General features: G+C 69.2%; 106 protein-coding genes and 1 pseudogene. 55 read left to right on the top strand and 52 right to left on the bottom strand.

All coding sequences use genetic code 11. The features are described from left to right. Positions 1-54: 54 nt before the first annotated feature. Positions 55-554, top strand: a pseudogene (locus tag KF780_12550) (DUF1232 domain-containing protein). On the opposite strand, the gene KF780_12555 reads toward KF780_12550, so the two are convergent. The 4 genes from KF780_12555 to KF780_12570 form a co-directional block, all read right to left on the bottom strand. After that, positions 551-874, bottom strand: coding sequence for a YnfA family protein (locus KF780_12555; protein MBX3562627.1), 324 nt, complete (start codon positions 872-874; stop codon positions 551-553). The pseudogene KF780_12550 and the gene KF780_12555 overlap by 4 nt on opposite strands. Before the next feature lie 346 nt (positions 875-1,220). After that, positions 1,221-1,622, bottom strand: coding sequence for a single-stranded DNA-binding protein (locus KF780_12560; protein MBX3562628.1), 402 nt, complete (start codon positions 1,620-1,622; stop codon positions 1,221-1,223). A 323-nt stretch (positions 1,623-1,945) separates the two neighbouring features. After that, entirely contained in the window at positions 1,946-2,944 is a 999-nt protein-coding gene (gene dmeF / locus KF780_12565) for a CDF family Co(II)/Ni(II) efflux transporter DmeF (GenBank protein ID MBX3562629.1), read from the bottom strand. 184 nt (positions 2,945-3,128) lie between these two features. After that, entirely contained in the window at positions 3,129-4,040 is a 912-nt protein-coding gene (locus KF780_12570) for a HEPN domain-containing protein (protein ID MBX3562630.1), read from the bottom strand. 254 nt (positions 4,041-4,294) lie between these two features. Here KF780_12570 and KF780_12575 point away from each other — a divergent pair, with 254 nt between their 5' ends. Further along, positions 4,295-5,335 (top strand): hypothetical protein, encoded by a 1,041-nt coding sequence (locus KF780_12575; GenBank protein MBX3562631.1) that lies wholly within the window; start codon positions 4,295-4,297, stop codon positions 5,333-5,335. Here KF780_12575 and KF780_12580 read toward each other — a convergent pair. From KF780_12580 to KF780_12600, 5 genes are all read right to left on the bottom strand, one after another. Then, positions 5,332-6,294 carry a DUF2493 domain-containing protein gene (locus tag KF780_12580; protein ID MBX3562632.1) on the bottom strand — a complete coding sequence of 321 codons (963 nt, stop codon included), beginning with the start codon at positions 6,292-6,294 and terminating at the stop codon, positions 5,332-5,334. The two genes, KF780_12575 and KF780_12580, sit on opposite strands and share 4 nt — an antisense overlap. Before the next feature lie 259 nt (positions 6,295-6,553). Continuing rightward, positions 6,554-6,853: a hypothetical protein gene (locus KF780_12585; GenBank protein MBX3562633.1), complete on the bottom strand. Its 300-nt coding sequence runs from the start codon at positions 6,851-6,853 to the stop codon at positions 6,554-6,556. Next, a complete protein-coding gene (locus KF780_12590) occupies positions 6,853-7,038 on the bottom strand; it encodes a hypothetical protein (protein MBX3562634.1) in 186 nt (61 codons plus the stop codon). Before KF780_12590 ends, KF780_12585 begins: the two co-directional genes overlap by 1 nt. A gap of 39 nt (positions 7,039-7,077) precedes the next feature. Further along, entirely contained in the window at positions 7,078-7,317 is a 240-nt protein-coding gene (locus KF780_12595) for a sigma-70 family RNA polymerase sigma factor (GenBank protein MBX3562635.1), read from the bottom strand. A gap of 351 nt (positions 7,318-7,668) precedes the next feature. Continuing rightward, complete coding sequence (locus KF780_12600) at positions 7,669-9,663, bottom strand: ParB N-terminal domain-containing protein (protein ID MBX3562636.1); 1,995 nt, start codon at positions 9,661-9,663, stop codon at positions 7,669-7,671. A gap of 227 nt (positions 9,664-9,890) precedes the next feature. Here KF780_12600 and KF780_12605 point away from each other — a divergent pair, with 227 nt between their 5' ends. Then, positions 9,891-11,240 carry an NAD(P)/FAD-dependent oxidoreductase gene (locus tag KF780_12605; protein MBX3562637.1) on the top strand — a complete coding sequence of 450 codons (1,350 nt, stop codon included), beginning with the start codon at positions 9,891-9,893 and terminating at the stop codon, positions 11,238-11,240. Between the two features lie 2 nt (positions 11,241-11,242). On the opposite strand, the gene KF780_12610 is transcribed toward KF780_12605, so the two are convergent. Continuing rightward, a complete protein-coding gene (locus KF780_12610) occupies positions 11,243-11,644 on the bottom strand; it encodes a helix-turn-helix domain-containing protein (GenBank protein ID MBX3562638.1) in 402 nt (133 codons plus the stop codon). Positions 11,645-11,676: 32 nt separating this feature from the next. Here KF780_12610 and KF780_12615 point away from each other — a divergent pair, with 32 nt between their 5' ends. Beyond that, on the top strand, positions 11,677-12,114 hold the full coding sequence (locus tag KF780_12615) for a hypothetical protein (GenBank protein MBX3562639.1): 438 nt from the start codon (positions 11,677-11,679) through the stop codon (positions 12,112-12,114). After that, the gene (locus KF780_12620) at positions 12,111-12,341 is read left to right on the top strand and encodes a hypothetical protein (GenBank protein ID MBX3562640.1); all 231 of its coding nucleotides are present in this window, start codon (positions 12,111-12,113) and stop codon (positions 12,339-12,341) included. Before KF780_12615 ends, KF780_12620 begins: the two co-directional genes overlap by 4 nt. A 174-nt stretch (positions 12,342-12,515) precedes the next feature. Here the strand turns inward: KF780_12620 and KF780_12625 are convergent, their stop codons facing one another. Beyond that, entirely contained in the window at positions 12,516-12,932 is a 417-nt protein-coding gene (locus tag KF780_12625) for a helix-turn-helix domain-containing protein (protein ID MBX3562641.1), read from the bottom strand. On the opposite strand from KF780_12625, the gene KF780_12630 reads away from it, so the two are divergent. From KF780_12630 to KF780_12645, 4 genes are read left to right on the top strand one after another with little or no spacing between them, the layout of a single operon-like run. Continuing rightward, positions 12,931-13,542 carry an MAPEG family protein gene (locus KF780_12630; protein MBX3562642.1) on the top strand — a complete coding sequence of 204 codons (612 nt, stop codon included), beginning with the start codon at positions 12,931-12,933 and terminating at the stop codon, positions 13,540-13,542. The genes KF780_12625 and KF780_12630 overlap by 2 nt on opposite strands. Before the next feature lie 26 nt (positions 13,543-13,568). After that, positions 13,569-14,270 carry a class I SAM-dependent methyltransferase gene (locus KF780_12635; protein MBX3562643.1) on the top strand — a complete coding sequence of 234 codons (702 nt, stop codon included), beginning with the start codon at positions 13,569-13,571 and terminating at the stop codon, positions 14,268-14,270. Between the two features lie 52 nt (positions 14,271-14,322). Next, positions 14,323-14,958 (top strand): cation transporter, encoded by a 636-nt coding sequence (locus KF780_12640; protein ID MBX3562644.1) that lies wholly within the window; start codon positions 14,323-14,325, stop codon positions 14,956-14,958. A gap of 30 nt (positions 14,959-14,988) precedes the next feature. Next, positions 14,989-16,914, top strand: a complete 1,926-nt coding sequence (locus KF780_12645; protein ID MBX3562645.1) for a cytochrome c/FTR1 family iron permease — start codon at positions 14,989-14,991, stop codon at positions 16,912-16,914. Between the two features lie 81 nt (positions 16,915-16,995). Here the strand turns inward: KF780_12645 and KF780_12650 are convergent, their stop codons facing one another. The 10 genes from KF780_12650 to KF780_12695 all read right to left on the bottom strand — a co-directional run bounded on the left by KF780_12650 (position 16,996) and on the right by KF780_12695 (position 28,305). Then, positions 16,996-21,237, bottom strand: a complete 4,242-nt coding sequence (locus KF780_12650; GenBank protein ID MBX3562646.1) for a strawberry notch family protein — start codon at positions 21,235-21,237, stop codon at positions 16,996-16,998. Between the two features lie 348 nt (positions 21,238-21,585). Beyond that, a complete protein-coding gene (locus tag KF780_12655; GenBank protein ID MBX3562647.1) occupies positions 21,586-22,458 on the bottom strand; it encodes a toprim domain-containing protein in 873 nt (290 codons plus the stop codon). 46 nt (positions 22,459-22,504) lie between these two features. Then, on the bottom strand, positions 22,505-23,113 hold the full coding sequence (locus KF780_12660) for a lytic transglycosylase domain-containing protein (protein MBX3562648.1): 609 nt from the start codon (positions 23,111-23,113) through the stop codon (positions 22,505-22,507). Then, on the bottom strand, positions 23,101-23,682 hold the full coding sequence (locus KF780_12665; GenBank protein ID MBX3562649.1) for a S26 family signal peptidase: 582 nt from the start codon (positions 23,680-23,682) through the stop codon (positions 23,101-23,103). The genes KF780_12660 and KF780_12665 overlap by 13 nt, the downstream gene beginning before the upstream one ends. Continuing rightward, on the bottom strand, positions 23,675-23,902 hold the full coding sequence (locus tag KF780_12670; protein ID MBX3562650.1) for a helix-turn-helix domain-containing protein: 228 nt from the start codon (positions 23,900-23,902) through the stop codon (positions 23,675-23,677). Before KF780_12670 ends, KF780_12665 begins: the two co-directional genes overlap by 8 nt. 172 nt (positions 23,903-24,074) lie before the next feature. Further along, a complete protein-coding gene (locus KF780_12675; protein MBX3562651.1) occupies positions 24,075-24,917 on the bottom strand; it encodes a hypothetical protein in 843 nt (280 codons plus the stop codon). Between the two features lie 119 nt (positions 24,918-25,036). Next, the gene (locus tag KF780_12680; protein ID MBX3562652.1) at positions 25,037-25,543 is read right to left on the bottom strand and encodes a hypothetical protein; all 507 of its coding nucleotides are present in this window, start codon (positions 25,541-25,543) and stop codon (positions 25,037-25,039) included. 135 nt (positions 25,544-25,678) lie between these two features. Continuing rightward, positions 25,679-26,443: a DUF2285 domain-containing protein gene (locus tag KF780_12685; protein ID MBX3562653.1), complete on the bottom strand. Its 765-nt coding sequence runs from the start codon at positions 26,441-26,443 to the stop codon at positions 25,679-25,681. Positions 26,444-26,875: 432 nt separating this feature from the next. Then, a complete protein-coding gene (locus tag KF780_12690) occupies positions 26,876-27,601 on the bottom strand; it encodes a PepSY domain-containing protein (protein ID MBX3562654.1) in 726 nt (241 codons plus the stop codon). Next, positions 27,598-28,305: a PepSY domain-containing protein gene (locus KF780_12695; GenBank protein ID MBX3562655.1), complete on the bottom strand. Its 708-nt coding sequence runs from the start codon at positions 28,303-28,305 to the stop codon at positions 27,598-27,600. Before KF780_12695 ends, KF780_12690 begins: the two co-directional genes overlap by 4 nt. A 221-nt stretch (positions 28,306-28,526) precedes the next feature. Here KF780_12695 and KF780_12700 point away from each other — a divergent pair, with 221 nt between their 5' ends. Genes KF780_12700 through KF780_12715 form a run of 4 tightly spaced genes read left to right on the top strand, consistent with a single transcriptional unit; the run spans position 28,527 to position 32,621 of the window. Continuing rightward, a complete protein-coding gene (locus tag KF780_12700) occupies positions 28,527-30,362 on the top strand; it encodes a copper resistance system multicopper oxidase (GenBank protein ID MBX3562656.1) in 1,836 nt (611 codons plus the stop codon). After that, positions 30,359-31,615 (top strand): copper resistance protein B, encoded by a 1,257-nt coding sequence (locus tag KF780_12705; protein ID MBX3562657.1) that lies wholly within the window; start codon positions 30,359-30,361, stop codon positions 31,613-31,615. The genes KF780_12700 and KF780_12705 overlap by 4 nt, the downstream gene beginning before the upstream one ends. Beyond that, positions 31,606-32,232, top strand: coding sequence for a hypothetical protein (locus tag KF780_12710; GenBank protein ID MBX3562658.1), 627 nt, complete (start codon positions 31,606-31,608; stop codon positions 32,230-32,232). The genes KF780_12705 and KF780_12710 overlap by 10 nt, the downstream gene beginning before the upstream one ends. A gap of 44 nt (positions 32,233-32,276) precedes the next feature. Continuing rightward, the gene (locus KF780_12715; protein MBX3562659.1) at positions 32,277-32,621 is read left to right on the top strand and encodes a hypothetical protein; all 345 of its coding nucleotides are present in this window, start codon (positions 32,277-32,279) and stop codon (positions 32,619-32,621) included. A 44-nt stretch (positions 32,622-32,665) separates the two neighbouring features. Here the strand turns inward: KF780_12715 and KF780_12720 are convergent, their stop codons facing one another. Both KF780_12720 and KF780_12725 read right to left on the bottom strand, forming a co-directional pair. After that, positions 32,666-33,127: a nuclear transport factor 2 family protein gene (locus tag KF780_12720; GenBank protein ID MBX3562660.1), complete on the bottom strand. Its 462-nt coding sequence runs from the start codon at positions 33,125-33,127 to the stop codon at positions 32,666-32,668. Between the two features lie 77 nt (positions 33,128-33,204). Continuing rightward, positions 33,205-33,699 (bottom strand): DUF411 domain-containing protein, encoded by a 495-nt coding sequence (locus tag KF780_12725; GenBank protein ID MBX3562661.1) that lies wholly within the window; start codon positions 33,697-33,699, stop codon positions 33,205-33,207. 182 nt (positions 33,700-33,881) lie between these two features. Here KF780_12725 and KF780_12730 point away from each other — a divergent pair, with 182 nt between their 5' ends. Genes KF780_12730 through KF780_12740 form a run of 3 tightly spaced genes read left to right on the top strand, consistent with a single transcriptional unit; the run spans position 33,882 to position 35,189 of the window. Then, complete coding sequence (locus KF780_12730; protein MBX3562662.1) at positions 33,882-34,169, top strand: hypothetical protein; 288 nt, start codon at positions 33,882-33,884, stop codon at positions 34,167-34,169. Next, the gene (locus KF780_12735; GenBank protein MBX3562663.1) at positions 34,166-34,606 is read left to right on the top strand and encodes a periplasmic heavy metal sensor; all 441 of its coding nucleotides are present in this window, start codon (positions 34,166-34,168) and stop codon (positions 34,604-34,606) included. Before KF780_12730 ends, KF780_12735 begins: the two co-directional genes overlap by 4 nt. A gap of 1 nt (position 34,607) precedes the next feature. Next, positions 34,608-35,189, top strand: coding sequence for an RNA polymerase sigma factor (locus KF780_12740; protein MBX3562664.1), 582 nt, complete (start codon positions 34,608-34,610; stop codon positions 35,187-35,189). On the opposite strand, the gene KF780_12745 is transcribed toward KF780_12740, so the two are convergent. After that, positions 35,095-36,993 carry an HAD-IIIC family phosphatase gene (locus tag KF780_12745; protein ID MBX3562665.1) on the bottom strand — a complete coding sequence of 633 codons (1,899 nt, stop codon included), beginning with the start codon at positions 36,991-36,993 and terminating at the stop codon, positions 35,095-35,097. The two genes, KF780_12740 and KF780_12745, sit on opposite strands and share 95 nt — an antisense overlap. Before the next feature lie 128 nt (positions 36,994-37,121). Here KF780_12745 and KF780_12750 point away from each other — a divergent pair, with 128 nt between their 5' ends. The 12 genes from KF780_12750 (at position 37,122) to cueR (ending at position 51,149) form a co-directional block, all read left to right on the top strand. After that, positions 37,122-37,352, top strand: a complete 231-nt coding sequence (locus KF780_12750; protein MBX3562666.1) for a hypothetical protein — start codon at positions 37,122-37,124, stop codon at positions 37,350-37,352. 76 nt (positions 37,353-37,428) lie between these two features. Then, complete coding sequence (locus tag KF780_12755; protein ID MBX3562667.1) at positions 37,429-37,764, top strand: hypothetical protein; 336 nt, start codon at positions 37,429-37,431, stop codon at positions 37,762-37,764. Positions 37,765-37,896: 132 nt separating this feature from the next. After that, complete coding sequence (locus tag KF780_12760) at positions 37,897-38,238, top strand: copper-binding protein (protein ID MBX3562668.1); 342 nt, start codon at positions 37,897-37,899, stop codon at positions 38,236-38,238. A 57-nt stretch (positions 38,239-38,295) separates the two neighbouring features. After that, positions 38,296-39,552: a TolC family protein gene (locus tag KF780_12765; protein MBX3562669.1), complete on the top strand. Its 1,257-nt coding sequence runs from the start codon at positions 38,296-38,298 to the stop codon at positions 39,550-39,552. Continuing rightward, positions 39,549-41,060: an efflux RND transporter periplasmic adaptor subunit gene (locus tag KF780_12770; GenBank protein MBX3562670.1), complete on the top strand. Its 1,512-nt coding sequence runs from the start codon at positions 39,549-39,551 to the stop codon at positions 41,058-41,060. The genes KF780_12765 and KF780_12770 overlap by 4 nt, the downstream gene beginning before the upstream one ends. After that, a complete protein-coding gene (locus KF780_12775; GenBank protein ID MBX3562671.1) occupies positions 41,057-44,269 on the top strand; it encodes an efflux RND transporter permease subunit in 3,213 nt (1,070 codons plus the stop codon). Before KF780_12770 ends, KF780_12775 begins: the two co-directional genes overlap by 4 nt. Then, positions 44,266-44,835 carry a hypothetical protein gene (locus KF780_12780; GenBank protein ID MBX3562672.1) on the top strand — a complete coding sequence of 190 codons (570 nt, stop codon included), beginning with the start codon at positions 44,266-44,268 and terminating at the stop codon, positions 44,833-44,835. Before KF780_12775 ends, KF780_12780 begins: the two co-directional genes overlap by 4 nt. Positions 44,836-44,905: 70 nt before the next feature. After that, positions 44,906-45,043, top strand: a complete 138-nt coding sequence (locus KF780_12785; protein ID MBX3562673.1) for a hypothetical protein — start codon at positions 44,906-44,908, stop codon at positions 45,041-45,043. A 45-nt stretch (positions 45,044-45,088) separates the two neighbouring features. Beyond that, positions 45,089-47,653, top strand: coding sequence for an NAD-dependent epimerase/dehydratase family protein (locus KF780_12790; GenBank protein MBX3562674.1), 2,565 nt, complete (start codon positions 45,089-45,091; stop codon positions 47,651-47,653). Positions 47,654-47,740: 87 nt separating this feature from the next. Continuing rightward, positions 47,741-50,092: a heavy metal translocating P-type ATPase gene (locus KF780_12795; protein ID MBX3562675.1), complete on the top strand. Its 2,352-nt coding sequence runs from the start codon at positions 47,741-47,743 to the stop codon at positions 50,090-50,092. Beyond that, positions 50,089-50,766: a class I SAM-dependent methyltransferase gene (locus KF780_12800; protein ID MBX3562676.1), complete on the top strand. Its 678-nt coding sequence runs from the start codon at positions 50,089-50,091 to the stop codon at positions 50,764-50,766. Before KF780_12795 ends, KF780_12800 begins: the two co-directional genes overlap by 4 nt. Then, entirely contained in the window at positions 50,763-51,149 is a 387-nt protein-coding gene (gene cueR / locus KF780_12805) for a Cu(I)-responsive transcriptional regulator (GenBank protein ID MBX3562677.1), read from the top strand. The genes KF780_12800 and cueR overlap by 4 nt, the downstream gene beginning before the upstream one ends. A gap of 85 nt (positions 51,150-51,234) precedes the next feature. Here cueR and KF780_12810 read toward each other — a convergent pair whose 3' ends face one another. After that, positions 51,235-51,441, bottom strand: coding sequence for a hypothetical protein (locus KF780_12810; protein ID MBX3562678.1), 207 nt, complete (start codon positions 51,439-51,441; stop codon positions 51,235-51,237). A gap of 345 nt (positions 51,442-51,786) precedes the next feature. Here KF780_12810 and KF780_12815 point away from each other — a divergent pair, with 345 nt between their 5' ends. Continuing rightward, entirely contained in the window at positions 51,787-52,341 is a 555-nt protein-coding gene (locus KF780_12815; protein MBX3562679.1) for a DUF305 domain-containing protein, read from the top strand. A gap of 58 nt (positions 52,342-52,399) precedes the next feature. Here the strand turns inward: KF780_12815 and KF780_12820 are convergent, their stop codons facing one another. Further along, on the bottom strand, positions 52,400-52,822 hold the full coding sequence (locus KF780_12820) for a helix-turn-helix domain-containing protein (GenBank protein ID MBX3562680.1): 423 nt from the start codon (positions 52,820-52,822) through the stop codon (positions 52,400-52,402). A gap of 275 nt (positions 52,823-53,097) precedes the next feature. Here KF780_12820 and KF780_12825 point away from each other — a divergent pair, with 275 nt between their 5' ends. The 9 genes from KF780_12825 (at position 53,098) to KF780_12865 (ending at position 62,503) form a co-directional block, all read left to right on the top strand. Then, entirely contained in the window at positions 53,098-53,640 is a 543-nt protein-coding gene (locus tag KF780_12825) for a cation transporter (GenBank protein MBX3562681.1), read from the top strand. Further along, positions 53,637-54,101 carry an isoprenylcysteine carboxylmethyltransferase family protein gene (locus KF780_12830; protein ID MBX3562682.1) on the top strand — a complete coding sequence of 155 codons (465 nt, stop codon included), beginning with the start codon at positions 53,637-53,639 and terminating at the stop codon, positions 54,099-54,101. Before KF780_12825 ends, KF780_12830 begins: the two co-directional genes overlap by 4 nt. A 46-nt stretch (positions 54,102-54,147) precedes the next feature. Beyond that, complete coding sequence (locus KF780_12835; protein MBX3562683.1) at positions 54,148-54,480, top strand: hypothetical protein; 333 nt, start codon at positions 54,148-54,150, stop codon at positions 54,478-54,480. A gap of 95 nt (positions 54,481-54,575) precedes the next feature. Continuing rightward, complete coding sequence (locus KF780_12840; protein ID MBX3562684.1) at positions 54,576-55,868, top strand: TolC family protein; 1,293 nt, start codon at positions 54,576-54,578, stop codon at positions 55,866-55,868. A gap of 11 nt (positions 55,869-55,879) precedes the next feature. Further along, a complete protein-coding gene (locus tag KF780_12845; GenBank protein MBX3562685.1) occupies positions 55,880-57,061 on the top strand; it encodes an efflux RND transporter periplasmic adaptor subunit in 1,182 nt (393 codons plus the stop codon). A 67-nt stretch (positions 57,062-57,128) separates the two neighbouring features. Continuing rightward, positions 57,129-60,374: a CusA/CzcA family heavy metal efflux RND transporter gene (locus tag KF780_12850; GenBank protein MBX3562686.1), complete on the top strand. Its 3,246-nt coding sequence runs from the start codon at positions 57,129-57,131 to the stop codon at positions 60,372-60,374. A gap of 29 nt (positions 60,375-60,403) precedes the next feature. After that, the gene (locus KF780_12855; GenBank protein ID MBX3562687.1) at positions 60,404-60,772 is read left to right on the top strand and encodes an STAS/SEC14 domain-containing protein; all 369 of its coding nucleotides are present in this window, start codon (positions 60,404-60,406) and stop codon (positions 60,770-60,772) included. Next, positions 60,769-61,665 (top strand): cation transporter, encoded by an 897-nt coding sequence (locus tag KF780_12860; protein MBX3562688.1) that lies wholly within the window; start codon positions 60,769-60,771, stop codon positions 61,663-61,665. Before KF780_12855 ends, KF780_12860 begins: the two co-directional genes overlap by 4 nt. Before the next feature lie 226 nt (positions 61,666-61,891). Next, positions 61,892-62,503, top strand: a complete 612-nt coding sequence (locus KF780_12865) for a ZIP family metal transporter (protein ID MBX3562689.1) — start codon at positions 61,892-61,894, stop codon at positions 62,501-62,503. Between the two features lie 385 nt (positions 62,504-62,888). Here the strand turns inward: KF780_12865 and KF780_12870 are convergent, their stop codons facing one another. After that, positions 62,889-63,638, bottom strand: coding sequence for a LuxR family transcriptional regulator (locus tag KF780_12870; GenBank protein ID MBX3562690.1), 750 nt, complete (start codon positions 63,636-63,638; stop codon positions 62,889-62,891). Between the two features lie 230 nt (positions 63,639-63,868). Here KF780_12870 and KF780_12875 point away from each other — a divergent pair, with 230 nt between their 5' ends. The 7 genes from KF780_12875 to KF780_12905 all read left to right on the top strand — a co-directional run bounded on the left by KF780_12875 (position 63,869) and on the right by KF780_12905 (position 69,802). Next, a complete protein-coding gene (locus KF780_12875) occupies positions 63,869-64,618 on the top strand; it encodes a LuxR family transcriptional regulator (protein MBX3562691.1) in 750 nt (249 codons plus the stop codon). A gap of 76 nt (positions 64,619-64,694) precedes the next feature. Next, positions 64,695-65,315 (top strand): autoinducer synthase, encoded by a 621-nt coding sequence (locus tag KF780_12880; protein MBX3562692.1) that lies wholly within the window; start codon positions 64,695-64,697, stop codon positions 65,313-65,315. A gap of 11 nt (positions 65,316-65,326) precedes the next feature. Beyond that, positions 65,327-66,223 carry a phytanoyl-CoA dioxygenase family protein gene (locus KF780_12885; GenBank protein ID MBX3562693.1) on the top strand — a complete coding sequence of 299 codons (897 nt, stop codon included), beginning with the start codon at positions 65,327-65,329 and terminating at the stop codon, positions 66,221-66,223. Between the two features lie 31 nt (positions 66,224-66,254). After that, complete coding sequence (locus KF780_12890) at positions 66,255-66,899, top strand: GntR family transcriptional regulator (GenBank protein MBX3562694.1); 645 nt, start codon at positions 66,255-66,257, stop codon at positions 66,897-66,899. Between the two features lie 81 nt (positions 66,900-66,980). Beyond that, complete coding sequence (locus KF780_12895) at positions 66,981-67,109, top strand: benenodin family lasso peptide (protein MBX3562695.1); 129 nt, start codon at positions 66,981-66,983, stop codon at positions 67,107-67,109. A gap of 321 nt (positions 67,110-67,430) precedes the next feature. Beyond that, entirely contained in the window at positions 67,431-68,096 is a 666-nt protein-coding gene (locus tag KF780_12900) for a lasso peptide biosynthesis B2 protein (protein MBX3562696.1), read from the top strand. Further along, positions 68,093-69,802, top strand: coding sequence for a hypothetical protein (locus KF780_12905; GenBank protein ID MBX3562697.1), 1,710 nt, complete (start codon positions 68,093-68,095; stop codon positions 69,800-69,802). Before KF780_12900 ends, KF780_12905 begins: the two co-directional genes overlap by 4 nt. On the opposite strand, the gene KF780_12910 is transcribed toward KF780_12905, so the two are convergent. The 5 genes from KF780_12910 to KF780_12930 all read right to left on the bottom strand — a co-directional run bounded on the left by KF780_12910 (position 69,788) and on the right by KF780_12930 (position 76,495). After that, positions 69,788-71,827: an Atxe2 family lasso peptide isopeptidase gene (locus KF780_12910; protein ID MBX3562698.1), complete on the bottom strand. Its 2,040-nt coding sequence runs from the start codon at positions 71,825-71,827 to the stop codon at positions 69,788-69,790. The genes KF780_12905 and KF780_12910 overlap by 15 nt on opposite strands. Continuing rightward, on the bottom strand, positions 71,821-74,424 hold the full coding sequence (locus tag KF780_12915; GenBank protein MBX3562699.1) for a TonB-dependent receptor: 2,604 nt from the start codon (positions 74,422-74,424) through the stop codon (positions 71,821-71,823). Before KF780_12915 ends, KF780_12910 begins: the two co-directional genes overlap by 7 nt. A 133-nt stretch (positions 74,425-74,557) precedes the next feature. Then, positions 74,558-74,758, bottom strand: a complete 201-nt coding sequence (locus KF780_12920) for a hypothetical protein (protein MBX3562700.1) — start codon at positions 74,756-74,758, stop codon at positions 74,558-74,560. A gap of 63 nt (positions 74,759-74,821) precedes the next feature. After that, entirely contained in the window at positions 74,822-75,802 is a 981-nt protein-coding gene (locus tag KF780_12925; protein MBX3562701.1) for a FecR domain-containing protein, read from the bottom strand. Positions 75,803-75,808: 6 nt separating this feature from the next. Next, positions 75,809-76,495, bottom strand: a complete 687-nt coding sequence (locus tag KF780_12930) for an RNA polymerase sigma factor (GenBank protein ID MBX3562702.1) — start codon at positions 76,493-76,495, stop codon at positions 75,809-75,811. 493 nt (positions 76,496-76,988) lie between these two features. On the opposite strand from KF780_12930, the gene KF780_12935 reads away from it, so the two are divergent. Then, complete coding sequence (locus KF780_12935; GenBank protein MBX3562703.1) at positions 76,989-77,174, top strand: AlpA family phage regulatory protein; 186 nt, start codon at positions 76,989-76,991, stop codon at positions 77,172-77,174. 39 nt (positions 77,175-77,213) lie between these two features. Here the strand turns inward: KF780_12935 and KF780_12940 are convergent, their stop codons facing one another. The 7 genes from KF780_12940 to KF780_12970 all read right to left on the bottom strand — a co-directional run bounded on the left by KF780_12940 (position 77,214) and on the right by KF780_12970 (position 85,128). Then, complete coding sequence (locus KF780_12940; GenBank protein MBX3562704.1) at positions 77,214-78,344, bottom strand: tyrosine-type recombinase/integrase; 1,131 nt, start codon at positions 78,342-78,344, stop codon at positions 77,214-77,216. Between the two features lie 327 nt (positions 78,345-78,671). Then, positions 78,672-79,877: an ABC transporter permease gene (locus KF780_12945; protein ID MBX3562705.1), complete on the bottom strand. Its 1,206-nt coding sequence runs from the start codon at positions 79,875-79,877 to the stop codon at positions 78,672-78,674. Further along, positions 79,878-80,585 carry an ABC transporter ATP-binding protein gene (locus tag KF780_12950; GenBank protein MBX3562706.1) on the bottom strand — a complete coding sequence of 236 codons (708 nt, stop codon included), beginning with the start codon at positions 80,583-80,585 and terminating at the stop codon, positions 79,878-79,880. It lies immediately after the preceding gene. Further along, a complete protein-coding gene (locus KF780_12955; GenBank protein MBX3562707.1) occupies positions 80,575-82,311 on the bottom strand; it encodes an efflux RND transporter periplasmic adaptor subunit in 1,737 nt (578 codons plus the stop codon). Before KF780_12955 ends, KF780_12950 begins: the two co-directional genes overlap by 11 nt. Continuing rightward, a complete protein-coding gene (locus KF780_12960) occupies positions 82,308-83,705 on the bottom strand; it encodes an efflux transporter outer membrane subunit (GenBank protein ID MBX3562708.1) in 1,398 nt (465 codons plus the stop codon). Before KF780_12960 ends, KF780_12955 begins: the two co-directional genes overlap by 4 nt. 101 nt (positions 83,706-83,806) lie before the next feature. Continuing rightward, on the bottom strand, positions 83,807-84,394 hold the full coding sequence (locus KF780_12965; protein ID MBX3562709.1) for a urate hydroxylase PuuD: 588 nt from the start codon (positions 84,392-84,394) through the stop codon (positions 83,807-83,809). 50 nt (positions 84,395-84,444) lie between these two features. Then, complete coding sequence (locus tag KF780_12970) at positions 84,445-85,128, bottom strand: TIGR02117 family protein (GenBank protein ID MBX3562710.1); 684 nt, start codon at positions 85,126-85,128, stop codon at positions 84,445-84,447. A gap of 98 nt (positions 85,129-85,226) precedes the next feature. Here KF780_12970 and KF780_12975 point away from each other — a divergent pair, with 98 nt between their 5' ends. After that, a complete protein-coding gene (locus KF780_12975) occupies positions 85,227-85,616 on the top strand; it encodes a PaaI family thioesterase (protein ID MBX3562711.1) in 390 nt (129 codons plus the stop codon). On the opposite strand, the gene KF780_12980 is transcribed toward KF780_12975, so the two are convergent. The 8 genes from KF780_12980 to KF780_13015 all read right to left on the bottom strand — a co-directional run bounded on the left by KF780_12980 (position 85,613) and on the right by KF780_13015 (position 95,506). After that, a complete protein-coding gene (locus KF780_12980) occupies positions 85,613-86,917 on the bottom strand; it encodes an amidohydrolase (protein MBX3562712.1) in 1,305 nt (434 codons plus the stop codon). The genes KF780_12975 and KF780_12980 overlap by 4 nt on opposite strands. A gap of 19 nt (positions 86,918-86,936) precedes the next feature. Further along, positions 86,937-88,079, bottom strand: a complete 1,143-nt coding sequence (locus KF780_12985) for an acyl-CoA dehydrogenase family protein (GenBank protein MBX3562713.1) — start codon at positions 88,077-88,079, stop codon at positions 86,937-86,939. Positions 88,080-88,099: 20 nt separating this feature from the next. Beyond that, entirely contained in the window at positions 88,100-88,450 is a 351-nt protein-coding gene (locus KF780_12990; protein ID MBX3562714.1) for a hypothetical protein, read from the bottom strand. Between the two features lie 36 nt (positions 88,451-88,486). Continuing rightward, positions 88,487-89,602: an acyl-CoA dehydrogenase gene (locus KF780_12995; protein ID MBX3562715.1), complete on the bottom strand. Its 1,116-nt coding sequence runs from the start codon at positions 89,600-89,602 to the stop codon at positions 88,487-88,489. Positions 89,603-89,605: 3 nt separating this feature from the next. Further along, positions 89,606-90,769 (bottom strand): acyl-CoA dehydrogenase family protein, encoded by a 1,164-nt coding sequence (locus KF780_13000; protein ID MBX3562716.1) that lies wholly within the window; start codon positions 90,767-90,769, stop codon positions 89,606-89,608. A 65-nt stretch (positions 90,770-90,834) separates the two neighbouring features. Then, positions 90,835-92,283 (bottom strand): NAD(P)/FAD-dependent oxidoreductase, encoded by a 1,449-nt coding sequence (locus KF780_13005; GenBank protein MBX3562717.1) that lies wholly within the window; start codon positions 92,281-92,283, stop codon positions 90,835-90,837. Between the two features lie 24 nt (positions 92,284-92,307). Then, on the bottom strand, positions 92,308-94,140 hold the full coding sequence (locus KF780_13010) for a DUF885 family protein (protein ID MBX3562718.1): 1,833 nt from the start codon (positions 94,138-94,140) through the stop codon (positions 92,308-92,310). Between the two features lie 34 nt (positions 94,141-94,174). Then, a complete protein-coding gene (locus KF780_13015; GenBank protein MBX3562719.1) occupies positions 94,175-95,506 on the bottom strand; it encodes an amidohydrolase family protein in 1,332 nt (443 codons plus the stop codon). A gap of 257 nt (positions 95,507-95,763) precedes the next feature. Here KF780_13015 and KF780_13020 point away from each other — a divergent pair, with 257 nt between their 5' ends. The 5 genes from KF780_13020 to KF780_13040 all read left to right on the top strand — a co-directional run bounded on the left by KF780_13020 (position 95,764) and on the right by KF780_13040 (position 102,794). Then, positions 95,764-98,166 carry a TonB-dependent receptor gene (locus KF780_13020; GenBank protein ID MBX3562720.1) on the top strand — a complete coding sequence of 801 codons (2,403 nt, stop codon included), beginning with the start codon at positions 95,764-95,766 and terminating at the stop codon, positions 98,164-98,166. Positions 98,167-98,179: 13 nt separating this feature from the next. Continuing rightward, the gene (locus tag KF780_13025) at positions 98,180-99,427 is read left to right on the top strand and encodes an FAD-dependent oxidoreductase (GenBank protein ID MBX3562721.1); all 1,248 of its coding nucleotides are present in this window, start codon (positions 98,180-98,182) and stop codon (positions 99,425-99,427) included. Between the two features lie 268 nt (positions 99,428-99,695). Further along, a complete protein-coding gene (locus KF780_13030) occupies positions 99,696-101,864 on the top strand; it encodes a S9 family peptidase (protein MBX3562722.1) in 2,169 nt (722 codons plus the stop codon). After that, complete coding sequence (locus KF780_13035) at positions 101,861-102,265, top strand: cupin domain-containing protein (protein MBX3562723.1); 405 nt, start codon at positions 101,861-101,863, stop codon at positions 102,263-102,265. Before KF780_13030 ends, KF780_13035 begins: the two co-directional genes overlap by 4 nt. Positions 102,266-102,353: 88 nt before the next feature. After that, positions 102,354-102,794, top strand: a complete 441-nt coding sequence (locus tag KF780_13040) for a glycine zipper 2TM domain-containing protein (protein MBX3562724.1) — start codon at positions 102,354-102,356, stop codon at positions 102,792-102,794. A gap of 33 nt (positions 102,795-102,827) precedes the next feature. On the opposite strand, the gene KF780_13045 is transcribed toward KF780_13040, so the two are convergent. After that, positions 102,828-104,489, bottom strand: coding sequence for an alkaline phosphatase family protein (locus tag KF780_13045; GenBank protein MBX3562725.1), 1,662 nt, complete (start codon positions 104,487-104,489; stop codon positions 102,828-102,830). A gap of 70 nt (positions 104,490-104,559) precedes the next feature. Between KF780_13045 and guaA the strand changes: the two genes are divergently transcribed. After that, the gene (gene guaA / locus KF780_13050; GenBank protein MBX3562726.1) at positions 104,560-106,131 is read left to right on the top strand and encodes a glutamine-hydrolyzing GMP synthase; all 1,572 of its coding nucleotides are present in this window, start codon (positions 104,560-104,562) and stop codon (positions 106,129-106,131) included. 781 nt (positions 106,132-106,912) lie between these two features. Here the strand turns inward: guaA and KF780_13055 are convergent. After that, positions 106,913-107,131: a helix-turn-helix transcriptional regulator gene (locus KF780_13055; GenBank protein ID MBX3562727.1), complete on the bottom strand. Its 219-nt coding sequence runs from the start codon at positions 107,129-107,131 to the stop codon at positions 106,913-106,915. Further along, on the bottom strand, positions 107,124-107,552 hold the full coding sequence (locus tag KF780_13060) for a hypothetical protein (protein ID MBX3562728.1): 429 nt from the start codon (positions 107,550-107,552) through the stop codon (positions 107,124-107,126). The genes KF780_13055 and KF780_13060 overlap by 8 nt, the downstream gene beginning before the upstream one ends. 140 nt (positions 107,553-107,692) lie before the next feature. On the opposite strand from KF780_13060, the gene KF780_13065 reads away from it, so the two are divergent. Together KF780_13065 and KF780_13070 are read left to right on the top strand one after the other, a co-directional pair. After that, positions 107,693-108,040 carry an ArsC family reductase gene (locus KF780_13065; protein MBX3562729.1) on the top strand — a complete coding sequence of 116 codons (348 nt, stop codon included), beginning with the start codon at positions 107,693-107,695 and terminating at the stop codon, positions 108,038-108,040. A 13-nt stretch (positions 108,041-108,053) separates the two neighbouring features. After that, positions 108,054-109,127 carry an alpha/beta fold hydrolase gene (locus KF780_13070; protein ID MBX3562730.1) on the top strand — a complete coding sequence of 358 codons (1,074 nt, stop codon included), beginning with the start codon at positions 108,054-108,056 and terminating at the stop codon, positions 109,125-109,127. Here the strand turns inward: KF780_13070 and KF780_13075 are convergent. Continuing rightward, positions 109,124-109,993, bottom strand: coding sequence for a hypothetical protein (locus KF780_13075; GenBank protein MBX3562731.1), 870 nt, complete (start codon positions 109,991-109,993; stop codon positions 109,124-109,126). The genes KF780_13070 and KF780_13075 overlap by 4 nt on opposite strands. After that, positions 109,990-112,050: an enoyl-CoA hydratase/isomerase family protein gene (locus tag KF780_13080; protein ID MBX3562732.1), complete on the bottom strand. Its 2,061-nt coding sequence runs from the start codon at positions 112,048-112,050 to the stop codon at positions 109,990-109,992. Before KF780_13080 ends, KF780_13075 begins: the two co-directional genes overlap by 4 nt. Positions 112,051-112,323: the final 273 nt, after the last annotated feature.

Raw genomic sequence — 112,323 nt, forward strand, 5'->3', positions numbered from 1 at the left:
CACGAAATCTCGAGACCGCCGCCACCGTCAGCCGCCAGAGCGGGCAAGACTCGCATGAGCCTGCGAGCCTGGGCGTACGCATTCAAGCGCGACGCTTTGAGTCCTTGGCTGGCCGCCCGCGATGCCCGAACGCCGCGGCGAGCCCGGCGGCTCGCGGGATTCGTCGCGGCTTATGCGGTGAGCCCGATCGACCTCATTCCGGACTTCGTGCCGATCCTCGGCTATGTCGATGACCGGTTCATCGTGCCCGCCGGCATCCGGCTCGCGGTGAAGCTGATCCCGGCACCGCTCCTGGCGGAGCTTCGCGCCGAAGCGGCGCGCCGAAGCGAGCGCCCCTCATCCGCACGGCCGCGATTGCCATCATCCTGGTTTGGGTCGCCGCCGCGGCGGCGCTCGCCTGGTTGATTGCGCGACAGGGGCTAGCGCCAAGAAAATGCCGCAGCGGCGGCGCCGCCGGGGCAGCGGAAGCGCCTGGAATCATGCCTCGCGGTAGCGTCCAGCTCGCGATGTCCGGCGCTCGCGGTGCGCCCCTCGCCTCGAACGATTGCGGCTAGGCCGGGCGGGGACCGAACAGGATGATGCCCGCGCCGACAAGGCAGACAGCGGCGCCGATCGCGTCCCACCTGTCCGGCTTCGCCCCCTCAACCGTCCAAAGCCACAACAGGGACGCGACGATATAGACGCCGCCATATGCGGCATAAGCGCGGCCGGCATGCTCGACCTCGATGAAGGTCAAGAGATAGGCAAACAGGGCCAAAGCGGCCATGCCGGGCACGAGCCACCATGGCGACTTGTCGAGCCGGAGCCACGCCCAGAACGCGAAGCAGCCCGCAATCTCCGCGAAGGCCGCGCCAATATAAGCCAGCGCCTTCAACGCGGCGCACCGCGGCGAGAGTTCAAGCAATGGCTCGATGGCTCACACATGTCGGCCTTCATGGATCGCATGACGGCAGAATGGCAAGAATGACCGCCTGATCAGTGAAAACCCCTTCGTCCCTCATGCGCGCCACCGAGACGCTGATAGCGACCATGCACGCCAAGGATCCGATCCCGACGAGCAACCGACGCCGCTCGGCGTCAGGGCGATCCTTGCGGACGCAGCGACCGGCACGCTCGAGCGTTCAGGCCTTGAGGTCGAGAAGAAGCGCCAAGGGCATCGCGCATCGCCAAAGAAAATGCCCCGGCGGCGCCGCCGCCGGGGCATCGGAAGCATCGGGGGATCAGGCTTCCTGATCGAGCTCGAGCTCGTCGTCGGTCGCCCCGCCCTGGCGCGGTCGGCTCAGGAACTGGACGTCGTCGGCGATGATCTCGCAACCGTAGCGATCGACGCCCTCGCGGTCGGTCCACTTGGAATAGTGGATGCGGCCTCGAACCGAGACGAGCATGCCCTTGACGGCATATTGCGCAACCACCCGGCCGAGGCCGTTGAAGCAGGTGACGCGGTGCCACTCGGTAGCCTTGAGCGTGAAGCCGCTCTCCGGATCCTTCATGGTCTTGCCGTCGCCGTCGCGCCTGGGCCGGCTGGTGCCGAGGTTGAAGCTGGCGATGTCGGTGCCGCCATTGGTCGAGCGAAGCTCCGGGTCGGCGCCGAGATTGCCGACGAGAAGAACGATGTTGGTCATGTGAGGTCTCCTGTTGCCGTCGTCGGGACCATCCCGATCGACAGCCCCAGGAAAGGCGAGGCGAAGCGGCGGCGCGCACCGAAGGCGCAGCCGAAGGGAAACTCCGGACCAAGGCCGGCGCGGGCAGCCCGAAGGGCAACACGGGCCGCAGGTCCGCGGGTTGCGGGCCGACGCTGCCGAGACAGAAGGGCTGGCGACGGAGACGGGGTGGTTCGGACAGCCGGCGGAGACGCCCGCCACGACAGCGCCCCGCACCTCGCGAATCAGGGCCGCGACCTCAACGCCGCTGCCGCCATGACCGGTCGATCAGCTCTCCCGGCGGATCACGCCGCCATCAGATGCGACGCACGGCAAGGCACGACCTCGACGGTGACATGCGACAGGTTCGCCACCCGCGCCAGCAGCGCCTTGTAGTGCGCCGGCGGCCGCGGATGATGGGTGACAACGGAGACGATCAAGGCGAGGTGGCCGGTGCCGACCTGCCACAGGTGCAGATCGGCGATCCGATTGTCGGCGTCGGATTCGATCAGCGCACGCACGGTCTCGGCCGCAGCCGCGTCCGCCTCGCGGTCGAGCAGGACCGACGAGGAGTTACGGATCAGCGTCCATGACCACCAGAGGATCACGGCCGCGCCGACGATCCCCATGACCGCGTCGAGCCACCTGATGCCGAGCAGGGCGCCGCCGGCCAAGGCAAGGATCGCGAGCACCGAGGTCAGGGCGTCGGCGAGGACGTGCACGTAAGCGGCGCGAAGATTGTGGTCGTGGTGATGCCCTTCATCGTGACGCTGCCCCCGATCATGACTCTCATGATGATGATCGTCGTGAACATGCCGGGCATGATGATGATGATGATGATGATGATGATGGCCGCCGAGCAGCAGCGCGCTCGCCAGGTTCACCGCCAGGCCGACCGCCGCCACGATCAGGGCGGTGGAGAAGGCGATCTCGACCGGGTTGAAGAGCCGCCACGTCGATTCGTAGGCCATGCCGAGCGCGATCAGGCCGAGCGCGACCGCGCTCGCGAAGCCGGCCAGCGGGCCGACCTTCCCGGTGCCGAACGTATAGCTGCGATTCTCCGCATGGCGCCGCGCGAAGCGATAAGCGAAGGCCGCCAGGCCCAAAGCGGCGAAGTGACTGCCCATGTGCCAGCCGTCGGCGAGCAGCGCCATCGACCCGGTCAGGACGCCCGCCACGATTTCGACGATCATCATCGCGCCGGTCAGGGCGACGACGAGAAGGGTCCGCCGCTCGCTGTCCCGCTCGGCGGCGCCGGCGAAGCGGTGGGAGTGCGCGTAATGGTCGAGGTCGTGGCTGTGCATGGCTCGCGTCCGCAATGGCTATGCCCAAAGTGGCGCGGCGGCGGAGACGGCGCAACGTCAAATGCGGCCGCTCGCCGATGCGGTTCGCGGAAAGGCGAAAGGAAACGGTCGCTCCACTCGTCCCGAAGCCGGCCCGGAAAGGCGGTGACTCCGCTTCGAAGCCGTTATACGCAAATGGCGGCAGCTAGGCTGCCGTCGCCAGGTCGGAAAGCCGTTGCTCGCAGACCTCGCGGACGATGCCTCGCAGCAGCTCGACGCGGCTCGAGAGCCAGGCGAGCTGCTCCTCGCTGATCCGGTAGTGGCGCGAGTAGCGCGCCTCCACATAGGCCTTGCGGAGCAGCTCGTAGCAGCGCCGCTCCGATTTGGTCGCGCGCGGCCAGACATGCTTCAGGCGCGGCTCCATGTCCTCGGCGAGCTGGCGAAGCTGGTTCAGATTGTGGCTCTTCGGAGAGTAGAGCGTCCGCACCAGGAACAGGCAGTGATAGAAGCGCTCGGTTGCCTGGTGAAGCTGGAACGCTGCGATCTTGAGTGCACCATCCTGGACTGCATGCTGAGCCTGCCGCGTAAATTGCACAGCGCTCTCGAACCACTCATCATAATAGTCCTGGCTCTCCTTCAGCGCCTCGGCCGGTGACAGCGGCCGCGGCTCCGCGAACGGATGGCCGGGCTCCTCGAACAGGAGAATGCCTTCACGAACGATGTCGATGAAGAAATACCGCCCAAGCCGCAGCTTCTCGTTAACGTCCTCGTAACCATGATAGATGAGGCTGACCGGCGTCCTGAGGTTCTTCCCCGAGGCGAGCTCCTCGAGCAGCCGCTCCTCGGTGCTCGCCCAGAATTCGGGCACGTCGGTCAACTCCTCGCGGTCGACGACGACGAGCAGGTCATAGTCGGAGAAATAGCGGCCGACCGGATCCTCGACCCAGTCGCCGCGCGCATAGCTGCCGAACAGGATGATCTTGAGCAGCCGTCCTCCCCTGAGCTTCGGCATGGTCCGGCGCGCGACCGCGAAGGCGAAACCCTCGCGGACCAGCTCGACGATGCGGTCGAGCTCCCGCCGCTTGCCCTCGGGGAGATGATCGGTGCCGGTCTTCATGCCGCCCTCAACCTCGCTGTCGCCGCCGCAAAGGACAAGCGATTTCCTCTCCCTCCGCTCGCCAAGTCCCGGTCCGAGCGCTTCGCGAGCTGCATGGCGGCGCCCTTTGGTACGCTCATGACGTACAAAAGGCTCGGGTCAAACTCCTCCGATATCGGGGCACTGCCTTACCACACAGCAATTTTTTTGTGTGGTAAGAGAGAGGAAATTCCGTTATCACACAAAAATATTTTTGTGTGATAGAGAGCCCCACCATGGACATCCGCTATCATTCGACCACCGCCCAGGCGGCCTATCACGATCTGCTCTCGCTGCTCCTCGACGCGGCCGTCTCCGAGATCAAGGGCAGCCCGATTCTCAGAGAGATCCACGGCAAGAGCTACTGGTACGACCATTACAGGATCGGGACCGAGGTCAAGGACCGCTATCTCGGCGAGGACACGCCCGCGCTGCGCGAGCGGATCGACCGACACCAGAAGCTCAAGGAGGAGGCCGCGGCGCGCAAGGCCGAGCGCTCGCGCCTGGTCCGGCTGCTCAGGAGCGAGCGGTTCCTCGGCATGGACGCGGCGACCGGCAGCCTGGTCGCGGCGATGGCCAGGACCGGCGTGTTCCGGCTGGGCGGCACGCTGGTCGGCACCAACGCATTCCGTCTGTACGAAGGCGAGCTCGGCCTGCGCCTCTCCCTCGACCAGCGGGCGATGACCAACGACATCGACATCGCCAGTTTCGAGAAGCTCTCGCTGGCGCTCGACGACACAGTCGAGCCCGACCTCGCCGACGTCTTCGGCGAGTTCGATTTCGCACCGGTGCCCGGGCTGGAACGCGGCCGAGCCTGGCGCTGGCGTCAGTCCGGCGGCGAGGCCCTGGTCGAGTTCCTCACCCCTTCCTTCGCCGACGACGAAGGCGTGCGCGACCTCGCCGCGCTCGGCGTCAGCGCGCGCGCGCTCCATCACCTCAACTATCTGATCGCCGAGCCGATCGATGCGGCGGCGGTCTATCGCGACGGCGTCCTCGTGCGCGCGCCCCGGCCGGAACGGTTCGCCATCCACAAGCTGATCGTCGCCGACCGGCGGCTCGAGGGGCGCGACAGCCTCAAGTCGCGCAAGGATCTGATGCAGGCCGAGACGCTGATCGCGCTGCTCGCGCGCGACCGCCCGGGCGATCTCGCCGAGGCTTATCGCGACGCGATGGCGCGCGGCCCGCGCTGGCGCGAGCGGATCGAGGCCAGCCTCGACCGCTCGGTCGAGGCCCGGGACGGCATCGCCCGTGTGCTCGGAGAGTCCGGCGAGGGCTAGGTGCCGTCCCCGGCGAGGCGGGCCGCGCGCTTGGGATGCACGCCCAGCGGCCCGCGCCGGTCGACGACGCAGACGCCTTGCTCCTTCGCCTGAATGACGAGCCGCTCGAGCACGCCGTTTCCGGCGAACGCGACGAGATAGCGCGGCTTGAGCGCCAGCATCTGTTCGTTGCGCCTGAACCCGGCGCGCCGGCCAAGCCGGGGATCGAGACCGAAGGCGATCTGGGCGACCGTGCGGCGCTCGGCCCAGGCCGCGGCGAGACGGTCGACGCCCTTGCCGTCGCCGCCATGGACGAGGACCATATCGGCGACCCGGTCCCGGACCTTGTCGAGCGTCGCCCAGAGATTGTCGGCGAACGTCCTGGCATCCTCGGCGCAGACGAACGAGAGCCGCCCGCCGGCGAACAGGACCGGCGTGCCTTGCGGCGTCGCCGCGCCGCGCTTCGCTTCGACACGCGCGCGCAGGAAGTCGCGGCCGTCGACCACGGCCGAGGTCAGTCCCGGCGAATGATTGAGCCGCGATCCGCCCGCGGGTCGCCAGGAGGAGCCGGTCTCGTCGAGGTAGAGCGAAGCCGCCGTCTCGCGGAACGCCTCCAGCCCGAGCATCGCGGCCTCCGCCCGGCGCGCCCGGTCGATCTGCTTCTCGAGCTCGAACGTGTGGACCTCGGATCCGTCGGCCGAAGCGAGCAGGCAGCGTATCTCGTCGGTGGCGCGGTCGATCTGCGCACCGCGCTTGACCGCCGCGCGGTGGAAGAGATTGACGACGCCCCAGGCCAGCTCCTCGGCGTCGTCCTCCAGCGCGGTGTCGGGGAACAAGGCGAACAGGTCCGACCAGATCGCGGCGAGCGTCTGGGTGACGGCGTCGGGGTCCGGCGGCTCGCCGGGACCGGCGCCGGCCCGTTCGAGGCTGAGGTGGCCGAACTCGAGCTGGGCCAGTTGCGCGGCAAGGCTTGTATGCATGTCTCGTCTCCCGTGGCTCGGCACCGGCCGATCCGGCGCCGGGAGCCCGGCGACCCGGCCAGCCGCCTCTCCCGCACAGAGGCGAAGCCGAGGGGAACCCCCGGCCTAAGGCTGGCGCGGGCCGCCCCGCGACGCGGGGCAACACGGGCCGAAGGCCGGCGGGTTGCGGGAAAAGGCGCCGGGTCAGGGCGCCTCTCGCGCCGGAGCGGGCGCCAGACCGGAAAGGAGACGGCAGGACCGCGGACGCGTCCAGCAAGGGTCAGCCGTCCTTCGGGAAGATGTTGTCGATGACGAGCGTCGCGCCCTGCCGGGTCGTCGCCCAAAAGAGGGCCTCCTCGGCCGAAAGCGCGAAGATGCGCTTCATTCCGCGGCGCGCGTCATAATCCTCTCCCCAGTGGATCGACGAGGGGTAGAAATACTCCCTGAGCGCCGAGCGGTCGGTGGCGCCGCTCCAGCGGTCGGCCTCGTCGCGGCTGTCGAAGCCGCGCCGAACGAGGGTCCCGTCCCGGGCGTCGCGAACCGCCCAGCCGGGACCCCAGCGTTCCACCAGAGCGAACATCAGAACCCCCCGACCCGGTCGAGCCTGACCGGCGCGAGGTTGAGGATTGCGAGCCCGTCCCGATGGCCGACGATGCCGCCCTCGACGGGGTCCATGCGCTCGCCGAAGAAGACCTCCATGTCGGCGCGATGTTCGTCCTCGGCGACGAGCGCCTGAAGACGTTCGATCAGTCGGCCCAAAGTCATGTCCATTCTCCTTGCCTGAGAAGAATTGTCGCGCGCCGGTCACCAGAGCCGCCCCCAGGGCCGGTCCAGGCGCTCGAGCGCGCGGCCGAGATTCACGAGCGCGTCGGCGAGGCGGCGCTCGGCCGTGTCGGCTGAGATGCCGAGCCGGGCGCCGGCCTCGGCGTTGGAAAGGCCGTCGCGCGCGCGGAGCAGGAGCAGCTCGCGCTCGGCCGGCCGAAGCCGCGCGAGGGCCTTCTCGAGCTGCTGCTCATCGATGTGGTTGAGGCGATCATCCGCCATCGCACTGTTCTCCAGATATTCCTCGGCACGGGTTGGGGGCGGCGGGGAAACCGGGCGGCGACCCGTCCCGGCCGTTGCGCCATTGTCGCCAATCTCCTGTGAGGCTTCCGCCGCCCTTCCGGACGGGTGCCGGCGGACAGGTCAGTGAGGCCCTCGGCTAGGCGCTTTGGCCGGCGTCGATCGCGGCGGTAAGTAGAGACCGGCTCGCATGTCCCTTTGAGCCGGCCCTCTGGCCAGTTTTGACTAGGTCCGGTTCGAGGACCGAAGTCCCGTTCGCCGCCCCCGGCCGGTGTCGAGGAGGGTGGGCGGCCCCCACGCGGAGGCCGCCCGTGAGGAAGCGCCGGGGAGACGTCAGGCCGCTTCCTCGGTCGGTTCGAGGGTGGGGTCCTCATCCTGTCCGGTGTCGGCGATGCCGGCCCGGTCCTCCGCCTCTCCGTCGGGCGCGGCCGGCGCGAAGCGCATGACCTCGGGCACCCAGGCGAGCGCGGCCTCCTTCACCTCGACCTCGGCGATGAAGTCGCCCGAGAAGATCCGCTCGCAGGACTGGGCGAGCTCGGCCTTCTTCGCCTTCGCATAGCGGCTGGCGAGCGTCTCGCCGCCGATCTGCTCCAGCGCCGCCAGCGTGACGCTTTTGGGCACCCGGTCGAAATAATTGGCGCCGGTCGGCCGCCACCAGCGCGCGACGTCGATGCCGAGCAGCCGGCCGAGATGGTCGTGGAACGCGCAGAAGCGCTCGCCGGCGAGGTTGAGGCTCGCCTCGAGCGTCCTCGACACCGCGTGACCGAGCCAGGCCGCCCGCGCCTCGTCGGGAAGCGCGCGAAACGCGTCGAACCTTTCTCCCTGCGAGGCGCCCTCGGTCCAGCCGCGGTCGAGGGCGTCGCCCGCCTCGGCGCGCGCGATCGTCGCCGCCGCGTCCGGAGTCTTGAAGTCGAACACCGGATTGCTCGGCGGGGTCGCGGAGAGGGACGATCCGCACTTGTCGCGATAATGGCCCGATTCGCGTTCGATCATCAGGAATATGGCGAGGTCGAGGGCGAGCGCGGGATCAGCCGCGACGTGCGCCGCGAGAATGTCGCGGCGCTGCATGGCGAGCTCGTCGACGAGCCGCTGCGACAGGCCGGCCGCCTTCTTCGGCCCGGCGGACGCGTCGTTTGGCGTCGCGGCGATGCCATTTCCCTCCGGTTCGTCGCCTGGCTCGATCCGGGCGTAGAGACCGGGGTCGAGCCGCGGACGGCCCTGCTCGTCGAGCATCAGGAACGCGCCGACGCTCGCCTTGACCGCCTCGTCGATGACCGGCGGCTTGTTGACGATCGCGTCGATCCGGTCGCCGAGCGCGCGGATGCCGGATTCGGCCTCGTCGCGCTCGCGCTCGCCGGTCTCGTCGTCCTGCAGCAGGTCGACGAGATCCTCGATCTCGGCCTCGAGCGCGTCGACGGCCGCGGTCTCCTCGTCGGTGAGCGGGGGCGTCTCGACGGGGACGCGACGAAGGCCTTGCACCTGCTCGTGGCCGATCCAGCTGTCGAGCGACGGCCGGACGAAGGCATAGCCCAGCTCGGCGGCGGTCCGCGCCGCTTCCGTTTCGAGCTTCTCGCCGGCGAGCCGCTCGACGATCGCGACGTCGAGCCAGCGCGCCTCGCCATCGTCGGAGAAGAGGTCGCGCTCGACCCGGCCGCCGGCCGCGACATAGGCTTCCTCGCCGACGAACAGCGCCCGCCGGTCGTTCGCGGCGATCGTCGCCTGGGTCATCATCCGGCGGACGCTGTCGGGATGGGCGGCGCCGTAGCCGCAGCTCATCTGCTCGAACACAAATTCCTGCCGCTCGCGGTCGGGGGTCGCGGCATAGGCCTTGGCGACGTCGAGGCTGATCTCGCCGGCGCCGAGCGCCTCGAACACGACAGGCGCCAGGCTCGCCAGGCGAAGCCGCCCCTCGACGAAGCGGACGGTGAGCCCGAACCGGCGGGCGATGCCTTCGGCGTCGGCCCCCTGCTCGATCAGCTGCTGGAAGGCGACGCACTCGTCGGCCGGGTTCATGCCGAGGCGCTGGAAATTCTCGGCGAGCCCGGCCTCCTGCGCGGCGGGTCCGCGGTCGAGCACAAGGCAGCACACCTCGTGGGTCCTGGGGAGCTTGCCCTCGTCGGCCAGCGCCTTCAGCGCCGCCAGCCGCCGCCCGCCGGCCTCCACCGCGAACGAACCGCGCGGCTTCGCCGCGCCGGTCACCACCAGATTCTGCAAGAGGCCGCGGGCCTCGATGTCGGCCTTCAGCTGAAGATCGGCATGCTCATCCGTCCTCCGCCGCACATTGCGCGGGCTGGGGACGAGCTTGTTCAAGGGGATGGTCCTGATCATGTCGGGTCTCCGGTCGAGCCGGTGCGGCCATCCCGCACCCGTCGCTCACCCGGATTCCCGCCTTCTCTCCTCTCCAATCGCTCTCGCCTGTCGTCCAGGTGAATCGCCCGCGGGTCTGCGCTGCGACCGCCCGCATCGTCGGTGGGCACCGCCGCGAGATGGACCGCGACTGTCGGAAACTCAGGAACCTGTAGTAGCTCCCACTTTGTTGGGCCCTCATGTCGACGATGGCCCCAAGAACCTTCGATCTCGTTGTCGTCGGGACCGGAACCGCTGCGACGGTGGCCGCGATGCGGGTCCGAGCGACGGGTCGGACGGTTGCCATCGTCGACAGGAAGCCGTTTGGCGGCACATGCGCGCTCCGCGGTTGCGATCCCAAGAAGATGCTGATCTCGGGCGCCGAGGTCATCGACGGCGGCCGCCGCATGGACGGCCGCGGCGTCGAAGGCGATCTGGGGATCGACTGGCCGGCGCTGCTCGCGTTCAAGCGGACCTTCACCGGTCCGATTCCGGAGAAGCACGAGCATCGCTACCATGAGATGGGCATCGAGACGTTTCGCGGCTCGGCGAGATTCACCGGCCCCGACAGGCTCACGGTCACGGAAGTCGAGCTCCGCGCCCGACGCATATTGCTCGCGTCGGGCGCGGAGCCGGTTCAGCTCGGAATCCCCGGAGAGCATCATCTTATCGATCATGAGGCGTTCCTGGCGATGGAATGCCTCCCGCGCCGGATCGTACTGGTCGGCGGGGGTTATATCGCCGCCGAGTTCTCGCACATAGCGGCGCGGGCGGGAGCCCGAGTCACGATCATTCAGCGAGCCCCGCGCCTGCTGACGCATTTCGAGCCGGAGCTTGTCGGCTGGCTGATGGACTCATTCGACGCCGCCGGCATCGACGTTCGGACGAAGACGACCGTCACGGGAATCGAGAAACGGCGCGACTGTTTCGCCGCCCACGCGACCACGACAGAGGGGGCGATTTCCGTCGATGCGGACCTCGTCGTACATGCGGCCGGTCGGGCGCCGGCCCTGGATCGGCTGAACCTGCGAGCGGCGAACGTCGCCGTCGACCGGGGCCGGCTCAAGCTGAACGAATATCTGCAGAGTGAAACCAATCCAGCCGTCTACGCGGCCGGCGACGCGGCGCAGGCCGGGCCGCCGCTCACGCCGGTGTCCAGCCACGACGCGAAGGTCGTCGCGGCCAATCTCGTCGACGGCAATCACGTGACACCGGACTATCGCGGCGTCCCCAGCGTCGCTTTCACGCTCCCGCCAATCGCGGCGGTCGGCATGTCCGAGCAGCAAGCCCGGGCATCGGGTCGCCAGGTCCGGATCAGGTGCGAGCGCACGTCCGACTGGTACACGGCCCGCCGGCTGGCGGAGCGCGTCTACGGCTACAAGACTCTCGTCGACGAGGAGACCGGCGAGATCCTCGGCGCGCACCTGGTCGGGCCCCACGCGGACGAAGCGATCAACCTGTTCGGCCTCGCCATCCGCCACGGTCTGACGGCGGATGACCTCAAGTCGACGATCTTCGCCTATCCCACCGGCGCATCGGACATCGGTTCCATGCTATGACTTCAATGTTCGATCATATCGATGACGGGGCAATCGGGATCGGCCGCGCCCGAACATTGCTCGATCGTCGTCGCCAGAAGCCGCTCGATCTCGGCAAGGTCGGCGATCTTGGCCCGGACCTGTTCCAGATGTCGCGCGGCGATCTCGCGGACTTCGTCGCAATGTGCCTTGCCGGGCCCGCCCAGTTCGAGAATCGTCCGCACCTCGTCGGGCGCGAACCCGAGGTTGCGCGCGCGGCGGACGAAACCGAGCGTGCGCACATGGCTTTCGTCATAGATGCGGTGACCGCCCGCGGTCCTGGAAGGGGCGGCAATCATTCCGATGCGCTCGAAATAGCGGATCGTCTCGATATTGACACCGGTGCGGCGAGCCAGCTCGCCGCGGGTGATTCGCGGGGCGGACATGTCGATTTTCCTTGATCCTGTAACCGCTACAGGTGGCACATAGCCGCGAATCGCCGTGGAGACGAGGGTTGGCTGACGAATTTCCGACGAAGCGCGGGGCCTTCAGGATTCCTGAAGGCGGCGTGGCGGCGTTGGGCGGCGCCGCCGGGTTCGCCGCGCTCTTCTCCGCCGCCGCCTGCTGCGTCCTTCCCCTGGCCTTCGCCGCGCTTGGGCTGGGCGCCGGCGGGCTTGCGATGTTCGTTCCCTTTCATTGGCCCCTGACGATCGCAGCAGCGGCGGCGGTAATCGTCGGGTGGCTCCTTCATGCCCGCAGGCGCCGGACCTGCGTGAAGGACGCAGAATGCAGGGCAGCCGGGCCGAGCCGCGTAACGTTCCTGCTGCTGTGCCTCGCGACGGCCTTCGTCGCGCTGTCGGCGCTCTGGCCCACTTATCTGGAGCGGCCCCTGATGCGGCTGCTGGGCGGCGCATGACGCAGCTCGTATCGAGGCTCACCTGTCCGAAATGCGGCGGCGTTTCGGTCGAGACGATGCCGACCAACGCCTGTCAGTTCTTCTACGACTGCAAGCACTGCGGCGCGCTGTTGCGGCCGCTTGCCGGCGATTGCTGCGTATTCTGTTCCTATGGCGACCATCCCTGTCCACCGATCCAGGAGGCACGCGGCGACGGCGGGCGAGCGGAGTGCTGCTCCGGCCTCTGAGGCCGATGGGGTTGGATTCGACGGTCTTTAGCCGCGCTCCAACTCGCCGCTCGCGAGCGCCATGAGCTCCAGGTCATGCCCCGGCCGGTCTCGACCGCAAAGCAGCCGCGCGGCTTGGCCGCGCTCGTCACCACGAGTTTCTGCAGAAGGGTGGCCACATGACCGCCGATTCGGTCAGTCTCTTGCCAGCGGAGAGTCGCCAAGTGCCTCCAGCACTCGGCAATTCGATGCCGTGCCGCCTTCGCAACTTTCCGCGATAAGCGTTAGCTCCCGCTTGAGGCGCTTCAGCTGCGTCATGCGTTTCACGATCCCCTGCAAATGAACAAGGGCTATCTGTGTCGCCGCGCCGCAATCGCTATCGGGCCGAGCCGAGAGGGCGAGGAGCGAGCGAATCTCCGCCGAGTCAAAGCCGAGTTTCCGTGCGTTGCGGATGAAGCGCAGACGCCGCAGATCCCCCTCGCAATATATGCGGCGTCCTGAAGCGGTGCGCGCAGCTCGCGGCATCAAGCCGATTTCCTCGTAGAAGCGGATCGTGCTGACTTTGGTGCCGGTCGCGGTCGCCAAATCGCCGATCATCAGAGCATTACCCATGCGCTTGATCCTCCAGTCACTGGAGGTTGTAGACTTGCTGCCGGAGTTGACCAGCAGGAGAACGGCGATGGCGCTTGATGCGGAGCAGAGAGGCATCTTGCGGCAAAGCGCGCTCGCCATTCTCGCTGCCGGTTTCGCCATGATTGCCGGGTATCTGTGGCTTCCGGGCGAACCGCTGGGCGTGACTGAGTCGCCAGGTTCGGGGGACCGCATCGCCTTCGCGCTCAAATGGGATTTGCCAGTCTTCTTGTGGCTGGCCGGGTGTCTGCGCGCCGTCGCGAGCGGGCGCTTCCGAGAGCCAGCCGACCGAAAGGGCTCGGCTTACGGCGAGCCAACGCCTGGACTGGCCGTGCGAATCGCCATCTTGCAGAACACGCTCGAACAGACGGTCCTCGCCGTCGGATCGCACCTCCTCCTCGCTGCCGTGCTGCGTGGGGCCGAGTTGGTCCTCATTCCCGTTTCAGTCGCTGTCTATCTCGTCGGAAGAGCAGCTTTCGCGATCGCCTATCGGCACGGTGCGGTTGCTCGAGCCTTTGGCATGGCGCTGACCGCGACGCCCATAATCGCAGGCTTTGTCCTGGCCGCGTTTCTCATCACCGCCGGCCGCTAACGTCGCCATCAATCTGGGAAGACCATATGACGAGTCTATTGGACGAACCGGGCGTGGCGACCCAGCTTGCGCGCCTCCATTCGCTGAGCAACCGTCAGGCGCATTTTTCACTCCCGCTCCAATATATCCGCCGGCGCGTTCGGGGACTTCTGACGAGGAAGCCCATGGATTGGGACAGAGCGGGTCCAAGGAAATTCCTCAGCGACAAGCTCGTCGCGCTCGATCCCGACAAGGCGCGGCTCTGCTATCTGCTTTGCCGCGGCAAAGGCGCCAGTCGGGTCGTGGAGGTCGGCACGTCTTTTGGGGTCTCCACAATCTATCTGGCAGCGGCTGTACGAGAAAGTGTTGAACGAAATGGCGGCGCCGGCATGGTCATCGGGACCGAATGGGAGTCGTCCAAGGTGACGGCGGCGCTGGACAACCTGCGCGCAGCCGGGCTTGGCGACATCGTGGAGATCCGGGAGGGCGACGTTCGTGAAACCCTCACGGATGTGGGGGGACCGGTCGATTTCGTACTGATGGACATCTGGGCGCCTATGGCGAGGCCGGCGCTTGAGCTTCTGCTTCCGCAGTTGCGCCCGGGAGCCGTCGTCGCGTGCGACAATGTGACCGGTTTCCGACGCGACTATCGAGACTATCTGGCACTCGTTCGCGATCCCATGAGCGGCTTTCAGTCGATCACGCTCCCGCTGAAAGGCGGATTCGAGCTGTCCGTGTGGCTTCCATGACTGAGTTAATGGGGCTTGTTTCTCCAGTTACTGGAGGTTGTAGGGTCGCCCCATGAGCGAAGATGACTCTGCCTGCGGCTGTCATTCCGACGAAAATCGCCTGGCGACGGAGCCTGCCTACCGCCGTGCGCTCGGCATTGTCGTAGCCCTTAATCTCGGCTTCGGCTTCGTCGAGGCGGGCGGAGGATTTCTGGCGGATAGCCAGGCGCTCAAGGCGGATTCTCTCGATTTCATCGGCGACGGATCGATCAGCCTGCTGGGTCTGCTCGCGCTGACATGGGCGGCGCGAACGCGGGCGAGATTAGCGCTGTCACAAGGGCTTTTCCTCGGCGCGCTCGGGATGGGCGTGCTCGGCTTTGCCGCCTACCGTGCCCTCACCGCCACGCCGCCCGAAGCCGAGCTGATGGGCGTTATCGGCATCGCCGCCCTTGCCGTGAATGTCACCGCCGCCTTGATCCTGGCGCGCTTCAGAGAGGGTGGCGATGCCCAGGCGCGGGCAATCTGGCTGTTCTCGCGCAATGACGCGCTGGCCAATATGGCGGTCATCGGCGCCGCCGCATTGGTGGCGTGGACCGGACGAGCCTGGCCGGACCTGGTGGTTGCGGCGGGGATAGCCCTCCTCTTCCTGCATTCCGCATTCGCGATCGTCACTGATGCGCGCCGCGATCTGGCAGCGTCGAAATCCTGAACCCGGAACCTGCCGCGTGCGGAGAGATTCATGAATGACCCTCTTTGGATCCGGTGGCTGTTGCCGTTGCTGCTGACGTTCGGTGCGGGACCCCTGCAGGCGCGGCTTCCCGATTCCGGCGCGCAGGCGGCCTGGCGGCTGCTCGATTATATCGCGGTCGATTATCGCGGCGCGGTGGCGGACGGGAGGATCGTCAGCCAGGCCGAATATGACGAGATGCGGGAATTTTCCGCTTCCGTCACCCGCCGGCTGGGATCGTTGCCGGCGCGGCCGGAGCGCGCCGCATTGGTGCGGGACGCTCGGGCGCTGGAAGCGGTGATTGCGCGCCGGGCGGCGCCGGAGGAGGTCGATCGGCTGGCGCGGGGCCTCGGGCAACGCTTGCTCGCTGCCTATCCGGTTCCACTGGCGCCGGCGGCGGCGCCTGATCTGGCGCGGGGCGCGCGCCTCTATGCGGAAAGCTGCGCCGCCTGCCATGGCACCGCCGGCGACGCCAATGCGCCGATGGCGCGCGGCATGGAGCCGCCGCCGATCGCCTTCACCGACCGCGACCGCGCCCGTCAGCGCAGCATCTTCGCGCTCTATCAGGTGATCGAGCAGGGCCTGGAAGGCACGGCGATGCAGAGTTTCGCGACGCTGCCGGCCGAGGACCGCTGGTCGCTCGCCTTCTTCGTCGGCCGCTTCGCTTATCCCGCAGCGCTGGCCGAGCAGGGTCGCCGCCATTGGGAGGCGGACGCGGCGCTTCGCGCCCGCTTGCCGAACCTCGAGGCGCTGGTGGCGATCACCCCGGACGCGCTGGCCAGCGAATTCGGCGCGGAGAAGGCGAACGCCGTCACCGCTTTTCTTCGCGCGAATCCGGGCGCGCTCGCCGGCAGCGGAGGTCAGCAGTCCTTGTCGATCGCCCGCGAATTGCTGCGCCAGGGTCTCGCCGCCTACCGGCAGGGCGATCAGGCGCGGGCCGGCGAGCTTGCGCTGGCCGCCTATCTCGATGGATTCGAGCCGGTCGAGGCGGTGCTCAACGCGCGGGACGGCGCGCTGGTCGCCGAGGTCGAGCGCGAGATGGGCGGGCTTCGCGCCGCCATCGCCCGCCGCGCGCCCGCCGCCGAGGTGGCGGCGCGGATCGAGCGGTTGCAGGCGCTGTTCGGACGCGCCGAAGCCGCTCTGGCTCCGGAGGCCGGCAGTGGCGTTTCGACCTTCCTCGGCGCGCTCGCGATATTGCTGCGCGAGGGGCTGGAGGCGCTGCTGATCGTGGTCGCGATGATCGGATTCCTGCGCAAGGCGGAGCGGCCCGACATGCTCCGCTGGGTCCATGCCGGATGGGTCGCCGCGCTCGTCGCCGGCGTCGCCACCTGGTGGGCGGCGAGTCACCTCATCACAATTGGGGGAAGCGACCGCGAGCTGACCGAAGGCTTCGGCTCGCTGCTGGCCGCCGCGATCCTGCTGTTCGTCGGCATCTGGATGCACGGCAAGGCGCAGGCAGGCGCGTGGCAGGCCTATGTCCGGGACAAGTTGGACAAGGCGCTGAGCCGCGGCTCAGCCTGGTTCCTGTTCGTCCTCGCCTTTATCGCCGTCTATCGCGAGGTGTTCGAAACGATCATCTTCTTCGCCGCAATGGGTGGGCAGGGAAACGGTGTGGCGCTTGTGGGCGGCATCGCGCTGGCCGTGGCGCTCCTCGCGCTCACCGCCTGGGCGATGCTGAAGCTGAGCACGCGGCTGCCGATCGGCAAGTTCTTCGCTTATTCCGCGGCGCTCATCGCCGTGCTGGCGGTGGTGCTGGCCGGCAAGGGCATGGCGGCGCTGCAGGAGGCCGGACTGGTCGGCGTCTCGCCGCTCGACGGCTGGCCACGCAGCCCGGTGCTCGGTGTCTACCCGACGCTCGAATCGATGCTGGCGCAGGGCGTGATGGTGGCGTTGCTCGTCGTCGGGTTCCTCTTCGCCCGCCGCCAGCGGCTGAACTAGCATCCAAGGGAATTCGGCTATGTTCCGATGCGGTTCTGAGCGGCGCCGGCCACTACCGGGCACAACCGGGACCTTCGTGAGCTATTGAGCGACGAGCCGAGCGAGTATCCCGGCTGCGCGGTCCACCGGTACGAACAGCCGCGTCCGGTAGCGGATGATCTCGGTGAAGCAGCCCTGCGCCTTGTACCAGGGCAGCCGCGCCGCGCCGAACCCCGCCAGCTCCAGCCGCTGGTTGCCGTTGACGAGCGACCGCTTCAGCGTCAGCGCCTCGGGTCCGCGGAACGGCAGCGGCCTGCCGGTCCGGAGCACGGTCGCGGCAAGCTCGTCCGGCGGCAGATCGAGCGAGATGTCGAGCCCCAGCCTGGCGCCGAGCTCGCCGAGGAAGGCCGAATTTATCTCGCGCCCGAGCAGCGAGCGGCCGTCGGCGGCGGCGATGCGGATGACCTGGACATAAGCGTCGGGGAGCTTGTCCCAGACCGGAAGCAAGAGGCCGGTGGCGAGATGCAGAGTCTCGCGGCGAAGGTTCGTCTCCGCCTCGCGCACCTCCTCCTGCCAGGCCGCGGCGAACGCCTCGTGCGAGGCACGCTCCCAGCTGGTCTCGCCGATACGCTCGCAAAGCAGATATTCGCGCTTCGCCGGCCGGATCAGCTCGTAGCGGGCGACCGGCATCCCCTCTTCCGACATCAGGCTGCGCGCGCCGATGCGAAGCGCGGCCTTGCCGGAGCGGCGGTTGATCATCGGCACGGCGTCGGGCCGGGAGCCGCGAAGCTCGAGCAGGCGCTCCAGGCGCATCGGCCGCAGCCGCCGGCCGATCTCGACGCGCAGCAAATGGGTGGTCGCGCCCGAACGCGCGTCGGTGCGGATCACCCGGTCCTCGAGGATCTCCAGGCTGTCGACCGGCACGGTCTCGACGCCGAGATCGAGCGTGCCCGCCTCGCGCGCCGCCGCGACCCGCGTCTCGACGAGGCCGAGAAACTCGTCGAAGATGGCGTTCTGCATTTCGATGCGGAGCGCGAGCAGCCGGTTGAGCCAGCGCTGGATCGGCGGCAGGTCATCGCGCAGGCACCCGCCCTCCCCCTCGAGCCTCAGCCCGGTCAGCTCCTGAAAGCGCTCGAACGCGACCGAGCCGAGCTTGCCGGCGTAGAGCAGATGGTACCAGGAGGTGAGCGCGTCCTTCGCATAAGCGCTCTCGAGATTGTCGGCGGGGTCGAACAGATTCTGGCCGCCGGTCTGGCGCTGGCCGCGGGTCAGCGCGCCGAGCGAATCCAGCCGCCGCGCGATCGTCGAGATGAACCGCCGCTCGCCGCGCACATCGGTCGTCACCGGCCGGAACAAGGGGGCCGAGGCCTGGCGGGTGCGATGGGTTCGCCCCAGCCCCTGGATCGCCGCGTCGGCGCGCCAGCCCGGCTCGAGCAGATAGTGGATCCGCCGCGCCTGGTTCCGCGCGCCGAGACAGGCATGATAGGAGCGGCCCGTGCCGCCCGCGTCCGAGAAGACGAGGATGCTCTTGTCTCCGCGCATGAACGCTTCCGTCTCGACGAGGTTGGAGCGCGCGGTGCGGTTTTCGAGCTTGAGGCGCCCGTCCGGCTTCGGCACCAGCCGCCGCGTCCGGCCGGTCACCTCGGCGACCGCTGTCGTGCCGAACCGCGCGATCAGGGCGTCCAATGCGGTGCCGATCGGCGGCAGCGCGCAGAGCTGCTCGACCAGCGCGTCGCGCGCGCGCATCGCCGCCCGGCAATGGACCGGACGCCCCTGCTCGTCCGACATCGGCTCGGAGCGGGCATTGCCCTCGGCGTCGGTGAACACCCGCATCTGCCGGGTCGGGAAGGCGGCGGTCAGATAGTCTATCACATATTCGCGCGGGGAGAGGTCGATCTCCAGCGCCTCGCGCTCCTCGGGCGTCAGATCGGCGAGCCGCCGGTCGAGCATCGCCTCGGCGGTCGAGACGAGCTGGACGACGACCGCCAACCCGGCCTCGACGTCCGCCGCGACGGCGGGGAGCAGGCTCGGCAGCTTCATCGACAGCAGAAGCTGGCCGAAGAAACGCTGCTTGACGCCCTCGAACCGCGACAGCGCCGCCGACCGGGCATTGGCGTTGAGCGAAGCGCCCGTGGCGGCGTCGACGATGCGGCAGGCCTCGAGAGCGGCCTCGAGATGGGCGTGGATGATCGCCCAGGCGTCGGCATAAGCGTCGTAGATCGCGACCTGCCCGTCGGTCAGCCGATGCTCGAGAATGTCATATTCGACGCCGGCGAAGGACAGCGCGCGCGCCGTGTAGAGGCCGAGCGCCTTCAGGTCCCGCGCGACCAGCTCCATCGCGGCGATGCCGCCCTGGCGGATCGCGCCGACGAAAGCCGCGCGGTCGGCGAAGGCGGTTTCCGGCCCCCACAGGCCGAGGCGCATCGCATAGCCAAGATTGTTGACGTCGGAGGCCCCGGTGGCCGAAGCGTAGAGCACACGGGCGCGCGGCAGCAGGTTCTGCAAGCGGACCCCGGCCATGCCCTGCTCCGAGCCCTTGACCTTGCCCCGGCTTCCCTCGCCGCCGAGCGCGTTCGCCAAAGCGTGCGCCTCGTCGAAGGCGACGACGCCCTCGAACCCCTCGCCCGCCCACTCGACGATCTGGCGGAGCCGCGTCGCGTCGGCACGGCCGGAGCGGAGCGTCGGATAGGTCACGAACAATATTCCCCGATCCATCTCGACCGGCGCTCCGAGCTTCCACTGGGAGAGCGGCTGAATGTCGAGCGGCAGCCCGCCCAGGGCCGACCAGTCCCGCCGCGCGTCCTCGAGCAGGGTCTCGTTCTTGCTCAGCCAGATGTGCCGGCAATTGCCGCGCAGCCATTGGTCGAGGATCACGCCGGCGACCTGGCGGCCCTTGCCCGCGCCGGTGCCGTCGCCGAGGAAATAGCCGCGGCGGTAGAGGGCGCCGTCCTCGTCGGCCGGCCGCAGCTCGCAGCCCTCCTCGACGGCGGCGAAGCGCCCGGGAAGGTCGCGCCCGAACGCGGTGCCCGCATAGATCAGGGTCTCGAGCTGGGCTTGCGAGAGCAGGCCGTCCGCCGCCAGCCGCGCGGGCAGGATCGGGACATGATCGGGCCGGGGCGCGGCGATCGAGCCCATCGCGATCGATTCGACGAGCGGGGTCGGATGCTCGGCGGCGCCGGGGATGATGATCCGGCTCGGCCGGTAAGGCAGATAGAGCCCGACCTGCTCCGCGACCGGCGCCGGCTCGTCCAGGATCTCATAGCGAAGCGGCTCGGCCCCGTCGGACGCGCGCGTCGCGGGCGCGGGACGAGGCCGCGGCGCGGCCGGAGAGCGGCGATGGAAGAGCGACGGGGCAGCCGCCAAGGCCGCCGCCGGGCGCGAGTCCGGCGAGCGGCGATCCGGCAGCTCGCCGATGCGGGGAAGAAACGCGTCCAGGGTCTCCGCCGTGCCGCGAACGACGGTCTCGCCGCGATCATCCTTGTCGTAGACGACGAGCCGGAAGGCGATGCCGGTGCCGTGCCGCGCGAAGGCGCCCCGCGCGACGAGCATGTCGAGGCGCAGGCGCGCCCGACGCTCGATCCCCGCCCGGGCCTCCCCGCCCGACCCCGCCCCGCCGAAGCTTTCGGGCATGATCGCGACCAGCCGGCCGCCCGGCGCGAGCCGGTCGAGCGCGGCGCCGAGGTGGCGCGCCGCCGCATGGCGGTCCTCGCCGCGCCCCTCGCTGCGCGCGAAGGGCGGGTTCATGAGCACCAGGGTCGGACCGACCGCGGGAGGGAGGAGATCGTCGATCAGCTCGGCGTCGTGGCCCGAGACCGCGGCGTCCGGAAACGCCTCCGCCAGGCTCGCTCGCCGGTCGGCGTCGAGCTCGTTGAGCTGCAGCCGCGCCCCGGCCCGCGCCGCCGTCCAGGCGAGCAGCCCGTTGCCGGCCGACGGCTCGAGCGCGGTCTCGCCGCGGCGGGGACCGGCGGCAAGGCCCGCCAGAAAGGCGAGAGGCAGCGGCGTCGAGAATTGCTGGAGCGCGACCTGGGCCTCGCTCCGGTAGCTCTGGACCGGCAATCGCCCGCAGAAATTCTCCAGTGCGGCCAGGACCTCGCCGGGACCGCCGGCGAGCAAAGGACAATCGGGCTCGAGGAGGAAGAGCGTCTGGGCGAGCTCGAGCGCGTCATAAGCCCGGCGCATCGACCAGCGGCCCGACGCGTCCGACGCTCCGGTCTCGGCTTCGAACAGACGGCGCAGGCGATCGCGCTCGACCGGCTCGCCGAGTCTGAACAGTTCCCTTATCCGATGCGCGACCGCGACGTGCGTCGGCGGGGATGGCTCTCGTTGGAGGGGAAGGCTGGCCATGGCGGGTCTCCGGTCCGGAGCCGCACCATCGCCGCTCCCGGTCGGCTTGCGCCCGCTTCCTCTCCTCTTCCGGCGCGTGCGCGCCCGAGGGGCGTAGAACCGCGATTCGGTTCCGCGCCAGGCCGTCGACGATAAGGAGCCTCGATCTTCAGATGACCAAAAGTCTGGAAAGCGAGGGCCGCCAGATGCCGCCGCTCGGACTCATGGTTGAGGACCAGGAGAACGTCAGCCGCTTCGTCCAACAGTGGAGACGGCGTTTAACATCACTGATGTTCGAACGGGCGACGGCTTCCCTGATCTCTGGGAAGCCGCCTTGGACCGGGAACCGCCGCCTCGCCTCCGATCTCACTAGCGCCTGAGCGCGGCGCGCAGCACGTCGTTCCAGTCCGCCCCGGCCCGCCGCGGAACATGCGTCTCGATCGCGCGCCGGTCGAAAGTCTCCCGCGCCAGCGTCTCGGCGCGGCGGCCGCCGGCATCGTGGTCGAGGAAGAGGTGCAGCTCTTCGACTTCGTCGGGAAGCTCGACCAGCCGGAACCGCTCGGTGCCGAGCGTCGCCCAGCAGGGCATTCCGAACAAGGCGGACGCCGAAAGCGCGGTCTCGATCCCCTCGGCGAGCCCGAGGCGCGGAGCGACGCCGCCCAGCCGGACCGCGCCGCGCCCGAAGCGGCCGAGCCCGCAGCGCGGCCCGGCCAGCGCGGCGAGACGCGCCTGCCGCGGATCGAGGAAGGTCCTGTGAACCGCGACGAGGCCGGCGGCGTCGCGAACCGCGGCGATCATGGCCGGCCGGAAGCGGGTGAGCGGCCGCGGCCCGTGCGGGGTCCGGGGATGGTAGCGCAGCTCGGCGGATAGGGCGTCGAGCCCGCGCGAGGCGAGGTAGCGCGCGGCCGGAGTCCCCTCGATCGGGCGGCCCCCGCCCCATAGCCGCCGCGCCGCGCCGCTCGACGCGGCCGTGCGTCGCGGTCGGTCGACTCCGTTCGGCCGGGCGCTGCCGGGGACGATCAGTCCGCCCGAATCCAGCGCGCGCAAGATGTCCCCGGCCGAGCAGCCCGCAAAGCAATGCAACAAGAGCCGCGTCCAGCCGGGACGGACGCTGAGCGAGGGTCGGCGATCATCATGCGCCGGGCAGCGGCAGAGACCGCCCTGAGGGCTCCAACGCCCTCCCAGCCGCTCGACCAGAGCCCGCCCCTCCTGCTCGAGCTCCGGCGCTCCGCCGCTTCGCATCGACCGCTCCTTTCCGTCCGGTCCGCCGCGCCGCCTCCCCTCCCCGTCAGCGTGCGGACGCGGCGCTCAAAGGCACGAACAGGGCGTCCCGCGCCGCCGCCGGAGCCGCAGGGACGCCACCGTTCCCGGCCCCATGCACAGCAAAGATCGCCGGAGGCGTCGGAACCTGCGCCAGCCGCCGCGCGCCAGCGCCACCCGCTACCTGGCCCAGGTAAGCGACCGTCTCCGCCGGCAGCCCGCGGCCGGTCGAGAGATGGCGGGCATAGCGGGCGGGGCCGGCATTGTAGGCGGCGAACAGCCCGGGATAGCCGAACCGGTCGTACATCGCCCGCAAATAGGCGGTTCCGGCGAGGATATTCTCGCGCGGCTCGTGCGGGTCATGGCCGAGGCCGAGCCGCGCCCGCATCTCGCGCCAGGTGCCCGGCATCAGCTGCATCAACCCCATCGCCCCCGCCCGGCTGACGATCGGCCGTCCGCCGAGCATCGTCCGGCCGCCGCTCTCGGCGCGCATTACGCGCCTGATCCAGGCCTCCGGCACCCCGAATCGCGATGAGGCCTCGGCGATATGAGGCGACCAGCGGTCGATCGGGTCGGCCGCCGCGGGAGCCGCCCAGAGCAAAGCGAAAGCGAGCAGCGCGCCCTTCAGCCTCGCCACAGGAGCCTCGCCCGGCCGACCACCAGCTCGCGCCGCGTCACCCCGAAATAGCGGCCGTCGAACGCCTCCGGGACGCCCGGCGTCAGCAGGAAAAGGTCCCCCGATCCCAGATCCTCGCAGCCGGTCCACCAGGGCATCGGACGCCCGGACGGATCGTGGGCGCGGCGTAGCGTCTCCAGCCGGCCGTTGACGAAGACCGCCTCGCCGGCGGCACAGACGCGGTCCCCGGCCGCAGCGGCGACGCGCTTCACGAGCGGCACGTTCGACGGCAGATAATGGCGCGCGGCGCCGAGGCGCCGCGCTTCGTCGGGCGGCCAGGCGACGACCATCTCGCCAGGCCGCACGCTATCGGCCGGTCTCACCCGATAGAGGCCGATGGGGCTGCTCGCGCTCGCATTCCAGAGCAGCTGCGGACGAGGCGGCCACAGGAGGGTGGCGCCGACGGCGGTCAGCACGGCGGCGGCGCCGGCGGCGGCCAGCGTGCGCCACCGGCTCGCGCGCCGCACGGCGCGGTCGCGCCGCAGCTGCTCGCCCCAGCGGAACAGCGGCAGATCGCGATGCTCAGGCATCGTCCGCGGCCGAGGTCGAGACGCCTTTCGACCAGTGGTCGAGATCGTCGATATGGTAGCGCACGTACCGGCTGTGCCGGCGAAAGCGCGGACCGCCGCCGGCGGCGCGCATGGCCTGCATCTTGCGGGCGCTGAGGCCGAGATAGAAGGCGGCCTGCTCGGTCGAGAGGAAGGGGCTTCCCCTTTTGGCACGCGCCGCCCTTTCAATTTCGTCGTTCATCCAGCCCTCGTTGCGGCGGGCGGCGTCGCAAGGTGCGCCCCTGCCGTCACGACTGCCGGATTTGGCGCGGCGGGCAGAGGCTCGAAGACCGATGGACGCGAAATCGAGCCCCCCGTCCGCCGCCCGGCGGCGGCACGCCGGGGTCGAGCGCGCGATCGCCGCGGCGACAGGGTCAGCGGGCCAAGGCCCTGCGCAGCGCTCCAGCCCGCCGGGCGACGCCGACCTTGGGATCGGCCGCAAGAGCCCGCTCATAGGCCGCGAGCGCGGCCGGCGGATCGGCGGCCGCTTCCTCGATCTCGCCGAGCAGACGCCACGCCTCGCCGACAAGGCGCCGATCGCCGTCGGCGATCGCGCGCTTCGCGCCGCGACGAAGGTCTTCGTGCGTCAGTCCCGTCACAGCCTCGCCTTCGGCAAGCGCCTTGCGGATCACGTAGAGACTGCCCCGGACGACCTCGTCCCTGAGCCAGAGGCGCCGGTCGATGAATTCGCCGTCAATCGAATAGTCGAGCGACGGTCTGTCAGGCCGAACCATCCGGATCCGCGTCCCGCCCTCAGGAAATTCGTAGCTGGCGGCCCAACCGGATTCGGCGGTCCAGTTGGCGGTCTCCGTGCGCGCGACCAAGTCGAACACGCTCAGCACCGAGCTGTCTGGCGATCCCGGCGCATTGGCGGTCTGACAGACCGCCAGCCGGCCGTCGTCCGAGAGACCGTTGTTGAGGAGGTTGGCGCTATAGTCGCGCGAGACGATGACGCCGCCGTCGCTCCGAAACGCGCGAAAGGTGCCCGACAGCCCCGGGTCGTCGCCCGCGTCGTTGAGGACGAACGTGCCGTCATCGGCGACCTTGCCGTCCTGCGGCCGCGCCATCCTTTCGTCGAGGAGCACGGCGTCGCCGTCGATCAACAGATAGCGACCGGTGACGGCCTGGCCTTCGGCCCAGTGGCGGTCGCGCCAGAGCAAGGCAAAGCGTCCGTTCGCGGAGGTGGCGCGCCGACCGACGAAATCGATCTCAGGCACGGAGACGATCGTCCGAGCGTCCTGCGAGAGGGGCTCCCGAAGCCGAACCCGGTCGCGACCCGGCATGCGGGCCTCGCCGCTGCCAAGCAGGCGCCGAATCCAGGATTGGAGGCCGCGCGTCACTTAGGACGGCTTGAGGCCGAGACCACCTGCGCATCGATGCCGAGCCGCCTCAGCAGCGCCGCCGCCATCTCCTCCTTGGTGGCGTAACGCTGGCGGTCGGCATAATCGCTGACGAAGGCACGGATCGCGCGCTGCTCGTCCGTGTCGAGCTTTTGCAGCTTGCGCAGCAGGCGATCCTCCTCGTCGAACAGCCAGGGCCGGCTCATCCGCAGCGGCTCGCCCCGTTGCCAATGCGTGTTGCGCTCGGCGAGCCAGTCGAGACCATCCTCGTCCGGCACGGCCTCGCGCTCGACGGCGTAGCGGACGAGCTTGAACCAGCGCGGGAGGCTCTTCGGCCGTTCCGCTTCCAGCGCCTCGATCTCGCCGCCGCCGGGCATGGGGCCTTCCCAGCCCATGTCGGACGCCATCTGCTCCGACCTGCGCGCGAGTTCGTCGGCGGACCATCCGAGCCTTCGGCGCTCCGTCCGCATCCACGCCGCCGCGGCCGCAACCTCCTTGCGCATGAGACCTCCGGCTCCCGCTATATCCGTCGAGGCGACGAAGTCGAACGCTTCGACCGACAGGCCGCGTCGGATGACGGAAGAGAATCTCGAAAACGGCGCGCGACCAGCCGCCGGATCATATCAACCGGACTCCAGTCATCCGAGGAGCCGGAGATATCCTCCCGCCGCCATCCGCCTCGCGCCGCGGACGAGCCGCTGGACCCGGGAGCGGAGGCTCGGGCTCGCCGTGCGCCAACGCGCCCCGGCCGCGGCGTCGCTGAGGAGCGCCTCGGCGATCTCGCGCTGATCGGCCCCGGCGCCCAGCGCGTCGAAGGCCCGAAGCATCAGCACCCACCTTGCCGCCCGCGGCTCGCGCGGATGAAGCATGGCTGAGAACCGGCCGCGTCGCCACAAGGCGAGCAGGCGCCGCAGGGTGAGCAGGGGTTTCTCCGCCGTGTCGAGGCCAGACAGGAGGTAGCGGAGCCGCACCGGGCCCGCCGCGAGGCTGCCGCTGAGGATGTCGAGACGAATGGCGCGCAGGCCATCGGAGATGAGCAGGCGCTCGCGCCCCTGGGTCCGGACCAGCGTGGACATGGCTTCCAGACGCGAAAGATCGAACGCGTCCGGCCCCGGCCCCGCCCCGACCGCCATCGCAGCGAGCACATGAGCGTGTACGTCGGTCCGCCAGACCGGCCGCGCGAGCGGCGCCGGGCGATGCGGCGGCTCGAAGGCGTGGAGGCCCCACGCGGCGGCGGCTTCGCAGGCCCCGCGCGACGCCGGCCGGCGCAGCCACCGCCCGGCGGCTTGTCGATACGCCGGATCGCGCCGAAGCCACTCCCAGGCCAGGATCGAGCGATCGGCTTCGAGCAGCGGCGCATAAGCCGCCGCGTCCCTCCAATCCGAATGGCCTTCCGGTCGCACCCGGCCAGGAAAGCAGCCCGGAAAACACTAACCTATTCACCCATATGGGGGAATTGCCTCGTCATAGCTGACCATCGCGTCCCGCAAGCCGCAGGCGACGAGCCGGACCCGGCCGACCACGTCATAGACCGCCCGCGCCCGCTCCACATGGTGGAGCGAGTTTCTCACGCCTCGGCGTCATTGAAGGCGCCGCAAGCACAGGCTCGCCCCCCGCATCGATCGGCGTGCGGCGCGAGCGCGCGGGGCGCTCCATCGCGCCCTCATGTCCCTGCGGTGCCCACCGGAACGCTCGTTTCCGTGATCGAAGGATGGCTGTCGAGCCAGGCCCGTCACACGTCAGAGGGCATCGCGAAAGCTTTCCGCCCTCTCGCGATGGGGTCCGTATCCGACCCGCTGCACGCCGGGCTGAGTCGCCGGGCCGGCGCGACCGGCTCAGCCCGGCCGCCGGACCCGGCGGAGGCGCCTGCCAAGGGCGTTGAGGTCGGGCCGCCACGCGGTCCGGAACAGCAGGAAGATGCCGGTCGCGACCAGCCAGACGATGCCGAAGGCGACGGTGACGATGAGCGGATGGTTGAAGCTGGTGCGGTGCGCATAGTCCATATTGTGGAGCATCCAGAAGAAATCCCAGAGCCGCCAGCTGTCGTTGCGCCGTTCGAGCAGGCGGCCCGTCGCGCCGGAGACGTAGAAGCTGCTCCCCGCCTCGTCGTCGAAGTCTACCCGCCAGATCGGCAGCGCATGCTCGCGCACCTCCAGGCTGAGGGCGTCGAGGGAGGCGACCGTTCGCGCCCGGCCGGTTCCTGCATAAGCCGCCTCGGCGATCCGGCGCGCCGCCCCGGCGTCGATCGCCAGGCGCCGCCCGTCCGCCGCATCAAAGAGCCAGGTCGCCCGCCCGTCCGAAGCCTCCACCACCGCACGGCCGAGCAGCGGCCTCACCTCGAGCCGCGTGATGCCTGGCGGCAGCGCCTCCCGGATCCGCGGCCAGGCGGAGGCCGATGGCGGCGCGGCCGCAGCCTCGGCCGGGGCGGGCCCGCCGGCGACCGCCTCCATGTCGATCAGCGCCATGGCGGCGCCGCTGACCGTCCAGATCACCAGCTGGAGCCCGAGCAGCAGACCGATCCACTTGTGGAGCCGGCGAAGGAAGAGAGTGGAGAGTCTCATCGGGCCGGCTTGCGCCTCCGGCGGCGCGGCAGATTGTAGGCGAGCAGCCAGGCGCCCGACGCCGCCATCAGCACCGCCGCCCAGGTGAACAGGCGCAAGAGGTTGTTGTTGACGTTGTCGCGCGTGTCATAGTCCATGATGTGGAGCATCCAGAGGAAGTCGAACGCCCGCCACAGATCGTGGCGCCGGGTGACCAGCTCGCCCGTCTCGGCCGACAGATAGAAGGTCGGCCGGTTCCAGCCGCCGAAATCGACCCGCCAGATCGGCCCGCGGCGGCCTCTGATCTCGCCGGGTATCCGCTCGATCAGCCGGGCCGAGACGATCGGCTCCGAACCCGCATAGCGGCTGCGGGCGATGGCGCGGATCAACGCCTCGTCCGGGCGCGCCGCCGGCGCGCCCGTGCGGGCGTCGAACATTTGCGTGCCGCCGTCCGACATGACGACGAAGACCGGCCGTTCGCCGGGCCAGGCGAGGCGGACCGACGCACCGGGACGCGATCCGAGCAGGGCGACAGGATCGACGAGGCCGGCGGCGTCGAGGGAACGGATCGGTGCCTCGCGGACGAGATGGTCGCCGTGGATGATGTCGATATGCACCGCGGTCATGTAGAGTCCGCTCAGCGCCCACAGGACGAGCTGCGCGCCGATCAGGAGGCCGAGCCATTTGTGAAGGCGCCGCGCGAGCAGCGGAATGCGGAAGGACAAGGACGCGGACCTTTTCGGAGGGGACGGCGCGGATACGCGGCGGCGCGCGCCAGCCCTCATCGCATGCGCCGCGCGCTTCGCCAAGCACGGGCCGGCGCCGGCCTCGCACGCCCGGCTCCGCCCCTGCGATCCGGGATCGAGGGGGGATGGCCAGACCCGCGTATAGGGAGCAAGCCGCCGCGTCCGATGACGCAGGACCTTCGAAGGAACCACGACCGAAAATGAATGCCACGATCGACCGCCGGTCCCTGATCCGCGCCGGTGCGCTGGGCGCGGCCGGGCTCGGCCTGGCGCGCTTCTTCCCCGCCTGGGCGCGGAGCGGAAGCGCGGGGCTGGGCCCCGACATGCCGACGCTGGGCGGCGAGGAGATCGCGCTCACCATCGCCGAGCAGCCGTTCAGCGTGGGCGGCCATACCCGCCACGCAATCATGCTGAACGGGACCCTGCCGGCCCCGCTCATCCGCCTGCGCGAAGGTCAGAACGTCCGCATCGCGGTGACCAACCGGCTGGCCGAGGACAGCAGCATCCACTGGCACGGCATCATCCTCCCCTTCCGGATGGACGGGGTTCCCGGGATCAGCTTTCCGGGCATAAGGCCGGGCGAGACCTTCACCTACGAATTCCCGATCCGGCAGAGCGGGACCTACTGGTATCACAGCCATTCGGGGCTGCAGGAGCAGGAAGGCCATTACGGCCCGCTGATCTTCGATCCGGCCGAGCCCGACCCCGTCGCCTACGACCGCGAGCATGTGGTGGTGCTGAGCGACTGGAGCCGGATGCATTCGCACCTCATCTTCCGACGGCTCAAGCAGGAAGGCGGCTTCTTCAACCGCAACCGCATGACCCTCGCCGGGCGTCTCAGCGGCGATCCGGAGCACCGGATGAGCCAGGCCGAGCGCATGATGTGGGCCGAGATGCGGATGGACCCGACCGACATCCTCGACGTCACCGGAGCGGTCTATACCTATCTGATCAACGGCCACGGGCCGGATGAGAACTGGACCGGCCTGTTCCGGCCAGGCGAGCGCGTCCGCCTCAGGATCATCAACTCGGCCGCGCAGACCATCTTCAACTTCCGCATCCCCGGCCTTCGGATGACCGTGGTTGCTGCCGACGGCCAGAATGTCCGCCCGGTCGAGGTCGACGAGTTCCGAATCTCGGTCGCCGAGACCTACGACGTCATCGTCCAGCCGAGCGAGAGCCGCGCCTACACGCTCGTCTCCGAAGCGATCGACCGGTCGGGCATGGGCGTCGCCACCCTCGCGCCCCGACCCGGCATGCGCGGCGAGGTGCCGCCGCTTCGCGACCGCCCGCTGCTGACGATGCGCGACATGGGCATGGGCGACATGGCGCACGGCAATATGGAGATGGGGGGCGCCCCCTCTTCGGCGGCGGACCCGATGGCCGGTATGGATCATGGCGCGATGCAGGGAAGCGCCGCGCGGACCGGCGACGCGATGGCCGGAATGCAGCACGGCGCCCCCGAAGGCGAGGCGCGGCCGATGTACAGCCGGGCGAACCCGCCGCCCGGGGTCGAAGCCGGGGTGGGCGTCGACAATATCGCGGAGATGCCTGTCGACCGCACCGGGGAGCCCGGCCACGGCCTGGAGAATGTCGGCCACCGGGTTCTCACCTACCGCGACCTCGTGTCGCTCGCGCCCAACCCCGATCCGCGCCCGGCCACGCGCACCGTCGAGGTCCATCTCACCGGCAACATGGAGCGGTTCATGTGGTCGTTCGACGGGGTCAAGTTCTCGGACAATCCCGAGCCGATCCGGTTCGCCCGCAACGAGCGCGTGCGTCTGAGACTCATCAACGACAGCATGATGGCGCATCCGATCCACATCCACGGGCATTTCATGGAGCTCGTGAACGGCAATCCCGGCCACCATCCGTTCAAGCACACGGTCGACGTGCTTCCGGGCGGAACGGTCGATCTCGATTTGACCGCCGACGCGCCCGGCGACTGGGCGTTCCATTGCCACCTGCTCTACCACATGCATGCGGGCATGATGCGCACCGTCACCGTCCGGCCGCTCGACGGAGAGCCGGCATGAGGGCGCGATTCCTCTTCCTGCTGGCCGCCTGCGTGTCCGCTCCGGCGCTGGCCCAGCATCAGGGACATGGCGCCCGGCCGCCGGCTCCGCGCCCCGCTCCGCCGTCGCCCTGCCCGCCAGCCAATCCTCCGGCCGCAGGACATTCGGCGCATGCCAGCTCCCCGGCGCCGGAATCCTGCTCGGTGCAGGCTCCGGCTCCGACCCCCGCTCCCGACCCGCATGCCGGCCACGCGGCGACGCCGGCGACTCACCCCCCGGCGGACTCGGATCCGCACGCGGGCCATGCCATGTCCAGGCCGACCCCCGCGCCTCCTCCGGCCACGACCGACCCCCATGCCGGGCACGTCATGCCGGCCCAGCCCCCAGCCCCCTCGCCGCCCGCGGCGGGGGCCGATCAGCACGCCGGCCATGCCATGCCGACCCAGACCGCCACCCCCGCGCCTGCCGACCCCCATGCCGGCCACGCCATGGAGGAGCCCGCGGCGCCCCCGGTGGCCCCGCCGCCGCCCGAGGCCCTGAGCGGCCCGGTCCACGCTGCCGACCTCGCTTACGATCCGGCCGACATGGCGCGCGCGCGCGCGGAGGAGCGCCGCGTCAACGGCGCCATCCCCCAGTCCCGGTTCCTGATCGACCGGCTCGAGGTGGCCATCGGCGAGGGGCGCGACGCCTATGCCTGGGACGACGTCCAGTTCTGGTATGGCGGCGACATCGACCGGCTATGGATCAAGTCGCAGGGCGAAGGCGAATTCGGCGGCGCGCTCGAGAGCGCGGAGGTGCAGGCCCTGTGGAGCCGCGCGATCAGCCCGTGGTTCGACGTCCAGGCGGGCGCGCGCTACGACTTCGCGCCCGACCCGCGCCGCGCCTATCTCGTTCTCGGCCTGCAGGGCCTCGCCCCCTATTGGTTCGAGCTCGACACCGCCTTGTTCGTCTCGAACAAGGGCGACGTCAGCGCGCGGTTCGAGGCCGAATATGACCTCAGGATCACGCAGAGGCTGATCCTGCAGCCCCAGGTCGAGGCCGATTTCCAGCTCCAGGACGTGCCGGAGCTGCGGCTCGGCTCCGGGCTGTCGACCGCCGAGCTCGGGCTTCGCCTGCGCCACGAATTCTTCCCCGCCCGGGCGCCCGCCGTGCTCGCCCCCTATGTCGGGGTCAGCTACGAGCGCGCCTTCGGGGACACCGCCGCCTTCCGGCGCGCCGCCGGCGAGCGGGCCGGCGGCTGGCGCTTCTTGCTGGGAGTGAGGACATGGTTCTGATCTTGCGGCGGTTCCTGCTGTGGCTCGGCCTCGCCGCGACGCTCGCTTTGGCGGCGCCGATTGCCGCGCACACCGACCACAACAAGCAGCAGGAAGCGAAGCAGCGCGCGGAGGACGGACATGCCGCGGCAACGGATGCGGGCGGCATGGCGATGGACGGCCACGGCATGGAGGCGGAGCCGCCGCACACCGGCTTCGGCGGGCGCCTGGTTTCCTGGCTCGGACGCATGCACCCGTTCGCGGTCCACTTCCCGATCGCGCTCATCCCGGCGAGCTGGCTGGCGCTGCTCATCGCGCGGCGGCGCGGCCATGCCGCCGACGTTCTGCGCGCATTGATCGTCCTCGCCGGGATTGCCGCTCTGACCGCGGCCCTGCTCGGCTGGTTCAACGCCGGCTTCGCGCTTACCGACCGCGATCCCATCCAGCTCTACCATCGCTGGCTCGGTACCGTGCTGGCGCTGCTGGTCGGCGGGATCGGACTCTGGGCCTGGCGCCGGGCCGACGCGGTGGCGAGCCGGGCGATGACCTGGACGCTCGGCGCGACGACGCTGCTGCTGCTCGTCCAGGGCTGGCTCGGCGCCGCGCTCACCCACGGGCTCGATCATATGTATTTCTAGGCGTCGCGATCCGCGGCGCCTCCTTCAAAGACAGGAGCAGTAAGATGAGACATCAAACGGCGATCGCGGCCCTGGCCCTCTTGCCCGCTCTGGCCGCCTGCGGCGGGAATGCCGAGAACCCTTCCGCGGAGGAAATCAACCGGCTGGCGACCCCGGACGACGGCCGGGCCGAGACCGAAGCGGTTGCGCCGGCGCTCAACGACGCCGCGGCGGCGCCGCAAGATGCCGCTCAGGCGGCTCCCCCGGTCCGTGGCGAGCCTGCGGCGAAGCCGGCGGCGGCGTCCCGCGAGCGCCCCTCGCCGCCGCGCGAGCGGCCCGCGCCGAAGCAGCAGCCCGCACCGGCCGAGGATCCCCACGCCGGTCACGACATGAACAACATGTCGCATTGAGTCAGGCGGCGGCCGCTCTCGCCGCCGCCCTCATGATCGGTCGTTCAATCGGCGGATCGCGGCGGCCGCGGGGCCCGCGACGAGCCGTGCATGCTCACCACCCGCCAACCCTCGGGCGTGCGCCTCAGGACGCTGGTGGTGACTCCGCGGCGCTCGATCGGCGCGCCCTCGTGGCGCTCGATCCGGTAATTGTAGGTCTCGGTGGCGAGCGCCACGCCGCCTTCGAAACGGACGTCGACATTGACGTCGGTGAATCTGAAGGCGGTGAAATGGCCGAGCTCGGGCCCGAGATGGCGGGCGAGATAGTTGCGGTAGCTTCCCTCGACGCCGCCATTCTCGAATATCTGCGAATCCTCGGCGAACAAAACCTCCGTGCCGGTGGCGTCGAGCCGCTCGATCGCGGCGCGGTAGCGGGCCAGCACCTCGCTGACGGCGCGGCTGTCATCGGTCTCGGGGCCGCCCTGAGCGGCGGCCGGCGCCGCGAGCGCAAGCGCGGCCGGCAGCATGACGAGCGCGATTGCTGATTTCATCCCCATCTTGTTCCTCTCCTGACCTGAATGCGACGACCCCTGGCGCGGACGGCTCAAGCGGCCGCAACCTGATGATAGACCCGCCGCCTGCCGTTGCTGCCGAAGGCGACCACCTGATAGGCCTCGCGCCGCCCGTCCGGCACTTCCATGCCGGGCGACCCCGCCGGCATGCCCGGCACGGCCAGGCCGGCGACGCCCTCCGGACGCTCGCGCAGCAGCCGGCGAACCTGGTCGAAGGGGACATGGCCCTCGATCACATATCCGTCGACCAGGGCCGTGTGGCAGGAGGCGAGGTCGGCGGGAACGCCGAGCCTCGCCTTGACCGCGGACAGGTCGGCTTCGTCGATCAGGGTCGCCGCGAAGCCGGCCCGGCGCGCCTGGCTCGCCCACGCGCCGCAGCAGCCGCACGCGGCGTCGCGGTGCACCGTCATCGCCGGGACCGGACGCTCGGCGGAGCGGGCGCAGCCGCCCGCCGCGAGCGCGGCAAACGCGACCGCGCCGCGCAGGAACTGGCGGCGGGCAAGGGTCGGACCAGGATAATGGATCATACGGGACTCGGCTCCTCGCCCGTATTTACGCATGGCGGCCCCGGTCCCCTCACCTCCCCGTCACGGTCCCGCTCTCCAGCCCCTTCGACTGGGAGCCCGCCCCTGCTATCGACCTTGCACGGCGGAGCGAGTGCCGCCCCGCCGACCTGCGTAACGGAGTTGAGGACGAAGGAGACGATGAGATGCACGGCGATGCTGTGGATGATGCGCTCGACCGGCTCGCCCGGGCGCCGGCGCCGGTCGGCCTGTCGGGGATCGAAGCCGAGATAATCGAGCGTCTCGGAACCGAGCGACCGCTGCGCAGCCGGGACTCGCTGGGCCTGTCGGCCGTGGCGGCGCTGTTCGCGCTGACGATGGGCGTGCTGGGCGGCGCGGTGCCGCTCGGGTCGGACGAGGCGCAGGCGGCGCTCTCGCCGCTGACCGACGGGGCGAGGCTGGCCCCGTCGACGCTCCTGATGGGGCAAAGGTGAGCCCGGGCCCCCGGCGGACGCTCCAGGTCGGGCTTATCGCCTTCCTCGCCGCTCTGGCCGGAGTCCTCATCGGCCGCAGCATCTCCTCGCCCGAGCCCTCCGCCTCGAGCGCGCTGCACGACCTCCTGCACGAGGAGCTGGAGCTCGATGGCGCGCAGTTGCGGCGGATCGAGTCCCTGGAAACCCAATTCGCTGCCCGGCGCCGCGAGCTCGAGCTGGAGCTTCGGGCCGAAAATGCCCGCCTCGCCGCCGCGATCCAGCTCGAGCACGGCTACGGCCCCCGGGTCGCCGCCGAGGTGGAGCGGTCCCACGCAACGATGGGCGTGCTGCAGAACGAGACGCTCGCGCACATCTTCGCCATGCGCGCCGTGCTGCGGCCGGAGCAGGCGGCGGAGTTCGACCGGGTCGTGTTCCGCGCGCTCACCGACACGCGGTGACATGCGCGACGAGGACTGTACCGACGGGGAACTGGCCGCGCTCGTCCTGGCCGGACGCAAGGCCGCCTTCGCCGAGATCATGCGGAGGCACAAGGAACCGCTCTACCGGCTGATCCTCGGCCACGTCGGCAGTCCCGACGACGCGCTCGACCTCGTCCAGGAGAGCTTCGTCGCCGCCTATCGGAATCTCGAAAGCTACGATCCCGAGCGGCCGCTGCGCGCCTGGCTCGCACGGATCGCGATCAACAAATGCCGCGACTGGGCGCGCCGCCGCAATGTGCGACGCTTCTTCAGCTTCGCGCGGCCGCTCGACGACGCGGCCGCCGTCGCCGATCCAGCGCCCCCGCCGGACGCCGCGGCCGCCGACCGCGAAGCTCTCGACGCGCTGTGGGCGGCGATCGCCGCCTTGCCGCGCTCGCTCAAGGAACCCCTCCTGCTCTGCGCGGTGGACGGGCTAAGCCAGGCGGAAGCCGCAACGGTGCTGCGGATCAGCCCGAAGGCGGTCGAGACGCGGCTTTACCGGGCGCGCGCGAAGCTCGCCGCGCATCGGCCCGGCGCGTCGCGCTCCTCCGGGGACGATTGACCGCGACCAGATCGGTCGCGAAACGGTCCGTCGGAACATCGCGGGCGAGCAGGTCCGCGTCCGCGGCGGCGAAGCCCAGCGTCCCAAGGACCGCTGCCGCCGCGGCGTTGCGGCCGGTGGGCCGAAAGCGGATTTTCACGACGCGGGGCCGCCCGCGCGCGCAGAGATGGCTCAGCAGCGCCTGCTCGACATATTTGCCCTGGACGCGGCAGGACAGCATGAGGTCCTCGATGAGGAGCCCGCTCGGAAGGCGGCGGCTGAGGCAGAAGCCGACGATTCCATAGTCGCCATAGCGATCGCGGCACGAGACGACGTGGCGGTCGAGGCCGGGCTCGCCGAGCAGCCGCTCGAGCTCGAGACGGTCATATTTGCGCCCCGAGAAGTTCAGCTGATTGGTGCGCTGCACCAGCTCCTGCACGCGTTCGCGATCGTCGGGACGCTCCGGCCGGACGGCGACCTCGATCGCGCAGGAGCGCAGGAATTCGAGATAGTCGTCCCCGAAGGTCAGCGCGGCCGCCTCGCGCTCGCCCGCCTCGCGATACATCAGCCGGCGCGCGCGCGATTCCCGGGTCACGGTCCCGGCGAGGCGCGGATGGTCGACGAGATCGTCCAGCGCCCGCTCGTCGAGCAGCTCGACCTCGGGGAGCGCGCGCGCCACCTCGTCGCGCTCGAAGGGGCTGTCGTCGACGAGCATGAAGCTGTCGAGGCCGAGGCCGAGCTCGTCCGCGATCCGTCGCAGGCCTTCGGACTTGGCGCCCCAGCCGATCGCCGGGTGAAGAATATAGTCGGCGAGCCCGAACGCCTCGAGCTGGGCCATCGCCTCCGCGGGGTCGTTGCGGCTGACGGCAGAAATGAGGATGCCGCGTTCGTCAAGGGAACGAAACAGGTCGGCGACCCCGGCCCGCAGCCGAACCGGCCCTTCGACGAGGATGCCGCGCCACAAGGTGTTGTCGAGATCGAAGACGACGCACTTCGCGCCTGGCCTCGTCTCGGCCCCGCCCGCCGGGAGCGCACCAGCCGCGCCGGGCGCGAGGCGGACGAAGTCGGCGGTGAGGAAGACCAGCCGGACCAGCCCCTCTCCCGCCGGGGTGAACGCGACGTTGTAGGGGAGCCCCGAGGCAAGCAGGTCCGCGAACAGCTCAGCGGGGACGAGCCGCCGAAAATAGCCCGGCGGAATCGCAAGGTCGAGCTGGAGCGGCGGCGGAACCCGATCGGCGCCCGATCCAGGCGGCAGCTTCGTCCGATCCACGCTCATCGAGAAGAGCAGCGAGGCCGGCTCCGGTTCCGGATTGTAGAGTTCGATCGCGAACATGTCCGGCGGCGGCGTCCTCGCGCCGCGCCGGCGCAGCCAGGGGACGATGCGCTCGAGCAGCGAATAGCCGAGATAGGACCAGCGAATGTCCCCGAAGAGCCGGTCCGCGAGACGGCCCACCCGGTCGGCGACGGGCAGCGCCAGCCCGAGACCCGCTTCAAGGGCGCGCACCAGCGCCGGCGGCAGCAGCAGCGCATGGCCGCGCGCCTCGAGCTTGCCCCAGGTCTTGAACCGGATCTCGGCGCCGTAGCCGCTTGCGCCGGCAAAGGCCCGGTTGCGGTACACGCCGGATTCGAAGCGCCGGCAGCGCCGGTCGGGACGCGCGTCATAGAGATCGCAGCTCGCGAAGCAGTCGGGCGCGGCGCACTCGATGCAATGCTCCCCCCACAGCAGAAACGAGCGCCTGCGGATGCCCGCCAGCGGCGCATAGGCTTCGCGGGGCGACGCGGCAGCGAAATCCGCCGAGGGCACATGCTTGTCGAACTCGAACATCACGGCTCCCGGTTGGCGCGCGTTCCTGCGATGAGACTACGCAGCGGCGGCGCGCAGCCCGCGACGGACGGGCTCTCGCCGGTGCGGCCGCGGCGAGGGTGCGGGGGCCGCGGTGCGTATTGAGACAGATGACCGACGGAAACATTCCTTCGCCAGGCGGAGCCGACCTGGTCTATTTCCAGCGCCGGGCCGAGCAGGAGGTGAAGCGCGCCCAGGCCGCGTCGAATCCGGCGGTGGTCGCCGCGCATTACGGCCTCGCCGAAATCTATCTCGACAAGGTGTCGCTGCTGCGCGACGCCCCGGAGCGAGGCACCCGCGCACCGGTCGAGCCTGACGCGCAGGCCGAGGATATTGCTTGAGATTTGCCCCTCTACATCCGGCTCTTCGATCCGCCCTCCCCTTGACTCTCCTGTCCAGGGGCCTAGGTCAGGCGCCGTGACGAGACTGATCCTCACGATCCTCGTGGCGCTCTCCCTGGTTAGCGCGCCAGGAGCCGCCTTCGCCGGGCCGGCCGCCGGCTGCACGATGGAGGGCATGTCCGCGATGAACGGGATGCGGGACATGTCCGGCATGGACGGCGACCATGACAAGATGGCCTGCTGCACGCCGGATTGCGCGATCGGCTGTCCCGCGGGGGTCGTCCCCGGAGCCGGTACGAGCGGCTCGGACGAGCCGCTCGCCGCATTGCCCTTTGCCGGAATGATCGCGCGCGCCCCGTCGTCGCTCGGTCCCGGCACCGCCGACCCGCCTCCAAGAGCTTCGTTCCTCTGAGCCGCTGATCTGCCGGTGCGCTGCGCCGGCGGTTCATGCCGATCCATTCGTCCCGGCCACGCCGGGAACGGCGGAGCGCAGGGAGTCCAGCCTCCCGATCCGGTCTGCCGCACGAAGCAAAGAGGCACGACAATGAAAACCATTGCGATATTCGGCGCGGCCGCCCTGGCGCTCGCGCTTCCCGCCTGCGACCGATCGCAGGCACCCGCCGCGCGAGACGCGGCCGCGAACGGCGGCCAGACCGCCGGCGAGAACGAAGTCCATGCCGCCCAAGGGAACGTGACGGCGATCGCCGGGAGCCAGGTGACCATCGCCCATGGTCCCGTGACCTCCATCGGCTGGCCGGCCATGACCATGGCGTTCGAGGCGTCGCCCGACCAGCTGCGCGGGATCGAGGTCGGCGACGCCGTCCGCTTCGCGTTCCGCGAGGCCGACGGGACGTACCGGCTGACCTCGCTCGCCAAGAGCCAATAGCTGCAAGCCTGACGGCCGCGCGGCCGTCATGCGTTCGCCATGCCGAGGACCGGATCCATGCACCGCCCTTCCCGCCGCCTGCTCGCGGCCGCCCTCGCGGCCGCCCTGTCGGCGCCGCTTCCCGCTTACGCCCAGGAGCCGCTCACGCTCGACGAGGCGCTGCGCCTCTCGCTCGAGCGCCAGCCCGCGCTCGAGGCCTATGCCCGAACCGCGCGCGCCTTTGAGGAGGCCGCCGTCGCCGCCCGCCAATTGCCGGATCCGCGGCTGATGGCGGGCGTTCAGAACCTTCCGGTCACCGGTCCGGACGCGTTCAGCCCGAGCGCGGACTTCATGACGATGCGCTTCATCGGCATCGGCCGCGAGCAGGTCCGCTCGGCGCGCCGCGAGGCGGAGGCGGCCCGCCTGCGCGCCGAGGGCGCCGTCTCGACGGCGGAGCAGCAACTGCTCGCCCGCCAAATCCAGCGCGAGGTGATGCTGGCCTGGATCCGGATCCTGGAAGCGCGCCAGGCGATCGAGCTGCTCGACGAGCTGGTCGTCAAGCTTGAAGCGCGGCTGCGCACCGCCGAAGCCGGCATTCCGACCGGCCGGGCGACGGCCGCCGACGCGATCGCCATTCGCGCCGAGATCGCCTCGGCCCGCGCCGAGGCCGCGCAGCGGCGAGGCGAGGAGCAGGAAGGACGCGCCGCGCTCGGCCGCTGGCTGGGCGATGCGGGCTCGCGGCCGGTCAGCGGTCCCCTGCCGATCTGCCGTCCGCTCGCCGACGCGGACGCGCTGCCGCTGCTGGGGCGGCATCCGCAGCTCGACGCGGCCCGGAGCCGGACGTTCGTCGCCGAGCGCGCCACCGACGCGGCGCGCGCCGCGCGTCTGCCAAACTGGGGCTGGTCGCTCATGTACGGCAATCGCGGCGGGGGTCGCTCGGACATGCTGAGCCTGCAGCTTTCGGTCGACCTGCCGCTCAACCGCGGCAGACTCCAGGATCGCCGCATCGCCGAGGCGAGCGAGCTCGCCGCCGCCGCCCGCGACCGGGTCGAGGACATGCGCCGCCAGCTCGTCTTCGAATATGACCGCGCGCTGGCGCAGTGGCGCGCCGCAGAGGCGCGCTACATGACGACCGGCGGCGAGACCCTGCCGGCGCTGCTCGGCGCCGAGCGCGCGCTCGAGGCCCGGCTGGCCGGCGGCGCGGGCAATCTGCAGGACATCCAGGTGGCGAGCGAGCGCACGACCCGCGCCGCGCTCGACCTGGTCGGGCAGCGGGCGGCGCTGGCCCGGGCCAGCGCCGACCTTCTCTACCTCCAGGGGGAGTGCCCCGAATGAGCGGAACCGACAGCGAGCGCGACACGACCATCGTCCGCCGCCTGACTCCGGGGCGTCGGCTCGCGCTCGCGCTGCTCGCGGTCGCCCTCCTCGTCGCCGCGGCGCTGGCTTATGTCCTCGCGCGCGGCGGCGGCGACGCGGCGGCCCCCTGCCCGGCCGGCGAACCGCTCTACTGGTACGATCCGATGATCCCGCAGGAGCGCCATCCCGGCCCGGGCAAATCGTCGATGAACATGGAGCTGATTCCCAAATGCCCGGGCGGCGACGACGCGCAGGGCGTGCGAGTGTCGCCGGCCATGGCCCAGAATCTGGGCATCCGCACGACGCAGGCGCGGATGGCCGACTTCGCGCCGCGCGTGCAGGCGGTCGGGCGGGTCGCGTTCGACGAGCGGCTGATCGCCGAGGTGCAGACGCTGACCCCAGGCTTCGTCGAGCGGCTGACGGTGCGCGCGGTCGGGGAGAGCGTGCGCCGCGGGCAGACGCTCGCCTCGGTCTATTCGCCCGAGCTGCTCACCGCGCAGAACGAGTATCGCGCAATCCTCGCCTTGCCGCCGGAGGTGGCGACCCCCGAATTGCGCCGCGCCGCCCGCCAGCGGCTGGCCTTGCTCGGGCTGCCGGGCGCGATGATCCGTCGTCTCGAGCAGGGCGGCGCGCCTCAGCGAACCTATCCGGTCGCCGCCCCGTCCGACGGCGTGATCACCGCGATCGGCGCCCGGCCCGGCGCACAGGTGACGCCGGGGCAGTCGATCGTCACGCTCGCCGGGCTTTCGCGGGTCTGGGTGATCGCCGAAATCCCCGAGGTGGCGCTCGGCGATGTGCGCGTCGGCCTGCCCGTCGAAATTTCCTTCCCGGCCTATCCGGACGAGCGGCGGTCGGGGCGCATCGACTATATCTTCCCCACGCTCGACGCCGAGGCCCGCACCGCCCGGGCGCGGATCACGCTCGCCAATCCCGGCGCCCGCCTCAAGGAGGGCATGCTCGCCGACGTGACGGTGATGGGAACCGGCGGGATGGCGCTGGTCGTCCCGAGCGAGGCGGTGATCGACACCGGCCGGCGCAAGGTCGTCGTCGTCCGGCGGGACGGCGCCTTCCTGCCCGTCGAGGTGCGCACCGGCCGCGAGGCCGGCGAGCGGACCGAGATCCTGGCGGGACTCGAGCCCGGCGCCGAGGTGGTCGTCTCGGGCCAGTTCCTGATCGACTCCGAGGCATCGCTGACCGGAGTCATGGAAAGGCTCAACGCCAATGCGCCTCCGCCGGGCGGGGCGCCCCGGCCCGCGACCGGCAGCGGCACGGTCCGCTCGATCGACGGCGAGCGGCGCACGGTCACCATCGAGCACGGTCCCATTCCGGCGCTGAACTGGCCGGCGATGACGATGACCTTCGCGGTGCGCGAGCCGGCAATGCTGCGGGGCCTCGCGCGCGGCGACCGGGTCGCGTTCGCGGTGCGGCCGCAGCCCGAGGGCGGCGCCTACGTCCTCGAGCGGATCGCCCAGGCGCCGGCGCGATGATCGAGAGCCTCATCCGCTGGTCGGCGGCCAACCGGCTGTTCGTGCTGCTCGGCGTCGCCTTCCTGGCGCTCGCCGGCGCCTGGGCGGCGATGCGCACGCCGCTCGACGCCATCCCGGACCTGTCGGACGTCCAGGTGATCATCCGCACGCCTTATCCGGGCCAGGCGCCCGAGATCGTGGAGTCTCAGGTCACTTATCCGCTCGCGACGACGATGCTGTCGGCGCCGCGCGTGCGCGCCGTGCGCGGCTTCTCCTTCTTCGGCGATTCCTATGTGACGGTCCTGTTTGAGGACGGCACCGACCTCTATTGGGCCCGCTCGCGCACCCTCGAATATCTGAGCCAGGCTTCGGGCAGGCTGCCCCAGGGCGTCGCCCCGACGCTGGGCCCGGACGCGACCGGGGTCGGCTGGGCCTTCCAATATGCGCTCGTCGACCGGACCGGCCGCCACGATCTCGGCCAGCTGCGCGCGCTCCAGGACTGGTTCCTGAGCTTCAAGCTGCGCGAGATCGACGGCGTCGCCGAGGTCGCGAGCCTCGGCGGCATGGTGCGCTCCTATCAGGTCCAGATCGATCCCGACCGCCTGCAGATCTACCGCGTGTCCGCCGGCCAGGTGATGGACGCCGTGCGCAGCGCCAACCAGGAGGCCGGCGGCTCGGTCGTCGAGCGGGCCGGCGCCGAGTTCATGGTCAGGGTCGGAGGCTATCTCTCGACCCTCGAAAATTTCCGCAACATCCCGCTGAGCGCGACCCGCGGCGGCACGCCGGTCACGGTCGGCGACGTCGCCCGCGTCCAGCTGGCCCCCGATTTCCGGCGCGGCATCGCCGAGCTGAACGGCGAGGGCGAGGTCGCGGGCGGGGTCATCGTCGTGCGCCAGGGGGCCGACACCCTGTCGGTGATCGAGGCGGTGAAGGCGCGGCTGCGCGAGCTCCAGGCCAGCCTTCCGCCGGGCGTGGAGGTGGTCACGGTCTACGACCGTTCCGACCTCATCGAGCGCGCCGTCGACAATCTGTGGGAGAAGCTCGCCGAGGAGTTTCTCGTCGTCGCTCTGGTGACGATCCTGTTCCTCCTCCACCTGCGCTCGTCGCTGGTCGCGATCATCACCCTGCCGATCGGCGTGCTGGCGGCATTCCTCGTGATGTATTTCCAGGGCATCAACGCCAACATCATGTCGCTCGGCGGCATCGCGATCGCGATCGGCGCGATGGTCGACGCGGCGATCGTCATGATCGAGAACGCCCACAAGAAGCTCGAACATGCGCGCGCGCGGGACGGCGAGCTCAGCGAGCCGGCGCGGCGCCGGATCCTCACCGAGGCGGCGGTCGAGGTCGGTCCGGCCCTGTTCTTCTCGCTGCTCGTCATCACCCTCTCCTTCCTGCCCATCTTCACGCTGGAAGCGCAGGAAGGCCGGCTGTTCCGGCCGCTCGCCCTCACCAAGACCTATGCGATGGCGGCCGCGGCCGGCCTGTCGGTGACCTTGGTGCCGGTGCTGATGATCCTGTTCATCAAGGGCCGCATCCGGCCCGAGGCCGACAATCCGCTCAACCGCTGGCTGATCGCGGCCTACCGGCCCGGGCTCCAATGGGTGCTGCGCCGGCCCAAGGCGACCTTGCTGATCGCCGGCCTGGCGCTGCTGCTGTCGATCGTGCCGGCCTCGCGTCTCGGAAGCGAGTTCATGCCGCCGATGGACGAAGGCGACATCCTCTACATGCCGACCGCGCTGCCGGGCCTTTCCGCGGCGAGAGCCTCCGAGCTGCTCCAGGTCACCGATCGGATCATCATGACCGTGCCGGAGGTGCTGAGCGTGTTCGGCAAGGCCGGCCGCGCCGACAGCGCGACCGACCCGGCGCCGCTCGAGATGTTCGAGACGACGATCCGCCTCAGGCCCCGCAGCGAGTGGCGGCCGGGCATGACCACCGAGCGGATCATCGAGGAGCTCGACGCGCGCCTGCGCATTCCCGGCCTCGCCAACGTGTTCGTGCCGCCGATCCGCAACCGGATCGACATGCTGGCGACCGGGATCAAGAGCCCGGTCGGGGTCAAGATATCGGGGCCCGATCTCGCCACGCTCGAGCGGCTCGGCCGCGAGGTGGAGGCGGCGGTGCGCCCGCTCGAGGGCACCTCTTCGGCGGTCTCCGACCGGATCGGCGGCGGCCGCTACGTCAACGTCGAGGTGAACCGGCTCGCCGCCGCCCGCTACGGGCTGTCGATCGAGGAGGTGCAGCGCACCGCGGCGATGGCGGTCGGCGGCGCTCGCATCGGCGAGGTCGTCGACGGGCTCGCCCGCTACCCGATCAACATTCGCTTCCCGCGCGAGACGAGGGACAGCGCCGAGGCGCTCGGCCGGCTGCCGATCGTCACCGCGAGCGGCGCGATCGTGCCGCTCGGCTCGGTCGCCACGATCAGCATCGATCCCGGTCCCGCGATGATCCGCAGCGAGAACGCCCAGCCCTCGGTCTGGGTCTATGTCGACGTGCGCGGGCGCGACATCGTCGGCTATGTGAGCGAGGCGCGCCGCGCGGTCGCCGAGCGCGTCGACCTGCCGCCGGGCTATTCGATCGCCTGGTCGGGGCAGTTCGAATATGCCCAGCGCGCCGCGCAGCGCCTGACCTGGGTCGTGCCGGCGACCCTGGCGATCATCTTCCTGCTCCTGTTCCTCGCCTTCCGGAGCGCGCGGCAGCCCCTGATCATCCTGCTGACCGTCCCGTTCGCGCTGGTCGGGGGGATCTGGCTGGTCTGGCTGCTCGGCCACGACGTCTCGGTGGCGACCGCGGTCGGGTTCATCGCGCTGGCGGGACTCGCCGCCGAGTTCGGAGTCGTCATGCTCGTCTATCTCGACCGGGCGATCCGGGAGCGGGCCGAGGCGGGACGCATGTCGGCGAGCGCGCATCTCGACGAGGCGCTGATCGACGGCGCCGCGCTCCGGGTGCGGCCCAAGGCGATGACCGTGGCGGTGATCCTCGCCGGACTGTTCCCGCTGCTCGTCGGCACCGGCGCCGGCTCGGAGGTGATGCAGCGCCTCGCCGCGCCGATGGTGGGCGGGATGATCACCGCGCCCTTGCTGTCGCTGTTCGTGCTGCCCGCCATCTACAAATTGCTCGGCCATCGCCGCCTGGCCCGCGCCGCGCTCAAGGAGGCGCCGCGATCCGGGAGGCCGATGGGCGACGACGCTTCCCCCGCCATCCCACCCCCGGAAGGAGAACCCGCATGATCATCGTTCACGCAATCCGCGCCGCGGCGGCGCTGGCGCTGGCCGGGTGCGCGCCGCAAGGCCCGGACAACGGCTCCCGCGCGGCCGGGGGCGGCATGGGAATGATGGAGAATGGCGCCATGGGCATGCGGCCCGGCGGCGGTATGGGCGCGATGGGCGGCGACATGCGCACCATCCGCGGCCTCCTGACGCGTCACGAGGCGATCGAGCGGCGCGTCGAGGACATTCCGGGCGGCGTTCGCACCTGGACGACCAGCGAGGACCCGGAGGTCGCGATGCTGATCCGGCGGCATGTCCGGGAGATGCGGGCCCGGTTCGAGCGCGGCCAGCCGATCCGAGCGATGGACCCGGTGTTCCGAGAGCTGTTCCGCAACCGCGACCGGGCGAGGATGGAGATCGCCGACATTCCCGGAGGCGCACGCGTGGAGCACCGCTCGGACGATCCCGAGATCGCGCGCCTGATCCGCCAGCACGCGCGACGCTTCGTCAGCGAGGCGGCGGAGCAGGGAATGCGCCGGGCGATGCGGCCGACGCCGCTGCCCGAAGGTTACAGAGGCACGCAATGATCGCCGCTGGAACCCGGTCACAACCGGCCGCGCGGACGAATCGGAAAGGGACAGGCAAAGGAGAGACGTAATGATGAACGACTGCCCGGGCATGACCGGGGGCGGGATGATGATGATCGGCATGGGGCTCGTCTGGCTGCTGGTCCTGGCGGCGCTGCTGCTCGGGATCGCCGCGCTGGTGAAATATCTTCGGTCCGGGCCCCGCTGAACGTCGCCGCCGAGGATAAGAATCTGAGCAAGCAGGAGGAACAGCATGGCGCAGCAGGAGGTGGTTCTCGTCACCGGCGCGAGCGGGTTCATCGGGAGCGCGGTGATCGAGCGCCTGGCCGGCCGCTACCGGCTGGTCGGGCTGGACCGGCCCGGGCCGCCCGATCCGCCTTCCGCGGCGCGGACGGTCGATATCGACCTCGGAAGCGACGACTCCGTGCGCGAGGCGCTCGCGACGGTGCGCGCCGAGTTCGGTTCCCGGATCGCTTCGGTGGTCCATCTCGCGGCCTATTACGACGTCTCCGGCGAGCCGAACCCGCTTTACGACGAGATCACCGTCGAGGGCACGCGCCGGCTGATCGAGGCGCTGCGCGGATTCGAGGTCGGCCAGTTCGTCCTCGCCAGCACCATGCTCGTGCACCGGCCGACCCGGCGGCCGGACGAGAGGATCGACGAGGACTGGCCGATCGATCCCCAATGGGCCTACCCCCAATCCAAGGTCGAAGCCGAGAAGATGCTGCGCGAGACGCGCGGCGGCATGCCGGCGGTGATGCTGCGCATCGCCGGCGTCTATGACGATATCGGCCATTCGCCGTTCGTCGCCCAGCAGATTTCGCGCATCTACGAGCATCGCCTGACCGCGCATCTCTATCCCGGCATGCTCTGCGCGAACCAGTCCTTCGTCCATCTCGACGACCTCACCGAGGCGGTCGCGCGGCTGATCGAACGGCGCGGCGAGCTCCCGGAAGAGCTGCCGCTGCTCGTCGGCGAGCCGGAGGCGCTCGGCTATGAGGAGGTGCAGAACATCATCGGCTGCGCGCTCCACGGCGAGGAGTGGACGACGATCCGCGTGCCGCAAGCGCTCGCCGAAGCCGGGACCTGGCTGCAGGAGGAGGTGCTCGGCCAGGACAATTTCATCAAGCCCTGGATGGTCGAGGCGGCCAACGATCACTATATCCTCGACATCGGCCGCGCCCGCTCGCTCCTCGATTGGCAGCCGGAGCACCGGCTCGGCGACACCCTCCCCGGGATGGTCGAGGCGCTGAAGCGCGACCCGGTCGGCTGGTACAGGGAGAACAAGCTCAATCCCGCGCTCGTCGCCTGGCACGGACCATCGCCGCGCGGGAAGGAAGGCGACGGATCGCGGGAAGCCGGTCCCGGCGAGGCGAGCGGGATGCCGGATGGCGGCCACGGCCATGAGGCGATGATGGCACAGGATGCGCGCCGCACGCGCTGGGCCCATTTCGCCAATATCGGCCTCGGCCTGTGGCTCGCCTCCAGCCCGCTGGTCTTCGGCCTCGCCGATCCCGCCTCGGTGCCGGAAGCTGTGCGCGCGGTCACCGCCGAGCGCGGACTTGCCCCCATCGAATGGCGCAGCCTGATGCTGGCCTGGAACGACGTCGCGACCGGCCTCCTGATCGCCCTGTTCGGCGCGCTCTCGCTTTCGAACCGGACTGCCTGGTTCGGGCAATGGGCCAATTGCTTCGCCGGCCTCTGGCTGCTGTTCGTGCCGCTGCTGCTCTGGGCGCCGAGCCCGGCGGTCTATTCCAACGAGATGCTGGTCGGCGCGCTGGTCATCGCCTTCTCGGTACTGGTGCCGATGATGCCCGGAATGGACATGAAGGGGATGATGGACCCGGTCTCCGTGCCGCCGGGCTGGACCTATTCGCCCTCGACCGCCGCGCAGCGTTTCCCGATCGTCGTGATGGGCGTCATCGGGCTGCTCGTCTCGCGGCATCTCACCGCCTACCAGCTCGGTCATGTCGACGCCGCCTGGGAGCCGTTCTTCGCGGGCTCGCCCACCGACCCGCGCAACGGCACCGAGGAGATCATCACTTCCTATGTCTCGCGCGCCTGGCCGATCCCCGACGCCGGGCTCGGCGCGGTGAGCTACCTGATCGAGATATTGATGGCGGTGATGGGCACGCGAACGCGCTGGCGGACCATGCCCTGGATGGTGACCTTCTTCGGCATCCTGGTCGTGCCGCTCGGCGTCGTCAGCATCTATTTCATCATCATCCAGCCGATCCTGCTCGCCACCTGGAGCACGCCGGCGCTGATCGCCGGCCTGGCGATGCTGATCATGATCCCGTTCGCGCTCGACGAGCTCGTCGCGATGGGCCAGTTCCTGGTCTGGTCGCGCCGGCGCGGCAGACCGCTCGTCCGCACCTTCTTCAAGGGCGGCGCGGTCGAGGCCGGCGAGGAATATGAGGGGGACGCGATGGACGCGGCGCGCCCGGCCTGGGCCGAGGCCAGGCGCGGGGTCACCCTGCCCAAGACGCTCGCCGCGAGCATCGCGATCGGCCTGTTCCTGATGCTGACCCGGATCCTGCTCGGCACGACCGGCGCGATGGCGAACAGCGATCATCTGGTCGGCGCGCTCGTCATCACGGTGGCGATCATCGCCACGGCCGAGGTCGCCCGCCCGCTGCGCTTCGCGAACGCCGCGCTCGGGCTCTGGCTGATGACCGCACCCTGGCTGCTCGAGGGCGGGAGCGGCCTGGCGAGCGTGCTCGGCGCCGGGCTCGGCTTCGCGCTCGTCATGCTCAGCCTGCCGCGGGGGCCCCGCAGCAGCGAGCATTATGCCGGATGGGACCGGTTCGTCGTATAAGTTGGGGGGCTCCATGACAGGCTTGACCTTCCAGTTGCTGGAACGTGCATCAACCTCCGCGACTCGGGACTTGCCGAAGGAAGGCTGATGATGAACCAGACGAACTGCTGCCATGGTGCGAAGAGCGCCAGGACGACCGGCACTGCGATCGACCCGGTGTGCGGGATGTCGGTCGATCCCGCGACGACGCCGCATCACGCCAGCCACGTGGGCGAGGACTATTATTTCTGCTCGGCCAAGTGCCGCGAGCGCTTCGCGGCGCGGCCAGAGCTGTTTCTCGATCCCGACCGCCGCCCGATGGATTCGGCGCCCGAGGACGCGATCTATACCTGCCCGATGCACCCGGAGATCGAGCAGGTCGGGCCGGGTACCTGCCCGATCTGCGGCATGGCGCTCGAGCCCAAGGCGTTCGCGCTCACCGAGGGCCCGTCCGAGGAATATCTCGACATGCGCCGTCGCTTCGTCGTCTCGGCGGTGCTGACCGCGCCGCTCGCGATCCTGGTGATGCTGCGCCACTTCTGGCCGATGAGCGTCGAGATGGTCGGCGCGCGCGCGCTCGACTGGACCGAGCTCGTCGTCGCCACGCCGGTCGTGCTGTGGGGCGGTTGGCCGTTCTTCGTGCGTGGCTGGCAGAGCCTGCTGACGCGGCATCTCAACATGTTCACGCTGATCGCGATCGGGACCGGCGTCGCCTGGGCCTATTCGCTGGTGGGCGCCGTCGCGCCTCAGATCTTCCCGCCCGCCTTTCGCATGCACCATGGCGGCGTCGGCCTCTATTTCGAGGCTGCCGCCGTCATCGTCACCCTGGTGCTTCTCGGCCAGGTCCTCGAGCTGCGCGCGCGCGAGCAGACCGGATCGGCGATCCGCGCCCTGCTCGATCTCGCGCCCAAGACGGCGCACCTCGTCGAGGACGGGGGCGAGCGGACCATCCCGCTCGATCTCGTCCGCGCCGGCGACCGGCTGCGCGTGAAGCCGGGCGAGGCCGTGCCGGTCGACGGCGTGATTGCCGACGGCCGCTCCGCGCTCGACGAATCCATGCTGACCGGCGAGCCTATTCCGGTCGAGAAGGGCAAGGGCGATCCCGTCACGGGCGGCTCGCTCAACGGCGACGGCAGCTTCGTGATGACGGCCGAGCGGGTCGGCGCGGAGACGATGCTCGCCCGCATCGTGCAGATGGTCGCCGAGGCGCAGCGCAGCCAGGCGCCGATCCAGCGCAAGGTCGATCAGGTCTCGGGCTGGTTCGTGCCGGCGGTGATCCTGGTCGCCGTCGCCGCCTTCGCCTTCTGGTCCGTCTTCGCGCCGCCGCCGAGCGTGCCGTTCGCGCTGATCGCGGCGGTGTCGGTGCTGATCATCGCCTGCCCCTGCGCGCTCGGCCTCGCCACGCCGATGTCGATCATGGTCGGGGTCGGCAAGGGCGCCCAGCACGGCGTGCTGATCAAGAATGCGGAGGCGCTGGAGCGCTTCGCCGCGGTCGACACGGTCGTCGTGGACAAGACCGGGACGCTGACCGAAGGCAAGCCGGCGCTGGTCGCGATCGAGACCGCGAACGGGCACCGTCCCGAGGAGCTGCTGAGCCTCGCCGCCTCGCTCGAAGGATCGAGCGCGCATCCGCTCGCCCACGCGATCGTCGCGGCGGCGGAGGAGCAAGGCGCGCCGCTGCGTCCCGTCGAGGACTTCGCCTCGGTGAGCGGCAAGGGCGTGGCCGGGCGGATCGACGGCCGGCGGGTCGCGATCGGCAACGCGGCGATGATGGCCGGAGAAGGCGCCGACCCGGCCGCGCTGGAGGCCCAGGCGGGCCGCCATCGCGACGAAGGGGCGACCGTGATGTTCCTCGCCGTGGACGGCACGGCCGCCGGCCTGATCGCGGTCGCCGACCGGATCAAGCCGACGACGCGGCAGGCGGTCGACGCGCTCCACGCCGAAGGCTTGCGGATCATCATGCTGACCGGCGACAATGAGCGCACCGCGCGCGCCGTCGCGCGGACGCTCGGCATCGACGAGGTGGTCGCCGAAGTGCTGCCCGAGGACAAGGACCAGGCGATCGCCCGCCTCAAGCGGGAGGGCCGGGTAGTCGCGATGGCCGGCGACGGCGTCAACGACGCCCCGGCGCTCGCACGCGCCGACATCGGCATCGCGATGGGCACCGGCGCCGACGTCGCGGTCGAGAGCGCCGGCGTGACGCTGGTGAAGGGCGATCTCATCGGCATGGTCCGCGCGCGGCGCCTGTCGCGCGCGGTCACCGCCAACATTCGCCAGAATCTGCTCTTCGCCTTCGGCTATAATGCCCTCGGCGTTCCGATCGCGGCGGGGGTGCTCTATCCGGTCTTCGGACTGCTGCTGAGCCCGATGATCGCGGCCCTGGCGATGAGCCTGTCGTCGGTCTCGGTGATCGGCAACGCGCTGCGGCTTCGCAGCCTCGACCTCGCGCTACGGCAATGAGCGTGCGCGCCCTCGCTCATACGCCGCCGCTCGGTCATGCCGCGCTCACCCCGCTCTACGATTCGGCCATCCGCCTGCTGACCCGGGAAAGGCGGTGGCGCGCGGCCCTGGTCGACCAGGTGGATCCGGGCGAGGGCGACCGCATTCTCGACGTCGGCTGCGGCACCGGCTCCCTTCTGCTCGCCCTTGCGCGCCGTTCCCCCGACGCGGAGCTCATCGGGATCGATCCCGACGAGGAGGCGATCGGGCGCGCGCGCGCCAAGCTCGCTGGCTACCCTCAGGTCCGACTGCTTCAGGGCAACCTCGAACCTGGCCGGCTTCCGTCGCGCTGGCTGCCGACCAAGATCGTCTCGAGCCTGGTCTTCCACCAGGTACCGCTGGCGGGGAAGCGCGCGCTCCTGCGCGCGTTCCGGCGCCTGCTGCCCGAAGGCGGTGAGTTCCATCTGGCCGATTACGCAGAGCAGCGATCACGGGCGATGCGCCTGGCCTTCCGGATGACCGTCCAGATGCTCGACGGCGTCGAGGACACTCAGCCGAACGCGGATGGGGTGCTCGAGCCGATGATGCGCGAGGCCGGCTTCGCGGTTCGGGAGACGGCGCGCGTCGCGACCCCGACCGGCGAGATCTCGCTCTTCGCCGCGCGGGCCGTCTCCGGGGAGGAAAGCGGAACATGAACATCGGACAAGCGGGAAGGCAGAGCGGTCTCACCGCCAAGACGATCCGCTATTATGAGCTGATCGGGCTGATCCGTCCCGGGCGGCGCGCGAACGGCTTTCGCGATTACGACCAGCGCGACATCCACGAGCTGCGCTTCGTCGCCCGCGCGCGTGGGCTCGGCTTCAGCGTCGAGGAGTGCCGGCATCTCCTCGACCTCTACCGCGACCGCGGGCGCGCCAGCGCCGATGTCCGCGAGGCCGCCGCCGTCCATGTCCGGGCGATCCGCGCCAAGATCAGGGAGTTGCGCGCGATGGAACGGACTCTGGCCACGCTGATCGCCGATTGCGCGGGCGACGCGCGCCCCGATTGCCCGATCCTGGATCGTCTGTCCGGCCACTGAGTCCGGCCGGCGCCCCTGCGGCGACCCTGCCGCCGCAAACGCCCGTTTCGGTCAAGTCCGGTCGCGTCACGCCGGCGCTGCCCTCTCAGGGACGCCGACGCAATGGGAACCCGCGCTTCTCCGGCTTGTTCAGCCTGGAGAAAGGATTCGCCGAGGTGCTGCCATAGGCATCAGACATGTCCTTGCTGCTCTGGCCGCGCTGGCGCTCGCGGCGGCGCCGGCGCTCGCGCGCCTCGGGGAAGCCGCCGCCGCGGTCCCCGACCACCAGCTGCAGATGATGGCCCAGGGACATTGCGAGGCGCCACCTGACGCGCAGCGGGATTCCCCGCAACGGTCGACGCATACCTGCTGCCATTCCGCGTTCATGCCCGCCGCGGTTTGCCCGGCGCCACCCCAGTTCCTTACGACCAAGGCGTTGCGCCCATTGCCCGCCACCAGGGCCGCTCCGGCGCGCGCCTCCCATCAGGGCGACCTCGAGACCCCGCCGCCAAGATCGGCTTAGCCGGTGCCATTTTGCGGTCGCGGACGATCGGACCGCGGCCTCGTGACACCGGCCCGTCCCGAGATGTCGCACGCCCCCGAAGGCCGCGGCTTGGGCTGCCGGCCGGGGCAGCTAATCACCCATTCGGAGGAAATGATGGAACAGAAGCATGAAATGAGCATGTCGTGGGGGAAGTTTGCCGGAATGATCGCGACCTCGGTGGCCGTGATGTTCTTCCTCATGTACCAGCTGATCTACAGCCTCGACCACGCCACGTTCAGCGTGAACCGCCTGGTGGCGTCGTTCGTGATGGGCTGCGTGATGACGGTGATCATGCTCGGCTTCATGTGGTCGATGTACAAGGGCATGGCCGCCAAGGTCGGCGTCCTCGCGGGCGCGATCGTGCTGGGCATCGCCCTTCTGCTGGTCAACCGAAGCCAGGCGCTGATCGGCGACGTCGCCTTCATGCGCTCGATGATCCCGCACCATTCGATCGCGATCAACAACGCCCGCAAGGCCGCGATCAGCGACCCGCGCGTGCGCGAGCTCGCCGACGAGATCATCGCCAGCCAGGTGCGCGAGATCGCGGAGATGAACATCCTCATCGAGGACATCGAAAGAAACGGCGAGCGCGGCAGCTCGGCGCTTCCCGCGCGGCCCGCGGAAGTCACGCCCGACATGCAGCCGAAGATCCGCGAAGCGGTCGAATAGAAAGGAGCCCGAAGCTCGCCCACGGCCGCCGCTCTTCCCGCGCGCCGTGGGGGCGCTTCTAGGTCAACGGACGATGGCTAGGTCCGCAATGGCTGTGGTCGCCCATCGCCTCGATGATTCGGCATGTGTCGACCCGGCCGCCGCGGCAGGATTCGACCATCTGCTTCAGTTCGTCCCGCAGCGTCTCGAGCCTTGCGATCTTGATTTCCACGTCGGTCAGGTGGCGCGAGGCTATCGAATCGACCTCGCCGCAGTCCCGATCGGGCTGCTCGGCCAGACCGATGAGGGAACGGATGTCGGCTATCTCGAACCCGAGTCCGCGAGCGTGCCTGATGAAGGCGAGCCGTTCGACATCCTTGGGACCATAGTCGCGATAGTTGGAATCGGTCCGCCCCGGGCGCGGCAGCAGCCCGATCTTTTCATAATATCTGATCGTCTCGCTGTTGGCGCCGGTAGCCCCTGCGAGCTCCCCGATCTTCATCGCATCCGAGCCCCTGAACTCTCTAGTGGCTACAAGCCTCATAGGGTGCCGCCACCGCCATTGGAAGCCGCGCCCCGCTTCAGCCACGGCCATCGCCTGCCGCCGCCCTCGATGAAAGACGCTTGACCCCGGAGTGGCTACAGGGTCCATAGCCGTCGCGGCAACCTTGACGGAGTTTCCGCTTGTCCACCCGATGCTGCAGCCCCGCCGATGACGCCAAATCGTCGCCCGCGTGGTGCCGCGCGCTGTGGATCGCGCTCGCGGTCAACGCGCTCATGTTCGTCGTCGAACTGACGGCGGGCGCGCTTTCCGGATCACGCTCGCTGCAGGCCGATGCGCTCGATTTCCTGGGCGACGCCGCAAATTATGCGATCAGCCTCGGCGTCGTCGGGCTGGCGCTGGCTTGGCGAGCCCGCGCGGCGCTGGTCAAGGGGGCGACCATCTTCGCCTTCGGCCTCTATGTCGCGCTGTCCGCCGCCTGGGCGGCGCTGGCCGGCGCAAGCCCGGACCCGGCGGTGATGGGCGCCGTCGGCACCCTGGCCCTGGCGGCCAATCTGGGCGTCGCCGTGCTGCTCTTTCGCTTCCGCAACGGCGATTCCAACATGCGCTCGGTCTGGATCTGCTCGCGCAACGACGCGCTCGGCAACATTGCGGTGCTGCTTGCCGCTCTGGGCGTGTTCGGCACCGGCTCCGCCTGGCCGGATTTGACGGTCGCCGCAATCATGGCCGCGCTCGCGCTCAGCGGCGGGTTTCAGATCATCCGGCAGGCGCGCTCGGAACTGGCGCAATCGCGCGAAGCGAAGGCGTGTGCGGCATGACGGACGAGGACGGACCGGGCGTCTTTGTGCCGCCGCCCTTGGTGTTCGGCGCGGCAACCGCCGCGGGCGTGCTTCTCGACGGCAATGCGCTCGAATGGCGGCACGTCACCCATCCGTCGCAATTTGCCGGAGCGGTCGTGGCCGTCGCCGGTCTCGTCCTCATCGCCATTTGTCTCGGGCTCTTTCGGCGTTTCCGGACCCGGCCGGAGCCGTGGGAGCCCGACCAAACCCTGATCCGGACGGGGGTTTACCGTTTCAGCCGTAATCCGATGTATCTCGGCATGGCGTTGACCTCCGCCGGCATCGCCATCTTCTTCGAAAGCCTCGTCGCCGCAATCCTGGTCGCATTCGTCGTCGTCGCGATCGACCGTCTCGTGATCCCGCGCGAAGAGCGCTATCTCGCGCGCCGGTTCGGGGCGGATTATAAGGCCTATCGCGACCGGGTGAGACGATGGCTGTGATCCCGTCCTTCCCATTCGCGGTCCATTGCTGTTAGAGACCCCGCCGATGCGACGCCTGCTGGCCTTCTTCTGCGTGCTGATGATGGCGCTGGTCGCCTGGTCGGCGACCGCCGCGCAGGCGACGGAGGCGTTCGAATGCGTCGAGATCAGCGGCGACGCCGCCGGCCATTTCGAAGGGGATGCCGATCAGGTGCCCGGCGATTCGGACAAGGGCACGACCCATCATCACGCCGTCTGCCACGGCCATTGCTCGGCCATCGCCGAGGTAGCCGCGTTCGGCTCGCCGCTGTCGCCGCCGGCGCGACGCGCCCGCACGTTCGAGACGCAAGTCCTGAGCGGCTCCGACCCCGGCCAGTCCTTGCGCCCCCCGATCGCCTGAAGACGCCCTAGCTCCGCCGACGAGCGGCGGATCTCTCGTGTCTTCAGGAGTCCCAGAGAATGAAATTCATGCTTGCCGCGGCCGCCGCCGCGGCGATGGCGTCGCCCCCCGGGTCGGCGGCGCTCGCGCAAGTCGCGACGCCCGCCACCCCGCGCGTCGGAACGCCGCTCGCTCCGCCAACGGTCGGACCGCCGGCGCCGCCGCCGGCCGCCCCGGACCTGCCGGCGCCGCGCGACACTCCCCTTCCCGCCAACCTCACGCTTTCTCAGGCCCTGGATGAAGCGGAGTCCCGCTCGCCGGAGATCGTCGCGGCTCGCGCCGCCGTATCGGCCGCCGAGGCGCGCGCCCGGCAGGCGGGCCTGCTTCCCAATCCCGAGCTCAGCGTCGAGCTCGAGAATTTCGCGGGCAGCGGCGACTATGCCGGCACGCGCGGGCTCGAGACCACGGTCGCGATTAGCCAGCGGCTCGATCTCGGCGGGCGCCGCCGCTCGCGGCTCGGCGTGGCGCGGGCAGAACTCGCCGCCGCCGAGCTCAGGCTCGCCATCGCGCGCGCCGACCTCGCCCGGCAGGTCCGGGAGCAGTTCGCGCGCGCCGTCACCGCGCGCGACCGGTTGCGGCTCGCGGAGGAAAATGACCGCCTCGCGCGCGAGCTCGCACGTATCGCCGGCCAGCTCGTCGAGGCCGGGCGCGATCCGCCGCTGAGGGCCCTGAGGGCGCGGTCGGCGGCCGCCCAGGCGGCGGCGCAGCTCGCCGCCGCGCAGGCGGACGAAGCGGCCGCGCGCCTCACCCTCGCCGCTCTGTTCGGCGCGACCTCGCCCCCGGAGAGCGTCGCCGGCAGCCTGCTCGACCTCGAGCCAAGGACGATCGACGCGGGGCGCAGCCTCGACGTCCGCCTTGCCGACGCGGAGCGGGCAATCGCCGCGGCCGAGCTCGACCAGCAGCGGGCCGCGCGCAATCTCGATCCGGCCGTCGGCGTCGGCCTGCGCCAGTTCCGCGGCAGCGGCGACGTGGCTCTCGTCGGCGGGATCTCGATGCAGATTCCGCTGTTCGATCGCAACCAAGGCAATATCGCCGCCGCCCGCTCCAACGTCGCCGCCGCCGAGGCGCGGCGCGCGAACGCGCTGGCGAATGTCACGGTGCGCGCACGCAACGCGATCGCGGCCGTCGAGGCGGCCGAAGCGCGCGTCCGGGCGCTCGAGGGCGCCGCGATCCCCGAAGCCTTCGAGGCGCTGCGGCTCGCGCAATCCTCCTACCGGGAAGGGCGGGCGAGCCTGATCGAGCTGCTCGACGCCCAGAATGCCTACACCACCGCCGAGGCGGCGCTGATCGATGCGCGCCTCGCCCTTGCCCTCGCGACCGCCGAGCTCGGCCGGGTCGCGGCTCAATGAGGATGATCGACATGGAAATCACCAGGGAGACCCGGGATCGCCGCAAGCTGGTCGCGTTCGGCGCCGCCGCCTTGCTCGCAGTCGGCTCGGCCGGAGTCCTGATCGGCCGCTCGATGACCGACGGGCCGGCACCGGCGGCCGGAGAGCCGGCGGGAAAGGCCGAGGCCGGCCACGACCGGGAGGGTTTTGTCGAGATGACGGCGGCTCGGGTCCGGGCCGCCGGCATCGGCACCGAGCGGCTCGCGCCGAGCATGCTCGCCACCGAAATACTCGCCCAGGCGACGGTGACCGCGCCGCCCGACGGCCAGGCGCTCCTGACGGCGCGCGCCGACGGCGCCGTCGTTCGCATCAGCAAGAGGCTGGGCGACGCGGTCGCCGCCGGCGAGACGGTGGCGTTGCTCGAAAGCCGGGATGCCGCCGCCTTCGTCGCGGCGCGCAACGCGGCGGCGGCGCGCGAGCGCGCGGCGCACGCCGCCTGGCAACGCGAGCAGCGGCTGTTCCGCGAGCGGATCACCTCGCGCGAGGACATGGAGGCGGCCGAAGCCGCGCATGACGAAGCGGAAGTGGAGCTTCGCCGGACCGAAGCCGCGGTGCGTGCCGCGGGGGTCACCGGCGGCGGACGCTATCTCGCGGTGCGCAGCCCGATCGCCGGCCGGATCACCGAGATGGACACCCAGCTCGGCGCCTATGTCACGGCCGGCGCCGAATTGTTCAACGTCGCCGATCCCCGCCGCATCCAGGTCGACGCCGCGGTCCCGTCGACCGACGCGACGCGCATCCGGCCGGGCGACCGCGCGATCGTCGAATTGCCGGGCGGCGGGACCGTGGATGCCGTCGTGCGCTCGTCGACGCCGTCCCTCGACGCCGAGAGCCGCGCCGCCACGGTCGTGCTGCAGCCGCTCGGCGTGCCCGCGGGCCTTACCCAGGGCCAGGCGGTCCGGGTCCGGATCATGCCGCGGGCCTCGGCGACCCGCGGCGTCGTGATTGCCGAAGAAGCGGTCCAGCAGGTCGAGGGCCGCGACGTCGTCTTCGTGCAGGCCGAGGGCGGGTTCCAGGCGGTGCCGGTCACGGTCGGCCAGCGCAGCGGCGGACGGGTCGAGATCCTGGAAGGGCTCGCGCCCGGTGTCGTCGTCGTCACGCGGGGCGCCTTCGTCCTGAAGTCCCAGCTCGGCGCGAGCGAGGCCGAGCATTGAGCGCGGCCTTCCTCCGCAACGACCCTCTCATGGCCGCCGATCGGGGCGGCGACAGGATTTGCTTATCATGATCGACCGTCTGCTCGACGCCGCCGTCCGCTTCCGCTGGGCCGTGCTCTTCGCCACCCTCGCCGTCGCCGTTTATGGCGCGCTGCAGCTGTTCAGGCTGCCGATCGACGCCGTTCCCGACATCACCAACAAGCAGGTGCAGGTGAACGTCGCCGCCCCGCAATTCTCGCCCCTCGACATGGAGCGGCTGGTCACCTTCCCGATCGAGACGTCGCTCGCCGGCATTCCGGGCCTCGATCATACGCGCTCGATCTCGCGCAACGGCTTCACCCAGGTGACCGCCGTGTTCGACGAGAATGTCGACATCTATTTCGCGCGCCAGCAGGTCTCCGAGCGCCTGGCGCAGGCGGGCGAGAGCCTGCCCGAAGGCGTCCAGCCGCAAATGGGACCGGTCTCGACCGGGCTCGGCGAGGTGCTGATGTGGTCGGTCGATTATGACGCCGGCGCGCCGCGCGTCGCCGGCCGGCCGGGTCCGCAGCCGGACGGCTCCTATTTGACGCCGGAAGGGGAGCGGCTGACCGACGAGGTCTCCCGGCTCGCTTATCTGCGCACCATCCAGGACTGGGTCGTCCGCCCGCAATTGCGCACCGTCGAGGGCGTGGCCGGCGTCGATTCGATCGGCGGCTATGAAAAGCAGTTCGTCGTCCAGCCGGATCCTGGCCGCCTCGCCGCTTACGGCGTCTCCTTCTCCGAGCTGGCGCAGGCGCTCGAGCGCGCCAATCTGTCGGTCGGCGCCAATTTCGTGCAGCGCGGCGGCGAAGCCTTTCTCGTGCGCGCCGATGCCCGCATCCGCCACGCCGACGAGATCGGCCGGGCGACCATCGCCACGCGAAACGGCGTGCCGGTCACGGTCGCCGACGTCGCCATCGTCCGGGTCGGCGGCGAGCTACGGACCGGCGCCGCCTCGACCAACGGGCGCGAGATCGTCGTCGGCACCGCCTTGATGCTGGCTGGCGGCAACAGCCGGGTCGTCGCCCAAGCCGTGTCAGAGCGCCTTGCCGAGGTATCTCCCACGCTCCCGCCCGGGATCGAGGTCACCCCGCTCTACAATCGCTCGGCGCTGGTCGAGGCGACCATCGCCACGGTCGAGAAGAATCTCGTCGAAGGCGCCTTGCTCGTCATCGCGGCCTTGTTCTGGCTGCTCGGCAATATCCGCGCCGCGATCATCGCCGCGCTCGTCATCCCTTTGTCCTTCCTGATGATGGCGATCGGGATGAACCAATATGGGGTGTCGGGGAATCTGATGAGCCTCGGCGCGCTCGATTTCGGGCTCATCGTCGACGGCTCGATCATCATCATCGAGAATTGCCTGAGACGTCTCGCCGAGCGGCAGCATGAAGAAGGCCGCCTGCTCACCTTGAGCGAGCGGCTGCACGAGGTCTACGAAGCGTCGCGCGAGATGGTGCGTCCGACCATCTACGGCCAGGCGATCATCCTGCTCGTCTTCGCGCCCCTGCTCACCTTCACCGGCGTCGAAGGCAAGATGTTCACGCCGATGGCGATCACCGTCATGCTCGCTCTCGTCGGCGCCTTCATCCTCTCGCTCACCTTCGTGCCGGCGATGGTCGCGATCCTCATCCGCGGCAGGGTCGCTGAAAAGGAAGTTCGCGCGATCCGCTGGGTCAAGGAGCGATATGAGCCGCTGCTGGACCGGGTCATCGCCCGGCCGTGGCGGTGGATCGGCGCCGGCTTCGCGACCTTCGCGGCGGCAGGCCTGCTCTTCCTGACCCTGGGCCAGGAGTTCATCCCGCAGCTCGACGAGGGCGACCTTTCGGTTCAGGCGCTGCGCATCCCGTCGACGTCGCTCGAGCAGTCGCTCGACATGCAGCGCAGGATCGAGCGGGCGGTCTCCTCGCTTCCCGAAGTGGCCTTCGTCTACTCGAAGACCGGCACGGCCGAGGTCGCGACCGATCCGATGCCGCAGAACATCTCCGACGCGTTCGTGATCCTGCGTCCGCGCGACGAGTGGCCGTCCGGCGTGACCAGCAAGGATCAGGTCATCGAGCGGATCGAGGAGCGCATCCGCACGCTCACCGGCAACGCCTATGAGGTCAGCCAGCCGATCGAGATGCGCTTCAACGAGCTGATCGCCGGCGTGCGCGGCGACGTCGCGATCAAGATCTTCGGTGACGATCTGGAAGTCCTGGAGCGCGTCGCCGGACAGGTCTCCAGGGTGATCGGCGGCGTCGAGGGAACGGCCGACCTGCGCGTCGAGCAGACCGCCGGCTTTCCCACCCTCGACGTCGAGTTCAACCGGGACGCGATCTCGCGCTACGGCCTCACCGTGGAGGACGTCGCCGACACCGTCGCGTCCGCGCTCGGCGGACGCGAGGCCGGCCGCGTCTTCGAAGGCGACCGGCGGTTCGACATCGTCGTCCGGCTCGACAATGCCACGCGCGACAATCTCGAAGCGGTCGGCGCCCTGCCGGTCATGCTGCCCGACCGCGGCACCGGCCCGCGCCGCTCGGTTCCGCTGCGCGAGGTGGCGCAGTTCCAGATCTCGGAGGGCGTCAACCAGGTCAGCCGCGAGAACGGCCAGCGGCGGGTCGTCGTGCAGGCCAATGTGCGCGGCCGCGACCTCGGCTCGTTCGTGCGCGAAGCGCAGGCGCGCGTCGCCGAGCAGGTCCAGCTGCCGCCCGGCGTGTTCATCCAATGGGGCGGCCAATATGAGAATCTGCAGGCCGCCTCGGCCCGGCTGTCGATCGTCATTCCGGCGGTCTTCCTGCTGATCTTCGGCATCTTGTTCATGGCGCTTCGGGGCGTGGCGCCGGCCGCGGCGGTCTATTCCGCGGTCCCGCTCGGCCTTGCCGGCGGCGTCTTCGGACTCGCCCTGGCCGGTCTCAGCTTCTCGATCTCGGCGGCCGTCGGCTTCATCGTGCTCTCCGGCGTCACCGTGCTGAACGGCCTCGTCGTGATGACGGCCATCCGCCAGCGCATCGAGAGCGGCATGCCGGTCGACCGGTCGGTTCGGGAAGGCATGATGGAGCGGGTTCGGGCGGTTCTGATCACCGGGATCGTCCCCGCCGTCGGCTTCGTCCCGATGGCGATCGCCACCGGCCGCGGCGCCGAGGTTCAGAAGCCGCTGGCCGTCGTGGTCATCGCGGGCCTCGTCGTCGCCACCCTGCTCACCTTGTTCGTGCTGCCGGCGATCAGCCACCTGCTGCTGCACGTTCGAGGCAGGCGCCACGAGGTTGGCGAATATGGGGATGTAGATCGGCTCGGCAGCCCGTTGCCGGCCGAATGAAGGCGGGTGCGGCTGCAAAGAGATGAAGGATGCTGACCATCGACAGACGTGACGACGGGGTGCTGCGCATCCTGGCCGAGGGAAAGCTGACGGCCGACGACCTCGCGCGGTTCGAGCCGCGCTTCGAGGCTCTTGCCCGGAGCGGACCGACGCCGATGCTGATCGAGCTCGGCCCCGATTTTTCCGGGTGGACCCCGTGTGCGCTCTGGAGCGACCTGAGCTTCGATCGCCGCCACCGCAGCCAGTTCGGCCGTATCGCCATTGTCGGTGACAAAGGTTGGGAGAGGTGGGGAACGGAGCTGACCGATCCCCTGTTTCCAGGCGAGATGCGATTCTTCGACCGCGGTGCAAGCGATCAGGCGGAAGCGTGGCTGCGCGGCGCGGGAGGCCGGGCATGAGCGCCGGGCACGATCATGGCGCTCACGACATGAGCGATAGCCGCCTCCTCTGGGCGGTCGTCGTCAATGTCGGGCTGACCGTTGCCCAGATCATCGGCGGGATCGTTTCAGGATCCCTCGCGCTGATTGCCGATGCGCTGCACAATTTCAGCGACGCCGCCTCGCTCGGCCTAGCCCTGTTCGCGCGCAAGATCGGCAGACGTCCCGCCGACAAGCTGATGACCTTCGGATACGGGCGAGCCGAGATCGTCGCGGCACTGATCAACCTTACGACCCTGGTCATCATCGGGCTGTACTTGCTGATCGAGGCGGTGAGCCGCTATTTCGATCCACAGCCGGTCGAAGGCTGGACGGTCGTCATCGTCGCCGGCATCGCGCTGGCGATCGACGTCGCCACTGCCGTCCTCGTCCACAAGGGCACGAAGGGCAGCCTCAACATCAAGGCGGCCTTTCTCCACAATGTTTCGGATGCGCTCGCCTCCGTCGGCGTCATCATCGCCGGGACGCTGATCGTGCTTTACGGGCTCTACATCGCTGATCTGGTGATGACGGCGGCAATCGCCGCCTATGTGCTATACCAAGGCCTCTCCCTTCTCCCCAAAACGGTCAAGCTGCTGATGGATGCGGTTCCGGACGACGTGGAGTTCGACGCGATTCTGCGTCAGCTGGAGGCCGTCGAGGGGGTCGCCAGCGTTCACCACCTGCATATCTGGAACCTCGACGAGCATCGCCGGGCGCTCGAGGCCCATCTCGTTCCGGTCCACGCGACCATCGCCGAGTTCGAGCTGTTGAAGGCGCGAGTCCGGAAGCGGCTCCTGGAGCATCATTCGATCGAACATGCGACCCTGGAGCCGTGCGTGGCCGATGACGGCGGCGGCGCCGGCTGCGACTGACCCCTCCGGGCTCATCCCAGGAACCCCCTGGACGCGCCGTTGTTCGATCCCTGATAGCTGAGGAGAATCGAAGGTCCCGGAGCTGTTCCAGATCATCCTGCTGGCCCTGCTTCCGGCAGCGGGAAACTTCGCCGGCGGCCTCCTTGCCGAAGCGATCAGAACGACGCGCGCGAACCTGTCGCTGACACTGCATGCCGCCGCTGGAATCGTCCTCGGCGTCATCGCCATGGAGCTGGTGCCGCGAACCTTCGAAGGGCTCCCCCCCTGGGCCGCGGGGCTCGCAATTCTCGCCGGCGGCGGCGCGTTCCTGCTCCTCGACGCGTCGGTTGAAAAGCTCACCAGCCGAAGCACGAACAAGCCGAATCCGGAGCCTGTGCGGGCCGTGTCGAGATCGGCGGGCGCCTGGATGATCTATGCAGCCGTCTCGCTCGACCTGTTCAGCGACGGGCTGCTGATCGGTGCCGGCTCCTCGCTCTCGTTCGAGCTCGCGCTGGTTCTCGCCATCGGGCAGGTGACCGCGGATATTCCCGAGGGCTTCGCGGCGGTCGCCAACTTCAAGGACAAGGGCATGCCGCGATCGCGGCGACTGCTGATGTCGGCATCCTTCGCCGTGCCGATCCTGATCGCTGCACTGGCCTCGTGGCTCCTGCTGCGCGGCCAGGACGAAAGGGTGCAGCTGATCGTACTGGCATTCATCGCAGGGCTTCTGCTCGTCGCGGCAACCGAGGAAATCATGGGCGAGGCCCATGAAGCCGCGTGCGACACCAAGCGCTCGGTCATGGCCATCGTCGGCGGGTTCGTTCTGTTCGCATTGGTGTCGAGCTACTTCGAGGCCTGAGGAGCGGGCCGTTCCGCCCGACGAGGAAGGACCAGTCCGGTGCCGCCCGCCACAAGCCCGAGGCGTCCGGCAAGCTCAACCTCGGCCTCGATCTCCTGTGCCCGGCCGGCATCGCGCGTGTAGGTGTAAGCCGGGCCGGCGCTCCAGCGCACAGGACAGGCCAAGCCGCTCCTGCTCGAGGCGATGCGGGTCGGCGAGGGGGTGACCGGCCGCTCGACGGCGAAGGTCGGCTCGCAGCACAATCTCGCCTACACGCCGCTCGCCGAGAAGTTCGGGGGAAGACGACGCCAGACTCTATGCGGAGGCGAACCAGGCCGTCGATTCAAGCGCGTGCCTCCTTTCGCCGCGGCGCGCGCTCCCCGTCCCCGGCGCGCCGGCAACCCAGTCACCGACAGGGGGGAATCGCCTCGTCATAGCTGACCACCGCGTCCCTCAGCCCGCAGGCGACGAGTTGCGCGCGGCTGACCACGTCGTAAGCGGCACGCGCCCGCTTCACATAGTGATGGGCGGTCTCGACGCCGATCCCGAGAATCGCGGCAATCTCCCAGTCGGTCTTCCCGGCGGCGAGCAGCCGCACGCACTCCCGCTCGCGGCGGCTGAGATGCGGGCAGCGGCCGAGATCGGTGTAATGGTGGAGACGCCGCGCCGCCCGGAAGGCATGGGCGCCGATCTGCTCGGCGCAGAGCAGCCGCCGCACGGGCAATTCCGTGTCGGTTCGCACCGCGAACGAGCAGGAGCCGGCGGGCTCCCCCGGTATGTTGACCGGGACGGTGAAGCCGTCGCCTATGTCGAAGCGCTTCGCCCGTTCGAGCAGCTCGCGCTGCCGGTTGCCGATCGGGACGAGCTGCGGCAGCTCCGACCAGGCGAAGCCGATATTGGTTCGGACGCTGGCTTGATGGACCGGGTCGGCGCCGATCAGGCCGAGCTCGCCGAGCTCTGCCTCCCAGCCGGAGGGATAGGTGTCGAGCCGGATGAGCCGAGGCCTCGAGGATTCCAGGCTGGCATGGTGAAGCAGCGCGAAGAAATCGAAGCCGAGCTCGCGGGTCGCATCATCGAGCAGATGCTTAAGATCGCGGTCGGTTGCGCAGAGCGCCGCCCCGGCCTCGAAGACGTCGATCAGTCGGGAGAGGGCCACCCGCGCACCTTGGCCCCCCGCCGCGACGTGATGCAGAAAGGACAGCAAGCTCGATATAATCGCGAAATAACCGGTTGATCGATTGGCAACTTATCTGGAACAGCTAAAGTCGTCATGATCATCGGTGCCCCGGCGCCCGCTTGAGAACGGGTCGGTCGCGGCAAGGGAACGAGATCGGGGACAAAGGCGGCTTGGCGACGTCCCTCCGGTCCCGCCGTGTACGGGGCGTAATGGGAACGTTCGAACAAGCGGAGGCCTTTCTTCGCGACGTCAGCGCGACCAATACAGAGGTCGAGCTCTCCGATGCCCTCGAAATCGTCTCGCGGGAGCTCGGCTTCGCCTATTTCGCGCTCACCCACCATGTCGACATCCTGCGCGCCCCGCAGCCGGCGATCCGCCTGCACAACTATCCCGACGCCTGGGTCGAATATTATGACGCCCACAGCCTCGGCGTGTCGGACCCGGTCCACCGCGCGAGCCATATGACCAGCGTCGGCTTCGCCTGGTCCGAAATCCCCCGGATGATCGCGCTGACGCCGCGCGACCATGAGATCCTCGCGCGCGGCGAGGCGCAGGGGATCGGAGACGGCTTCACCGTCCCCGCCAATGTGCCCGGCGAGACCCACGGCTCCTGCTCCTTCGCCAATCCGAGGGGAAGGACGCTGCGCGAGGAGGATCTCCCCGTCGCCCAGCTCGTCGGCGCGTTCGCGTTCGAGGCGGCGCGGCGCCTGTGGCGGGTGCGCACGCCGGTCACGGCGCCGCGGCCCAGTCTGACCGACCGCCAGCGCGAATGCATATTGTGGGTCGCGCGCGGCAAGTCGGACTGGGAGATCAGCCGCATCCTCGGCATCCAGCACGAGACGGTCGTGCGCCATCTCAAGCTGGCCCGTGAGCGTTATGGGGTTCCGAAGAGGGCAATGCTGGCGGTCCACGCGCTGTTCGATGGATCGATCAGCTTCACCGACGTCCTGAAGCGCTGACAATGCCCATTTCTGGGAATGGCGCCCGGCACCCCGCCGGCGCCAGTTCGGCCATGTCATCCAGCCGGAGAAAGACATGGTCACCCTTGCCGAACGTACTTCCGATCCCTCGGGACAACCGCCGCTTCGCCCCATGTTCGAGGCCCGCAAGCGGGTCTTCGTGGACCTTCTCAAATGGGACGTGCCTGTCCTCGAAGGCCGCTTCGAGGTCGACCGGTTCGACGACGAGCATGCCGCCTATCTGATCGTCGCCTGCGGCGACGGAGGCCATGCCGCGTCCGCCCGGCTGCTCGGTACGACCCGCCCGCACATCCTCGACACCCTGTTCCCGGAGCTTTGCGCGGCGCCCCCGCCGCGCGGCGACGACGTGCTGGAGATCACGCGCTTCTGCCTCGATCGCGGCCAAAGCGCCGCCGAGCGGCTTGAGGCGCGCAACATCCTCGTCTCGGCGCTCGTGCGCTACGCGCTCGAACATTCGATCGCCACCTATACCGGCGTCGCCGAGATGGGCTGGCTGCAGCAGATCCTCGCCTTCGGCTGGCGCTGCCGACCGCTCGGCCTGCCGCGCCTCGTCGAGGGCAAGCTGCTGGGCGCGCTCAGGATCGACATCTCGCCGGAGACGCCGGACCTGCTCGCGGCGAACGGCATTTGGCGGCCCGCCCGGCTCGAGCCGCTCCGTCTTCTCCAGGCAGCCTGAAGGAAAAGCCGATGCGACTCTCCAACACGCCGCAGCTCGAGGCCGCGATCGACCGCTGGACCGAGCGCCTGCTCGCCGACGGCTATTGCATCATCCCGGACCTGCTGCCTGCCACGGCGATCGCCGCGCTCGACGCCGATCTCGCCGGGGATTTCGAGGCCACGCCGTTCTGCGAAGGTCGCTTCTACGGCGAGCGCACGAAACGCTTCGGACGCCTGCTCGCGCGCTCATCCTTCGCGGCCGTGCTCGTCCAGCACGATCTCGTGCTCGGCATCGTCGAGCGCGTCCTCTCGCCCTGGTGCGACACGATCCAGCTGAACCTCACCCAGGCGATCGCCGTTCATCCCGGCGCGCTCGCCCAGATGCCGCACCGAGACCAGGACATGTGGCGCGGCCCGGCCGGCGAGGTCGAGTATCTCGTCAACGTGATGTGGCCGTTCACGCCCTATACGCGCGAGAATGGCGCCACCCGCGTCTGGCCGGAAAGCCACGGGCCGCGCGCCCTGCTCCCCGAGCCGCCGGCCGGCGAGGAGGTCCCTGAATATGGTCCCGGCTCGGCGCTCCTCATGCTCGGCTCGACCCTGCACGCGGCGGGCGCGAACCGAAGCCGCCAAGTGCGGCGAGGCATGATCGCGGGCTACAGCCTTGGCTGGCTCAAGACCTACGAGAACCAGTTCCTCGCTTATCCGCCCGAAATCGCCCGCGCCTTCCCGCCCGAGCTCGCCGCGCTCGTCGGCTACCGCCAGCACCGCCCCAATCTCGGCAATTTCGAAGGCCAGTGCCCGTCCGTTCTGCTGCGGCGAGACCCGCCCGCACGGCTCGCGGCGATCGACGCGCTGCGGCCGGAACAGGTCGAGGCGGTGGACGCGCATGCCGCCCAGCAAAGCGTGCCGCCGATCGCCGCATGACGGATCCGCCGCCTCCGGGCCCGGAGGCCGGATGAACCCCGGCCCCACTTTCGACCGGGTCTATCTCGCTCTCAAGGAGCAGCTCCTGAGCGGCGCCTTCGTCCCGGGCGCCCATCTCGAGCCGGTCGCGATCGGCGAGCACCTCAATGCCAGCATCACCCCGGTTCGCGATGCGCTCCACCGGCTCGTCGGCGAGAGAATCGTCGAGGCGCCCCGCCACAACGGTTTCCGGGTTCCGGCGCCGACCGAGGCCGAGCTTCGCGATCTCTACGGATGGAACGCCGAGCTGCTCGGCCTCGCCTTGCGCGGGGCCTGCGGCCGCATGCGCGCGGACCGGGCGCACGGACGCGCCGCGACGGTATCGGCGAGCGACCTCACCGCGTGGCATGCCGCCGACCTGTTCCGCTTTGTGGCGCGTCGGCACGGCAATCCCGAGCTCGAGGCGGCGGTCGAGAATATGAGCGACAGGCTGGCGCCTCTCCGGCTCGCCGAGCGCGCGGTGTTCGCGGATTTCGAGGACGAGATCCTCGTGCTGCGCAGCCTCGTCGCGGCCTGGGAGGCCGGCGCCCTGCGCCGCGAGGTCGCCGCCTATCACCGGCGCCGCCAGCGCCAGGTCCCCGAGCTGCTGCTCGCCTGGCGCCACCTCCCGGGCATGCCTGAAACAACGATCAAATAGCCGGCATATTTGCTTCGGGTTCGGACCAGCGGAACCTAGCCTGGGGAGGCCGCGACTCTGCGCGGCGCAAGGAGAAGAGCCATGGAACGCGAAGACAGCGCGCCGGCGATCGTCGATCTCGGCACCGCCAGCCATGTGACCCAGGGCGGTCTCGGCGACATGATCGAGCCGACCGGCCTCTGGCACAAGGCGGGCATCAGCGACGAGTGACCGTCCGCCCCGGCGCGGCGGTCGCACGCCGCCGCGCCGGATGTCCCCGCGGCCAAACAATCGAATTATAGCCGCTGAATAAGCTTCGTGCCCCCGGCCCCGGCCTCCATCCTTCCCCCGCCGCAACTGGTGCGGCTGAAGGAGAAAGCCATGGAACGCGATCAGACAATCGAGCTCGTCGAGCTGGGCACCGCCAGCCTCGACACGCATGGGGCGTTGATCGGGCGCGACCCGGAGACGGTCGGCTTCTATCCGCTCGCGATCAGCGACGAATGAGCGCTGGGCGCGCGGGGAGCGCCGGCTTCCCGCGCGCCGCCGGGCATGGCCTACCTCGCGCTGCAACCCCATGTCGGCTACGCGTTGGTCGACGATCGTCCGGTCTTCCTCGACATTCGCCGCGACCGCTATTTCGCGCTCGACGGCGCCGCCGAGCGGGGATTTCTCGCCGCGCGCCGGTCGAACGGCCGGATCGATCCCCACGCCGAGCCGGCCCGGCGGCTGATCGCGACCGGACTGTTTTCGTTCGAGCCGGAGCCGGGCCCCCTCCCGGCCCCCACGATCGGGCGGCCCGAACGGGGCCTTTCGGGCGACCTGCCCCTTTCACGCCTGCGCGGCGCCGACCTTCTTTCGATCTGGCTGCTGCTCGCCCGCGCCCGGCGACAGGTCAGAGCCGAGCCCCTCGAACATGTGCTCGAGCTGCGGCGAGCGCGCCGCGTTTCGAATGAGCGGAAAGACGCACGCGACGTCGAGGCGCTCTGCGCCCGCTTCCGCCGCGCGCGCGCGCTGGTGCCGGTCAGACCCACCTGCCTTCAGGATTCGCTCGCGCTGCGCGACTGGCTGGCCGCCCGCGACGCCTCTGCGGCCATCGTCTTCGGGGTGAAGCTCGATCCGTTCGCGGCCCATTGCTGGCTCCAGTCCGGCGATACCGTCCTCAACGACGCGCCGGACAAGGTCCGCGAGTTCACCCCGATCCTCGTCGTGCCGTGAAGCTTCGCTTCCTCGCCGCCGCCGGCCATCCGGAGGATCGGCTTCGCCTCGAGCGAGCCGCCGGGCTCGGCGCCGGGGACGGCCTCGTCAGGGCGCAAGAAAGCAGGATGCTGAGCCTCTGGACCCCGTCCGGAACGCCGACGATCAGCGGTGAGGAGGGCAACCGCGCCCTCGTCGGCCTGCTGTTCGATCGGGCGAGCGCGAATCGCCTCACGCAGCTTCCCGTCGTCAATGACGATCCCGCGCGCTTCGTCCGCGACCATTGGGGCGCCTATGCGATGTTCGCCGACCGCGCCGGCGGTCACAGCGCGCTGCGCGATCCCTCGGGCTCGGTTCCCATCTATTACGGACCGGCCGGCGCCCTCGACATCTATGCCTCCGACGCCGACCTGCTGCTGCGCGCGCTGCCCAATCCCCCACGGCCGGACCTCGACTTCATCCGCCACTGGCTGAGCTTCCCGTTCCTGAGGTCGCACCGCACCGGGATAGACGGCGTGCGCGAACTGCTGCCGGGAATGTGGCGACGCCGCGACGATGCCGGCGAGCGGCTGGTCGAGGCCTGGTCGCCCTTCGCCTTCGCGCGCGCCGATTCCGCCATTTGCGGATTCGACGAGGCGGCCGCGCGGCTCCGCGAGGACGCGCTGCGGACAATCCCGCTCCTCGTGCCGCCGGGCGAGGAGACCCTGCTCCAACTCTCGGGCGGCCTCGATTCCTCGATCGTCGCCGCCGCGCTCCGTCATGCCGGCGCGCCGTTCAGGGCGGTCAACTTCGCGACGCGGAGCGCGGATGGCGACGAGCGGGACTATGCCCGCGCGGTCGCCTCGCATTGCCGGGTCGAGCTCGCAGAGATGGTGGAGGGCCGGGCCGCGCCCGATCTCGGCGGCTCCATCGCGGGACCGCTGCGGCCGCCGCCCAACCCGCTGCTCCAGCCGGTGCACCGCGCATCGCGGCTGCACTTCGCGGCGACCGGGCCCGGCCTCGTGCTCGACGGGGCCGGCGGCGACAATGTGTTCGCCTGGCTGAACACGCCCGTCCCGGCGCTCGACGCGCTGCGGCGCAAGGGTCCCGCTACGGCGCTCGCGGCACTGCGCGATGTCGCCGAGCTGCACGGCTGCACCGTCTGGACCGCGGCGCGCCTCGCTGTGCGCAAGGCCTTGCGCGGCCATGGCAGGCGCTGGCGGTCGGACACGAGCTTTCTTGCCGAAGGAGCGGTCATGGTCGACCCGGATCTCCATCCCTGGCTTCAGCCGCCGCCCGGCATCGTTCAGGGGAAGGCCGATCATGTGCGGATGATCGTCGGCATCCATCATTTCCTGTTCGACCCCTGGCCGGGCGCGCCCGCCGTGCTTCACCCTTTGCTCGCCCAGCCGCTCCTCGAGACCTGCTTGCGGATCCCGACCTGGCTGTGGGTCCAAGACGGGCGCGACCGCGCCGTCGCTCGGGCCGCGTTCGCCGACCTGCTTCCGGAGAGGATAATCGAGCGGCGCGGCAAGGGACGCCTCGAGACCATGTTCCTCAAGGGCTATCGCGCGCTACGGCCGCGGCTCGAGGCCTTCCTGCTCGATGGCGGCCTCGCCGCCCGCGGGATCATCGACCGCGAGGCCGTCGGCGCCTTCCTCCGCTCGGAGCAGCCGCCCGAAGGACGCCATATTCGCCTGCTCGAGATCGTCGCGGCCGAGCAGTGGCTGCGCTCATTCGCTAGTTGAGCCGACCCGGCGGCGGCGCAGCTCGTCCCAGCGCCGATATTGGGCCGCCCTGGCCGGGTCGGTATCGACATGATCCTGCAGCCAATAGCGGAACCAATCGAGATTGCGACGGTAGACCGCGAGCCGGTGGCGGGGCTGCATCTTGACATGGCCCTCGTCGGGGAAGGCGTACATCTCGACCGGCGTCGTCGTGTTGCTCAAGCGCGCATGGAGCTCGGCGGCGCTTCTTATTTCCTGCTCGGGAAACTGCATGAGGAGAGGCGCGCGGATTCGGTCGGCGTTGAGCGCGGGCGAGATCAGCCGCCAGCGCTCCCGGTCTTCGTCCGGCGCGCCGACCTGCATGAACTCGCGCATCACGCGCCGATTGTCGCGGCCCCGGAGCGCGCCCGCCCACCACGCCGCGGGCTCATATTGGGGCGAGGCAATCGCTGCCGCGGCAAGCAGGTCGGAATTGACCGCGACCCACATCGTCGCCTCGCTGCCCGCGCTGAACCCGCCCATGCCGATGTGCGACCGGTCGATCAGCCCCCGGCGACCGAGCAGGTCGACCAGCGCCTCCACGCTGGCGAGCGCGGCGCGGTAGCGGTCGACCCCGTCGCCCCATTGTCGGAACGGCACGACATTGAGGCAGGCGACGACGAAGCCCGCCTGCGCCATCGGCGCAAGCGGGAATTCGTCGCCGGTGCCGCCGCGCAGAAAGCCGGGGCAGTAATAATAAGTGACGAACAGGGGCGCGCGCCTCGGCGCCGGTCCCGGCGGGAGCAGCAGGGTTCCCGTCGCCGTCCGGCCGTCGGCGAGGGACCATTCGAGATGCTCGACCCGCGGCGAGTCCCCGGCCCGCAGCGCCCCATTGGGATCGAACAGGACGACGCGGCCTCCGCCGTCCAACTCGAACCGTTCCAGCCGCGGCGGCGATACCGCGCCGGCCGCGACGCAAACGGCATGGTCGCGCGTCACCGCGCACGGCAGATGAGGCTGACGTCCGCCGGCGAGCTGGCCCTGGCCGCCGCCGACCCGCCGCACCCGGCCCGAGGCCGGATCGAACAGGAAGAGCGACTGCCGGAAATGGCGGTCCTGGCGCGTGAACAGCAGTTGGTCACGGCCGGGACGCCAGACGAGCGCAACGATGCGCCCCGAGCGGCACTGGGAAGCGGTGCAGACGATCGTCCTGCCCGAGCGGCGCCGCACTTCGAGCCGGTCGGCATCGGCGCCCGATACGCTTGCGACGTCGCCGCGCTCCGAGGTCGCGGCTGGGCCGCCGTTCCCGCGCGCCGCGCCCAGGGTCTCGACCTCGGGCGGCGGCAACGGCTCGGCACCGAGCTCCTCGAGCGTGCGCATGTCGAGCCGGTGGCGTGTGCGCGGCGCCCGCCACAGCAGGCCGTCGCGCTGATACCAGCGCCCCACCAGCCGCTGGCTCGCGAGCCGGCCATGCACGAAGCCGCCGCGGAACAGATCCTGGTTGGGATCGACGGTCTCGTCGATCAGGATGCCCGACTCATATTCGGCGGTTTCGGCCTCGAGGATCTGGGCGCGGGTCGGCCCGGTGACATAGGTAAGCTCGGAGCCGTCCCGCCCGGGCCCGATCCGCTCGACGTCTGCTTCGCCGCCGACCACGAGCCGGCTCTCCGACCCGTCCGCGGCCGAGCGCCATATCCCGATCGCCCCGTCCGACAGCAAGCGATGGAAGATGAATCGGGAGTCCGGCGACCAGACCGGCGCGTCTGTCTCCAGCGCCCCGTTATGGTTGATCGCCTCGCCCGACGCGACCCGGGCGACGCGGCCGGAGCGGATGTCGGCCACGTACCATAGGCTCGCATGGCCGTTCGTCTCGATCGATGGCCGCTGGACCTGGAAGGCGACCCGCCGGCCGTCGGACGAAGCCGCCAGCGACTCGATGTCGGCGACCTCGACCAGTTCGGCGAGCGCGACGCTTGTCTCCTCGCGGGGCTGGGCGATGACGGTCTGCGCGGCGAGGAGCAGGACAGCGCCGATCCATACGGCCGGTCCCGGCCGCCGCCTCACCATGTCCTGCGGACCTGCAGCGAAAGGAAGCGGCCCCGCGCCGACGCGTTCACCGGGTCGTAGCCGAGGCCGGTCGTGCTTCCCGGATCGGGCACCAGCCGGGGCGGATCGTTGTCGAGCAGATTCTCGACGAACAGCGCCACCCGCGTTCCCCGCAGCCAGGAATCGTCCTCGCGCGGAACGGTCCAGGAGAGGCTGAGGTCGAACGTCGTATGCGCCGCCACCGGCCGCGGGACGACCGCCCGGTCATCGAGATAGGAATCGGTATGGTTGACGAACAGGCTTGCCGCCCACCGTTCCCGGCTCCAGCCGATCCCGCCGCGCGCGCGCCAGTCGAGCGGCCGGTAGGGCCGGTCGACCGACCGGATCACCGGACTGCCGGGCGTCAACTGGTCGTCGAACGCGATGATGTGATTGACGTTGGCGTCGATCCAGAACTCGCTTCCGCCCGCCGCGAAGGCATAATGAAGCCCGAGATCGAATCCCCGCGTCCGTGTCAGCGCCGTGTTGTTGACGCGCCCGTCGAGGACGACGTCCACGTCGGACGGCGTCGCGCCGCCGTTCGAGAAGCCGGGCCCGGTGGCATCGAGCACCGTCTGCGCCCCGGCGACGAGCGCGGTGAGCTCGGCGACATCGGGCGACAGGTCGACGATCGAATCGAAGGCAGGATTGCCGATCACCGTGACTCGCGTGATCGGCAGCGCGATCCGGTCGGAGAAACGGATCGAATAATAGTTGAAGCGTAACGACAAGCCCGGAACGAAGGCCGGCGACCAGTCGCCGCCGACCGACCAGTTGCGCGACGTCTCCGGCCGCACCGCCGGGTTGCTGCCCTGCAGGAACAAAGCGATGCTGCCGGGCGGGGCCTTGGTGGGATCGGCATAAAGGAAGAAGGCCGGCAGGTAGAAGGCCGTATAGGCGCCGGTCACCTCCGAGAGCAGCGGCGCGCGGAACGAGCTGCTGTATGAGCCGCGCAGGTCGAGGCCGGGCAGCGGCGACCAGAGCAGGCCGAGCTTGGGGTCGAAGTTGGAGCCGGTCCGGCTGTAGCGGTCGTAGCGTCCGGCGAGCGAGAGCTGCAGCCGTTCGAGGCCCGGCCGGCGATTGAGCCGCGAGAAGAGAGGGACCAGCAGCTCAGCGAAGGCCGACTGCACGTCGCGCCGGCCGGCGCGGACGACCTCGGCGATCGAGGAGGAGCGGAAGGCGTCGCGATATTCCTCCCACCGGGCCTGCGCGCCGAGCGCGAGCCGCACCGGGCCGGCCGGAAGGTCGAACAGGCTCCCGTCGGCCCGGAGGCCGGTTTCGAGGATGGCGTTGCGCACGTCGCGCGCGTTGACGAGCTCGATGCCGCCCGGCTGCGTCTGGCGCTGCGAGGTGTCCGAGACGGCGTAATTGCCGTCGAGCCGGAACAGCCAGCCGCCGAGCGCGTAGCTCAGCTCGCCAGACAGGCCGAACGATTCCGCCTGCGCGTCGACGCCGACCGGGAGCGGCGAGATCGATTGGAAGAGCGTGCGTTCGGTATCGCGATGCGCATAGCTGCCGCTCAGCGTTGCGCGAAATCCCGGCGCGAGCTCCTGCTCCAGCGCGCCGAGCACGCTGTGTCGGCGCTCGCGCGGGAGCAGGAAGGTTCCCGGCCGCAGGCCTATCGTGAAGTCGCGTTCGCCGGCGAGCACCTCGTTCTCGAGGCGGTACTCATAGGAGAGCATGGCATTGCCGCCGCCCCACTCGCGTCCAAGCGCCTGCGCGAGCTGAAGCTGCTCGCTCCCGCCGCGCGTCGTCGTCCCCGCCTGGACCGCGCTCTCCAGCCCGTCGAAATCGTCGCGGAGGATGAAGTTGACCACGCCGCCCACCGCGTCCGAGCCGTAGATCGCCGACGCGCCGTCGGTGAGGATCTCGACGCGCTCGACCGCGCTGATCGGAATGAGCGAGACGTCGACGAAATTGCCGAAGCTGCTCGGCGCGAGCCTGCGCCCGTTGACCAGCACGAGCGTGGCGCGCTGGCCGAGCCCGCGCAGGTTGAGGCCCGCGCCATGATCGGTGACGTCCTGGTCGGGACGGAAGATGTTCGAATTCTCCTTGTTGACCCCGCTTTGCGTGTTCTGCGGGACGGTGCGCATCAGCTGGTCGATCGAGGTCGCGCCCGTCCGGTCGATCTCCCGGCGCGTGATGACGATGACGGGCGAGGTCGGCTGGGCCCCCCTCAGATTGGTGCCGGTCACCACGATCGCCTGGGACTGCGCGGAATCCGCCGGCGGACCCGGGGTTCCGCCGTTCTCCGCGACCGGCGCCGATATGACGAGCGCATCGCCGACGAACGCCACCCGAAGGCCGCTGCCCTGGAGCAGCAGCTCGACCGCCTGACGCGCGCCGTACCGCCCGCGAAGCGGCGGCGCGCGCCGCCCGGCGACGAGCCGGCTCGGGGCGATCACGCTCGTGCCCGAGCGGACCGAGACCTCGCGCAGCGAGCGCGCAAGCTCCTGCGCGGGAAGCGCATAATCGGCTTCCTGCGCGGGCTGCGCCTGCGCGGGAAGCGCGCACAACATGGTGGTGATGGCGGTCGCGCCCAGCCAGTGGGCCGCCCGATCGTATCGATGGCCGAACATCCTTCCCCCTTGTCGCCGGCGCATCTGGGAATGCGGCGCCGTGCGGGGACGTTGACGACAGGACGGCTCGCTACCCCCCGGGAAAAATTCGGTGACGCCGAATCGAGGGCGATCATCCGCGACCGATGGCCGCTCAGGCCTCGTCGCGGTCCAGTCCGCGCGCCTGGCCCCGGTCGTCGGCGAGCTCGATCGTGCCCGGCACCAGCCAGACCAGCCCGGCATCGTCCGCTTCGAAGCGCGCCTGCCGACTGCGCACCGCATCGGCGGCGGCGCGCTCGGCGGTGTCGCGCCACGGTCCAATGAGCACGCGCGTGCGGTATCGGTAGCGCCCCATTTCCCGCCCCCTCGCGCCGCGCCTGACGACGAGCGAGGACCAATGCCCTACCGGAAAGTCACGCTATTCCGGAGCGGCGGGATCCACGAGCACAAGATGGCCGTCCGGACGGGGCTCGACCCGCAGCTCGAAGGCGGCCGCGAGGCTGCGCGCGAACCCCGCGACGTCGCCGGCGCGATAGGCGCCGCTGACCCGCAGATTGCCGATGCGTTCGTCGCCGAGGCGAAGTTGGGTCCGGCTGTAGCGATTGACGAGCGCCACCGCCTCGCGCAGCGGCGTATCGTCGAACTCGAGCATGCGGGTCGGCCAGAGCGCCTCGCCGCGGCCGGCGGGCACATTCACCGGTGGCGCGCGCTCGGCGATGACAAGCTTCTGTCCGGCCGACAGCCTGTGCACGGCGGCCGTGCCCGCGTCGCGCCGCCGGACTTCGACCGAGCCTTCGAGCAGGACAACGGCGAGACGATCCTGGATCAAACTCACGTCGAACATCGTCCCGGTCGCGACGACCTCGCTTCCGGCGGCGCGCACGACGAAGGGCCGTTCCTCATGGGCGACGATGAAGCGGGCGCGCCCCGCATGCAGAAGAAGCAGCCGCTGCGATGCCGAGAAGCGCGCCTCGACGCGGCTGGCCGAGTCGAGCACGAGCCGCGAGCCGTCCGGCAGGTCGATCTCCCTGATGTCCCCGACCGCCGTCGCGAAGACTTGCGGCTGCCCGCCGGAATCGGGAAGCCAGCGCGGGCCCAGCATGAGCAGCGCGACCAGCGCGATCCCGGCGACGAGTGAGGCTGCGATCGCGGAGCCGGGCGCGCGGCCGACCGATCCCGACCTCGCCTTCTCTTCCGGACCAGCGGTCTCGGCGGCGCGCAGCCGGCCCGCGGCGGACCAGATCGCCGCCATCCGTTCATAGGCCTCGGCATGCCTGGGGTCGGCTTCGTACCACTGCCTGAAGGCCGAGTGCTCGCGGGCGTCGGCGCCGCCGCCGAGACGCGCGAGCCAGTCCGCCGCCTCGCGTCGGATGCGCCCGCGCGTCCGAAACCAGCGCATCGACCGCTAGGCCTTTCTCAGCAGGCGATCGAGCTGGACGAGCGCCTTGCTCATCTGTTTCTCCACGCCCTTGATCGACAGTCCGGTACGTTGCGCTATTTCCGCGTACGTAAGCCCTTCGACGCGATGCGCCATGAATATCTCCCGCGTCCTCGGACGCAGACGCGTGATAGCAATCTCCAGGCGCCTTAGCATGTCCCGGGATTCGAGAAGTCCGTGCGGATCGGTCGCCGGAAGCTTCTCCTCGTCGGCGACAACGTGAAGGGCGGCCGATTGCCTTGCGGCGGTCTTGGCACGGTCCTTCAGGAGATTGGAGGCGATGCGGCGAAGATAGGCCTGCGGCCGCTCCAGCAGCGCGCCTTCGCGACCCAGGCGCGCGAGCCGGAAGAAGGCGTCCTGCACGAGGTCGTGCGCGTCGTCCCTGCTGCGCGTCTGGCGCGAGATGATCCTCACGAGTCGCGGGGATTCGCTGCGATAGAGATCGGCTAGAAGCTCATCGGCATCAGGATTCCGGTGTGCTCCCGGTCCGTCGGACTCGGCCTGCGCGCGCGCGGAGGTGCCCGGACCCCTCATCCGGACCTTCCGCGCAGCCGAATGCGGCGCCGATTCGATCCACGCGCCGCAGGGCAACGGCTTCCCATATCCGGCCTCCTCCCGCGAGGCGGCCGGCACAAAGCCGGGTGTTGAGAACATGCTTGGACATGCGCCGTCGCCTTTAACCGCGAGCGATCTGGACATGCGCGACGGCCACCCGGCCGAGATTCGAGCCGGCACCACCAAGCGAGGTTCTCACGCCTCGGCGCCGCGGTGCGGCGCCAATTCAGGATAGAGTCGGCGCGCCGCAGCGCAAGAGGCGAATGCAGCAGGGTGTTTCGGGAAGCGTCGGCATGCTCGCGCGCCGCCAGAACCGGAGGGCTCGGGAAAAGAATCTCTGAAAGGTTGGGAGAATCTGATTCCTGGCAATCCTAAGCCACCGACATCAATCGGTTTCCCAGCCAAGGAGCGGCTCCGCGCCGCATCAGGTCCAGCTGCGCGGTTCGCCAGGAGCTCGGCCAGCGCGAGCGCTGGAACTGTCACACCGGGGATGCACCGACATACGTCTCCGCGGAATCTCGGCACCAGCCGTCTTGCGCCAGCTGCTGCGGTGGACTTCCGTCGAGAGCCCGCAAGTCTCAGGAGGAACCTGATGCCGTCTCAAGCCCCCGAACGGATCCTTCGCCTCGCGGTGGTTCTCGAACGAACGGGACTCAGCCGTTCCACGCTCTACCGAAAGGTCAACTCCGGCACTTTTCCGAGACAGCTCAAGATTTCGCTCCGCTGCGCCGGATGGCGCGAAAGCGAGGTAGAAGAATGGCTGCGCCGGCCCGCGTGAGCCGACGATCGGAATGTGCGAGGCCCGCAATGCGCCAGACTAGGTCACACAAGTGGTGCGCTCGACTTCCTCTGCCCAGGTGTCAAGCGCCTGACGCTTCTCCGGTCCATAGGAATGAAGCGCATACACTCGCGCGGTCACACCCTTCACTGCGTGGTTGAGCACACGACCGACCACTTCCTCGCGGACCCCTAGTCGCACCATGTGCGTGGCAGCGCTGCGCCGCAGGTCATGCAGTCGCCAGGCAGCCACGCCACCGCCGCTCGCCGCGACAAATGCATCTAGTCGCGTCTTCAGCTTGGCGTAGTTTGTCATGTGGGTCCGGCCATCAGTCGCGAACACATACACTCCCAGCCGCGGGAGCCGCTCCAAGATCTCCACGGCGGCGGCGGCAAGGGGCACAAAGTGCCGACGCTCGCCCTTCGTGCTGGCGGCGGGAATAGTCCACATGCCCGCATCCAAATCGAGATCGTCCCATCGCATGCTGGCGACCTCGGTCCGGCGCTGAGCCGTCAGGGCCAGGAGTCGGACGTAGGGTCCGAAGGGGTAGCCAAGGAGTTCCGCCGCCTTCCAGATCTGCGCCACATCCTTCATCGTGAGCACTCGATCACGCTCCCTCTCGATCTGCGGCTTTGGGATGCCTTCGGCCGGCGAGAAGTCGATCCAATCCTGGCTCAGGGCGTATCGGAAGATCGTCTTGACCAGTGCCAGCACTCGGTTGGGAAGGACGACGCCTTCGAGCCCATCGAGCAGGGTGCGTACATCCGCACGGCGGATGTCGACGATCTTGCGATCGCGCCACGCGGGCAAGACATGGAGCTCGAGGCGCCGCCGCTGATATTCCCAGCTGTCATTCTTGCGCTGCGCGACCTTTTCGATCCAGTGGTAGGCCACCGCTCCGAATGTCCGTTCGACCGCTTCGGCGCTCCCGCCACGCGAAATTGCAGAGATGACCTTCAATGCGGCAGTTCGCGCTTCTGAGAGGTTCATGCCGGGATAGGTGCCGAGCTTCCTGTTGATGGTTCGCTCGCCTGTGCGGGCGCGGAATATCCAGGCTTTGGTGCCGCCCGCACCGACACGAAGACGCAGGCCGGTCACTTTCTGGTCGGGATATTCCTTCTGTCCCCGGGCCGGCGGCTTGAAGGCCGCCACTCTGGAATCTGTCAACATCCGCCGCTCCTGCACTCAAGTGGACGCGGCTGAGGTTCATCGTTCGCAAAGCCGCGCTTCCCAGAAGCTCCCTCTCCTCTGACTGGCGTCGTCGCTGTAGTGAGCCGCTGATGAATCTGAGGCTCTTTCGCGGAAGTTCCGATTTGTTACCTAAGGGCCGGCTAGGTAACACATAGGTAACAAGCGCCGAGATTTGCTGGGATCCAGTGGGACGCTATGCCCTTGATCTAAAAGGATTTGATATTCTCTGAGACCCCTTGGAATTGCGCCCGGCGGAACTTCTAAGCTTGGGGTCGCAGGTTCGAATCCTGCCGGGCGCGCCAGTTCCTATTCGTGGCGCAGCGCGTCGATCGGGTTGAGGCTCGCGGCGCGGCGGGCGGGGAAATAGCCGAAGACGATGCCGATCAGCGCCGAGACGCTGAACGCGATCAGGTTGATCTGCGGATCGAACAGGAACGGCACCTGGATCAATGGCGCAATGGCGAAGGTGGCGATCAGCGCCAATAGCAGCCCGATCAAACCGCCCAGACATGCCAGCACCACCGCTTCGACCAGGAACTGCATCAGCACCTCCCCCGCCACCGCGCCAATGGCGAGGCGGATGCCGATCTCGCGCGTCCGCTCGGTGACGGAAACCAGCATGATGTTCATGATGCCGATGCCGCCGACGATCAGGCTGACGGCGGCGACCGCGCCCATCACCATGGTGAGGATGCGCGTCGTGCCCTGCAGCGTCTCGCTGATCTGGCGGGTGTCGAAAATGTTGAAATTGTCCTGTTGCCCCGGGCGGATGTTGCGCCGTTCGCGCAGCAGGCTTTCGATCGAGGACTGTACCGAGGCGGTGTCGTAGGCATCGTCCACCGCGACCATGATGAAGCGGATGTCGCGATTGCCGGAGAAGCGGCGCTGCACCGCCTTGATCGGCATGATCACGACATCGTCCTGGTCCTGGAAGCCGCCCTGCCCGCGCGCGGCGAGCGTGCCGATCACCTCGCAGGAGAGATCGCGGATGCGGAAGCGTTCGCCGACCGGATCGTCGCTCCGGAACAGGTTGCGCTGCACGGTGCTGCCGATGATGCACACCGCCTTGCCCGATTCCTCCTCCGCCTCGTTCCAGATGCGGCCGGCGGACAGCGCCCATTGCTGGGCGGTGAAGAATTGCGCGGTCGTGCCGTTGACCGTGGTCGACCAGTTGGCGGCGTTGCGCACGGCGAGGCCGGAAGACTGGGCCTGCGGCGCCACGGCGCGCACGCCGGCGACCTGGTCCTGGATCGCCTCCACGTCCGCCATCTGAAAATCGGGCGGCTGCGGCCCGCCGCCGCCGCGCCCGAAGCCCTGGCCGGGGCGGATCTGCAGGATGTTCGCGCCCAGGCTGGAAATCTGCTCGGCGACGGCGGCCGTCGCGCCCTGCCCCAGCGTCACCATCGTCACCACCGCCGCCACGCCGATGACGATGCCGAGCGTGGTCAGGAAGGAGCGCAGCAGGTGCCGCCGGATTTCGCGCACCGCGAGGATGATGGTGGTGAAGAACATCTAGGCGTCCACCTTCCCGTTGCTGTCGATCCGCTCCACCAGCCCGTCGCGGAAATGGACGATGCTGCGGGCATATTTCGCCATGTCGGGCTCGTGCGTCACCATCAGCACGGTGATGCCGCTGTCGCGGTTGAGGCCGGTCAGCAGCTCCATGATCTCGACCGAGGTCTTCGAATCGAGATTGCCGGTCGGCTCGTCGGCGAGCAGCACGTCGGGATTGGTGACGATCGCGCGGGCGATGGCGACGCGCTGCTGCTGGCCGCCGGACAGCTCGGCGGGGGTATGATCCCACCAATCCTTGAGGCCGACTTTCTCCAGCGCCGCCAGCGCCCCCGCGCGCCGCGCCGCCTTGTCCTCGCCGCGATAGAGCAGGGGCAATTCGACATTCTCCAGCGCGCTGGTACGGGCGAGCAGGTTGAAGCCCTGGAAGACGAAGCCGAGATAGCGCCGCCGCAGCAAAGCGCGCTGGTCGCGGTCGAGGCTGTCGACCGGCACGCCCTTGAACCGGAAGGAGCCGCTGGTGGGCACGTCGAGGCAGCCCAGGATGTTCATCGCCGTCGACTTTCCCGAGCCCGATGGGCCCATCACCGCGACGAAATCGCCGGCCACGACGTCGAGATCGACGCCCTTCAGCGCCTGAAAGGCGGTCGCGCCGGAGCCATAGGTCTTGGTGACGCCGCGCAGCGAGATGATCGGCTCATTCGCCATTGCGGGGCTCCGCGCCCTCTCCGCCGCCTCGCCGCTCGCGCATCTGCTGCCGGCGCTCGCGCAGTTGCGCGCGCTCTTCGGGCGATAGGTTTTCGAAATGGGCGCGGCGCTGCTCGGGCGTCATGTCGCGCAAACGGGCGCGCTCGCCGCCGGGGCCGCTCGCCGCCGGACGCGCGGGCGCATCCGCCTTGGCGGCGCCTTCATTGCGCGCAGGCGCGGTGGCCGGCGCCTGTTCGTTGCCCGGCGCATCGCGCGGGGCCGGCGCTTCGGCGGGCGCGGCGCGGTCGCCGGCCGCATCGCCGCCGCCATCGCGGGACCGGCGGCCCTGACGCCCCTCGCCGCGCTCATTGTTCTTGGGCTGGACCTGGCCGGGCGCGAGCCGGGCGGTGATGACCTCCATGCCCTCGGTGAGCTCGCCCTGGACGATCTCGGTCACCGAGCCGTTGCTCTCCCCGACGACGACCTGGATGGCGCGCGGATTGCCGTCCTCGCCGAGCACATAGACGGTCTGGCGGCTGCCCCGCCCGATCGTGACCTCGCGCTCGCCCCGGCCGCCGCGCCGCATCCCGCGCGGCCCGCGGGGAACGAGAACGGAGGTGACCCCGCCCCGCGAGCTGCCCCCCGCCGCCGCCTGATCGGGCGAGAAGCGCAAGGCCGCATTGGGGACGAGCAGGACATTGCGCCGCTCGGTGGTCACGATATCGGCGGTCGCGGTCATACCCGGGCGCAGTTGCAGGTCCGCATTGGCGACCGACAGCTCCGCAGTATAGGCGACGACCTGGCCGGTGCCGGAAGACGCGCCGCTGGCGCTCGACGAGGTGCTGCCCGAGGCGTTGGCGCCGACATCGACGCGGGTCACCGTCGCCGGGAAGGTGCGGCCCGGATAGGCATCGACCGCGAAGGTTGCGCGCTGGCCGTCATTGACCTCGCCCACATCCGCCTCGTCGACGCGGACCTCCAGCTTCATTGCCGACAGATCCTCGGCGATGATGAAGAGGACCGGCGCGTTGAACGAGGCGGCGACGGTCTGGCCCGGATCGATCTGGCGTGAGAGGACGACGCCGGTCACCGGCGAATAGATGGTCGCCTTGGACAGGTTGGTCTGGGCGGAGGAAACCTGCGCCCGGGCCTGGGCGACCTGCGCCTCGGCGGAACGGATGCCGGCGACGGCGCGGCGATTCTCGGCACGGGCCGCGTCCAGCTCCGTCGCGGACGGCACCCGGCCGCCGGACAGGCGGGAGACTTCCTCCTGCCGGGCGAGATTGGCCTGCGCCTGCGCGGCCGAGGCCTGGGCGGTGGCGACCTGCGCCTGGGCGGAAGCGAGCGCGGCCTGGGCGCGGACGATCTCGTCCTGCAGCCGCGAGGTGTCGAGCCGGGCGAGCGGCTGCCCGCGCGTCACCCGATCGTTGTTGTCGACGAAGACCTGGGTCACGAGGCCGGACTGTTCGGAGCCGACCTCGACCTGGTTGGTCGGCTGGAGATTGCCCGTCGCCGAGACGGTGACGGTGAGGTCGCCGCGCCGCACCTTCTGCGTCGCAAACCCGCCCTCCGCCTCGCCCGCGAAGCAGCGGGAGAGGAGCAGCAGGGCGATAACGGCGACGATCGCGCCGACGATGAAGGTCGGCCGCCGCCACCACACGCGCGTCGCGGGCGCGCCGAGAAATTCGTCGAGATCGGCCTTTTCGGCGGGCGCGTTGCTTGCAGGCTGCGGATTGGCGTCGGTCATGGATTGGCTCCGGTCTCCGGCGGCGCGCTGGCATCCCAGCCGCCGCCGAGGGCGCGATAGAGTTGGACGATGGCGCGGGCCTCGTCGCCGCGGCTGTTGGCCATGCCGTCGCGCGCGGAGAGCAGCGAACGTTCGGCGTCCAGCAGGGCGCGGAAATCGGTGAGGCCCGAGCGATACTGGACGCGGGAGAGGATGGCGCTGTTGGTCGCGGCATCGAGCGCGATCGCGAACTCCGCCTGACGCGTCCGCGCGGCGTTGAGCGCCAGCAAGGCGTTCTCGACATCCTCGAGCCCGGTCAGCACCGACTGGCGGTAGCTCGCGAGCGACGCCTCGGTCGCCGCCTGCTGCGAGCGGAGCTGCGAACGCAGCCGGCCGCCGTCGAACAGGGTCTGGTCGATCCCGCCCAGGATCGATCCGGTGATCGCGCTGAACAGGTTGCCGAGCGAGAAGGCGGCGGTGCCGATGCTGCCCGACAGCCGGAGGCCGGGATAAAGCTGCGCCTCGGCGACGCCGACCCGCGCGGTGGCGGCGGCGAGGCTGCGTTCGGCGGCGCGGATGTCGGGGCGCTGGCGCAGCGTATCGGCGGGAATGCCGGCGGCGATCTCGGCCGGCCCGCGCGGGATCGGGCGCGCTTCGGCAAGCTCGGCGGTCAGTGCGCCCGGCGCCCGGCCGGTGAGGACGGCGAGGCGATAGGTGGCGCTGGTGAAGCTGTTCTCGATGTTCGGGATCGACGCGGCATTGCTCGCCCGCGCGCCGCGCGCCTGCTCCGAATCCAGCGAGGAGGCGAGGCCCGCCTGGACCCGCCACTGGGCGATCTGGAGATTGTCGTCGGAAATGGCGAGCGTGTCGCGCGCCAGCGCGAGCCGCTCCTGCGCCAGCCGCGCTTCGATATAGTTGGTCGCGACTTCGGCGGCGATCGCGGCGCGCAGCGCCTCGCGATCGTACCAGGCGCCTTCCGCGTCCGCGCCCGCCGCCTCGACACCCCGGCGGATGCGGCCGAACAGGTCGATCTCCCAGGAGGCATCGGCGCCGACGCTGAAGCGGGTCGTGTCGTCGCCCGGACCGATACTCCGGTTCGCGCTGCCCGAGGCGCCGACGGTGGGCACGAGCCCGGCGCGCGCCTGGACGAGGGACTCGCGTGCCTGGACCAGCCGGGCGGACGCGACCACCAGATCGAGATTTTCGGCGCTCGCATCGGCGATCATCCGGGTGAGCAACGGATCGTCGAACGATTCCCACCAGCGCGACAGGTCCGCCGTGACGCCAGGCGCCGCCGGTCCGGCATAGGTCTCCGGCACGGCCAGCTCGGTCGGCGCGAGCGGCCGGTAATCGGGTCCGACGGTGGTGCAGGCGGCCAGGGCCAGCGCGGACAGGGGTACGCAGATTCGACGCATCGCCAGCCCCTATGCCCCGGCGCGTGTCGCGCAATTATGTCCGGCGCGGCGGAACATTGTATCAGAATGTCGCCGCGCCGGAGGAGTTCCCCAACTTAGGCTCAGCCGCCGATATGCGTCTGCGCGATCATGCAATAGAGCATCGGGAATGACAGGATAAGATTGGTGCGCGAGGCCATCATCGCGAGCGACGCCGCCTTGGCCTTCGCCTCATCCGAAGCCTCGACGATGCCGAGCGCCTTTTTCTGGTTCGGCCAGATGATGAACCAGACGTTCGCGGCCATGATCAGGCCCAGCCACATGCCGATACCGATCGTCTTGAAGCCCGGCTCCAGCCCCAGCGCGCGCGCGACATAGCCGCCCTGCTGCATCTCCGCGACGAGCAGGCCGAGCACCACCGTCGCCAGCGCCGCCCAGCGGAACCAGAACAATGCGGCAGGCGCGATATATTTGGTGATGCCCTGCTTCAGATCGGCCGGGACCTTCGGCATGGTCGGGATCTGGACGAAGTTGAAATAATAGAGCAGCCCGATCCACAGCACGCCGGCGGCGGTGTGGAAGAAGCGCAGCCACTGCGCCCAATAGCCTTCCTGCCCGATCGCCTCGCCATGCAGGCCGAACATCGCCAGGACCAGCAACACGACGCCGATCGCCAGCGCGATGTGGAAATTGCCGAGTATCTTCGCCATTGTCCTCTCCCCTGAAAGATCGTTCCGGACCTCTAACGCAAAGCTGTCTCTCAATCGAGCCGCCACATGATGCTTTGCGCGAAAGGGGTCCACAGGCCGGTGCGGATACCGGCCGTCCGCAGCGCGCGGCCGGTCCATTCGTTGCAGGTGAGGACGAAGCTGTAGCCGCCCCGCGCCTCGTAGAACATGTCGTTGGCGCGGTAGCCGCGCCCAAGCACGGGCATCGTCCGCCCCGCGTCATCCAACCGGAAGCGCGCGGCGATGAAGCGCGTCAGGCGGCGATACTGGTCCGGCGTCACCTTGAGCGGGCGCGTCCATTCGTCGGGGCGCGGATTGTGGTCGTGCTCGACATGGAGCAAGGTCGGGCCGCCGCCGAACAAGGCGGCGAAGGCGGTGCGCGGCGAGAGATCGCCCCAGGTCGGCGTGTTCAGGTAGAAATCGCGATTGCCGTAGCCGATCGCGACATAATTGGCGCCGCCCCAGCGCGGATCGGCGAGATGCTCGCCGGGCGCATAAGGCCGCCAGTCCATATGGCTGTTGGTCTTGGGCATCACGATCCAGGTGTGGACGCCGTTGGAGCGCACCAAGATGGCGATGCCCTGCTCCGGCGCGCGCCAGGCGACATTGGCCGGCACCGCGCCCAGAATCGCCGCGATCAGCAGATAGAGCAGCGGCACGGCGATGATCGCCGCCGCGACCCGCGCCGCGATGCGCCCCGCCCTCCGCCATGCCATGCGCCTGGTCACGATTGGCAGGCTAGAGCGATTTCCCGCCGCCGCAAGCCGCATCCCGTCTTGCCGAGCGCCCCCGCTGATCCCTAAGGACAAGCGCGATGCTGGACCCTTTGCCGCCTTATGCCCGCTTCCTCGGCATCGAGAAGCGCCGGGACGACGACGGCGCGCTGTTGTTCGCCATGCCCTTCGGCGACGCGGTGCTTGGCCGTCCCGGCTACCTGCACGGCGGCGCGATCGCCGGCCTGCTCGAATTCGCGGCTTTGGGCGCGCTCTACGAGGCGCTGGGCGACGCGGCGGGCGTCAATGTGAAGCCGATCAACGTCACCGTCCAGTATCTGCGCGGCGGGGTCAGCCACGACACCTTCGCCGGCGCGGTCGTCACCCGGCTCGGCAACCGCGTCGCCAATGTCGAGGCCCATGCCTGGCAGCAGGACCGCGACAAGCCGATCGCTTCCGCGCAGATGAACGTGCTGCTGCGGCGGGGTTAGCGCCGCGCGAACAGCGTCTCGGCCGCGATCACCATGCCTTGCACGCCTGCCGTCACCGCCGGCTCCGGCACGATCCGGAACAAGGGCGAATGGTGGCCCGCCGCCGTCTCCAGCTCCTCGGGCGGGGTGCCGCCGACGCCGAAATAGACGCCGCGCACGCCGCTTTCGGACGTGACGAAATAGGCGAAATCCTCCGCGCCCATGCCCTCGCGCGGCTCGTCGATCAGCCGGTCCGCGCCCATCGCCGCGGCGATCGCCTCGCGCACGCGGATCGCCGTGTCGCGATCGTTGCGGGTCGGCGGCGTGGTCTCGACCGCCGAGCGGGTGACGACCGGCAGCCGATCCTCCGGCACGCCCAGCGCCAACGCCGTGCCGCGCGCGATGCGGTCGATGCCGTCTAGGAGCTGCGCGCGCACCTCCGGCGTGTCGGCGCGCACGGTGAGCGCCATATCGACATGTTCGGGAATGATGTTGCCGCGCACGCCGCCATGGATCGCGCCGACGGTGATCACCCGCCCTTCGAGAGGAGCGATCTCGCGGCTCACCACCGATTGCAGCGACACCACGATCTGCGCGGCGACCAGCACCGGATCGACGCCGCGATGCGGCGAGGCGCCGTGCGTGCCGACACCGTTGACCCGGATGTTGACGATGTCGGAGCTGGAATAAGCGATGCCCTCCGGCACCGAGATGCGCCCGGCCGGAAGCCCGGACGAAACGTGAAAGGCGACGGCATAATCGGGCTTGGGAAAGCGCGTGTATAGGCCGTCTTGCACCATCGTACGCGCGCCGGAGATCGTCTCCTCCGCCGGCTGGGCGATCAGCATCAGGGTGCCAGACCAGTTGCCGCGCCTGGCAATCAACTGCCGCGCCGTACCGACCAGAGCGGTGATGTGCACGTCATGGCCGCAGGCATGCATCACCGGCTGCTCGACGCCGTGCGCGTCCGCCTGTCGCGCGCGGGAAGGATTGGGGACACCGGAGCGCTCCTCGATCGGCAGGCCGTCCATGTCGGCGCGCAGCATCACGGTCGGCCCCGCGCCGTTGCGCAGGATGGCGACGACGCCATGCCCGCCGACGCGCGTCGTCACCTCATAGCCGAGCGCGCGCAGCTCTTGCGCCATCCGCGCAGAGGTCTGCACCTCCATGCCGGACAGCTCCGGATTGCGATGGAAATGATCGAACAGGGCGGAGAGATTGTCGCGATAATCCCGCGTCACCGCATCCCGTAGCGCGCCGTCCTGCGCCTGCGCCTGTGTCGCCAGCGCGGCGAGCGCCGCCGCGAACATCCACCTTTTCATGCCTGTCCCCCTGTCCCGGTCAGCCGCCATTCTTGATGGTCTCGCGCGCGATGACAAGCTGCTGGATCTGGCTGGTGCCTTCATAGATGCGGAACAGGCGGACGTCGCGATAGAGCCGCTCGATGCCGTGATCGGCGACATAGCCGGCCCCCCCGAAAATCTGGACGGCGCGGTCGGCGACCCGGCCGACCGTCTCGCTGGCGAAATATTTGGCGGCGGCGGCCTCCAGCGTGATCGCCTTGCCCTCGTCCTTCAGCCGCGCCGTGTCGAGCACCAGCGCGCGCGCCGCCATCGTCTCGGTCTTGCTGTCCGCGATCATCGCCTGGATAAGCTGGAAATCGGCGATCGGCTTGCCGAACTGCCGGCGCTCCGTCGCATAGGCGACGCAATCCGCGATCAGCCGCTCGGCGATGCCGACGCAGACCGCCGCGATGTGCAGCCGCCCCCGATCGAGCACGCGCATCGCGATCCGGAACCCATCGCCCTCCTCGCCGAGCCTATTGGCGGCGGGCACCGGCGTGCTGTCGAAATTGACGTCGCAGACATGGGCGCCCTGCTGCCCCATCTTGCGCTCCGGCTTGCCGATCGAGACGTCGGGCAGGTCGGCGGAGACGAGGAAAGCCGAGACGCCCTTCGCGCCCTCCCCCCCGGTGCGCGCCATGACCGTGAACAGGCTCGCCTTGTCGGCATTGGTGATGAAGCGCTTGGTGCCGGTGAGCCTGTAAACGTCGCCCTCCCGCACCGCGCGGGTCTGGACCGAGGCGCTGTCGGAGCCGGCATCGGGCTCGGTCAGCGCGAAGCTGGTGACGATCTCGCCCGAGGCGATGCGCGGCAGCCATGCGGCCTTCTGCGCATCGGAACCGGCCATGACGAGGCCCTGGCTCCCGATCCCGACATTGGTGCCGAAGACGGAGCGGAAGGCGGGCGTCGTCCGCCCGAATTCCAGCGCGACGCGTACCTCCTCCGACATGGTGAGGCCGAGGCCGCCATATTCCTCCGGGATGGAGAGACCGAACAACCCCATCTCCCGCATCTCGCGGACGATGACCTCGGGCACCTCGTCCATCTCGGCAACCTCGGCCTCCAGCGGCCGCAGCCGCTCCGCGACGAAACGGCGGACGGTGTCGATCAGGGCATCGAAGGTTTCGGGATCGAGAGGCATGGCGTTGTTCTTTTCTCCTCTCATTGAGAGCGCGGGGTCTCCAAGCCGTATCGCTTCGCCGTGAGGATGAAAACGTCGGGTGTGCCCATGCCTCCGGGGCGCTCGATGCCTGTCTCCGAAACGATGAATTTGGCGGCCTTCAGATTGGCCGCATGAGCGGCGTCATAGGCGTGGATGTCGAGCTCTCCCCACCAAATGCAATCACGCCACGCTTCCACACCGGGATTAAGCCATCGCCCGCCCTCGACTGTTATCACAAGCAATCCCGCGTCGGCGGCGAGTTCGCACGCTTTGGATGCGGCCGAGCTCGTCATTCGCAATGCGTTTCTGTCATCATTATCAATGAATATCTGGGGATCATCGTAGAGCATGGTTTGAATTCCCCCCTCCCTTTCAAGGGAGGGGAATCAGTATCCCTTCAGCCGCGCCAGCCGGTCCGCGTGGTAATTGGCGTCGCCGAACAGCTCGGCGAGCACCCGGTCGCGTTTCATGTAGAGGCCGATATCGTGCTCGTCGGTCATGCCGATGCCGCCATGCATCTGCACGCCCTCCTGCACCGCGAGTTGCGACGCGCGGCTCGCCTTGGCCTTGGCGACCGAGACCATCGCCTCGGCCGCGTCCGAGCCCTCATCCAGCAATTGCTGCGCCTTCAGCGTCGCGGCGCGAGCGATCTCCAGCTCCGAATAGAGATGGGCAGAGCGGAATTGCAGAGCCTGGAACTCGCCGATCGGCTTGCCGAACTGCTGGCGCTGCTTGAGATAGTCGACGGTCATGTCGAGCGCGGCGCTGGCCAGCCCGACCAGCTCCGCCGCCGCGCCGGTCCGGCCCGCGGCGAGCGAGCGCGCCAGCATCGTATCGCCCCCGCCGACCTCGCCGACCACCGCATCGGCATCGACTTCCACGCCGTCGAAGGTCAGCCGCGCGCCGATGCTGGCATCGGCGAGGCGCACGCCCTCGACCTCCAGCCCTTTCGCGTCCTTCTCGACCGCGAACAGGGTCAACCCCTCGTCCGTGCGCGCCGCGACCAAAGTCACGTCTGCCGAGGCGCCCTGCACCACGAACTGCTTGGCGCCGTCGAGGCGGAACCCGTTGCCGGCGCGCTCCGCCCGCATCGCGATCGCCTCGGGCCGGTGCCTGGCGCCCTCGTCGATCGCCAGCGCCGCCACAGTCTCGCCAGCGAGGATGCCGGGAAACCAGCGCGCGCCATGGGCCGTGCCCTTCACCGCCGCGACGAAGGCCACCGCCGTCGTCAGGAAGGGCGACGGCGTCAGGTTGCGCCCGATCTCCTCCAGCACGATCCCCGCCTCGACATGGCCGAGGCCCAGCCCGCCTTCCTCCTCGCCGATCAGGATGCCGGCGAAGCCCATCTCCGCGAACTGCTTCCACAATCCATGGCCGAAGCCGTCCTTGCAGCCGATGTCGCGCCAGTGCCGCAACTGGCTCCTGATCGCGCCCTGCTCGGCCATGAAATCCCGCGCCGTATCGCGCAGCATCGCCTGATCGTCGGTGAGGTAGAGGGGCATCGATCAGGCTCCCGGCAAATCGAGAATGCGCTTCGCCACGATGCCGAGCTGGATTTCGCTCGTCCCACCCTCGATCGAATTGGCCTTGGTGCGCAGCCATTCGCGCGCGGACTTGCCCTGGCGGGACCGCTCGCTCTCCCATTCGAGCGCGTCCGCGCCGCCGGCGGCCATGATCAGCTCGTGCCGGGCCTTGTTCAGCTCCGTGCCGGCATATTTCATCATCGAGGGCTGGGCCGGATGCGCCTTGCCCGCCTTCAATTCGTCGATGAACTTCTCGCTCATCGCGCGGAAGGCGAGCGAATCCACGTCGAAGCGGGCCACGTCGGCGCGCAGCAGCGGATCGCCCGCCACCGCGTCCGCGAGCGCCTCTCCCAGCGTCCCCGAATGGCCGCCCAGCCCCATGCCGGAGATCATCTCGCGCTCATGGCCCAGCAGATATTTGGCGACGTCCCAGCCCTTGTTCAGCTCGCCGACGATCTGGTCCTTGGGCACGGTCACGTCGTCGAAGAAGGTCTCGCAGAAGGGCGAATAGCCGGAGATGAGCAGGATCGGCTTGGTCGATACGCCGGGACTGGCCATGTCGAACAGCAGGAAGCTGATGCCCTTATGCTTGGGCGCCTGGCTGTCGGTGCGGACCAGGCAGAAAATCCAGTCCGCCTTGTCGGCATAGGAAGTCCAGACCTTCTGGCCATTGACCAGCCAGTGGTCTCCCTTGTCCTCGCATTTGGTCTGGAGGCTGGCGAGGTCGCTCCCCGCGCCCGGCTCGGAATAGCCCTGGCACCAGCGGATTTCGCCGCGCGCGATTTGCGGCAAATAATGCTTCTTCTGTGTTTCGGTGCCGTATTTCAGCAAGGCCGGGCCGAGCATCGAGATACCGAAGCTGTAGAGCGGATTGCGCGCGCCGATCCGGGCCATTTCCTGGCGCAGGATCTTGGTTTCCTCGGGCGAGAGGCCGCCGCCGCCATAATCCTTGGGCCAGTCCGGCACGGTCCAGCCGCGCGCGGCCATCGCCTCAAGCCACTGCTTCTGCGCGGAGTTCTTGAAGACGGGGTTGCGCCCGCCCCAGCAGGCGTCGCTCTCGTCGCGCACCGGCTCGCGCATCTCCGCCGGGCAATTCGCCGCCAGCCAGGCGCGCGTCTCGCGGCGAAACGTCTCCAGATCGGCCATCCGATTCCTCTCCCTTACGTAAACGTAAGGGTGCCGCGACGGGGGAGCCGAGTCAACCGGCGGGATCAGCCCTTCCGGCGGAATTCCATCGCGGCGTCGGTGACCGTGCCCCAGCCGAGGGCGATCAGATCCTTCAGGTAATTCTGGTGCGTCCGCCATGGCGTCTCCGTGCCCTGCGTGGGCAGACTGCCGACGGCGCGGCGGACATAGCCGGAGGTGAAATCGAGTATCGGCGCGCGTTCAACCCCGCCCTCCGGCAGGCGCGGGACCGCAATGTCGAGGCCGCGCCGGTCCATATGCCTGAGCAGGCGGCAGACATAACGGGCGGTGAGATCGCTCTTCAGCGTCCAGGAGGCGTTGGTATAGCCGAAGGACAAGACCAGGTTCGGCACGTCGTTCAGCATCATGCCCTTGTAGCCCACCCGATCGGCGACATCGACCGGCGCGCCATCCACCGACAAGGCCATGCCGCCGAACAATTTCACCACCAGCCCGGTCGCGGTGACGACGATGTCGGCTTCCAGTTCGCGGCCGGAGGCGAGGCGGATGCCGTTCGGGGTGAAGGTCGCGATCGTATCGGTCGCCATCTCGACCTTGCCCGCCCGAATCGCGGCGAACAGATCGCCGTCCGGCACCAGGCAGACGCGCTGGTCCCAGGGATTGTAGACCGGCGCGAAATCGCGGGCGATGTCGTGGCCGGGCAGTTCGTCGGCGACCAGCTTGAGCAGCAGTGCGCGCACCCGCTCCGGCCTCGCGCGCGAACGCGAGAAGAAGAGAATGCCGAGCAGCACATTCTTCCAGCGCGCGATCGACGCGGCGATGCGGGCGGGCAATATCCGGCGCAGGCCGTGCGCGATGCCGTCGCGCGACGGGCGGGAGACGATGTAGGAGGGCGAGCGCTGCAGGATCGTGACCCGCGCCGCCGTTTCGGCCAGAGCGGGCGCGAGCGTCACCGCCGTCGCGCCGCTGCCGATCACGACGACCTTCTTCCCCGCCCAGTCCAGATCGTCCGGCCAGAATTGCGGATGGACGATGCGCCCGGCGAAATCGGCCTCGCCCGGCCAGTCCGGCCGGTAGCCTCGCGCATAATCGTAATAGCCGCTGCCGAGATAGAGGAAGGCGCAGGTGAATTCGCCCCGGCCCCGCGGCGTCTCGACTTCGACCGTCCAGCTTGCCTGTTTCGACGACCAGGATGCACGGACCGCGCGGTGGCCGAACAGGATATGCCGGTCGATTCCGCCCGCCCGCGCCGTTTCCTCCAGATAGGCGCGGATCGACGCCCCGTCGGCGATCGCCTTCTCGCCCGTCCAGGGCCGGAACGGGAAGCCGAGCGTATGCATGTCGGAATCCGAACGCACGCCGGGATAGCGGAACAGATCCCACGTGCCCCCGATCGCGTGGCGCGCCTCCAGGATCGCATAGCTCTTGGCCGGACAGCGCCGTTGCAGATGCCATGCGGCACCGATGCCCGAAATGCCGGCGCCGACGATCAGGACGTCGAGATGCTCGGCCATGGCGTCTGCCAGCCGATCGCCGGCCTAACCGACCCGCGCCGCCGTCCAGTCCGCGACGACGCGGGCGAGCACCTCCATCGGCATGTCGCCATAGCCCAGCACCTCGTCGTGGAACGACTTGATGTCGAAGCGCGCGCCGGTCGCCGCGCGGGCCTGCTCGCGCAGCCGGACGAATTCGGTATGGCCGAGCTTGTAGCTGCAGGCCTGGCCCGGCCAGACGATGTAGCGCTCGACCTCGCTGGTCGCGGAAATCTCGTCGAGCCCGACTTCCTCGCGGAAATAGCGGATCGCGCGCTCGCGGCTCCAGCCCATGGCGTGCATCCCGGTGTCCATGACGATCCGCGCGGCGCGGTAGAGGAAGCTCTGCAACCAGCCGATCCGCCCCTGCGGGAAATCGTCATAGACGCCGATCTCGGCGGCAAGCTGCTCGGCATAAAGGCCCCAGCCCTCGCCGAAGGCCGGAATGCCGATATTGCGGTGGAGCAGCGGGATGGCGTCGTTGCCCATCAATGTCGCGCCCTGCCAGAGGTGGCCCGGCGCGCTTTCGTGATAGGTGAGCGTCGGCAGCGCCCATTTCGGCCAGATGCGGGTATCGACCAGATTGATGTAGAAGGCGCCCGGCCGGCTGCCGTCGAGGCTGCCGCCCTGCGCATAGCCGCGCGGCGCGCCGACCTCGATCGCCGGCGGCACGCGGCGGATTTCCATGCCCGTGGTCGGGATGACGCCGAACCAGTCCGGCATGCGCGCGCGGATCGCCTCCATCTGCCGCTGCAGATCGGCGATCAGCTCGGCGCGGCCGGCATCGTTGTTGGGATAGAGCCAGCGATCCTGCCGCCCCAATTCGGTGAGCCGCGCGCCGACGCTGCCGCGCGTCAGCCCCTCGCGCCGGAGCAATGGATCGAGCTCGGCGGTAAGTTCCGCCATCTGCTGCAGTCCGATCCGGTGCGCTTCGGCCGGCGTCAAGCTCGTGCTGGTATGATAGCGCAGGCACAAGGCATAGAGCTCGGCGCCATTGGGCAGGCGATCGACCCCGGCATGGGTGCCGGCATCGCGCTGCATACCGGTGAGCAGGGCGATCTGCCGGTCGAGCGCGCGGGCGAGCGGCCCGTCGACGATCGCGGCGGCGCGCGCTGTCCAATCCCCGGCGATGCTCTTCTCACGCGCGCGGCGCGCGAGCGACTGGACCAGACCGGACGTCTCGCCGCCGTCACCGCGTAGCGCGCGCGTCTGGGTCAGCGCCTTGTCGAGAATGTAGGAGGGCGGGATGACGGCTCGCCCGGCATCGGCGCGGGCACGGTCCACCTCGAAGCCGACCCCGGCGGCGAAGGCTTCGAGCCGGGAAAGATAGGCCTCGCAATCCGCCGCGCTGTCGATGCCGTGCTGGCTGTCGAGGAAGTCCGGCACGATCTGATAGCCGCCGGACAATTGCGAGATCACATAGGGGATTGGGTAATTGTAGCCGCCGATGCCGCCATAAGGGATGGCCGCCGCCGCCTCCATCCTCTCGCCGAGCCAGAGCACGGTGTCGTACCAGGCTCGCTCTCGCGACGGCAGCACATCGCGGCCCACGGCGCGCAGGCGGGGCATGTGATCGAGCAGCGGCTGATAGACGCCCATCTTGCCGGCCGTCGAGAGATCGGACAGGCGGCTCTTCAGGAAGGCGCGTTCGCCGGTGTCGAGCCCGAGCCCGGTCGCCATTTCCGGAGACGCGCGCAGCATCCCTTCAAAAATGGAATCGTAAAGTGCGCGCGCCGAACCGGTGTCCGAGCGCGGGGCCATGCCGGCGCAGCCGGACAAGGCGAACGCGCCGGCGGCGGCGGAGCCCAGGAGGAATTGGCGGCGGTCCAGGTTCAGCATGTCGGCGTTCCTCTCGGGTCTCTTTTCGTTTGGGTCAGGGTTCCAGCCGGTGCACGCGCCCCCGCGTCATCACGAAGCGCATCTGCCGGAGCGCCCCGACATCGCTCAGCGGATCGCCGCGCACCGCGACGATGTCGGCGACCTTGCCCGGCTCGATCGTGCCGATCTCCGCCGACAGGCCGAGCAAGTCGGCGGCGTTGACCGTCGCCGCCTCGATCGCGGTCATCGGCGTCATGCCGTGCTGGACCATCAGCAGGAACTCGTCGGCGTTGCGGCCGTGCATCGAGACACCCGCATCGGTACCGAAGGCGATCCGCACGCCGGCGGGCACGGCGCGGCGCAGCGCCTGGCCGGTGATGCCGATCCGCCATTCGATCTTCTCGCGCACCTCGCCGACATAGGCGTCGGGATTGTTGCGCAGCCGCTCAAGATAGCCGTTCACGGTCGAGAGGGTCGGCACATAATAGGTCCGGCTGCCGCGCCACAGCCGCAGGATGTCGTCGTCGATCAAAGTGCCGTGCTCGATCGAGTCTACGCCCGCCCGCAGCGCCAGCGCGATGCCGTCGGCGCCATGGGCGTGGACGGCGACACGCTTGCCGTAGAGCCGCGCGGTCTCGACGATCGCGCGCACCTCGTCCTCGAACATCTGCGCGCCGAGGCCGAGGCCGATCCGGCTGTTGACGCCACCGGTGGTGGCGATCTTGATGACGTCGACGCCGCGTGCGACCTGACGGCGCACGGCACGGCGGCAATCGTCCGGCCCGTCGCAGGTGCTGCCAGACTGGCGCAGCACGTCGTGAAACTCCTCGCGCACGCCCAGAGTGGGATCCATATGGCCGGTGGTGGCCGAGATGCTGGTGCCGGCATCGACGATGCGCGGGCCCACCGCCCAGCCGCGCGCGATAGCGTCCCGCAGGCCGAGCGTGATGCCGTCGGACGAGCCGAGGTTCCGCACCGTCGTGAAGCCGGCATCGAGAGTCTTGCGCGCGTTCCACGCCGCCTCGTGCGCGCCGAGCGCGACGCTATCGGTGAAACCGGCAAGCTGGCCCTCGACGCCCGCCCGATCGGAATCGAGATGGACATGAGTGTCGATCAGACCGGGCAGCACGAAGCTGTCGGAGAGATCGATCACGCGGCCTCCCTCGCCTGCCGGTACGAAGCCGTCCTCGACCGAGGCGATCCTGCCGTCCCGCACCATGATGCTGACATTGCGGCGCGGCGCGCGGCCGGGCCGGTCGAGCAAGGTGCCGGCATGAATGACGACCGTTTCGCCCATGGCGCCGGATGCCGTGGCGGTTTGCGCACTCGATCCTGCAGCGCCGGAGATCAGCAGGAAAAGCAGCGATAAGGCAAAGGTCAGGCGCATCTGCAACGATCTCCTCTAACGGATCGACGCCGCGACGATAGCCGATCCGGCGACCTCGCCAATCCCCGAAAAATGCCGGCCGCGCCTGTCTCCGGGCCAGGCTGCCGCCCTGTGGCGTGGCAGCAACATAAGTTTAACAATCTCGACCCCCGTGTTTTCGCCACCTGTTCGCGTCAGCGTCGCTCCTGTACCTTACGTTCACGTAATGACGCCGACAGACCGGCGCATCGCGAAAAATAAAAGCAAGGGGGTATCCGATGCTTGTGACGACCAGGACTCTCCGCATCCCGGCAGCCTTCGCCGCCGTTTCGCTCATCGCCATCGCCGCGGCAACGCCGGCACAGGCCCAGGACGCGCCGGCGACGGCCAGCGACGACGAACAGACGATTGTCGTGACCGCGACGAAGCGCGAAACATCGCTGTTCGACGTTCCCTTCTCGGTGAACGCCCAGACGGAAGCGGACATCCAGCGCTCCGGCGCGACGACGATCGAAGATCTCTCGCGCAACGTCGCCGGCCTCAACATCCAGAATCTCGGGCCGGGCCAGAGCCAGGTCTCGGTGCGCGGCGTTTCGGCCGGCCAGGTCGTGCGCGACCAGCCGGGCGTGAAGGAGCAGGTCGGCGTCTATCTCGACGAATCCGTCATCTCGCTGTCGCTGTTCACGCCGGACCTCGACCTGTTCGATCTCAACCGCGTGGAAACGCTGCGCGGCCCGCAGGGCACCCTGTTCGGCTCCGGCTCGGTCGGCGGCACCATCCGCTACATCACCAACCAGCCGCGCATGGACGTCGTCGAAGCGATGGTCGAGGGCAATCTCAACCTCGTCGGCGGCGATGATTTCGGCGGCCACATCAAGGGCATGATCAACCTGCCGATCGCCGAGGGCGCGGCCGCCCGCGTGGTCGGCTATCATACCGAATATGGCGGCTTCGTCGATGCACTGCGCGAAGGCGGCGGCATCGACGAGAATGTCAACAACGGCCGTCGCACCGGCGGTCGACTCTCGATCACGATCGAGCCGACGCCCGACGTGCGCATCACGCCGCGTGTCGTGTACCAGGAAATCCGTGCCAACGGCTTCAACCGCAACGAGGTCTTCAATCTCTTCGCCAATCCGTTCACGACGACGCGGCCGGCGATTACGCTCGGCGAGCGCGAGCAATATCTGTTGCTGCGCGAAGGCTTCGCGGACGATACCTTGCTGGTCGATCTGACCGCTAGCTTCGACCTCGGCCCGGTCGAGCTGACCTCCGTTACCTCTTATATCAACCGCGACATCGTGGTCAGCCGCGATGCCAGCGCGCTGACGGGCAGCGTCTCGGTCGATCTGGGCTATCCGACGGCGGCGGTCCTGTTGCCTTCCAATCTGGTCGACACCACCGATCTCGAGACCTTCACCCAGGAAGTCCGGCTGAGCTCGACGGCCGCCGGCCCGTTCCGGTGGGTGATCGGCGCCTTCTATTCGAACACCGACCGTTTCTATCGCCAGCGCCTCCCGACCCCGGGCTATGATGCGTTCACGGACGCTGTGCTGGGTGCCGGCACGTCCGCGGCCGTCGCCAACGGGTTCGGGCGGGATTCGCCGTACAATTCCGATCTTCCCTACGACATCCGCCAGAAGGCGATCTTCGGCGAGGCGAGCTTCGATGTTTCGCCGCGCCTGACGATCACCGCCGGCGGCCGTTATTACGACTTCACGGAAAACCGGCGCTTCCTGTCGGGCGGCCTCTTCGCCAATGGCGACGACCGGACGGACGAAACCGCCTCCGACGGTTTCAGCCCGCGCCTGATCGCGAGCTACGATGTCGCCGACAATGTTCGCGTCAACGCCCAGGTCTCGAAGGGCTTCCGTCTCGGCGGTGTCAACGATCCGTTGAACCTGCCGCTGTGCACGCCGCAGGACGAGGCGATCTTCGGCGGCTTCCAGGACTATGACGACGAAAGCCTGTGGAACTACGAAGTCGGTGTGCGCGCCCAGCGTCGCGGGCTGAATTTCGCGATGGCGGGCTTCTATACCGACATCCGCAATCTCCAGGTGACGCTGGACGCCGGTTCCTGCTCCTCGCGCATCGTGTTCAACGTGCCGAGCGCGCACACGATGGGCATCGAGGCGGAGCTTTCCGCCACGTTGGCGCCGGGCCTCAGCGTCTCGATCAACGGCAGCATCCTCGAGTCCGAATTCGATTCGACGGTTGTCGATGGCACCGGCACGGTGATTGGTGGCATCCGCGAGGGCAATCGCCTGCCGAGCGTTCCCAACTTCCAGATTTCCGCGAGCACGAGCTACAGCTTCCCGGTCGCGGAGGGCGCGGAAGCCTATGTCGGGGCCTCGTTCCAGCATGTCGGCAGCCGCTACACGCAGCCGAGCGACCAGGAGAACAATCCGCGCAGCTTCGTGTCCGGCCTGCCCTTCGGCGGCGCGACCGGCAACAATGCGACGGTCGTGGACCTGCGCCTGCCCGCCTATAATTACGTCAATCTCAGCGCGGGCGTGGATTGGGACAACGGCCTGGGCCTGATGGTCTATGTCACCAACCTGTTCGACGAGACCGCCTTGCTCTCGTTCGACCGCGAACGCGGCGGGCGCGCCCGGCTCGGCTTCAACATCGGCCAGCCGCGCACGTTCGGCGTTACGTTGCGTAAGCGCTTCGGCGGCTGAGCCGGTGCCGGGGATGAGCCGCCGTTCCCTGCTCCTTGCCGGAGCGGGCGCGGCGGCCGCCGCGGCCTTGCCCGGATCGCGCACATCGGCGACCTCGCCGGCGCGCCGGCCCTGGGACGTCGTCGTGGTTGGCGCCGGCGTGTTCGGCGCCTGGACGGCCAGGAAGCTTCAGGACATGGGCCAGCGGGTGCAGCTGCTCGACGCCTGGGGCCCGGCCCATGCCCGCGCCTCTTCGGGCGGGGAATCCCGGATGACGCGCGGCGCCTATGGCGCGGACCGGGTCTATACCCGCATGGCGCGCGATTCGCTCGCCGACTGGCGCGCGCTGTCCGCGCGCGCCGGATTGCCGGTCTTCCACCAGACCGGCGTGCTGTTCTTTTTTCCCGAGGCCGATCCGTTCCTTGAGGAGACGATGCGCGTGCATCGCGACATGGGCCTGCCGACGCAATTGCTGGAGACGGCCGAACTGCAGCGCCGCTTTCCGCAGATCGCCTTCGACGGCATCGCCGCCGGCCTGTTCGAACCGGATTTCGGCGCGCTGATGGCTCGCCGCGCGGTGCAAACGCTGGTCGACGAATTCGTCCGGACCGGCGGCGATTATCGCCAGGTTCAGGTCCAGCCGCCCTCCGGCTCGGGCGAACGGCTGACGCATGTCGTCACGTCAGCCGGCGAACGGATCGCGGCCGGACGCTTCGTCTTCGCCTGCGGCCCCTGGCTCGGCCGCGTCTTTCCGGACCTGCTCGGCCCGCGCATCTTCCCGACCCGGCAGGAGGTGTTCTTCTTCGCGCCGCCGGCCGGCGACCGGCATTACCTGCCCGGCCAGCTTCCCGGCTGGGCGGATTTCAACGGGGGCGACATCTATTACGGCTTTCCCGATCTCGAAACGCGCGGCTTCAAGATCGCCCATGACGCGCATGGACCGCCGATCGATCCGGACAGCGGCGATCGCAATCCGTCGGCCGAGGCGCTGGCGAATGTGCGCGCCTATATGGCGCGGCGCTTCCCGGCGCTGGCCGAACGGCCGCTCAGCGAAGCGCGCGTCTGCCAATATGAGAACAGTTCGAACGGCGACCTGCTGATCGACCGGCATCCGGCCTTCGACAATGTCGTGCTGGTGGGCGCTGGCTCCGGCCACGGCTTCAAGCACGGTCCTGCCGTCGGCGACTATGCCGCCAACCTGTCGCTCGGCCGGCTGGCGGCGCCCGAACCGCGCTTCTCGCTCGCCGCCAAGGCGACGCGGGAGAACCGGACGGTGCACTGAGAGCCGCCCGGTTTGACCGGGGGTTGGAATGTAGGATTTCCTCTGTCACCCTTCGGTCGTGACCTGGGCTTCGTACCCTTTGCGCGGGATCGCCAAGTCGATCCGCCCCCTCCGTTCGCCGCGCGCGCAGGCCTTTCGGCAGGGGGCGTCCCTCCCCCACGTAGCGTCAGGTTCGTCAACTTCCGATGCCGGCCAGCGCCAAATTGACTTGCCACTGCGCCGTGTTACACCCCCGCTACACCATGATTCCAGCCGAGGTGACTCCTCCATGCGTCTTTCCGCCGCCCTCCTTGCCTTGCCTGTCGCCGCGCTTGCGATGAACGCCGCTCCCGCCGCGCAGGCGCCCGCCGCAGCGCCGATCGCCTATCCCGAAAGCGCACGCGGCGACACGGTCGAAACCCTGTTCGGCGAACGGATCGCCGATCCCTATCGCTGGCTCGAAAACGACGTGCGCGAGGACAATCGCGTGCGCGACTGGGTGACGGCGCAGAACCGGGTCACCGACGCCTATCTCGCCACCCTGCCCGGCCGCGCGCCCTTTCGCGCGCGGATGACGCAGATCTACGATTATGAGCGCTACGGCCTGCCCCGCCATGCCGGCGGCCGCTATTTCTATTCGCGCAACGACGGGCTGCAGAACCAGTCCGCCCTCTATGTCCGCGACGGGCTGACGGGCGAACCGCGCCTGCTGATCGATCCCAACACCTGGTCTCAGGACGGCGCCACCGCGCTCGCCGAATGGGAGCCGTCCGAGGACGGCCGCCATCTCGTCTATTCGATCCAGGACGGCGGCAGCGACTGGCGCGTGCTGCGCGTGCTCGACGTCGCCACCGGCCAGCCGCTCGCCGACGAGATACGCTGGGTGAAATTCTCCGGCTTCGACTGGGCGAAGGACGGCTCCGGCTTCTACTATTCGCGCTTCCCCGAGCCCGCCGCAGGCCAGGCATTCCAGTCGCTGAACGAGAATCAGGCGATCTATTTCCACCGGATCGGCACGCCGCAGAGCGAGGACCGGCTGGTCTTCTCCCAGCCCGATCGGCCCCGGCTGAGCAACACGGGCCGCGTCACCGACGACGGCCGCTGGCTGATCGTCTATTCCTCCGAAGGCACCGACGCACGCTACGAAATCACCCTGATCGATCTCGCCACGCCCGGCACCGAGCCGCAGCGGCTGATCACCGAACGCGAACATGACTGGACTTATCTCGGCAACCAGGGAACGCGCTTCATCTGGCAGACCAACAACGGCGCGGCGCGCCAGCGCATCGTTTCCATGGACATCGCCAATCCGGCGCAGCTCACCGAACTGGTGGCGGAGGACGAAGCGACGCTGACCGGCGCCTCGATCGTCGGGCAGCAACTCATCGCCCGTTATCTGGTCGATGCGAAGAGCGAGGTGCGGACCTTCGCGCTCGACGGGCGCCGTACCGGAACCCTCGCGCTCCCCGGCATCGGCAGCGCCGGCGGCTTTCGCGGCAGCCCGGAGCGCAGCGAGACCTTCTACGCCTTCTCCAGCTACAACCGCCCGCCGACCGTCTATCGCTACGACAGCGCGACCGGCGAGAGCAGCGTCTTCGCACAGCCCGAGCTCGCCTTCGATCCCGAGGCCTATGAGGTCCGCCAGGTCTTCTACACCTCGCGCGACGGCACGCGGGTGCCGATGTTCCTGATGAGCCGCCGCGATCTCGATCGCTCGCGGCCGCAGCCGACTTTGCTCTACGGCTATGGCGGCTTCAACATCTCCTCCACACCCGCCTTCCAGCCGCGCTGGCTGACCTGGGTGGACATGGGCGGCGTGCTCGCCGTCGCCAATATCCGGGGCGGCGGCGAATATGGCCAGGCGTGGCACGATGCCGGCCGGCGCGCGAACAAGCAGAACGTGTTCGACGATTTCATCGGCGCGGCCGAATATATGATCGCCGAGGGCATCACGACGAACCGCCAGCTCGCCGTCGAGGGCCGTTCGAACGGCGGCCTGCTCGTCGGCGCCGTGATCAACCAGCGGCCGGACCTGTTCGCCGCCGCGCTTCCCGGCGTCGGCGTGATGGACATGCTGCGCTTCGATCGCTGGACGGCGGGGCGCTACTGGGTGGACGATTACGGCTATCCGGATCGCGAGGCGGATTTCCGCGTCCTGCGCGCCTATTCGCCGCTTCACAACATCCGTTCGGGCGAAAACTATCCGGCCGTGCTGGTGACGACCGCCGACACCGACGACCGCGTCGTGCCGGGGCACAGCTTCAAATATATCGCCGCGCTCCAGGCCGCCGAGGCCGGGCCGCAGCCGCACCTGATCCGCATCGAGACGCGCGCCGGCCACGGCTCCGGCAAGCCGACCGACAAGCAGATCGAGGAATATGGCGACATGTACGCCTTCATCGCGCAGTTCACCGGGCTGCGCCTGCCGGCGACGGCCGCGCAGGGCGGCGACCAGTGAGCGACGCCCCCGCCCCGATCGTGCTCGGCCCCGGCGAGGGCCGGCATTATCCGCTCGGGGCGATGCGGGCCGTGTTCAAGGCGGACGAGGGCGAGACGAACGCGGCCTATTCGATCTCCGAATGGTGGCTGGAGCCGCGTACGTCCGGACCCGGCGCGCACAGCCACGAAGCCAATGACGACATGTTCTATGTCATCGAAGGCACGGCGCGCTTCCTGATCGGCGAGGAATGGATCGACGCGCCGAAGGGCAGCTTCGTGCGCGCGCCGGCCGGCACGATGCACGATTTCGCCAACGAGACGGACGCGCGCGTCGGTCTGCTCAACATCTACATTCCCGGCGGCTTCGAGCGCGACATGCCCGCCATCGTCGACTGGTTCGCCAAGCAAGGCGAGGGCTGATCCCGGCCGTTCATCCTTCGCTCATCCAATAATGGCAACATTGCGGCACGGGACGGCGTATCGCGTCCCTGCATGAGGGAGCCCGTACATGCTCAGGACATTGCTGCTCGGCGCCGCCGCGTCGATTACCGCTTTCGTCGCCCTGCCCGCGTCCGCCGAAGCGCAGGGCTATTATCGCGACGGCTATTATGGCCGGGGCTATGACGGCTATTATCGCGACGGCCCGCGTCGCTACCGGCCCGGCGACTATTATTATGGCGACCGCCGCTATCGCGGACGCGGCTATTCCGGCCGGCGCTATTCCGATCGCGGCTATTACCGGGGCGATCGCTATTATCGCAGCCGCTATCGCTGCGGCGACGGCACGACCGGCGCCATTGTGGGCGGCGTCGCCGGCGCGCTGATCGGGCGCGAGGTCGATCGCGGCAATCGCCGCTACGGACGCGGCCGCGACAGCGGCACGACCGGCGCGATCATCGGCGGCGCGATCGGCGCGCTGGCCGGACGCGAGATCGACCGGGGCTGCTGAATCCAGGGAGAGGCCGGGCGATCCGGCCCTTCCTCATTGCGGACAGGTGCTCGCCGGCCCCGCGTCCAGATCGAGGCAGCGTCCGTCGATCGATCCCGGCGCCACGGGCAGGCCGATCAGCGCCGCGAGCGTCGGCATGATGTCCACCGTCTCGATCGCCTGAGGCTGCTCGAACGGCGCCATGCCGCGCCGCCAGAACAGGATCGGCACCCGCCGGTCCTGATCCGTCCCGACGCTGTGGGTCGCGATGGAATCCAGGCTGGGCGTCGGGATCGGCGTCACATCGGGGCGCAGCATGATGTAGAAATCGCCGGACCGCTGCGGATGCCATGAAGCACGCACGCGCTGGAGCGGGGTCCACGCATCTGGCGGACCGGCCGGGGTCGTCGCGGCCGCGATCTCGGCCCGGGTGAAGACCGCCGCGATCTGCGGATGCGCGCGATAGGCCGCCACCGCCGCTTCCAGCACCCGCGCCCGGTCCGCTTCGGGCAGGCTCCGGTCGATATAGCGCTCGCCCGTGACGCCGGCGGCGAACAGCACCGGCCCGGCAAGGCCCAGTTGCTCGCCGATAACGCGGCCCATGTTACGGGCGCGCAGTCCCGCGTCCGCGCGCGCGCCATTGCCGCCTTGCATATTGGCGCGCTCGGGAATGTCCTGGCCACCATGATCGGCGGTCAGCATGACGACATAGTCGATGCCGGCCGCATCGAGCCGTTCGAAGAAGGCGCCCAGCATCGCGTCGAGCGCGAGGAGCTGGCCGCACATTTCCGGCCCCTGCGTGCCGAAGCGATGGCCGACATAATCGGTCGCGGCCAGGCTGATCGCCAGCAGATCGGTCGCCGGCCCTTCGCCCAGCGCCATATCGGCGCGCAGCCGCTCCGCCAGTTCCAGCGTGAAATGGTCGAGCTCGGGCGACGCGCGGAAGCGCAGGCGGTCCCCGCCCTCGCGCTCGAACCGTCCCTCGCCCACCGTCCCCGCCGGCGGCGGCAGCGTCACCGCCACCCGGCGCGCCTCGCAGACCGGCGCCATCGGCTGGGGCCCGCGCGGCACGGCATAGGCCGTGGCGACCTCCGCGTTGATCGCGGCGACGGCGGCGGGCGGGGCGGCCCCGGCCTCGCCGATGAAGGCCGTATTGTGCCACCACCAGCGCTCGCTGGGATCGTGGCCGCCCATCATCATCGCCGAACGGTCTTTGCCCGCCACCGCGACGACACGGGAGCGCGGATCGTGCCGGCGCATCAGGTCGCCAAGCGTGGGAACGAGCAGGTGGCGCGGCGAGGCGGTATAGGCGCTGGACGTGCTGCCCGGCACGCGCGTGTCCTCCGCGCAATAGACCTGCTTGTCGTCGCGCGCCATGCCGAGGTCGAACCAGTCATTGGCGATGATCCCGCTGCGGCTCGGCCGCGCGCCGGTCAGGATGGTGGCATGGCCGGCGCAGGTCGTGGTCGAGGCATGCGACTGATAGCCGGACGGGAAGACCGCGCCGCCACTCAGCCGCCCGAGGCCGCCGGTGAAATGCCGCCGATATTGCGCGAACAGATCGGCGGAGAACTGGTCCACCGAAATGGCCACGATCAGACGGGGCGGGGCAGAGGGAGGCTGGGCGGGCGCCATGGTTGCGGCGGCAAACACGAGCGCGGCGGCGGCGAGACGGACTTTCACATTCCACCTTTTCGGCTTGGTCGCGCCGTCCATGCCACGTCTTTGTGACGATTCCAAAACCCCTCGCTTTACAAAGCTTGCGAGGGTTGCCTATCGCCCGGCCATGACGATCCAGCCCAGCGACTCCATCCTCATCGTCGATTTCGGCAGCCAGGTGACCCAGCTCATCGCCCGGCGGGTGCGCGAGGCGGGGGTCTATAGCGAGATCGCCCCCTTCACCCAGGCGGAAGCCGCCTTCGCGCGGATCAAGCCGAAGGGCATTATCCTCTCCGGCTCTCCCGCCGGCGTGCCGGACGGAGGCAGCCCGCGCGCGCCGCAGGCGCTGTTCGAGGCCGGCATCCCGATCCTCGGCATCTGCTACGGCCAGCAGGTGATGACCCATCAGCTCGGCGGCGAGGTGCTGCCGGGGCACGAAACCGGCGAGGGCGGCGAGTTCGGCCGGGCCTTCCTCACCGTCACCGACGATTGCGTGCTGTTCGACGGACTCTGGAAGGTCGGCGAGCGTCATCAGGTGTGGATGAGCCACGGCGACAAGGTGACGCGCTTCGCGCCCGGCTTCCGGATCGTCGCGACATCGGACGGCGCGCCCTTCGCGCTGATCGCCGACGACGAACGCCGTTTCTACGGCACGCAGTTCCACCCGGAAGTCGTCCACACGCCGGACGGCGCCAGGCTGATCGCCAATTTCGTGCGTCACGTCTGCGGGCTGGCCGGCGACTGGACGATGGCCGAGTTCCGCGCGACCAAGATCGCCGACATCCGCGCCCAAGTCGGCGACGGACGCGTCATCTGCGGCCTGTCCGGCGGCGTCGATTCCGCCGTCGCCGCGGTGCTGATCCACGAGGCGATCGGGAGCCAGCTCACCTGCGTCTTCGTCGATCACGGCCTGATGCGCGCGAAGGAGGCCGAGCAGGTGGTCAGCCTGTTCCGCAACAGCTACAATATCCCGCTCGTCCATGTGGAGGCCGAGCAGCTCTTCCTTTCGGGCCTCACGGGAGTCGACGAGCCGGAAGCCAAACGCAAGTTCATCGGCAAGACCTTCATCGACATTTTCGAGGCGGAGGCGAAGAAGATCGGCGGCGCCGATTTCCTGGCGCAAGGCACGCTCTATCCCGACGTGATCGAGAGCGTCAGCTTCACCGGCGGGCCGAGCGTGACGATCAAGAGCCACCACAATGTCGGCGGCCTGCCCGAGCGGATGAACATGCGGCTCGTCGAGCCCTTGCGCGAGCTGTTCAAGGACGAGGTGCGCGAACTGGGTCGGGAGCTGGGTCTGCCCGACGCCTTCGTCGGCCGCCACCCCTTCCCCGGCCCCGGCCTCGCCATCCGCATTCCGGGCGAGGTGACGCGCGAGAAGTGCGACATCCTGCGCAAGGCCGACACCATCTATCTGGAGGAAATCCGCAATGCCGGCCTCTACGACGCGATCTGGCAGGCCTTCGCGGTGCTGCTCCCCGTCCGCACCGTCGGCGTGATGGGCGACTATCGCACCTACGACCATGCCTGCGCGCTGCGCGCCGTCACCTCGACCGACGGCATGACCGCCGACATCTACCCCTTCGACGCCGCCTTCCTCTCCCGCGTCGCCACGCGCATCGTCAACGAGGTGAAGGGCATCAACCGGGTGGTCTACGATTACACCTCGAAGCCGCCGGGGACGATCGAATGGGAGTAAGGTGTGAGACAACCCCGGCAATTATCGTGATCCTGCCTGGCCTGCTTTCCTGCTGACAACGCCCGCGATGCCTTAGACGATGTTGGGGCTTAATTGCTCGGAAGCGCAGCAAGCCGGATCCTGCGACGAAGCACGAGGCAGCGTCAGCAGGAGCATTACGGCCTGCCCACGATCGAACAGCTCCGCGACGACGGTGCATAGGTCCGGCGAGTCTTCTTCGTAAGCCCGGGCGCCAGCACCCCGATTGATAGGGTGCTGTCGTCTTCACGCGCCAGCCAGGACACGGGCCAGCGGGAAGCTTTCATTTGCCCCGTGAAGCCGATGCCGAGCCGCGCGAAGCCTTGATTGCGGAGGTTCCACTCGAGGCCTGGCAAGACGTCCTGACCCGGTCTGAGAATTCCGATCGCGATTCGCACCCTCGGCAATCGAGGCGCATTCAGTCTGCTTTTATGGCTGGGACTATACGGTGGAAGCCAGCGATCCCGCTTATTGAAACGTTCCGCCGGTTCTCCGCCGCCGAACAGGGAATGCCTGCTTCGACTGAAAGGCGGGGGTGGTAGCCTCTGACAATTCCGAGTTTACGATCATGCAGCTCCATGGCGAGACCGCGAATCGCGCGCTCGTCGAAGGGTTAATCTTCCAGTCGACCAACTCAGGGGAAGGCGGTTTCGACAATCGGCAGGCCCTTCAAGATGGTATGGACAAGCCAAGGCGATCATGGCTTTACCCTCGATAGTGCGAACGGTTGGCCCGTTCGAACCAATCCGATAGGCTCGATGACTTACGCCGCCGCCTCCCAGCCGAACACCTCCTCCAGCTTCACCCCGAACACGTCGGCGATGCGGAACGCCGTTTCCAGCGTCGGCGAATATTTGCCCTGTTCGATGGCGGCGACGGTCTGGCGCGTGACGCCGATCTGTTCGCCCAGCTCGGCCTGGGTCATCTCGCCGGCGTGGAAGCGCAGCGTCCGGATCTGGTTGGTGAGCCGTCGCCTAGCCATGCCAGCCCCGCCGGTAGCTCAGCACGATGACGCCGTCGCGCACCGTTTCCGCGATCACGATGGCGAGCAGCGCCGTGTTGACGATCTTCCACGCCGGCTCGGTGAACGGCATCACCACGCCGACCAGGATCATGCCGGTCAGCAGCACATAATAACCGATCGTCGAGCCGCGCCGTGCGATCGCCCGGTCGCGCTCGTCGGCCGGCGCGTTGGCCTCCCTGACCGCCGTCACGGCGATGAGGATGCTGCCGACAATGACCGCCAGCGCATGCACCACGGCGACCGGGCCGAACGTCCAGACGATATCCAGCATCCGCGCCTCGCCGAAGCCGACGCGCGGCCCCGCCCAGCCGAAATAGAAGCCGTAGGCGATCAGCATCGTCGCCAGCGTCAACCATGCTATCTTTTCCCGAAACGCCATATCCGCGCATCCTCATGTTCGATATGAATGACTCAATGTTAGAAATAAATAACATTGAGTCAAGAAAATTTTCCTTTCGAGCTTCGCGGAGCTGTGCAAGGAGGTGCCGCGGAGGGCGCAACCGGAGCACATTTCCTGACATGAGTACGATGTACGGCATCAAGAATTGCGACACGATCAAGAAGGCGCGCGCCTGGCTGGAGGCAAAGGGCGTCGCCTATGATTTTCATGACTACAAGACAGCCGGGATCGACGAGGGCCTCCTACGCAGCTGGGCGAAGGAGCTGGGCTGGGAGAAACTCCTGAACCGCACCGGCACGACCTTCCGCAAGCTTCCCGAAGCGGACCGCGAGGGGCTGGACGCGGACAAGGCGGTGGCGCTGATGCTGGCCCAGCCTTCGATGATCAAGCGGCCGGTGCTGGACATCGGCGACAAGCGGCTGCTCGGGTTCAAGCCGGAAGCCTATCAGGCCGCATTCGGCAAGTAAGGGAGGAAGACTGATGCGGTTGCTGGCGATCCTGGCTTTCCTCTTGCTCGGCGTAGCACCCGCCGCGGCGCAGTCCGACTGGGCGGCGCGACTCACCGAGGCCGATGCCACCTTCCGCGACTTCCGCTTCCGCTCCGGCGACACGCTGCCGGAGCTGCGGATGCATTATGCGACGCTCGGCACGCCCCGGCGCGATGCGACGGGCAATGTCACCAACGCCGTCATGGTGCTGCACGGCACCGGCGGCAGCGGACGGCAATTCCTCGCGCCGCAATTCGCGGACGAGCTGTACGGCCCCGGCCAGCCGTTGGACATCACGCGCTTCTACGTGATCCTGCCCGACAATATCGGCCATGGCGGCTCCTCCAAACCGAGCAACGGGCTGCGCGATGCCTTTCCGGATTACGATTATGACGACATGGTCGAGGCGCAGAGGCTTCTGCTGACACAGCTCGGCGTCCGGCAGCTCCGGCTCGTCATGGGCACGTCGATGGGCTGCATGCACATCTTCGTCTGGGCCGAGACCCATCCCGGTTTCGCCCGCGCGGCCATGCCGATGGCCTGCCTGCCGACGCAGATCGCCGGACATAACCGGATGTGGCGGCACATGGCCGTCCAGGCGATCCGCGCCGACCCCGCCTTCGCGGGCGGCGACTATGCGGAGCAGCCCGTGCTCGGCCTGCGCACCGCCGTGTCGATCCTCCAGATGGCGGGGATGAACCCGCTCCAGCTCCAGACAGCCTATCCCGACCGGGCGCGCGCCGAGGCCTATATCGACGAGCGGGTCGCGCGCGATCTGCCAAACCGCGATGCGAACGACCTCATCCACCAGCTCGAAGCCTCGCGAACCTACAACCCGCTCCCCCATCTGGATCGGGTGCGCGTGCCGATGACCTGGGTGAACAGCGCCGACGACTATATCAACCCGCCCGACTACGGCATCGCCGAGCCCGCCGCCGCGCGGATGCCCGCCACCCGCTACATCCTCATCCCGGCCAGCCCCGACACGCGCGGGCATGGCACGCATACGTGGGCAAGGTTCTGGCGGGACGAGCTGGTGGACCTGCTGGCGCGGACGGAGGATTAGGCGCCGACGACGCTCATATTGCCCAGCACCATCTCCACGAAGCCGCGGCCACCGTCCGGCGCGCGCTCCAGGAAGAGATAGGGCTCGATCAGCTCGATCTCCATCAGGCGGTAGCCGCCGGCGCGGTCGCTCACCATGTCGATCCGCGCATAAGCGATATCGGGGCCGGCCGCCGCGAGGGCGGCATCGGCCAGCCTTCGGGCGGCCGGCGCGGGATCGATCTCCGTGAAGCTTCCGCCGAATTGCGGCTGGACTCGGAACTCCCCCGTCTTCGGACGCTTGACGATGGCGTGGCTGTAGCGGCCGCCCAGATGGAACAGCGACAGCTCGCCCTCCTGTGCGATCGCCGGCATCATCGGCTGGACCAGCATCCGCCGTCCCGCGACGTCGCCGGGCAAGGCATCGCCCGGGCCGAGCAGATAGGTGCCGTCCGACCCGGCCGAGCTGACCGGCTTCACCACCAGCCTCTCGGTCACGAAGCGCGACCGCGCCTCGTCCAGCGCGGCGGCGTCGGCGGTTTCGGCGATCAGCGATGGGATGATCGCGACGCCCTTCGCCTCGAAATCGAGGAGATAGGCCTTGTCGCTGTTCCACCGCAGCACGTCCGGCGGGTTGATCAGCCGCACGCCGGCCGCCACCCATCGATCGAGCTGGGCGTACCAGTGATCGAGCCGGCGGTGATAGCCCCACGCCATCAGCGGAACGACGAGCGCGTGGCGCGCCAGATCGTCATCGCTGGACCAGGGCGCCAGCACGACCTCCACGCCCCGCGCGCCGAACAAAGCGGCCAGCGCCTCGGCCTGCGTGCGCCATTCCGCTTCGCCGAGCGGGTAGCTTGCCTCGGGGGTCAGCAGGCAGAGCGTCACCGCGTGAACTTCTCCCCCGCTTCGGCCTTCTTCACCAGCAGCTCGGAGAGCTTGAAGTCGGGCCCAAGCCGCGCCTGTTGGCCCCGGATGCCTTCGACGATCTTCGCGAGGCCCTCGCCGTCCGCCCAGTGCATCGGGCCGCCGCGATAGACGGGCCAGCCATAGCCGTAGACCCAGACGACATCGATGTCCGAGGCGCGCTGGGCGAAGCCGCCCTCCAGGATCAGCGCGCCTTCGTTGACCATCGTGTAGAGGGTGCGCTCGACGATCTCCTGATCGGAAATCTCGCGGGGCGTGACGCCCGCCTTCGCCCGGAAATCCTCGATGATCTTCGCCACCACGGGCGAGTTGGAGGGACGGCGCTTCTCGTCATAATCGTAGAAGCCAGCGCCCTTCTTCTGGCCCCAGCGATCGATCGCGCACAGGGCATCGCGGATATTCTCGATCCGGGTGGGATCGCGGTGCCAGCCGATGTCGACGCCGGCGAGATCGGACATCTGGAACGGCCCCATCGGCATGCCGAATTCGACATGGACGCGGTCCACCTGCTCCGGCGTCGCACCTTCGAGAAGGAGCTGCATCGCCTGCATCTGGCGCGGGATCAGCATCCGGTTGCCGATGAAGCCGTAACAGACGCCCGCCACGACGGCGACCTTCCGGATCTTCCTGGCGAGCTGCATCGCGGTGACCAGCACGTCCGGCGCGGTTTTGGCGCCGCGCACGACCTCCAGCAGCTTCATCACGTTGGCGGGCGAGAAGAAGTGGAGGCCCACCACGTCCTGCGGCCGCTTCGTCGTCGCCGCGATCTCGTCGATCGAGAGATAGGAGGTGTTGGAGGCGAGAATCGCGCCCGGCTTGCAGATGGCGTCGAGCTTCGTGAAGATCTCCTTCTTCACGTCCATCTGCTCGAACACCGCCTCGATGATCAGGTCGCAATCGGCGAGGTCTTCCATGTTCAGCGTCGGCGTGAGCAGGCCCATGGCATGGCCGACCTGCTCGGGGGTCATCCGGCCCTTGGCGGCGGTCGCCTGATAGTTTTTCAGCATGATGCCGGTGCCGCGATCCAGCGCCTCCTGCTGCATCTCGACGATCGTCACCGGAATGCCGGCGGAGAGGAAGTTCATCGAGATGCCGCCGCCCATCGTGCCGGCGCCGATCACGCCGACCTTGCGGATCTCGCGCGGGGCGGTGTCGTCGGGAACGCCCTCGATCTTCGCCGCCTTGCGCTCGGCGAAGAAGAAATATTGCTGCGCCTTGGCCTGTTTCCCGCTCATCAGCTCCAGGAACAGGCGGCGTTCGTCGAGCACGCCCTCGGCATAGGGCTTGAGCGCGGCCTCGACCGCCTGGATGTTCTTCTCCGGCGCCTCGAAGCCGCGGAACTTGCGGGCATTGGCCTGGCGGAACTCGTCGAAGATCGCGGGATTGGCGCGCGCCTCGGCGAGCTTGTCGTCGCGCTCGCTGGTCCGGGGCAGCGGACGGATATCCTTCACCTCCTCGGCGAAGGCGACGGCGTGCTGCTCCAGATCGCCCTCGACGATCCGATCGACGAGGCCGACGGCGACCGCGTCCCTGGCGCCGATCGGATTGCCCGACGTCGCCATTTCCAGCGCCTTGGGGACGCCCGCCACGCGCGGCAGCCGCTGTGTGCCGCCCGCGCCGGGGAGCAGGCCGAGCTTCACCTCCGGCACGCCGAACTTCGCCGAGGGGACGGCGACGCGATAATGGCAGGAGAGCGCGACCTCCAGCCCGCCGCCGAGCGCCGTGCCGTGAACCGCCGCGACGACCGGCTTGGTGCAATTCTCGATGATGTCGACGACCTGCGGCAGCGCCGGATATTCGAAGGATTTGGGCGTGCCGAATTCGGTGATGTCGGCGCCGGCGAAGAAGGTCTGGCCCTGGCCGATGATGACGACGGCCTTGATGGAATCATCCCCGTCCGCCTGCTCGATCGCCTTCACCAGCCCGTCGCGCACCGCATGGCCGAGCGCGTTGACGGGCGGATTGTTGGAGGTGACGATCAGGACGTCGCCGTGCTTCTTGGTGGAAATCGGGGTCATGCTTCCCTCTTCGTCATGCCGTGATTCCCCTGAGTCGATAGGCGCGACCTTACGTTTACGTCAATCGACCAACCGGGAAAAATCCGGCCGCGACCCGCTTCAAGCTCAGCTTGGGACGAGCGCCATGCCCCCGATTCGTCTTGCGGAAGTTGACTAACCTGACGCCATGTCGGGGAGCAACGCCCCCTCCCGAAAGGTCCGAAAGGCTCCGCTGAGCCACTCCGACCGGGAAGGAAAACCGACTCGGGCATGCCGCCAGCGTGACAGACCAAA

The organism is Sphingomonas sp., from assembly GCA_019635535.1.
In the GTDB taxonomy this organism is placed as follows: Bacteria; Pseudomonadota; Alphaproteobacteria; order Sphingomonadales; family Sphingomonadaceae; genus Allosphingosinicella.

What these genes read in the sequence shown, in the direction of transcription:
- KF780_12560 (MBX3562628.1), bottom strand. Translation starts at nt 1,622, where the DNA reads ATGACCAACATCGTTCTTCTCGTCGGCAATCTCGGCGCCGACCCGGAG.
- dmeF (MBX3562629.1), bottom strand. Translation starts at nt 2,944, where the DNA reads ATGCACAGCCACGACCTCGACCATTACGCGCACTCCCACCGCTTCGCC.
- KF780_12570 (MBX3562630.1), bottom strand. Translation starts at nt 4,040, where the DNA reads ATGAAGACCGGCACCGATCATCTCCCCGAGGGCAAGCGGCGGGAGCTC.
- KF780_12575 (MBX3562631.1), top strand. Translation starts at nt 4,295, where the DNA reads ATGGACATCCGCTATCATTCGACCACCGCCCAGGCGGCCTATCACGAT.
- KF780_12580 (MBX3562632.1), bottom strand. Translation starts at nt 6,294, where the DNA reads ATGCATACAAGCCTTGCCGCGCAACTGGCCCAGCTCGAGTTCGGCCAC.
- KF780_12585 (MBX3562633.1), bottom strand. Translation starts at nt 6,853, where the DNA reads ATGTTCGCTCTGGTGGAACGCTGGGGTCCCGGCTGGGCGGTTCGCGAC.
- KF780_12590 (MBX3562634.1), bottom strand. Translation starts at nt 7,038, where the DNA reads ATGACTTTGGGCCGACTGATCGAACGTCTTCAGGCGCTCGTCGCCGAG.
- KF780_12595 (MBX3562635.1), bottom strand. Translation starts at nt 7,317, where the DNA reads ATGGCGGATGATCGCCTCAACCACATCGATGAGCAGCAGCTCGAGAAG.
- KF780_12600 (MBX3562636.1), bottom strand. Translation starts at nt 9,663, where the DNA reads ATGATCAGGACCATCCCCTTGAACAAGCTCGTCCCCAGCCCGCGCAAT.
- KF780_12605 (MBX3562637.1), top strand. Translation starts at nt 9,891, where the DNA reads ATGGCCCCAAGAACCTTCGATCTCGTTGTCGTCGGGACCGGAACCGCT.
- KF780_12610 (MBX3562638.1), bottom strand. Translation starts at nt 11,644, where the DNA reads ATGTCCGCCCCGCGAATCACCCGCGGCGAGCTGGCTCGCCGCACCGGT.
- KF780_12620 (MBX3562640.1), top strand. Translation starts at nt 12,111, where the DNA reads ATGACGCAGCTCGTATCGAGGCTCACCTGTCCGAAATGCGGCGGCGTT.
- KF780_12630 (MBX3562642.1), top strand. Translation starts at nt 12,931, where the DNA reads ATGCGCTTGATCCTCCAGTCACTGGAGGTTGTAGACTTGCTGCCGGAG.
- KF780_12625 (MBX3562641.1), bottom strand. Translation starts at nt 12,932, where the DNA reads ATGGGTAATGCTCTGATGATCGGCGATTTGGCGACCGCGACCGGCACC.
- KF780_12635 (MBX3562643.1), top strand. Translation starts at nt 13,569, where the DNA reads ATGACGAGTCTATTGGACGAACCGGGCGTGGCGACCCAGCTTGCGCGC.
- KF780_12640 (MBX3562644.1), top strand. Translation starts at nt 14,323, where the DNA reads ATGAGCGAAGATGACTCTGCCTGCGGCTGTCATTCCGACGAAAATCGC.
- KF780_12645 (MBX3562645.1), top strand. Translation starts at nt 14,989, where the DNA reads ATGAATGACCCTCTTTGGATCCGGTGGCTGTTGCCGTTGCTGCTGACG.
- KF780_12650 (MBX3562646.1), bottom strand. Translation starts at nt 21,237, where the DNA reads ATGGCCAGCCTTCCCCTCCAACGAGAGCCATCCCCGCCGACGCACGTC.
- KF780_12655 (MBX3562647.1), bottom strand. Translation starts at nt 22,458, where the DNA reads ATGCGAAGCGGCGGAGCGCCGGAGCTCGAGCAGGAGGGGCGGGCTCTG.
- KF780_12665 (MBX3562649.1), bottom strand. Translation starts at nt 23,682, where the DNA reads ATGCCTGAGCATCGCGATCTGCCGCTGTTCCGCTGGGGCGAGCAGCTG.
- KF780_12670 (MBX3562650.1), bottom strand. Translation starts at nt 23,902, where the DNA reads ATGAACGACGAAATTGAAAGGGCGGCGCGTGCCAAAAGGGGAAGCCCC.
- KF780_12680 (MBX3562652.1), bottom strand. Translation starts at nt 25,543, where the DNA reads ATGCGCAAGGAGGTTGCGGCCGCGGCGGCGTGGATGCGGACGGAGCGC.
- KF780_12690 (MBX3562654.1), bottom strand. Translation starts at nt 27,601, where the DNA reads ATGAGACTCTCCACTCTCTTCCTTCGCCGGCTCCACAAGTGGATCGGT.
- KF780_12700 (MBX3562656.1), top strand. Translation starts at nt 28,527, where the DNA reads ATGAATGCCACGATCGACCGCCGGTCCCTGATCCGCGCCGGTGCGCTG.
- KF780_12705 (MBX3562657.1), top strand. Translation starts at nt 30,359, where the DNA reads ATGAGGGCGCGATTCCTCTTCCTGCTGGCCGCCTGCGTGTCCGCTCCG.
- KF780_12710 (MBX3562658.1), top strand. Translation starts at nt 31,606, where the DNA reads ATGGTTCTGATCTTGCGGCGGTTCCTGCTGTGGCTCGGCCTCGCCGCG.
- KF780_12715 (MBX3562659.1), top strand. Translation starts at nt 32,277, where the DNA reads ATGAGACATCAAACGGCGATCGCGGCCCTGGCCCTCTTGCCCGCTCTG.
- KF780_12720 (MBX3562660.1), bottom strand. Translation starts at nt 33,127, where the DNA reads ATGCTGCCGGCCGCGCTTGCGCTCGCGGCGCCGGCCGCCGCTCAGGGC.
- KF780_12725 (MBX3562661.1), bottom strand. Translation starts at nt 33,699, where the DNA reads ATGATCCATTATCCTGGTCCGACCCTTGCCCGCCGCCAGTTCCTGCGC.
- KF780_12730 (MBX3562662.1), top strand. Translation starts at nt 33,882, where the DNA reads ATGCACGGCGATGCTGTGGATGATGCGCTCGACCGGCTCGCCCGGGCG.
- KF780_12740 (MBX3562664.1), top strand. Translation starts at nt 34,608, where the DNA reads ATGCGCGACGAGGACTGTACCGACGGGGAACTGGCCGCGCTCGTCCTG.
- KF780_12745 (MBX3562665.1), bottom strand. Translation starts at nt 36,993, where the DNA reads ATGTTCGAGTTCGACAAGCATGTGCCCTCGGCGGATTTCGCTGCCGCG.
- KF780_12750 (MBX3562666.1), top strand. Translation starts at nt 37,122, where the DNA reads ATGACCGACGGAAACATTCCTTCGCCAGGCGGAGCCGACCTGGTCTAT.
- KF780_12760 (MBX3562668.1), top strand. Translation starts at nt 37,897, where the DNA reads ATGAAAACCATTGCGATATTCGGCGCGGCCGCCCTGGCGCTCGCGCTT.
- KF780_12765 (MBX3562669.1), top strand. Translation starts at nt 38,296, where the DNA reads ATGCACCGCCCTTCCCGCCGCCTGCTCGCGGCCGCCCTCGCGGCCGCC.
- KF780_12770 (MBX3562670.1), top strand. Translation starts at nt 39,549, where the DNA reads ATGAGCGGAACCGACAGCGAGCGCGACACGACCATCGTCCGCCGCCTG.
- KF780_12775 (MBX3562671.1), top strand. Translation starts at nt 41,057, where the DNA reads ATGATCGAGAGCCTCATCCGCTGGTCGGCGGCCAACCGGCTGTTCGTG.
- KF780_12780 (MBX3562672.1), top strand. Translation starts at nt 44,266, where the DNA reads ATGATCATCGTTCACGCAATCCGCGCCGCGGCGGCGCTGGCGCTGGCC.
- KF780_12785 (MBX3562673.1), top strand. Translation starts at nt 44,906, where the DNA reads ATGATGAACGACTGCCCGGGCATGACCGGGGGCGGGATGATGATGATC.
- KF780_12790 (MBX3562674.1), top strand. Translation starts at nt 45,089, where the DNA reads ATGGCGCAGCAGGAGGTGGTTCTCGTCACCGGCGCGAGCGGGTTCATC.
- KF780_12795 (MBX3562675.1), top strand. Translation starts at nt 47,741, where the DNA reads ATGATGAACCAGACGAACTGCTGCCATGGTGCGAAGAGCGCCAGGACG.
- KF780_12800 (MBX3562676.1), top strand. Translation starts at nt 50,089, where the DNA reads ATGAGCGTGCGCGCCCTCGCTCATACGCCGCCGCTCGGTCATGCCGCG.
- cueR (MBX3562677.1), top strand. Translation starts at nt 50,763, where the DNA reads ATGAACATCGGACAAGCGGGAAGGCAGAGCGGTCTCACCGCCAAGACG.
- KF780_12810 (MBX3562678.1), bottom strand. Translation starts at nt 51,441, where the DNA reads ATGTCCCTGGGCCATCATCTGCAGCTGGTGGTCGGGGACCGCGGCGGC.
- KF780_12815 (MBX3562679.1), top strand. Translation starts at nt 51,787, where the DNA reads ATGGAACAGAAGCATGAAATGAGCATGTCGTGGGGGAAGTTTGCCGGA.
- KF780_12820 (MBX3562680.1), bottom strand. Translation starts at nt 52,822, where the DNA reads ATGAAGATCGGGGAGCTCGCAGGGGCTACCGGCGCCAACAGCGAGACG.
- KF780_12825 (MBX3562681.1), top strand. Translation starts at nt 53,098, where the DNA reads ATGTTCGTCGTCGAACTGACGGCGGGCGCGCTTTCCGGATCACGCTCG.
- KF780_12830 (MBX3562682.1), top strand. Translation starts at nt 53,637, where the DNA reads ATGACGGACGAGGACGGACCGGGCGTCTTTGTGCCGCCGCCCTTGGTG.
- KF780_12835 (MBX3562683.1), top strand. Translation starts at nt 54,148, where the DNA reads ATGCGACGCCTGCTGGCCTTCTTCTGCGTGCTGATGATGGCGCTGGTC.
- KF780_12840 (MBX3562684.1), top strand. Translation starts at nt 54,576, where the DNA reads ATGGCGTCGCCCCCCGGGTCGGCGGCGCTCGCGCAAGTCGCGACGCCC.
- KF780_12845 (MBX3562685.1), top strand. Translation starts at nt 55,880, where the DNA reads ATGGAAATCACCAGGGAGACCCGGGATCGCCGCAAGCTGGTCGCGTTC.
- KF780_12850 (MBX3562686.1), top strand. Translation starts at nt 57,129, where the DNA reads ATGATCGACCGTCTGCTCGACGCCGCCGTCCGCTTCCGCTGGGCCGTG.
- KF780_12855 (MBX3562687.1), top strand. Translation starts at nt 60,404, where the DNA reads ATGCTGACCATCGACAGACGTGACGACGGGGTGCTGCGCATCCTGGCC.
- KF780_12860 (MBX3562688.1), top strand. Translation starts at nt 60,769, where the DNA reads ATGAGCGCCGGGCACGATCATGGCGCTCACGACATGAGCGATAGCCGC.
- KF780_12865 (MBX3562689.1), top strand. Translation starts at nt 61,892, where the DNA reads ATGGAGCTGGTGCCGCGAACCTTCGAAGGGCTCCCCCCCTGGGCCGCG.
- KF780_12875 (MBX3562691.1), top strand. Translation starts at nt 63,869, where the DNA reads ATGGGAACGTTCGAACAAGCGGAGGCCTTTCTTCGCGACGTCAGCGCG.
- KF780_12880 (MBX3562692.1), top strand. Translation starts at nt 64,695, where the DNA reads ATGGTCACCCTTGCCGAACGTACTTCCGATCCCTCGGGACAACCGCCG.
- KF780_12885 (MBX3562693.1), top strand. Translation starts at nt 65,327, where the DNA reads ATGCGACTCTCCAACACGCCGCAGCTCGAGGCCGCGATCGACCGCTGG.
- KF780_12890 (MBX3562694.1), top strand. Translation starts at nt 66,255, where the DNA reads ATGAACCCCGGCCCCACTTTCGACCGGGTCTATCTCGCTCTCAAGGAG.
- KF780_12895 (MBX3562695.1), top strand. Translation starts at nt 66,981, where the DNA reads ATGGAACGCGAAGACAGCGCGCCGGCGATCGTCGATCTCGGCACCGCC.
- KF780_12900 (MBX3562696.1), top strand. Translation starts at nt 67,431, where the DNA reads ATGGCCTACCTCGCGCTGCAACCCCATGTCGGCTACGCGTTGGTCGAC.
- KF780_12910 (MBX3562698.1), bottom strand. Translation starts at nt 71,827, where the DNA reads ATGGTGAGGCGGCGGCCGGGACCGGCCGTATGGATCGGCGCTGTCCTG.
- KF780_12915 (MBX3562699.1), bottom strand. Translation starts at nt 74,424, where the DNA reads ATGTTCGGCCATCGATACGATCGGGCGGCCCACTGGCTGGGCGCGACC.
- KF780_12920 (MBX3562700.1), bottom strand. Translation starts at nt 74,758, where the DNA reads ATGGGGCGCTACCGATACCGCACGCGCGTGCTCATTGGACCGTGGCGC.
- KF780_12925 (MBX3562701.1), bottom strand. Translation starts at nt 75,802, where the DNA reads ATGCGCTGGTTTCGGACGCGCGGGCGCATCCGACGCGAGGCGGCGGAC.
- KF780_12930 (MBX3562702.1), bottom strand. Translation starts at nt 76,495, where the DNA reads ATGTTCTCAACACCCGGCTTTGTGCCGGCCGCCTCGCGGGAGGAGGCC.
- KF780_12935 (MBX3562703.1), top strand. Translation starts at nt 76,989, where the DNA reads ATGCCGTCTCAAGCCCCCGAACGGATCCTTCGCCTCGCGGTGGTTCTC.
- KF780_12940 (MBX3562704.1), bottom strand. Translation starts at nt 78,344, where the DNA reads ATGTTGACAGATTCCAGAGTGGCGGCCTTCAAGCCGCCGGCCCGGGGA.
- KF780_12945 (MBX3562705.1), bottom strand. Translation starts at nt 79,877, where the DNA reads ATGTTCTTCACCACCATCATCCTCGCGGTGCGCGAAATCCGGCGGCAC.
- KF780_12950 (MBX3562706.1), bottom strand. Translation starts at nt 80,585, where the DNA reads ATGGCGAATGAGCCGATCATCTCGCTGCGCGGCGTCACCAAGACCTAT.
- KF780_12955 (MBX3562707.1), bottom strand. Translation starts at nt 82,311, where the DNA reads ATGACCGACGCCAATCCGCAGCCTGCAAGCAACGCGCCCGCCGAAAAG.
- KF780_12960 (MBX3562708.1), bottom strand. Translation starts at nt 83,705, where the DNA reads ATGCGTCGAATCTGCGTACCCCTGTCCGCGCTGGCCCTGGCCGCCTGC.
- KF780_12965 (MBX3562709.1), bottom strand. Translation starts at nt 84,394, where the DNA reads ATGGCGAAGATACTCGGCAATTTCCACATCGCGCTGGCGATCGGCGTC.
- KF780_12970 (MBX3562710.1), bottom strand. Translation starts at nt 85,128, where the DNA reads ATGGCATGGCGGAGGGCGGGGCGCATCGCGGCGCGGGTCGCGGCGGCG.
- KF780_12975 (MBX3562711.1), top strand. Translation starts at nt 85,227, where the DNA reads ATGCTGGACCCTTTGCCGCCTTATGCCCGCTTCCTCGGCATCGAGAAG.
- KF780_12980 (MBX3562712.1), bottom strand. Translation starts at nt 86,917, where the DNA reads ATGAAAAGGTGGATGTTCGCGGCGGCGCTCGCCGCGCTGGCGACACAG.
- KF780_12985 (MBX3562713.1), bottom strand. Translation starts at nt 88,079, where the DNA reads ATGCCTCTCGATCCCGAAACCTTCGATGCCCTGATCGACACCGTCCGC.
- KF780_12990 (MBX3562714.1), bottom strand. Translation starts at nt 88,450, where the DNA reads ATGCTCTACGATGATCCCCAGATATTCATTGATAATGATGACAGAAAC.
- KF780_12995 (MBX3562715.1), bottom strand. Translation starts at nt 89,602, where the DNA reads ATGCCCCTCTACCTCACCGACGATCAGGCGATGCTGCGCGATACGGCG.
- KF780_13000 (MBX3562716.1), bottom strand. Translation starts at nt 90,769, where the DNA reads ATGGCCGATCTGGAGACGTTTCGCCGCGAGACGCGCGCCTGGCTGGCG.
- KF780_13005 (MBX3562717.1), bottom strand. Translation starts at nt 92,283, where the DNA reads ATGGCCGAGCATCTCGACGTCCTGATCGTCGGCGCCGGCATTTCGGGC.
- KF780_13010 (MBX3562718.1), bottom strand. Translation starts at nt 94,140, where the DNA reads ATGCTGAACCTGGACCGCCGCCAATTCCTCCTGGGCTCCGCCGCCGCC.
- KF780_13015 (MBX3562719.1), bottom strand. Translation starts at nt 95,506, where the DNA reads ATGCGCCTGACCTTTGCCTTATCGCTGCTTTTCCTGCTGATCTCCGGC.
- KF780_13020 (MBX3562720.1), top strand. Translation starts at nt 95,764, where the DNA reads ATGCTTGTGACGACCAGGACTCTCCGCATCCCGGCAGCCTTCGCCGCC.
- KF780_13025 (MBX3562721.1), top strand. Translation starts at nt 98,180, where the DNA reads ATGAGCCGCCGTTCCCTGCTCCTTGCCGGAGCGGGCGCGGCGGCCGCC.
- KF780_13030 (MBX3562722.1), top strand. Translation starts at nt 99,696, where the DNA reads ATGCGTCTTTCCGCCGCCCTCCTTGCCTTGCCTGTCGCCGCGCTTGCG.
- KF780_13040 (MBX3562724.1), top strand. Translation starts at nt 102,354, where the DNA reads ATGCTCAGGACATTGCTGCTCGGCGCCGCCGCGTCGATTACCGCTTTC.
- KF780_13045 (MBX3562725.1), bottom strand. Translation starts at nt 104,489, where the DNA reads ATGGACGGCGCGACCAAGCCGAAAAGGTGGAATGTGAAAGTCCGTCTC.
- guaA (MBX3562726.1), top strand. Translation starts at nt 104,560, where the DNA reads ATGACGATCCAGCCCAGCGACTCCATCCTCATCGTCGATTTCGGCAGC.
- KF780_13055 (MBX3562727.1), bottom strand. Translation starts at nt 107,131, where the DNA reads ATGGCTAGGCGACGGCTCACCAACCAGATCCGGACGCTGCGCTTCCAC.
- KF780_13060 (MBX3562728.1), bottom strand. Translation starts at nt 107,552, where the DNA reads ATGGCGTTTCGGGAAAAGATAGCATGGTTGACGCTGGCGACGATGCTG.
- KF780_13065 (MBX3562729.1), top strand. Translation starts at nt 107,693, where the DNA reads ATGAGTACGATGTACGGCATCAAGAATTGCGACACGATCAAGAAGGCG.
- KF780_13070 (MBX3562730.1), top strand. Translation starts at nt 108,054, where the DNA reads ATGCGGTTGCTGGCGATCCTGGCTTTCCTCTTGCTCGGCGTAGCACCC.
- KF780_13080 (MBX3562732.1), bottom strand. Translation starts at nt 112,050, where the DNA reads ATGACCCCGATTTCCACCAAGAAGCACGGCGACGTCCTGATCGTCACC.